This is a genomic window from Oleisolibacter albus (genome assembly GCF_003336875.1).
Lineage (GTDB): Bacteria > Pseudomonadota > Alphaproteobacteria > Azospirillales > Azospirillaceae > Niveispirillum > Niveispirillum album.
Genome location: NZ_QGNJ01000009.1, coordinates 112,238 through 197,192, shown reverse-complemented (window position 1 = coordinate 197,192; position 84,955 = coordinate 112,238). Strand labels below are relative to the sequence as shown.

General features: G+C 69.6%; 83 protein-coding genes and 1 other RNA gene (1 of these 84 only partly in view). 39 read left to right on the top strand and 45 right to left on the bottom strand.

Features of this window, described 5'->3' with window-relative positions:
• Window positions 1-136: 136 nt before the first annotated feature.
• From recN to DK368_RS14045, 22 genes are all read right to left on the bottom strand, one after another.
• Entirely contained in the window at window positions 137-1,816 is a 1,680-nt protein-coding gene (gene recN / locus DK368_RS14150; RefSeq protein ID WP_114394602.1) for a DNA repair protein RecN, read from the bottom strand.
• Window positions 1,817-1,874: 58 nt separating this feature from the next.
• Entirely contained in the window at window positions 1,875-2,696 is an 822-nt protein-coding gene (locus DK368_RS14145) for an outer membrane protein assembly factor BamD (protein WP_114394601.1), read from the bottom strand.
• 219 nt (window positions 2,697-2,915) lie between these two features.
• Window positions 2,916-3,821, bottom strand: coding sequence for a UDP-3-O-acyl-N-acetylglucosamine deacetylase (gene lpxC / locus DK368_RS14140; protein WP_240002496.1), 906 nt, complete (start codon window positions 3,819-3,821; stop codon window positions 2,916-2,918).
• A gap of 428 nt (window positions 3,822-4,249) precedes the next feature.
• Window positions 4,250-5,962 carry a cell division protein FtsZ gene (gene ftsZ / locus DK368_RS14135; RefSeq protein ID WP_114394599.1) on the bottom strand — a complete coding sequence of 571 codons (1,713 nt, stop codon included), beginning with the start codon at window positions 5,960-5,962 and terminating at the stop codon, window positions 4,250-4,252.
• A 104-nt stretch (window positions 5,963-6,066) separates the two neighbouring features.
• Complete coding sequence (gene ftsA / locus DK368_RS14130; protein WP_114394598.1) at window positions 6,067-7,347, bottom strand: cell division protein FtsA; 1,281 nt, start codon at window positions 7,345-7,347, stop codon at window positions 6,067-6,069.
• 11 nt (window positions 7,348-7,358) lie between these two features.
• Window positions 7,359-8,270, bottom strand: a complete 912-nt coding sequence (locus DK368_RS14125; RefSeq protein ID WP_114394597.1) for a cell division protein FtsQ/DivIB — start codon at window positions 8,268-8,270, stop codon at window positions 7,359-7,361.
• Window positions 8,258-9,190, bottom strand: a complete 933-nt coding sequence (locus tag DK368_RS14120; protein WP_114394596.1) for a D-alanine--D-alanine ligase — start codon at window positions 9,188-9,190, stop codon at window positions 8,258-8,260. Before DK368_RS14120 ends, DK368_RS14125 begins: the two co-directional genes overlap by 13 nt.
• A 258-nt stretch (window positions 9,191-9,448) precedes the next feature.
• A complete protein-coding gene (murB, locus tag DK368_RS14115; RefSeq protein ID WP_114394595.1) occupies window positions 9,449-10,396 on the bottom strand; it encodes a UDP-N-acetylmuramate dehydrogenase in 948 nt (315 codons plus the stop codon).
• Window positions 10,396-11,826, bottom strand: a complete 1,431-nt coding sequence (murC, locus tag DK368_RS14110; protein ID WP_114394594.1) for a UDP-N-acetylmuramate--L-alanine ligase — start codon at window positions 11,824-11,826, stop codon at window positions 10,396-10,398. Before murC ends, murB begins: the two co-directional genes overlap by 1 nt.
• 256 nt (window positions 11,827-12,082) lie before the next feature.
• Window positions 12,083-13,210, bottom strand: a complete 1,128-nt coding sequence (gene murG / locus DK368_RS14105) for an undecaprenyldiphospho-muramoylpentapeptide beta-N-acetylglucosaminyltransferase (RefSeq protein WP_114394593.1) — start codon at window positions 13,208-13,210, stop codon at window positions 12,083-12,085.
• Window positions 13,207-14,328 (bottom strand): FtsW/RodA/SpoVE family cell cycle protein, encoded by a 1,122-nt coding sequence (locus DK368_RS14100; protein ID WP_114394592.1) that lies wholly within the window; start codon window positions 14,326-14,328, stop codon window positions 13,207-13,209. The genes murG and DK368_RS14100 overlap by 4 nt, the downstream gene beginning before the upstream one ends.
• Complete coding sequence (gene murD / locus DK368_RS14095; protein WP_114394591.1) at window positions 14,325-15,731, bottom strand: UDP-N-acetylmuramoyl-L-alanine--D-glutamate ligase; 1,407 nt, start codon at window positions 15,729-15,731, stop codon at window positions 14,325-14,327. The genes DK368_RS14100 and murD overlap by 4 nt, the downstream gene beginning before the upstream one ends.
• Before the next feature lie 9 nt (window positions 15,732-15,740).
• Window positions 15,741-16,826, bottom strand: coding sequence for a phospho-N-acetylmuramoyl-pentapeptide-transferase (gene mraY, locus DK368_RS14090; RefSeq protein ID WP_114394590.1), 1,086 nt, complete (start codon window positions 16,824-16,826; stop codon window positions 15,741-15,743).
• Window positions 16,827-16,835: 9 nt separating this feature from the next.
• Entirely contained in the window at window positions 16,836-18,317 is a 1,482-nt protein-coding gene (locus tag DK368_RS14085; protein WP_114394589.1) for a UDP-N-acetylmuramoylalanyl-D-glutamyl-2,6-diaminopimelate--D-alanyl-D-alanine ligase, read from the bottom strand.
• 18 nt (window positions 18,318-18,335) lie between these two features.
• Window positions 18,336-19,805, bottom strand: a complete 1,470-nt coding sequence (locus tag DK368_RS14080; RefSeq protein ID WP_114394588.1) for a UDP-N-acetylmuramoyl-L-alanyl-D-glutamate--2,6-diaminopimelate ligase — start codon at window positions 19,803-19,805, stop codon at window positions 18,336-18,338.
• Entirely contained in the window at window positions 19,805-21,595 is a 1,791-nt protein-coding gene (locus tag DK368_RS14075; protein WP_114394587.1) for a peptidoglycan D,D-transpeptidase FtsI family protein, read from the bottom strand. Before DK368_RS14075 ends, DK368_RS14080 begins: the two co-directional genes overlap by 1 nt.
• The gene (ftsL, locus tag DK368_RS14070; protein WP_114394586.1) at window positions 21,592-22,053 is read right to left on the bottom strand and encodes a cell division protein FtsL; all 462 of its coding nucleotides are present in this window, start codon (window positions 22,051-22,053) and stop codon (window positions 21,592-21,594) included. The genes DK368_RS14075 and ftsL overlap by 4 nt, the downstream gene beginning before the upstream one ends.
• The gene (gene rsmH / locus DK368_RS14065) at window positions 22,050-23,012 is read right to left on the bottom strand and encodes a 16S rRNA (cytosine(1402)-N(4))-methyltransferase RsmH (protein ID WP_114394585.1); all 963 of its coding nucleotides are present in this window, start codon (window positions 23,010-23,012) and stop codon (window positions 22,050-22,052) included. Before rsmH ends, ftsL begins: the two co-directional genes overlap by 4 nt.
• Complete coding sequence (locus tag DK368_RS14060) at window positions 23,009-23,524, bottom strand: division/cell wall cluster transcriptional repressor MraZ (RefSeq protein ID WP_240002495.1); 516 nt, start codon at window positions 23,522-23,524, stop codon at window positions 23,009-23,011. The genes rsmH and DK368_RS14060 overlap by 4 nt, the downstream gene beginning before the upstream one ends.
• 645 nt (window positions 23,525-24,169) lie before the next feature.
• Window positions 24,170-24,606: RNase P RNA component class A (rnpB, locus tag DK368_RS14055), an RNA gene on the bottom strand.
• An 11-nt stretch (window positions 24,607-24,617) separates the two neighbouring features.
• Window positions 24,618-25,391, bottom strand: a complete 774-nt coding sequence (locus DK368_RS14050; protein WP_114394584.1) for an N-acetylmuramoyl-L-alanine amidase — start codon at window positions 25,389-25,391, stop codon at window positions 24,618-24,620.
• Window positions 25,392-25,404: 13 nt separating this feature from the next.
• Complete coding sequence (locus DK368_RS14045; protein WP_114394583.1) at window positions 25,405-26,277, bottom strand: DMT family transporter; 873 nt, start codon at window positions 26,275-26,277, stop codon at window positions 25,405-25,407.
• A gap of 276 nt (window positions 26,278-26,553) precedes the next feature.
• Between DK368_RS14045 and DK368_RS14040 the strand changes: the two genes are divergently transcribed.
• The gene (locus tag DK368_RS14040) at window positions 26,554-27,456 is read left to right on the top strand and encodes an endonuclease/exonuclease/phosphatase family protein (RefSeq protein WP_205028231.1); all 903 of its coding nucleotides are present in this window, start codon (window positions 26,554-26,556) and stop codon (window positions 27,454-27,456) included.
• Between the two features lie 46 nt (window positions 27,457-27,502).
• Here DK368_RS14040 and DK368_RS14035 read toward each other — a convergent pair whose 3' ends face one another.
• Both DK368_RS14035 and DK368_RS14030 read right to left on the bottom strand, forming a co-directional pair.
• Window positions 27,503-29,302 carry an ABC-F family ATP-binding cassette domain-containing protein gene (locus DK368_RS14035; RefSeq protein WP_114394581.1) on the bottom strand — a complete coding sequence of 600 codons (1,800 nt, stop codon included), beginning with the start codon at window positions 29,300-29,302 and terminating at the stop codon, window positions 27,503-27,505.
• A gap of 87 nt (window positions 29,303-29,389) precedes the next feature.
• On the bottom strand, window positions 29,390-30,169 hold the full coding sequence (locus DK368_RS14030; protein WP_114394580.1) for a TerB family tellurite resistance protein: 780 nt from the start codon (window positions 30,167-30,169) through the stop codon (window positions 29,390-29,392).
• A gap of 294 nt (window positions 30,170-30,463) precedes the next feature.
• Here DK368_RS14030 and DK368_RS21660 point away from each other — a divergent pair, with 294 nt between their 5' ends.
• Window positions 30,464-31,012 carry a GNAT family N-acetyltransferase gene (locus tag DK368_RS21660; RefSeq protein ID WP_162306035.1) on the top strand — a complete coding sequence of 183 codons (549 nt, stop codon included), beginning with the start codon at window positions 30,464-30,466 and terminating at the stop codon, window positions 31,010-31,012.
• Window positions 31,013-31,535: 523 nt separating this feature from the next.
• Window positions 31,536-32,195: an RNA polymerase sigma factor gene (locus DK368_RS14020; RefSeq protein WP_162306034.1), complete on the top strand. Its 660-nt coding sequence runs from the start codon at window positions 31,536-31,538 to the stop codon at window positions 32,193-32,195.
• 106 nt (window positions 32,196-32,301) lie between these two features.
• Here DK368_RS14020 and DK368_RS14015 read toward each other — a convergent pair whose 3' ends face one another.
• The 6 genes from DK368_RS14015 to DK368_RS13990 all read right to left on the bottom strand — a co-directional run bounded on the left by DK368_RS14015 (window position 32,302) and on the right by DK368_RS13990 (window position 34,910).
• A complete protein-coding gene (locus DK368_RS14015; protein ID WP_114394578.1) occupies window positions 32,302-32,643 on the bottom strand; it encodes a type 2 periplasmic-binding domain-containing protein in 342 nt (113 codons plus the stop codon).
• Between the two features lie 41 nt (window positions 32,644-32,684).
• Window positions 32,685-32,948, bottom strand: a complete 264-nt coding sequence (locus tag DK368_RS14010) for a RebB family R body protein (RefSeq protein ID WP_114394577.1) — start codon at window positions 32,946-32,948, stop codon at window positions 32,685-32,687.
• 90 nt (window positions 32,949-33,038) lie between these two features.
• Window positions 33,039-33,419: a RebB family R body protein gene (locus DK368_RS14005; RefSeq protein ID WP_162306033.1), complete on the bottom strand. Its 381-nt coding sequence runs from the start codon at window positions 33,417-33,419 to the stop codon at window positions 33,039-33,041.
• 98 nt (window positions 33,420-33,517) lie between these two features.
• Window positions 33,518-33,886: a RebB family R body protein gene (locus DK368_RS14000; protein ID WP_114394575.1), complete on the bottom strand. Its 369-nt coding sequence runs from the start codon at window positions 33,884-33,886 to the stop codon at window positions 33,518-33,520.
• 106 nt (window positions 33,887-33,992) lie between these two features.
• Window positions 33,993-34,412, bottom strand: coding sequence for a hypothetical protein (locus DK368_RS13995; protein ID WP_155524581.1), 420 nt, complete (start codon window positions 34,410-34,412; stop codon window positions 33,993-33,995).
• A 63-nt stretch (window positions 34,413-34,475) separates the two neighbouring features.
• On the bottom strand, window positions 34,476-34,910 hold the full coding sequence (locus DK368_RS13990) for a hypothetical protein (protein ID WP_114394573.1): 435 nt from the start codon (window positions 34,908-34,910) through the stop codon (window positions 34,476-34,478).
• 191 nt (window positions 34,911-35,101) lie between these two features.
• Here DK368_RS13990 and DK368_RS13985 point away from each other — a divergent pair, with 191 nt between their 5' ends.
• The 5 genes from DK368_RS13985 (at window position 35,102) to DK368_RS13965 (ending at window position 43,317) form a co-directional block, all read left to right on the top strand.
• On the top strand, window positions 35,102-38,839 hold the full coding sequence (locus DK368_RS13985; protein ID WP_114394572.1) for a hydantoinase B/oxoprolinase family protein: 3,738 nt from the start codon (window positions 35,102-35,104) through the stop codon (window positions 38,837-38,839).
• A 140-nt stretch (window positions 38,840-38,979) separates the two neighbouring features.
• Window positions 38,980-40,329 (top strand): hypothetical protein, encoded by a 1,350-nt coding sequence (locus DK368_RS13980; RefSeq protein ID WP_155524580.1) that lies wholly within the window; start codon window positions 38,980-38,982, stop codon window positions 40,327-40,329.
• Between the two features lie 78 nt (window positions 40,330-40,407).
• Window positions 40,408-41,454, top strand: a complete 1,047-nt coding sequence (locus DK368_RS13975; protein WP_155524579.1) for a YeeE/YedE thiosulfate transporter family protein — start codon at window positions 40,408-40,410, stop codon at window positions 41,452-41,454.
• 122 nt (window positions 41,455-41,576) lie between these two features.
• Window positions 41,577-42,197 (top strand): tellurite resistance TerB family protein, encoded by a 621-nt coding sequence (locus DK368_RS13970; RefSeq protein WP_114394569.1) that lies wholly within the window; start codon window positions 41,577-41,579, stop codon window positions 42,195-42,197.
• Between the two features lie 106 nt (window positions 42,198-42,303).
• The gene (locus DK368_RS13965; protein WP_114394568.1) at window positions 42,304-43,317 is read left to right on the top strand and encodes an AIM24 family protein; all 1,014 of its coding nucleotides are present in this window, start codon (window positions 42,304-42,306) and stop codon (window positions 43,315-43,317) included.
• A 35-nt stretch (window positions 43,318-43,352) separates the two neighbouring features.
• On the opposite strand, the gene DK368_RS13960 is transcribed toward DK368_RS13965, so the two are convergent.
• The 3 genes from DK368_RS13960 to DK368_RS13955 form a co-directional block, all read right to left on the bottom strand.
• On the bottom strand, window positions 43,353-43,871 hold the full coding sequence (locus DK368_RS13960) for a hypothetical protein (protein ID WP_114394567.1): 519 nt from the start codon (window positions 43,869-43,871) through the stop codon (window positions 43,353-43,355).
• Between the two features lie 56 nt (window positions 43,872-43,927).
• Window positions 43,928-44,083, bottom strand: a complete 156-nt coding sequence (locus DK368_RS21430; RefSeq protein ID WP_155524578.1) for a hypothetical protein — start codon at window positions 44,081-44,083, stop codon at window positions 43,928-43,930.
• A 373-nt stretch (window positions 44,084-44,456) separates the two neighbouring features.
• Window positions 44,457-44,984 (bottom strand): hypothetical protein, encoded by a 528-nt coding sequence (locus tag DK368_RS13955; RefSeq protein WP_114394566.1) that lies wholly within the window; start codon window positions 44,982-44,984, stop codon window positions 44,457-44,459.
• Between the two features lie 226 nt (window positions 44,985-45,210).
• Between DK368_RS13955 and fumC the strand changes: the two genes are divergently transcribed.
• Window positions 45,211-46,605 (top strand): class II fumarate hydratase, encoded by a 1,395-nt coding sequence (gene fumC, locus DK368_RS13950; RefSeq protein WP_114394565.1) that lies wholly within the window; start codon window positions 45,211-45,213, stop codon window positions 46,603-46,605.
• Window positions 46,606-46,922: 317 nt separating this feature from the next.
• On the opposite strand, the gene DK368_RS13945 is transcribed toward fumC, so the two are convergent.
• Complete coding sequence (locus DK368_RS13945; RefSeq protein ID WP_114394564.1) at window positions 46,923-47,792, bottom strand: SIR2 family protein; 870 nt, start codon at window positions 47,790-47,792, stop codon at window positions 46,923-46,925.
• Entirely contained in the window at window positions 47,789-48,763 is a 975-nt protein-coding gene (locus tag DK368_RS13940; protein ID WP_114394563.1) for a ParA family protein, read from the bottom strand. The genes DK368_RS13945 and DK368_RS13940 overlap by 4 nt, the downstream gene beginning before the upstream one ends.
• 615 nt (window positions 48,764-49,378) lie before the next feature.
• On the opposite strand from DK368_RS13940, the gene bioB reads away from it, so the two are divergent.
• Together bioB and DK368_RS13930 are read left to right on the top strand one after the other, a co-directional pair.
• Window positions 49,379-50,377, top strand: a complete 999-nt coding sequence (gene bioB, locus DK368_RS13935; protein WP_420818902.1) for a biotin synthase BioB — start codon at window positions 49,379-49,381, stop codon at window positions 50,375-50,377.
• Window positions 50,378-50,619: 242 nt separating this feature from the next.
• On the top strand, window positions 50,620-52,896 hold the full coding sequence (locus tag DK368_RS13930) for a TonB-dependent receptor (protein ID WP_114394561.1): 2,277 nt from the start codon (window positions 50,620-50,622) through the stop codon (window positions 52,894-52,896).
• A gap of 33 nt (window positions 52,897-52,929) precedes the next feature.
• On the opposite strand, the gene DK368_RS13925 is transcribed toward DK368_RS13930, so the two are convergent.
• Window positions 52,930-53,409: a hypothetical protein gene (locus DK368_RS13925; RefSeq protein ID WP_114394560.1), complete on the bottom strand. Its 480-nt coding sequence runs from the start codon at window positions 53,407-53,409 to the stop codon at window positions 52,930-52,932.
• Between the two features lie 248 nt (window positions 53,410-53,657).
• Between DK368_RS13925 and DK368_RS13920 the strand changes: the two genes are divergently transcribed.
• Window positions 53,658-53,882, top strand: coding sequence for a ribbon-helix-helix domain-containing protein (locus DK368_RS13920; protein ID WP_114394559.1), 225 nt, complete (start codon window positions 53,658-53,660; stop codon window positions 53,880-53,882).
• 33 nt (window positions 53,883-53,915) lie between these two features.
• On the opposite strand, the gene DK368_RS13915 is transcribed toward DK368_RS13920, so the two are convergent.
• The gene (locus tag DK368_RS13915) at window positions 53,916-54,104 is read right to left on the bottom strand and encodes a DUF1192 domain-containing protein (protein WP_114394558.1); all 189 of its coding nucleotides are present in this window, start codon (window positions 54,102-54,104) and stop codon (window positions 53,916-53,918) included.
• A gap of 101 nt (window positions 54,105-54,205) precedes the next feature.
• Between DK368_RS13915 and DK368_RS13910 the strand changes: the two genes are divergently transcribed.
• Together DK368_RS13910 and DK368_RS13905 are read left to right on the top strand one after the other, a co-directional pair.
• The gene (locus tag DK368_RS13910) at window positions 54,206-55,201 is read left to right on the top strand and encodes an NAD(P)H-quinone oxidoreductase (protein WP_114394557.1); all 996 of its coding nucleotides are present in this window, start codon (window positions 54,206-54,208) and stop codon (window positions 55,199-55,201) included.
• A 195-nt stretch (window positions 55,202-55,396) separates the two neighbouring features.
• Window positions 55,397-56,014 carry a DUF1013 domain-containing protein gene (locus DK368_RS13905; protein WP_114394556.1) on the top strand — a complete coding sequence of 206 codons (618 nt, stop codon included), beginning with the start codon at window positions 55,397-55,399 and terminating at the stop codon, window positions 56,012-56,014.
• Between the two features lie 331 nt (window positions 56,015-56,345).
• Here the strand turns inward: DK368_RS13905 and DK368_RS13900 are convergent, their stop codons facing one another.
• Window positions 56,346-56,510 (bottom strand): YdcH family protein, encoded by a 165-nt coding sequence (locus DK368_RS13900; protein ID WP_114394555.1) that lies wholly within the window; start codon window positions 56,508-56,510, stop codon window positions 56,346-56,348.
• A 458-nt stretch (window positions 56,511-56,968) separates the two neighbouring features.
• On the opposite strand from DK368_RS13900, the gene DK368_RS13895 reads away from it, so the two are divergent.
• Entirely contained in the window at window positions 56,969-57,583 is a 615-nt protein-coding gene (locus tag DK368_RS13895) for a UbiX family flavin prenyltransferase (protein WP_114394622.1), read from the top strand.
• Between the two features lie 204 nt (window positions 57,584-57,787).
• Window positions 57,788-58,126, top strand: a complete 339-nt coding sequence (locus DK368_RS13890) for a hypothetical protein (protein WP_205028229.1) — start codon at window positions 57,788-57,790, stop codon at window positions 58,124-58,126.
• A gap of 139 nt (window positions 58,127-58,265) precedes the next feature.
• On the opposite strand, the gene DK368_RS13885 is transcribed toward DK368_RS13890, so the two are convergent.
• The 4 genes from DK368_RS13885 to DK368_RS13870 form a co-directional block, all read right to left on the bottom strand.
• Entirely contained in the window at window positions 58,266-60,323 is a 2,058-nt protein-coding gene (locus DK368_RS13885) for a M13 family metallopeptidase (RefSeq protein WP_114394554.1), read from the bottom strand.
• An 85-nt stretch (window positions 60,324-60,408) separates the two neighbouring features.
• On the bottom strand, window positions 60,409-62,484 hold the full coding sequence (locus tag DK368_RS13880) for a M13 family metallopeptidase (RefSeq protein WP_114394553.1): 2,076 nt from the start codon (window positions 62,482-62,484) through the stop codon (window positions 60,409-60,411).
• 183 nt (window positions 62,485-62,667) lie between these two features.
• Window positions 62,668-63,159, bottom strand: a complete 492-nt coding sequence (locus DK368_RS13875; protein WP_240002494.1) for a TIGR02444 family protein — start codon at window positions 63,157-63,159, stop codon at window positions 62,668-62,670.
• A 22-nt stretch (window positions 63,160-63,181) separates the two neighbouring features.
• Window positions 63,182-64,270, bottom strand: a complete 1,089-nt coding sequence (locus DK368_RS13870; RefSeq protein ID WP_114394551.1) for an ATP-dependent 6-phosphofructokinase — start codon at window positions 64,268-64,270, stop codon at window positions 63,182-63,184.
• 215 nt (window positions 64,271-64,485) lie between these two features.
• On the opposite strand from DK368_RS13870, the gene DK368_RS13865 reads away from it, so the two are divergent.
• The 6 genes from DK368_RS13865 to DK368_RS13840 all read left to right on the top strand — a co-directional run bounded on the left by DK368_RS13865 (window position 64,486) and on the right by DK368_RS13840 (window position 67,821).
• Complete coding sequence (locus DK368_RS13865) at window positions 64,486-64,686, top strand: YdcH family protein (RefSeq protein ID WP_114394550.1); 201 nt, start codon at window positions 64,486-64,488, stop codon at window positions 64,684-64,686.
• Between the two features lie 302 nt (window positions 64,687-64,988).
• Window positions 64,989-65,456 (top strand): 5-(carboxyamino)imidazole ribonucleotide mutase, encoded by a 468-nt coding sequence (gene purE / locus DK368_RS13860; RefSeq protein WP_114394620.1) that lies wholly within the window; start codon window positions 64,989-64,991, stop codon window positions 65,454-65,456.
• 10 nt (window positions 65,457-65,466) lie between these two features.
• On the top strand, window positions 65,467-66,561 hold the full coding sequence (locus DK368_RS13855; RefSeq protein WP_114394549.1) for a 5-(carboxyamino)imidazole ribonucleotide synthase: 1,095 nt from the start codon (window positions 65,467-65,469) through the stop codon (window positions 66,559-66,561).
• A gap of 78 nt (window positions 66,562-66,639) precedes the next feature.
• Entirely contained in the window at window positions 66,640-66,969 is a 330-nt protein-coding gene (locus DK368_RS13850; protein WP_205028227.1) for an ArsR/SmtB family transcription factor, read from the top strand.
• A complete protein-coding gene (locus tag DK368_RS13845) occupies window positions 66,966-67,388 on the top strand; it encodes a YeeE/YedE family protein (protein ID WP_114394547.1) in 423 nt (140 codons plus the stop codon). Before DK368_RS13850 ends, DK368_RS13845 begins: the two co-directional genes overlap by 4 nt.
• 1 nt (window position 67,389) lies before the next feature.
• Window positions 67,390-67,821: a DUF6691 family protein gene (locus tag DK368_RS13840; protein WP_114394546.1), complete on the top strand. Its 432-nt coding sequence runs from the start codon at window positions 67,390-67,392 to the stop codon at window positions 67,819-67,821.
• Window positions 67,822-68,033: 212 nt separating this feature from the next.
• On the opposite strand, the gene DK368_RS13835 is transcribed toward DK368_RS13840, so the two are convergent.
• The 3 genes from DK368_RS13835 to DK368_RS13825 form a co-directional block, all read right to left on the bottom strand.
• Window positions 68,034-68,456, bottom strand: coding sequence for a type II toxin-antitoxin system MqsA family antitoxin (locus DK368_RS13835; RefSeq protein ID WP_114394545.1), 423 nt, complete (start codon window positions 68,454-68,456; stop codon window positions 68,034-68,036).
• Window position 68,457: 1 nt separating this feature from the next.
• Window positions 68,458-68,763 carry a type II toxin-antitoxin system MqsR family toxin gene (locus tag DK368_RS13830; RefSeq protein WP_114394544.1) on the bottom strand — a complete coding sequence of 102 codons (306 nt, stop codon included), beginning with the start codon at window positions 68,761-68,763 and terminating at the stop codon, window positions 68,458-68,460.
• A 166-nt stretch (window positions 68,764-68,929) separates the two neighbouring features.
• On the bottom strand, window positions 68,930-69,103 hold the full coding sequence (locus DK368_RS13825; protein ID WP_114394543.1) for a DUF4169 family protein: 174 nt from the start codon (window positions 69,101-69,103) through the stop codon (window positions 68,930-68,932).
• A gap of 223 nt (window positions 69,104-69,326) precedes the next feature.
• Between DK368_RS13825 and DK368_RS13820 the strand changes: the two genes are divergently transcribed.
• The 17 genes from DK368_RS13820 to tilS all read left to right on the top strand — a co-directional run.
• The gene (locus DK368_RS13820) at window positions 69,327-72,566 is read left to right on the top strand and encodes an AsmA family protein (RefSeq protein ID WP_114394542.1); all 3,240 of its coding nucleotides are present in this window, start codon (window positions 69,327-69,329) and stop codon (window positions 72,564-72,566) included.
• Window positions 72,567-72,682: 116 nt separating this feature from the next.
• Complete coding sequence (locus tag DK368_RS13815) at window positions 72,683-73,465, top strand: 3-hydroxybutyrate dehydrogenase (protein ID WP_114394541.1); 783 nt, start codon at window positions 72,683-72,685, stop codon at window positions 73,463-73,465.
• Between the two features lie 48 nt (window positions 73,466-73,513).
• Entirely contained in the window at window positions 73,514-74,596 is a 1,083-nt protein-coding gene (locus DK368_RS13810; protein ID WP_205028225.1) for a patatin-like phospholipase family protein, read from the top strand.
• 165 nt (window positions 74,597-74,761) lie between these two features.
• Window positions 74,762-75,517, top strand: a complete 756-nt coding sequence (locus DK368_RS13805; RefSeq protein WP_114394540.1) for a YebC/PmpR family DNA-binding transcriptional regulator — start codon at window positions 74,762-74,764, stop codon at window positions 75,515-75,517.
• Window positions 75,518-75,539: 22 nt separating this feature from the next.
• Window positions 75,540-76,067 carry a crossover junction endodeoxyribonuclease RuvC gene (ruvC, locus tag DK368_RS13800; RefSeq protein WP_114394539.1) on the top strand — a complete coding sequence of 176 codons (528 nt, stop codon included), beginning with the start codon at window positions 75,540-75,542 and terminating at the stop codon, window positions 76,065-76,067.
• A 73-nt stretch (window positions 76,068-76,140) separates the two neighbouring features.
• Complete coding sequence (locus DK368_RS13795) at window positions 76,141-76,401, top strand: type II toxin-antitoxin system VapB family antitoxin (RefSeq protein WP_114394538.1); 261 nt, start codon at window positions 76,141-76,143, stop codon at window positions 76,399-76,401.
• Window positions 76,401-76,826 (top strand): type II toxin-antitoxin system VapC family toxin, encoded by a 426-nt coding sequence (locus DK368_RS13790; protein ID WP_114394537.1) that lies wholly within the window; start codon window positions 76,401-76,403, stop codon window positions 76,824-76,826. Before DK368_RS13795 ends, DK368_RS13790 begins: the two co-directional genes overlap by 1 nt.
• Entirely contained in the window at window positions 76,823-77,443 is a 621-nt protein-coding gene (gene ruvA, locus DK368_RS13785; RefSeq protein ID WP_114394536.1) for a Holliday junction branch migration protein RuvA, read from the top strand. The genes DK368_RS13790 and ruvA overlap by 4 nt, the downstream gene beginning before the upstream one ends.
• Before the next feature lie 50 nt (window positions 77,444-77,493).
• Window positions 77,494-78,534, top strand: coding sequence for a Holliday junction branch migration DNA helicase RuvB (ruvB, locus tag DK368_RS13780; RefSeq protein WP_114394618.1), 1,041 nt, complete (start codon window positions 77,494-77,496; stop codon window positions 78,532-78,534).
• Window positions 78,524-79,084, top strand: coding sequence for a YbgC/FadM family acyl-CoA thioesterase (locus DK368_RS13775; protein WP_114394535.1), 561 nt, complete (start codon window positions 78,524-78,526; stop codon window positions 79,082-79,084). The genes ruvB and DK368_RS13775 overlap by 11 nt, the downstream gene beginning before the upstream one ends.
• 4 nt (window positions 79,085-79,088) lie before the next feature.
• Window positions 79,089-79,823: a protein TolQ gene (tolQ, locus tag DK368_RS13770; RefSeq protein WP_114394534.1), complete on the top strand. Its 735-nt coding sequence runs from the start codon at window positions 79,089-79,091 to the stop codon at window positions 79,821-79,823.
• Between the two features lie 4 nt (window positions 79,824-79,827).
• On the top strand, window positions 79,828-80,289 hold the full coding sequence (locus DK368_RS13765; protein ID WP_114394533.1) for an ExbD/TolR family protein: 462 nt from the start codon (window positions 79,828-79,830) through the stop codon (window positions 80,287-80,289).
• A 23-nt stretch (window positions 80,290-80,312) separates the two neighbouring features.
• Window positions 80,313-81,320 carry an energy transducer TonB gene (locus DK368_RS21755; protein WP_193552294.1) on the top strand — a complete coding sequence of 336 codons (1,008 nt, stop codon included), beginning with the start codon at window positions 80,313-80,315 and terminating at the stop codon, window positions 81,318-81,320.
• Window positions 81,320-82,681, top strand: a complete 1,362-nt coding sequence (gene tolB / locus DK368_RS13755; RefSeq protein WP_114394532.1) for a Tol-Pal system beta propeller repeat protein TolB — start codon at window positions 81,320-81,322, stop codon at window positions 82,679-82,681. The genes DK368_RS21755 and tolB overlap by 1 nt, the downstream gene beginning before the upstream one ends.
• Before the next feature lie 153 nt (window positions 82,682-82,834).
• Window positions 82,835-83,326, top strand: coding sequence for a peptidoglycan-associated lipoprotein Pal (pal, locus tag DK368_RS13750; RefSeq protein ID WP_114394531.1), 492 nt, complete (start codon window positions 82,835-82,837; stop codon window positions 83,324-83,326).
• 374 nt (window positions 83,327-83,700) lie between these two features.
• A complete protein-coding gene (gene ybgF / locus DK368_RS13745) occupies window positions 83,701-84,654 on the top strand; it encodes a tol-pal system protein YbgF (protein ID WP_162306032.1) in 954 nt (317 codons plus the stop codon).
• A protein-coding gene (tilS, locus tag DK368_RS13740) for a tRNA lysidine(34) synthetase TilS (protein ID WP_114394529.1) crosses the window boundary here: on the top strand, window positions 84,645-84,955 show its 5' end (the start). Its footprint extends 1,024 nt past the window's final position; the window shows 311 of its 1,335 coding nt (coding positions 1-311); its start codon is at window positions 84,645-84,647; the stop codon falls past the right edge of the window. Before ybgF ends, tilS begins: the two co-directional genes overlap by 10 nt.

The window sequence follows — 84,955 nt, the reverse complement described above, 5'->3', positions numbered from 1 at the left end:
CCCGGGCCGGATAGACCAGCCCGCGCGCCGCGTCCGGCGTCGGTGTGGCCTGCCCCGGCTTCTTCATCCAGCCGAAAGGTGAGGCGCGGGCGCGCGCGGCGGGGGGGAATCGGGCGGAGGGGGCGGCCCCCCCGGGTCAGAGCAGGCGGGTGCCCAGCAGGCTTTCGGCGGCGGCGCGGGCGGCGGGGGTGATTTCGGCGCCGGAGAGCATGCGGGCGATCTCCTCCAGCCGGTCGGCGGGACCCAGCTCCACCACCTCGGTCTGGGTGCGGCCGGCGCTGCTGCGCTTGCGCACATTCCAATGGTGCCCGCCGCGGGCGGCCACCTGCGGGCTGTGGGTCACCACCAGCACCTGGAGCCCCTTGCCGCCCAGCGTGGCCAGACGCTCGCCGATGGCATCGGCTACGGCGCCGCCGACACCGGTATCCACCTCGTCGAACACCAGGGTCGGCACGGTGCCGACCTGGGCCAGCACCACCTTCAGCGCCAGCATGAAGCGGGCCAGCTCGCCGCCCGAGGCGATCCGGGCCAGCGGACCCGGCGGGGCGCCGGGATTGGTGGCGACCAGGAAGGCCACATCGTCGATGCCCTGCGGCCCCCAGCCCTCCTCGCCGGTCTGGGCCACGCGGGTGGTGAAGCGGGCCTTCTCCATGCGCAGCGGCTTCAGCTCCGCCGCCACGGCCCTGTCCATGCGGGCGGCGGCGGCGGTCCGCGCCTGGGACAGCGCCCGCGCCGCGGCCAGATAGGCGGCCTTGGCCTGCTCCGCCTGGGTGGCCAGCCGTTGCAGGATGTCGCCGGTATCCTCGATCAGGGTCAGGCGGCGGGCCATGTCGGCGCGCAGCGCCACCAGACCATCGACGCTGGTGGCATGTTTGCGGGCCGCGGCGCGCAGCGCGAACAGCCGTTCCTCGATGCGGTCGAGGCTGCCGCCGTCAGTGTCCACATCGGCCACCAGGGCCTGAAGGCTGCGCGCGGCCTCGGCGATGTCGGCCGCGGCCTCGTCCAGGGCGGTGATGACGGGATCGAGCCGCCCGCCCGCCTTCTCGGCGATGCGGCCCAGGGTGCGCAGGGCGCTGGCCAGCGACCGTTCGGCCCCGCGCTCGCCCGACAGCTCGCCATAGGCCTGGGTGATGGCCTCGATCAGCTTCTCCGCATGCTGGAGCACGACCCGCCGCTCGGCCAGCCCCGTCTCCTCCCCCTCCACCGGGGCCAGCTGGTCCAGCTCCTCCACCGCGTGGCGCAGATACTCCTCCTCGGCGCGGGCCTTGCCGGCCTCCTGCGCCGCCTGCACCCGCTCCTGCTCCAGCCGGCGCCAGGCGCGCCAGGCCTCGGCCACGGCACCGCTGCCGGCGCGCAGGCCGGCATAATCGTCCAGCAGGTCGCGGTGGATGCGCTGGTCCATCAGGCCGTGCGTCTCGAACTGGCCATGCACCTCCACCAGCGTCTCGCCCAGGCGGCGCAGCAGGGTGACGCCCACCGGCTGGTCGTTGACGAAGCAGCGGGAGCGGCCGTCGGCGGTGAGGGTGCGGCGCAGGACCAGCGTGTCCTCCGCCTCCAGCTCCTGCTCGCGCAGGATGGCGAAGGCGGGATGGTCGGCGCGGCCGCCGAGATCGAATTCCGCGGTGACGCTGGCCTGGTCGCAGCCATGGCGCACCAGCCCGCTGTCGCCCCGCGCCCCCAGCGCCAGCCCCAGCGAATCCAGCAGGATGGACTTGCCGGCGCCGGTCTCGCCCGTCAGCACGCAGAGGCCGGGGCGGAAGGCGAGGCTCAGCCGCTCGATCAGCACCACGTCGCGGATCGTCAGCGTCACCAGCATGAAGGTCACCGGAAGGCAGAAAGGCCCCGCCGGACGGCCGGCGGGGCGGGGAAGGGGGTCAGAACATCCAGTTCCAGGCGCGGCTCAGCAGCGATTCCTGTTCGCTGTGGCGCTTGCCGTTCATCAGGGCGTAGGTGTCCTGGTACCAGGGGCTGCCGGGGTAGTTGTGGCCCAGCACGGCCGCCGTCACCTGGGCCTCGTCGCGGATGCCCAGGGCCAGATAGGCCTCGGTCAGGCGGTGCAGCGCCTCCGGCACATGGCTGGTGGTCTGGTACTCGTCCACCACGCGGCGGAAGCGGCGGATGGCCGCCATGTACTCGCCCACGCCGAGATAGTAGCGCCCGACCTCCATGTCCTTGCCGGCCAGATGGTCGCGGGTCAGGTCGACCTTGAGACGGGCATCGCGGGCGTAGGGGGTGTTGGGGAAGCGCCGCACCACCTCGTTCAGCGAGGTCAGCGCCGCCTCGGTCTCCGACTGGTCGCGGCGGACATCGACGATGCGCTCATAGTGGCACAGCGCCTTGAGATAATAGGCGTAGGCCACATTGCGGTTGCCGGGGTGCAGGCCGATGAAACGGTCGAGCGTCTCGATCGCGTCATCGTACTTGTAGGCCTGGTAATGGGCGAAGGCCGCCATCAGCTGCGCCCGCACGGCCCATTGCGAGTAGGGGTGCTGGCGCTCCACCTCGTCGAACAGGGCCGCGGCCTTGGCGTAGTTGGTGCGGTCCATGGCGTTGGCCGCCTCGGTGTAGATCTGCTCCACCGGGCGCTCCACATAGGGAACCTCTTCCTTCTTGCCGGCACAGGCCGACAGCAGCAGCAGAGCCACGGGTGCCAGGACCCGAAGGCGGCGGGAGCGGGGCAGGCCAGTCAGGAGCATTTCTGTCGACAACCAAGCAGCAAAGGTGCGGGGACTTATAGCACGCGGAATGCGGACATCGCCAAGCGGCAACTGCATCCCGGCCTGCGGGGAGGCTGCGGCGCGATCACGGCGGAAGCATGGCGCACCCCCGGCCCGGGCACGGCGCAGCCCGCCGCCGCGCCCGGCGGCCGGGGCGGGGGCAGGCGCGGCGCGGTCCGGCGCAACGGGACAAGGGCATCAGGCGATGGCGGCCACGGGCTCGTCGGCCCAGGCCGGCGCCGCATCCTCCCAGCGCCAGGCGGTGGAATCGGCGAACAGCGCCCGCAGCACGGCATTGTTCATGGCATGACCGCCGCGCAGGCCCTGGTAATGGCCGAGGATGGGCGCACCGGCCATATAGAGGTCGCCGACGGCATCCAGGATCTTGTGGCGGATGAACTCGTCGCCATAGCGCAGGCCGCCCTCGTTCATCACCCGGTCGCCATTGATGACGACGGCGTTGTCCAGCGAGCCGCCGCGGCCGAGTCCGGCCTTGCGCATGGCCTCCACCTCGTGCAGGAAGCCGAAGGTGCGGGCGCGGCTGACCTCACGCTTGAAGCTGCTGCCGCTGGTCAGCAGCAGCGAGCCGGTCTGGCGCCGGATCAGGGCCGTGTTGTCATAGACGATCTCGGCCCCGAAGCTGCTGACCGGGGAGGGGGACAGGCTGACCTGCTTGTCACCGTCGCTGACCCGCACATCCTTCAGCACGCGGATGACGCGGCGCGGCGCCTCCTGTACGGCGATGCCGGCGCACTCGATCAGGAAGACGAAGGGGGCGGCGCTGCCGTCCATGATCGGCACTTCGGCGCCGTCGATCTCCACCACCAGATTGTCGATGCCGCAGCCGCGCAGGGCCGCCATCAGATGCTCGACCGTGCCGACGCTGGCCTTGTGCGCGTTGGCGATGACCGTGCACATGCGGGTGTCAACCACATGATCCCACAGGGCCGGGATCACGCCCTCACCCTCGGGGCGGTCGGTGCGGACGAAGACGATGCCGCTGTCCACCGGGGCCGGGCGCAGAGTCATGCGCACCTGCTGGCCGGAATGGACGCCCACGCCGGTGCAGTTGATCGGTGCCTTCAGGGTCTGTTGCCAGGACATGATTGCCAGCTTTCTTGCTCGGTCGGTCTCGTCCGCGTCCGGCATCTGCGTGCCGGTGCATGGGGAGGCCGGTTGGTCTCTCGTATCGCCCCTGCTGGGGTATCGCCCCTGATGGGATCGGTCCGCTGTCTTCGTGGCGCTTGCCCTTTGCGCCGCAGCATCCCGGCACCCCGGTACCCTGTTGAGATAGACCGTGCGAGAGACACTCTCAAATCACTCTTTGTTACCGTTTATTACGGTGAAGATCGGCTGGTAAGTCCTTGGCCTGTCGTCATATTCCGGCCATTTTTCCGCCATTTCTGCGCGCGGGCGGAAATGCACAGGGCCGGCCCCTGCCGGGACCGGCCCTGTCATGCTGCGATGCGTTGCGGCGTTGGCGTTCCGCGGCCCCGCCGCCGGCAGATGACCGCCGGCGGCGTCGGCCCCGGTCAGTTGGCCTGCCGGCGCAGGAAGGCGGGGATGTCCAGCATCTCATCCTCACCATGGCCCGGCTTTGCCCGCGGCGCGGTCTCCGCCACCGGCGCCTGCGGGGCCGGCTGCGGCGGGCGCGGCGCCATCACCGGTGCCGCCGCCTGGGGGGCCGGCGCCTGGGTGTGGGGGGCGGCGTGGGGCGCGGCCTGGCGCGGGGCCGGCTCGCTGCCGGCGAAGCCGAACATGCGCTGGAACAGGCCCTGCTTCTTCGGCTGCGGCGGGGTGAAGCGCTCCGGCGGCTGGGTCTGGGCCAGACGCGGACCGGCATCGGCCGGACGCGGCGGGATGAAGCCGCCCTCGCGGCGGTCACCGCGCAGCGGTCCGCCCTGGGGAGCACCCTGCGGCGTGGCGGCCTGGGCCGCGTGCGTCTGGGGCGCAGGGGCGGACGCGGCGCGCGGCGGCACGGCCTCGAACATGCGCGGCTCGCCCGTCCAGGCCTCGGCCGGGCGCTGCTCCGGCTGGGCCGGCGGGGCCATCTCCGCGGCGGCCGCCTGCACCGGCGGCTCGGCCGCGGCCTGGCCGGGCAGGGGGGCCGGGGCGATGTTGTAGAAGCCCGGCGCCGGCTGCGGTGCCGCCGGGCGCATGGGCGCCGGGTTGGCCGGGGCCGCCGGACGGCGCGGAATGGCGTTGGCCGCCTGGGCCGGGGTGCCCACCACCTGCAGCGGCGGCTGCGCCGCCAGCCGGGTCTGCTGGGCCGCGGCATTGTCGATGCCGGTGGCCACCACCGACACCCGCATCTTGCCGTCCATGCTCTCGTCGAAGGTGGAGCCGAAGATGATGTTGGCTTCCGGATCGACCTCGTCGCGGATGCGGTTGGCCGCCTCATCCACCTCGAACAGGGTCATGTCGTAGCCGCCGGTGATGTTGATCAGCACGCCGCGGGCGCCCTTCATGCTGATGTCGTCCAGCAGCGGGTTGCTGATGGCGGCCTCGGCGGCGTCGATGGCGCGGCGCTCGCCCGTGGCCTCGCCGGTGCCCATCATGGCCTTGCCCATCTCCGTCATCACCGTGCGGATGTCGGCGAAGTCCAGGTTGATGAGGCCGGGCATGACCATCAGGTCGGTGACGCCGCGGACGCCGGCATGAAGCACGTCGTCCGCCATCTTGAAGGCGTCGGCGAAGGTGGTCTTCTCGTTGGCGATCCGGAACAGGTTCTGGTTCGGGATGATGATCAGCGTATCGACATACTGCGCCAGCTCGGTGATGCCGCTCTCCGCGGTGCGCATGCGGTGCGCGCCCTCGAAGTTGAAGGGCTTGGTCACCACGCCCACGGTCAGGATGCCCTGCTCGCGCGCCGCGCGGGCGATGACCGGCGCCGCACCGGTGCCGGTGCCGCCACCCATGCCGGCGGTGATGAAGCACATGTTGGTGCCGGACAGGTGCCCCAGGATCTCTTCGAGCTGCTCCTCGGCGGCGGCGCGGCCCACATCGGGACGCGAGCCGGCGCCCAGGCCCCGGGTGATGGTGCTGCCGAGCTGGATCCGCTTCTGCGCCAGATTGCCCTGCAGGGCCTGGGCATCGGTGTTGGCCACGACGAACTCGACCCCCTCCAGATTGGAGCGGATCATGTTGTTGACGGCGTTGCCGCCGGCCCCGCCGACACCGAACACGGTGATGCGGGGCTTGGTCTGCACCTCGACAGAGGTCGGGATCGTGACTTTGATGCTCATCTCGGGGCTCCTCTGGGGCAGGAGGGTCTCGCGGGGGCTGGGAGCGCTCGCCGGCGGTGCGAGCGGATCTCGGGGCGGCGGTAGGGGGGGCTGCGGGGGCGGGGTCATAAATTCTCCCTCAGCCAGAGCCGGGTTCTGCCCCACCAGCTGGTGGGCTGTTCCATCAGCGGGGCGAGAGCCGGAAGTTCCTGGTGCTGCTGCACGGCATAGGCCAGCAGGCCGGCGGCGGCGGCGAAGGCAGGGCCGCTGACCGTTTCGGCCAGCCCGCCGATGCGCAAGGGGCGGCCCATGCGCACCTGCTTGTCCAGCACGCTGGCGGCCAGTTCGCGCATGCCGGTGAGCTGCGAGGCGCCGCCGGTCAGCACGACCCGGCGGCCGGCGACCTTGGACAGGCCCGAGGCCTCCAGCCGGCCGCGCACCAGTTCGAAGATCTCCTCCAGCCGCGGCTGGATGATGCCGACCAGCAGCGATTTCGGCACATGGTTGGCGTGGCCGCGCTCCTCCTCGCCGATCTGGGGGACATCGATGATCTCCCGCTCGTCGGAGCTGGCGGCGACGGCGCTGCCATACAGGGTCTTCAGCCGCTCGGCATGGGCCACGGTGGTGGTCAGGCCACGGGCGATGTCGTTGGTGACATGGGCGCCGCCCAGGGGGACGCTGTCACACCACACCATCTTGCCGTCGAAGAACACCGACAGGCTGGTGGTGCCGCCGCCCATGTCGATGAGGGTGACGCCCAGATCCATCTCGTCCTCGACCAGGCAGGACAGGCCGGCGGCATAGGGGCTCATGACGAAGCCCTCCACACCCAGATGGCAGCGGGCCACGCAGGTCATCAGGTTGCGCACCGGATTGGCGGCGGCGGTGACCACGTTCAGGCGCACGCCCAGCTTCTCCCCGACCATGCCGCGGGGATCGCGGATGCCCTTGGAGCCGTCGACGCTGTAGCCCACGGGGATGGAATGGATCAGCTCGGCGTCGGCCGACACCTCCAGGTGGCGGGCCTGGGCCAGGGCGCGCTTGACGTCGGCGTCGGCGATCTCGGCCCCGGCCACCGGGGTTTCCACGGTCAGGGTCTGGCTTTCCGGCTGGCCGCCGGACAGGCTGACCAGCACGTCGCGGATCTGCTCGCCGGCCATAGTCTCGGCCGCATGCACGGCGGTGCCGATGGAGGTTTCCGCCGCCTCCATATCGACGATGCCGCCGGAGCGCACGCCGCGGCTGACCTGATGGCCGATGCCGACCACGCGGATGCCGCCGCGCTCATCGACCTTGGCGATGAAGCAGACGACCTTGGTCGAGCCGACATCCAGCGCCGCGATGGTGCCGCCGCGGGCCACGCGGCGCGGCTTGCTGCGGACGTTGAGGGCTCCCGGAAACGCCATGTGCCGCCCCCTCAGATCTTCTGCTTGGCGGGCGGCTTGCGCCGCAGGGCTGCGGACTCGGCCGAGGTCTGCACGCTCAGCCGGTCGGGCACGCGCAGGTCGATGGCGACGACGTCGCGCTCCAGCACCTGGTTGGTCTGCTGGATGGCGGCCAGCTGGCGCAGGGCCGGGGCCATGCCGGTCTCCGGCAGGCGCACATCGATGCCATTGTCCAGATGCAGGTCCCAGCGGCGGCCGCCCACCAGCACAGCGGCATTGACGCGCTGGCCGATGCTGGGCTCGGACGCCAGCAGCCGCAGCAGCTCGCCCCCATGCTTCGGCGCCTCGGCCCCCACCAGCATGGGCAGCCTGTTCCAGCGGTCGAGATTGTCGGTGGTCAGCACCACCCCGTCGCCATCGACCAGATGCAGGGCCTGCTCATGCTGCCAGATGGCCATGGGCGTGCGCTCGGTGATGCGCACATACACGGTGTCGGGCAGGCGCCGCTCCACCGTGGCGGCGGCGACCCAGGGGATCTGCTCCAGCGCCTGCCGGGCGGTATGGGGATCGAAGGCCAGGATCGGCATGCCGCGCTGCACGCCCAGCGCCGCCAGCACCGCCGCCTTGTCGGCTTCGCGGCGGCCGCTGACCAGCACCTCGCGCACGGCCAGGCCGGAGCGGGCCGAGGTGTCGAGGAAGCGGGCGGAGACGGTCTCCACCATCTCCGGCAGGCGGCCGCTGACCCAGCCCCAGCCCCCGAGACCCAGCACCGCCAGCAGCGGCAGCCCCCGCAGGCCCAGTGCCAGGGCCGGCCCGGCCCAGCGCGGCATGGCGCGCCGGCGGTTGGCCCGCTGGGCGGCATGCAGCGTGGCGCTGCGGGCCCGCTCGGCGATGCGGGCCCGGGGACTGTCGGTGCTGAGGGGGGCTGATGTCAGACGTGGCATCGGGCGTGCTCAACGATCCAGGCGCAGAGGTCGGCATAGGCGATGCCCCGCGCCGCCGCCTGTTCGGGCAGCAGCGACACCGGCGTGAAGCCGGGTTGGACATTGATCTCCAGGAAGTACAGGCCGCCGATGCCGTCCTTGCTGTCGTCCCAGCGGAAATCGCTGCGGCTGACGCCGCTGCAGCCCAGGGTCTGGTGGGCCAGAACGGCCAGACGCATGGCCTCCTCGGCCACGGCGGCCGGAATCCGGGCCGGGCAGACATGGACCGAGCCGCCATCGGCGTATTTGGCGGTGTAGTCGTAGAAGCCCTGGGCGGGCAGGATCTCGGTCACGGCCAGGGCCTTGTCGCCCATGACACCCACGGTCAGCTCGCGGCCGGGGATGAAGGACTCCACCAGCACGCGCTCGCCATAGATCCAGCCATCCTCGGCCAGGATGGTGTGGTTGTCGCCGGCGCGCACGATGCGCACGCCCACCGACGAGCCCTCATCCACCGGCTTGACCACATAGGGCGGGGCGATGACATGGCCGGCCAGCACCTCGTCGCGGCTGGCGACGACGCCGTCGGCCACCGGCATGCCCACGGTGGACAGCACGCGCTTGGTCAGGGCCTTGTCCATGGACAGGGCCGAGGCCAGCACGCCGGAATGGGTGTAGGGGATGCGCAGATAGTCCAGCACGCCCTGGGTCACCCCATCCTCGCCGCCGCGGCCATGCAGGGCGTTGAAGATGACGTCGGGCGCCGGGGTCAGGGCCGCCAGCAGGCCGGGCAGGTCACGCTGCACATCGATGGTGGTGACGCGGTAGCCCTTCGAGGCCAGCGCCTCGGCAATGCGGGCGCCGCTGACCAGCGACACGTCCCGCTCAGCCGACCAGCCGCCCATCAGGACGGCCACATGCTTGCGACGCTGCTCACTCATCCCACAATCCCCCAAGGGTCCCCACCGGCTGGCATCCGCTGTGCCTGGCCGACCCGCACCAGTGTCCCCAGCGGAAAGGTCCCGGCAATTTCTGCCGAACGCAAGATTTTGTATAAGCGCCGCGCCGGAGTACCACAAAATCCGGTGTAGGCGACGATTCGCGGCGGCGCAAGCCCCCGGCACCGGCGCTGCCGCGATTTTCCCGGGCGCCACCGGCCAGTGTTGCGCAAAAGACTCGGGGGCGGGGCCGATGGCTCATCATGCGGCCTCCGACCCGGCCGAAAGGGGTAAGCCGATGCGGCGGATCTCCCAGCGCAGGCTGATGCCGCTGGTCTCCAGCACCCGCCGCCGCACCTCCTCGCCCAGTGATTCGAGGTCGTGCGCCGTGGCGCCGCCCAGGTTCAGCATGAAGTTGCAGTGCTTCTCGCTCATCTGGGCGCCGCCGATGGTCAGCCCGCGGCAGCCGGCCTGGTCGATCAGCTGCCAGGCCTTGTGCCCCGGCGGATTGGCGAAGGTGCTGCCGCCGGTGCGGGCGCGCACGGGCTGGCTGTCGGCCCGGGCCTGCTGGATGGCCTCGATGCGGGCGGCGATGGCGGCGGCATCGTCGCGCCGGCCCTGGAAGCGGGCGGCGGTGAAGATGACATCATCGGGCACGCCGCAATGACGGTAGGTCAGATCCAGCGCCGCCCGGTCATAGCGGTGCCGGCGGCCGCGGCGGTCGACGCCCTCGGCCTCCAGGATCACGTCCACGATCTCCCCGCCATAGGCGCCGCCATTCATGCGCACGGCCCCGCCGATGCTGCCGGGAATGCCGGACAGGAACTCCAGCCCGGCCAGGGCGGCGTCGCGGGCGGTCAGCGCCACATTGAGGTCGAGCGCGCCGGCCCCGGCCGTCAGGCTGTCACCGTCCACACTGATGCCGGCGAAGCCGCCGCCCAGCCGGATGACCACGCCGGGCACGCCGCCGTCACGCACCAGCAGATTGCTGGCCACGCCGATCACGGTCACCGGCACATCGTCCGGGCAGCCGGCCAGGAAACCGGCCAGATCCTCGGCGTCGGCCGGGCGGAACAGCACCTCGGCCGGGCCGCCGACACGGAACCAGGTCATCGGCCCCAGGGGCACATCCGCCGCCAGCCGGCCGCGCACCGGCGGCAGACGCTCGATCAGCTGTGTGGTGACGCCCCCGCGTGCCGATGCCTCCATCAATGCCCCCCGCCTGCGCGGTTGGCGCCGAACAGCCGGTCCAGCTCGGCCGGCAGGGCATTGGCCCACTGGGTGATGGTGCCGGCGCCCAGGCAGACCACGAAGTCGCCGGGCCGGGCCATGTCGCGCACCAGGGACGGCAGCGCCTCGGGCGAGGGCAGGGCCACCACCTGGCGGTGGCCGCGCATGCGCAGACCCTCCACCAGCGCCTCTTTGCTGGCGCCCTCGATCGGCTGCTCGCCGGCGGCATAGACGTCGGCGACGATGACGGCGTCGGCGTCGTTGAAGCAGGTGCAGAAATCCTGGAACAGCGAGGACAGGCGGGAATAGCGGTGCGGCTGCACCACGGCGATGGTGCGGCCGGTGCCGGCGGTGCGGGCCGCCTTCAGCACGGCCTGGATCTCCACGGGGTGGTGGCCGTAATCGTCGATGACGACGATGCCGTTGCTCTCCCCGGTGCGGGTGAAGCGGCGCTTGACGCCGGAGAAGCGGGCGAAGGCGGCGCGGATGGCCTCGTCCTCGATGCCCATGTTGATGGCGACGGCAATGGCGGCCAGCGAGTTCTGCACATTGTGCAGCCCGTACATGGGCAGGACGACGCCGGTGATGGTGCGGGCCTCGCCCAGCACGCGCTCGGACACGGTGACGTCATAGCGGGCGCCGGCGGTGCCGGTCTCGACATTGACGGCGCGCACATCGGCCTGGGGGCTGAAGCCGTAGGTGACGATGCGGCGGTCGACGCGGCCGATCAGGGCCTGCACCTCGGGATGGTCGATGCAGAGCGCGGCGAAGCCGTAGAAGGGGATGTTCTCGACGAAGCGGTCGAAGGCCTTCTTCTCTTCCTCGAAGGTGCCGTAATGGTCGAGATGCTCCGGGTCCAGGTTGGTGACGATGCCGATGGTGGCCGGCAGCTTGGTGAAGGTGCCGTCGCTCTCGTCCGCCTCCACCACCATCCAGTCGCCGGCGCCCAGCTTGGCGTTGGTGCCCAGGCTGTTGATGATGCCGCCATTGATGACGGTGGGGTCGAAGCCCGCCCCTTCCAGCAGGGCCGCGACCATGCTGGTGGTGGTGGTCTTGCCGTGGGTGCCGGCGATGGCGATGGACCATTTCAGCCGCATCAGCTCGCCCAGCATCTCGGCCCGGCGCACCACGGGGATGAGATGGGCGCGGGCGGCGGCCACCTCGGGATTGTCGCTCTTCACGGCGCTGGAGATCACCACCACGGCGGCGTCGCCCAGATTGTCGGCCCGGTGGCCGACCTCGACGCGGATGCCCAGCTTGCGCAGGCGCTGGACATTGTAGTTGTCGCTCATGTCGCTGCCCTGGACCGCATAGCCCAGATTGTGCAGCACCTCGGCGATGCCCGACATGCCGATGCCGCCGATGCCGACGAAGTGGATGGTCCCGATATTGAGAGGCAGGGCCCTCATGCTGATACTCCAGGGCGGTGCGCGGTCGGCGTGGCGGCGGTCGGCGTGGGGAGGGGACGGACAGGCGCGCGGCGGCGGCCGGCACGGTCCGGGTGGCGGGGCACGGAGTGGATGGGACGGCACGGCCGGGGGCCGCGCAGGGCGCCGTTATGCGCAAGTCGGGCGCCGCTGTCACCCGCCATCACGGGGAGGCAGACCACCATTTTGCGGGAGGCGGTGCCGGGGGCCGCAGGCTGCTGCACGCGGGGCGCGATGGTCATGCCGCCAGCCCTCCCGCCGGGGTGGAAACGCCGTCGATGCGGGCCAGCACGGCATCGGCCAGACGCTGGGCGGCGTCGGGCATGCTCCAGGCGAAGGCGGCCTTGGCCATGGAAGACAGGGTGGCCGGGTCGGCCAGCAGGGCCGCCAGCAGGGCGGACAGGCTTTCCGGCGACATCTCCGACTGCGGCAGCAGCCGCGCCCCGCCGGCCCCGGCCAGGGCGCGGGCATTGGCCGTCTGGTGGTCGTCCATGGCGTGGGGATAGGGCACCAGGATCGACGGGCGCCCGGCCACGGCCAGCTCGGCCACGGTGCCGGCGCCGGAGCGGCCGATCATCAGATGGCAGCCGGCCAGCCGCGCCGGCATGTCGCGGAAGAAGGGGGCCAGCTCGGCCTGGACGCCCATCGTGATATAGGCGCTGCGAGCGGTCTCGATATTCTCGGTGCGCGCCTGCTGCACCAGCTTCAGGCGCAGGCGCAGATCCTCCGGCAGCAGGGCCACGGCCCGCGGCACCACCTCGCCGAACACGGCGGCGCCCTGGCTGCCGCCGGTGACCAGCAGGGTCACGGCGCCATGGGCGGTGGGGGCGGGATAGGGACAGTCGCGCAGGGCCAGGATGTCCGCGCGCACGGGGTTGCCGGTGCGGACGATGCGGCGGCCGTCGGCGGTCCCCAGCCCCTTGACCTCGGGGAAGGAGGTGCAGATCAGGCCGGCGCGGCGGACCATCAGCCGGTTGGCGCGGCCCAGCACGGCGTTCTGCTCGTGCAGGATGGTGGGGATGCCGCGCTGCTGGGCGGCGAACACGGTGGGCACCGAGGGATAGCCGCCGAACCCGACCACGGCGGCCGGGTCCAGGCTGCGCATCAGCCCGCGGGCCTGGGCCGTGCCGGCCACCAGCTCCACCACCATGCGCAGCTTGCCGGTCAGACCGGGGGCGGCGGTGGCGGCGCGGATGCGCTCCACCGGCACGTCGGGCAGGGCGTCGCCGAAGGCCTTGCCGCGGATGTCGGTCACCAGCACCACGCGCCGGCCGCGGGCCAGCAGCTCGCGGGCCAGGGCCTCGGCCGGGAACATGTGGCCGCCGGTGCCGCCGGCCGCCAGGACGATGGGACGGGTCTGGTTCATGCGCCCTCTCCCGGCCCGAAGCGCTTGCGCGTCAGGGCCAGCAGCATGCCCATGCCGATGCCCAGCGCGATCAGCGAGGAGCCGCCATAGCTGATGAAGGGCAGGGTCATGCCCTTGGTCGGGATCAGATGCAGGGTCGATCCCATATTGACGATGGATTGCAGCCCGAACTGCATGGTCAGGCCGCTGGCGGCCAGCACCACGAACAGGCTCTGGTCATTGAAGGCGCGCATGAAGCAGCGCAGGACCACGAAGGCGAACAGCAGCAGGATCAGGGTGCAGACCACCAGCCCCAGCTCCTCGCCGGCCACGGCGAAGATGAAGTCGGCGTGGCTGTCGGGAATGGTCATCTTCACCGTGCCCTGGCCGGGGCCGGTGCCCCACAGCCCGCCATGCTTGAACGCCTCCAGGGCGCGGGCGACCTGGTAATTGTCGCCGGCGGCCGGATCAAGGAAGCGGTCGATGCGGCTCTGCACATGGGAGAACATGAAATAGGCGCCGACAAGGCCGCCGATACCGGCCACCACCACACCCGCCACCAGCAGGATCGGCAGCCCGGCCAGGAAGAACTGGCCGGCGAAGACCGAGGTGATGACGAAGGTCTGGCCCAGGTCGGGCTGGCTCATCAGCAGCAGCACGATCAGGGCATAAAGACCGCAGACCACGGGAATGCCGGGGAAATTCTCCTGATTGCGGTGCAGGGAGAACAGCCAGGCCGCCACCACGGCGAAGGCTGGCTTCAGGAACTCCGACGGCTGGATCGAGGTGCCGATATGGATCCAGCGCGTGGCGCCCTTGATCTCGGTGCCGATGAACAGGGTCAGGAACACCCCCACCAGGGAGACCAGGAACAGGCCCAGCGCCAGCCGCCGCACCCCGCGCGGCGACAGCAGCGACACCACGACCATGATGGCGAGGCCTGGCAGCAGCACCACCAGATGCTTCTCGATGAAGTGGAAGGTGCTGAGGCCGATGCGGTCGGCCACCGCCGGGCTGGCGGCCTGGATCAGCACCACGCCGATGACGGAGATCGCCACGATGGCGGCCAGGGTCCAGCGGTCGACCGTCCACCACCAGCGGCCGAGGATGGAATGGTCGGTGCGGGCGAACGAGATCATGCGCCGGTCCCTTCGCGCGGGCTGGGGCCGGTCTTCAGCCGGTCGACGGCCTGGACGAAGGCCTCGCCCCGGACCTCGAAATTGGGGAACTGGTCGAAGCTGGCGCAGGCCGGCGACAGCAGCACCACGCCGCCGGCATCACCGGCGCGGGCGTCGGCGAAGGCGGCGGGCACGGCGGCGTCCAGCGTGCCGCAGCGCGCATAGGGCACGCCGTTGGCCTCGAGCCAGCGGGCGAACGCCTCCGTCGCCTCACCGATGAGATAGGCGCGGGCTACGTTGGGCATGAAGGGTTCCAGCCCGGCCAACCCCGTCTCCTTCGGCCGGCCGCCGAGAATCCAGTGGATGCCGCTGTAGCAGCCCAGGGCCTTGGCCGCGGCGTCGGCGTTGGTGGCCTTGCTGTCATTGATGAAGCGCACCCCGTCCAAGGTGGCGACGGCCTGCTGCCGGTGGGCCAGGCCGGGGAAGCTGCGCATGGCGGCGGCGATGACCGCCGGCGCCGTGCCCACCGCGCGGGCCAGCGCATAGGCGGCGCAGGCGTTCTGCCAATTGTGGCGGCCGGGCAGGGCGGGGCAGTCGCGCAGGTCCAGCACGGACAGGCGCCGGCCGTCGCTGTCATCGACCAACACCCCGTCGGCGGCGGAAATGCCGCCGGGCACGAAACGCTCGGACGAGATGCGGACGATGGTGCGCCCGCCCTCGGCCGCCAGCGCGTCGGCCATGGCTGCGGTGTTGGCCTCGTCCACGCCCAGGATGGCGACCGGGGCCGCCGCACCGGGGCGGAAGGCCAGACGCTTGGCGGCGATGTAGCCGTCCATGCCGCCATGGCGGTCGAGATGGTCGGGGGTGATGTTCAGCAGCACGGCGGCGTCGAAGCCCAGGCCGGGCGTCAGTTCCAGCTGGTAGCTGGACATCTCCAGCACATAGAGACCGCCGGGGCCCAGCGGACGGAAGCTCAACACCGGGATGCCGAGATTGCCGCCCACCTCCACCGCGCGGCCGGTGGCGGCCAGGATGTGGCCGGTCAGCGCCGTGGTGGTGGACTTGCCGTTGGTGCCGGTGATGCAGAGATAGGTGGCGTCCGGCTGCGCCCGCTTCAGCAGCTCCACATCGCCGATGATGGGGATGCCGGCGGCCTTGGCCCGCGCCGCCACCGGATGCGGCGCCGGGAAGGTGTGCGGGATGCCGGGGGAGAGCACCAGCGCCTCGACCCCGGCCAGATCGGCCCGGTGCAGATCGGTCAGGGCGATGCCGGCGCGGGCGGCGGCGTCCTGCCCGGCCTTGCCGTCATCCCAGGCCAGCACCTCCGCCCCCCCGTCCAGCAGGGCACGGGCCGCGGTCAGGCCCGAGCGGGCCAGACCCATGACGGCGAAACGGCGTCCCTTGAGGGCGGAGAGGTCGATCATTCCCGGAACTCAGCGCAGCTTGAGGGTGGACAGGCCGATCAGGGCCAGGATGACGGCGATGATCCAGAAGCGGATGACCACCGTCGGCTCCGACCAGCCTTTCTTTTCGAAGTGGTGATGGATCGGGGCCATGCGGAACACCCGCTTGCCCGTCAGCTTGAAGGAGGCGACCTGGATCATCACCGACAGCGCCTCCAGCACGAACAGGCCGCCGACGATGGCCAGAACCAGCTCGTGCTTGGTGATGACCGAGACCGCGCCCAGCGCGCCGCCCACCGACAGCGAACCGGTGTCGCCCATGAACACCATGGCCGGCGGGGCGTTGAACCAGAGGAAGCCCAGGCCGGCCCCGACCAGGGCGCCGCAGAACACCGCCAGCTCGCCGGTGCCGGGCACATGCTGGATGCCGAGATAGTTCGAGAAGATCAGGTTGCCCGACAGGTAGGCGATGAGGCCGAAGCAGGCGGCCGCGATCATGATCGGCACCGTGGCCAGACCGTCCAGCCCGTCGGTCAGGTTCACGGCATGGCTGGAGCCGATGATGACGATGACGGCGAAGGGGGCGTAGAGCAGCCCCATATTGATCAGCAGGTCCTTGAAGAAGGGCAGGGCCAGGCCGGTGGCCAGCGGCGCCGGCGTCACCGCCAGGTACCAGGCCACGGCGGTGACGGCCACGACAATGGTGCCGCCCATCTTGGCCCTGCTGGACAGGCCGGCCGTGTTCTTCTTGGTCAGCTTCAGGAAATCGTCGCCGAAGCCGACCAGGCCGAAGCCCACGGTCACCAGCAGCACGATCCAGGTATAGACGTTGGTCAGATCGACCCAGAGCAGGGTGCTGACGATCACGGCGATCATGATCATCAGCCCGCCCATGGTGGGCGTGCCCTTCTTCTTCAGGTGGGTTTCCAGATACTGCTCGCGGATGGGCTGACCCGCCCCCTGCACCGACTTCAGCCAGCGGATGACATGGGGGCCGATGACGAAGCTGATCAGCAGCGCCGTCATCACGGCTCCGCCCGTCCGGAAGGTGATGTACCGGAACAGGTTGAAGAGCTGGAACTGGTCGGCCAGCGGATAGAGCAGGTTGTACAGCATTCTCGTCTCTTAGCTTCCCGATAGCGCGGCCACGGCCGAACCGGCCCGGGACGACTGATCCAGGGCCAGCAGCGCCTCCACCACCAGGCTCATGCGGCTGCCGGCCGATCCCTTGACCATGACCACGTCGCCCGCGCGCACCGCCGCCGCCACCAGCGGGGCCAGCTCGGCGCTGCTTTCCGTCCAGCGGCCGCGCAGCGCGGCCGGCAGCCGGTCGAACAGGTGCTTCATGTTGGGGCCGCAGCAGTACACCAGGTCGGTGCCGGCGAGCCGCAGGGGTTCGGCAAGGCCGGCATGCAGGGAGGGCGACTGGACTCCCAGCTCCCGCATGTCGCCCAATACGGCGATGCGCCGACCACCGGCCCCCGGATCGGCCTTGCCCAGCACCGCCGCCGCCGCGGCCATGGCGACCGGGCTGGCATTGTAGCTTTCGTCGATCAGGGTCAGGCTGCCCTTGGTCAGCGGCACGCGCTTGCGCAGGCCGCGGCCCTTGATGGGCTGGATCTGGGAGAACTGGCGGGCGGCCACGGCCACGTCGCCGCCGGCGGCCTTGACGCAGAGCAGGACGCCCAGGCTGTTCATGACATGGTGCTGGCCCGGCAGGGACAGGGTGTAGGTCACGCGCTCGCCGCGGATGTCCGCCGTCACCAGCGAGGAGGTGGCGTGCAGCGAGCAGTCCAGCAGGCGGGCATCGGCCTGGTCGTGCCGGCCGAAGCTCCAGACCTGCCCCAGGCCCTGGGTGCGGGCGGCGGCCAGCAGCCGGCCGAAATGCGGATTGTCCCGGTTCAGCACGGCGGTGCCGGCCGTGGTCATGCCCTCGAAGATCTCGGCCTTGGCGTCGGCGATGCCCTCCACATTGGCGAAGAACTCCAGATGCACCGCCTCCACCGTGGTGATGATGGCCACGTCGGGCTTGACCATGCGGGTCAGGGCCGCGATCTCGCCGGCATGGTTCATGCCCAGCTCGAAGATGCCGAACGCGTGATCGGCCGGCAGCCGGGCCAGGCTGAGCGGCACGCCCCAATGGTTGTTGAAGCTGCCCGCGGTGGCATAGGTCGGTCCCAGCGCCTCCAGGCACTGCTTCAGCGCCTCCTTGGTGCCGGTCTTGCCGACGGAGCCGGTGACGGCGATGACCTTGCCGCGGAAATTGAGGCGGGCGACGCGGCCCAGATCCTCAAGCCCGGCCAGGGTGTCCTCGACCAGCAGCAGCGGCGCATCGGCCGGCAGGCCGGCCGGCACCGCCGAGACCAGGGCGGCCACCGCCCCCTTGGCCAGCGCATCGGCGACGAAGGCGTGCCCGTCGAAATTCGGACCCCGCAGCGCCACGAACAGGTCGCCCGGCTGCACCGTGCGGCTGTCGATGGAAACGCCGGTGGCCTGCCACTCGGCGCGGCTGGACTCCGCCGGGAGACGGGCCGGGAGACGGCCATTGGTGGCGGCGGCCGCGTCGGCCGCGGTCCACAGGATCGGGGTGCCGGTCTCCGTCTTCATGCCGTCGTCTCCTGTCCCTCACATGCCGGCGATGGCGGCCCGTGCCACGCTCGCGTCGTCGAAGGGGCGGACCTCGTTGCCGATGATCTGCCCCTGCTCATGTCCCTTGCCGGCGATGACCAGCACGTCGCCGGCCCCCAGCTCCTCCACGGCCAGGGCGATCGCCCTGGCCCGGTCATCGATCTCGGTCGCGTCCGGGCAGCCGGCCATGACCTCCGCCCGGATGGCGGCCGGCACCTCCGACCGCGGATTGTCGTCGGTGACGATGACCCGGTCGGCCAGCCGCGCGGCGATGCCGCCCATCATCGGCCGTTTGCCGCGGTCCCGGTCGCCGCCGCAGCCGAACACCACCGACAGGCGCGCCTGGGTATGGGGCCGCAAGGATTTCAGAACCGTTTCCAGACCGTCGGGGGTGTGGGCGTAATCCACATAGACGGCTGCGCCATTTTTAAGGCGGGCCACCAGCTCCAGCCGGCCGCGCACCACCTGCAGCCGTTCCAGCTGATCGGCGGCGGCCCCGGCCGCCTCGCCGGCGCCGATGACCAGGCCCAGGGCGCAGAGCGCGTTCCAGACCTGGAAACGGCCGACCAGCGGCAGTTCCACCGTGCGGCGCTGCCCCAGCACCTCCAGCTCCAGGCGCTGGCCATGGGGCAGGGGGGCGAGGTCGAGCACCTTCAGCTCGCGCCCGGACTGGCCGAAGCCCAGGACCGCCTGCTTGCGCGCCTTGCACAGGGCGGCCAGACGCTCGAATTCCGGGATGTCGGCATTGACGACCGCGGTGGCGCCGCGCGGCATCACCCGCTCGAACAGCATGGCCTTGGCCTTGAAATAGGCCTCCATGGTGCCGTGATAGTCCAGATGGTCGCGGGTCAGGTTGGTGAAGCCGCCCGTGGTCACCAGCACCCCGTCCAGGCGGTATTGGTCCAGCCCGTGGCTGGACGCCTCCATGGCCAGATGGTTGATGCCGGCTCCCGCCACCTCGGCCAGGGTGCGGTGCAGCGCGATGGGATCGGGCGTGGTCAGGCTGCCGCTCTGCGGGAAGCCCGGCGCCACCAGGCCCAGCGTGCCCATGGCCGCGGCCTTGTGGCCCAACCCCTCCCAGATCTGGCGGGTGAACTGGGCCGTGGAGGTCTTGCCGTTGGTGCCGGTGACGGCGGCGATGGTGCGGGGCTGGGCCGCAAAGAAGGCCGCGGCCAGCAGGGCCAGACGGCGGCGCGGATTCTCGTCCTCGATCAGGGCCACCGACCCGCAGTCCGGCGGCAGCACCGTGCCCTTGGGCGCCAGCACGGCCACGGCGCCCGCCGCCACCGCCTGGGGAATGAAGTCCCGCCCATCACGCACAGTGCCCGGCAACGCGGCGAACAGCGTTCCGGGCACCACCTTGCGGCTGTCCGCCGTGATCTCCGTGATCGGCGGGTCGCGTTCCAGCGCCAACGCCGAAATAGCGATTTCCGTGCGCGAGGCCATGAGTTCGGAGAGCCTTTTCATCAACGTGTTCCGCCGCCGGGATTGGCCGCCACCTGGGAGAGGGGCTTAGCCTGCTGCGGATTAATGGCAAGAGCTTGGACAATCTCCGGCGATTGCGCGTCCACAGGCCGCATGCCCAGCAGCGGCCCCATGCGGGCGATGATGCGCCCCACCGTCGGCGCGCCGACCCAGCCGCCGGTGGCGAAGCCGTAGCTTTTCTTGGTGCCCTTGGGTTCGTCCACCAGCACATAGACGACATAGCGCGGGTCGTTCATGGGGAAGGCGCCGAGGAAGGAGGAGATCAGCGCCTTGCGCGCATAGCCGCCATTCTTGACCTTCTCCGCCGTGCCGGTCTTGCCGCCGACGACATAGCCCGGCGTGTCGGCCTTGCTGGCGGTGCCGTTGGTCACCACCAGCCGCATCAGCTTGCGCATGGTGTCGGAGGTCGATTCGGAGATGATGCGGGTGCCCGGCACCTCCGCGCCCCGGTCCCGCTTCAGCAGCGTGGCCGGATGCATGATGCCGCCATTGACGATGCCGGCCGCCGCCGTGACCGTGTGCAGCGGACTGACCGACATGCCGTGGCCGAAGGCGATGGTCATCATGTTCACCTCGCGCCAGGGATTGGGCACGATGGGCCAGCCCGTTTCCGGGATCTCCAGCGGAACGGGTCTGGTCATGCCGACCTTGGTCATGAACTCCTTCTGCGCCGCCGGCCCCACCTGCTCGATCATGCGCACCGAGCCGATGTTGGAGGAGACCTCGAAGATCTCCGCCACATCCATCCATTTGTTCTCGGGATGGTAGTCGGTGATGGTGAAGCGGCCGATGCGGATGGGATGCGTGGTGTCGAAGCTGTCGCGCAGCCGCACCTTGCCGCTGTCCAGCGTCAGCGCCGTGTTCAGGATCTTGAAGGTGGACCCCATCTCGTACACGCCCAGCGTGTTGCGGTTGAACCGGGGGTCCAGGTCCTGTTCCGGCTGCGGCGGGGGCGGGCTGTGCGGATCGAAATCGGGCAGGCTGACCATGCCCAGGATCTCGCCGGTCTTCACATCCATGACCATGCCGGCGGCGCCGATGGCGTTGAACTCCTCCATGGTGGTGGCCAGTTCCTGGCGCAGCAGATGCTGGAGCCGCACATCGATGGACAGCTGCAGCGGCCCGTCCATCTCCTTCAGGCGGCTGTCATAGGACTGCTCGATGCCCATCAGGCCGGCATTGTCGATGCCGGTGAAGCCGACCACATGGGCCGCCAGATCGCCCTGCGGATAGATGCGGCGCTCCTCCTTCTGGAAGAAGACGCCGGGGATGCCCAGCCGGTTGATCTCGTACTGCTGCTTCGGCGTCAGGTTGCGCCGGATCCAGATAAAGCGCCGGTCCTGGCGCAGCTCCGCCTCCATGGCCTTGGGATCGAGGTCGGGCAGCACGCTGGCCAGCTTCACCGCCGCCTCGCGGGCGTCGAGGATCAGCTTGGGGTCGGCATAGGCCGACTGCGTGGTCAGCGAGGTGGCCAGCAGCACGCCGTTGCGGTCGACGATGTCGGCGCGGCCGGCATGGGGCGCGCGCAGCGCCGTGCGGGCGGTGACGGGTTCGTCCCCCCCGGTCAGCACCGTGGCCCCCACCAGCTTCAGCCCCACGGCGCCGAAGGCCAGGGCGAACAGCGCCGACAGCACCACCAGACGCGACCGTCCCTGTTCCAGCGCGCTGGAGGCGCGGCTCTGCAGCCGCACCCGCGGCTCGGGCCGGGCATTCTGCAGCCGCTCGATGCCGGCGATATCGAAGCCGGTCAGGGACAGGTGCGCGTCGGTCATCGGGCGGCTCCGTACTGAACCTTGACAACGGGCGCCGCGGTGCGGCCCGCCTCCTTGCCGGGCGCCGCGGTGGCGGTGGCGGCGGCGGATGTGGCCGGCGCGGACCTGGCATGGTTCTCGGCCACCTGGCTGGAGGCCGGCTTGCGGCCCGACGGCAGCGGCGCCTCGGCCACCAGGGCCGGCGTCTTCAGCGGGATCTGGTCCAGGGTGACGATCTGCTCGGCCTTGGTCGGCTGCAGCACCAGATGCTCCGCCACCAGCTTCTCCAGCCGGTCGGGATCGTTGAGATAGGCCCATTCGGCCTTGAGGACCTGGATCGCCTCCTGCTCCGCCACGATCTGCCGGTTCAGGCGGGACAGACGTTCCTCCTGCTCCTGCACGCGGTAGCTGGTCTGATAGAGGATGCCGCTGGCGGTGCAGGCCAGCGCGATCCAGACGATGGCGGACTTGCCGATCATGCGGCGTCTCCCCGGGACCAGGCCCTAGCTTCGGTACGTTCGGCACTGCGCAGCCGGGCGGACCGGGCGCGCGGATTGGCGGCCAGCTCGGCCTCGCCCGGCGTCACACCGGACTTGGCCCAGAGGCGGAAGGTGGGGGCGGGGCCGGCAGCGGCCGGACCCGGCAGATGGCGCGACGGCGACGGCACATTGCCGGAGCGCGTGCGCAGGAACTCCTTCAGCACCCGGTCCTCCAGCGAATGGAAGCTGACCACGGCCAGACGCCCGCCGGGCGCCAGCAGCCGCTCGGCCGCCTCCAGCCCGCGCTCCAGCTCGCCCAGCTCGTCATTCACGGCGATGCGCAGGGCCTGGAAGGTGCGGGTGGCCGGGTCGATGCCGTCCTTGGATTTCGGCACCACGCGGCGGACCAGCTCGGCCAGCTCCACCGTGCGGGTGAAGGGCTGGGTCTTGCGCTGTTCGACCACGGCGCGGGCCACGCGGCGGGAATGCCGCTCTTCGCCCAGGCGCCAGACGATGTCGGCCAGCTCCTCCTCGGGCAGGGTGTTGACCAGATCGGCGGCCGATTGCCCATCCCGTCCCATGCGCATGTCCAGCGGGCCGTCGAAGCGGAAGCTGAAGCCGCGGGCGGGATCGTCGATCTGCGGGCTGGAGACGCCCACATCCAGGGTGACGCCGTCCACCCGCGTCACGCCGCGGGCGGCCAGCAGCCGCTCCATGTCGCCGAAGCAGCCCGGCAGCAGGGTCAGCCGGCCGGGGAAGGCGGCGCCGAGCGCCGCGCCGCGGGCCACGGCCTCGGGATCGCGGTCGATGGCCCAGACGGTGCAGCCGGCCTCAAGCAGGGCGCGGCTGTAGCCGCCGGCGCCGAAGGTGCCGTCGACCATGACGGCGCCGGGGCGCGGCGCCAGGGCGGCCATCACCTCGTCGCGCAGGACGGGGATGTGGAGAAGGGCCGTGCTCATGCGCCCCCCTTGGCCAGGCCGCTGGTCTTGGCCAGGATGGTGCTGAGGGAGATGTTGTTGGCGCGGGCCTGCTCGCGGCTGCTGCGCTCATGCCCGGCGAAGGCCGCCGGCTCCCAGATCTGGAAGGTCTTGCGGCGGCCGACGAAGGACACGGACTCGGAGATGCCGGCGAAGGTCAGGAACTCGTTCGGGATGATGATGCGCCCCTCGGGATCGATGGTCAGGCGCACCGAGCCGCCGAACACCGTGGTTTCGATCAGGTCGCGGTAATCGTCGGGCGTGGCCGGGTCGTCCAGGGCGGCGGAGAGCTGGTCGAGATAGGCGATGGGGCAGGCGTCCAGCGCCTGGGCCTGGAGCGAGCGGAACACCACCAGCTCGGCCTGACCGCCCTCGCCGAGCAAGGCCGAGCGGAAGGGTGCCGGCACGGAGACCCGACCCTTCTTGTCAACCTTGTTGACGTATGTGGACAGGAACAGGCCCATCGTCCCCACCGGTTCGATGCCCGTCGGCATCGTTGCGCATTGCCCAGAGCCCGCTCGGTCCCGCGACCTCCGCCCGATGAACAGCGGGCGGTTTTCCGGCGCGGGATCCCTCTTTCTGGGTGAATATGGGATAGCATGGGATTGGATGGGCGGTCAATGCCGCCCGGCAGTAAATGCCTGGAGTTTTTAAGGATTGTCCACAGGCTGTGGGTAGCTGTGTGGACTTCCTGTGGGTAGTTTTCAGCAACCGGGGTGGAAGCGGAGAGAACACAGGACGATATGCCTGTGCAAAGCCTTTTGTTTCTGAAATGTTCTTTGGTGGGGGCAAAAACAGGCCTGTCAAGCTCTTGTGGCTCGACTGTCCAGATCTTGCGGTTCCAAAAGAAAAGGGGCGGCGTCGAAACGGGAGTGCCCCATCTGGCCCAGGGGCGGACGGGGCCGGGACACCGGCAGGTCCGCGGATCAGCACTAGCGCAGGCCGGCCGTGATGGCCACCAGATATTGTGGGGTTGCCCCGAAAGCGTCGCCGGTATGGTAGGGTGGGGGCGGGCGACCGCGTGGATGGCTGTCGTGTCGCCGGCGGCCGACGCCAAGCGCGCCGGGCTTCGCCGCCATCCCCCGCCCGGACGGGGCGGATAATATCCATGCGGCATGGGAGACTATCCGGAAGATAAAAGTGCCAGACGGCCTGTAAGCCGGGTTCTGTCCACCGGACCGTATCCAGCACGCTGGACGGTATCCGGGGGATGGTCATTCCTCTGGGACGTCCGTTGCCGGACGCCTCACGCAACCCACCCGGGTGACAGCGCGGAAGCGCGCCTGACGGACCCATCCGGAAGGACAGGCCGTCCCGCCACCCCTATTCGGTCTTGCTCCCGGTGGGGTTTACCATGCCGCCCCCGTCGCCGGGGGCGCGGTGCGCTCTTACCGCACCCTTTCACCCTTGCCCATGCCATCCCAGGCGGGACGATGTGGGCGGTCTGCTCTCTGTGGCACTGTCCCTGGGGTCGCCCCCGCCGGGCGTTACCCGGCACCGTGCTTCCGTGGAGCCCGGACTTTCCTCCCTCCCGCGGGTTTCCCCGTTGCGGAAGAGCGACCATCCGGCCGTCTGGCGCGCAGACAGTTAGACGCCCGGCCCCGCCGATGCAAGCGGTTCCGTGGCATGGCAGCGGACCAGGGCGCGCAGCCGCCGCACCGTCTCCGCATCCGGGCGGCCGGTCAGGGCGGCGGGATGCCAATGGCGCTGGAAGGCCAGCAGGGTCAGGCCGGCCAGCCCGTCCCATGCCGTCCCATGGCCGCCGGCCCATGGCGTCCCATCCGCGGCGTCCCATGCCGTCCCATAGCCGATGCGGGCCAGCAGACGGCGGACCTCCTCATCGCTCCAGGGGCCGTCATCGGCGGCCGACGGCGCCGGCCAGGCGCCGATGCCGGCCCGGGCCAGCCCCGCCCAGTCGAACAGCTCGCCCGGATCCTGCTTGCGCGCCGGCGCCACGTCGGAATGGCCCAGCACCCGCAGCGGCGGGATCGACCAGTCGCGCACCAGCGCCGCGGCCAGGGCCAGGAGGCTGTGCATCTGCGCCGCGGGGAAGGGACGGTAACCGAACTCGTGGCCGGGATTGACCAGCTCGATGCCGATGGAGCGGCCGTTGATGTCGCTGACGCCCTGCCAGCAGGACAGGCCGGCATGCCAGGCCCGCCGCCCCTCATGCACCAGCCGGTAGAGCGTGCCGTCCTCGTCGATCAGGTAATGGGCGCTGACCTGGGCCTCCGGATCGCACAGCCGCTCCAGCGCCGCCGCGGCCGTGGGCATGCCGGTATAGTGCAGCAGCAGCAGGTCGGGCCGCACACCGTCGGGGCGGGGGCCGTGGTTGGGGGAGGGCAGGTCGATCAGGCGCATGGGCGGTGGAGACTCAGGTGGTGCTGCGCCCCGGCGTGTAGCGGGGCCGCCGCAGGATGATGACGCCGACGCCGCCGACCGTCAGCAGGCCGCCGACGACCAGCTGCCAAGTGACCGGCTCGCCCAGCAGGGCGACCCCGCCGCCGACGCCGAACAGCGGCACCAGCATCAGGAAGGGGATGGTCTGGTTGACATCGTAGCGCTTCACCAGCGGATACCAGAAGGCATAGGCGACAATGGTCGCCATCAGGCTGAGATAAAGAAGGCACAGCATGGCCTGGCCGGACATGGCCCGGATCTGCTGCAGCTGGTCCTGCTCCAGCAGCAGCGACAGGCCCAGCAGCTGCGGCACCGCGAACAGCGCCATGTAGGCGTTCAGCGTCTTCCAGTCCACATTGCCCAGCCATTTCAGCTGGATGTTGGAAAAGGCGAAGGCCAGGGCCGCGGCCACGACCATGAACACATGCGGCAGGCTGAGATTGTCCTGCGGCACCCCGGCGATGACGGCCACACCGGAAAAGGACACGGCCATGCCCAGCGCCCGGCGCCAGCCCAGCCGGTCCTTGAAGAACAGCATGGCCAGCAGCGAGGCGAAGGGCACCTGCAACTGGATGACGATGCTGCCGGTGCTGGCGCCGATGCCCTTGACCCCGGAAAAGACCAGGGGGAAATGGAGGCCGCCCATGACCACGGCATAGGCCAGCAGCGGCCGGAACGACCCCCAGGGCACGCGGGCGAAGGGCAGAAGCACCAGCGCCACCAGCCCGAAGCGCAGCGCCATCAGCAGCAGCGGCGACAGCTCCGCCATCACCAGCTTGGCGATCACGAAATTGAAGCCCCAGATGGCCATGACGGCCAGGGCCTGCAGCGCGTGGAGCGGGGTCATGGGAAACCGGGAGCGGTCGGGGAACGGAGGGAGTCCGTCTATGGCGGAAGACCCGGTCCGGCGGCAAGCCCGTCCGGACCCGGACCGGCGCATGGCAGACAGCCGGGGGATGATGATGACCAAACGATCTTGCAGAAGTGGGCGTGAGCCCGACCGGTGCTCGGCCCGCGCCGGCCGGGAACATTAAGTTTCCGCGACAGCATGGACATGCGTCTGTATGGCGCTTAAGCCCCGGGGCCGGACCCCAGGGCCGGTTGTCGCTGATCGCGGGATGGGATGATGAAACGGTGTTTCCGCTCCGGGCTGCTGCTGGCGGCCCTGCTGGTGAGCGTGGCCGGCCTGGCCGTGGCGGCCGTGGCGGCCGAGGGGCCGGTGGCCGGTGCCTCTGGCGGTTCCTTGGCCGGGCCGGTGCGGGTGATGAGCTACAATATCCGCTACGACAATCCCGACGACCGGCCGGGCTGGGCGCAGCGGCAGGGGCCGATGCTGGACCAGATCCGCTTCACCGCCCCGGACATCCTGGGCGTGCAGGAGGCGCTGCCGCACATGCTGACGGCGCTGGCCGCCGGCCTGCCCGGCTATGACCATTACGGCCAGGGGCGCGATGGCCGGGGGGCGGATGGCGGGGAGCGGGGCGAGAGCACGGCCATCTTCTACAGCCGCGCCCGCTTCGCGCTGGTACAGGCCGAAACCCAATGGTGCTCGGCCACGCCCGACCGGCCCAGCAAGGCCGAGGGGGCCGGGTCGCCGCGCACCATCACCCGGCTGCTGCTGACGGACCGGTCGTCGGGGGCGCTCTATGACGTGCGCAACGTCCATTTCGACAATGTCAGCGACCGGGCCCGCAGCGACTGCGCCCGGCAGGTGCTGGCCATGCCGGCCGCGGCCGGCGCCCGCCTCATCGTGCTGGGCGATTTCAACAGCGATGCCGGGGGCGGGGCCTACCGGCTGCTGGCATCGGCCATGGCCGATGCCCGCCGCGTCAGCCCCGTGGTGTTCGGGCCGGACGGGACCTTCAACGATTTCGACATCCGCCAGACCGGACCGGCGCTGGACCATATCCTCATCGGCGCCGGGCTGGCGGCGGTGCGCTTCGCCACCCTGACCGACAGCATCCAGGGCCAGGTCATCTCCGACCATTTCCCGGTGGTGGCCGACCTGCAGCGCCAGGGGGAGTGAGGGGCCTTGACCACCCTCATGGGGGAGGGCGGCTTCCGGGGAAGGATCAGCCCTCCAGCTCGGCCTTCAGCGTTTCCAGCTCCAGCCAGCGTTCCTCGGCGGCGGCCAGCTCGGCCTGGGCCTTGTGCAGGTCCTCGCCGGCCTTGGTCACGGCCTTGGGGTCCTTGGCGTAGAGGCTGGGGTCGGCCAGCCGGGCCTCCTGGGTCTTGATGGTCTTTTCCAGCGCGGCCATGCGGGCCGGCAGCTCCTCCAGCTCGCGGTTCTCCTTGAAGCTCAGCTTCTTCTTGGCCTTGGGCGCCGCCGGTTCGGCGGTGCGGGCGGCGGGTCTGGCGGCGGCGGCAGCCGGTTCGGCCGCGGCCTTGCGCTGCACCAGATAGTCGCTGTAGCCGCCGGCATATTCCGTGGCCTCGCCATCGCCCTCCACGGCGATGGTGCTGGTCACCAGCCGGTCGAGGAAATCGCGGTCATGGCTGACCAGCAGCAGCGTGCCCTCGTAATCGCCCAGCACCTCCTCCAGCAGGTCCAGCGTGTCGATGTCCAGGTCGTTGGTCGGCTCGTCCAGCACCATGAGGTTGCTGGGCCGGGCGAACAGCTTGGCCAGCAGCAGCCGGTTGCGCTCGCCGCCCGACAGCGCCCGCACCGGCTGGTCCATCATCGCGGGGGCGAACAGGAAATCCTTGAGATAGCTGGCGATGTGCCGCGGCTTACCGCCGACCCAGATATTGTCGCCGCCTTCGGGCAGCAGCACCTGGCGCAGGGTGGAGTCGGGGTCGAGCTGGGCCCGGCGCTGGTCGAAGACGATGGTTTCCAGGTTGGTGCCGCGGCGCACGCTGCCGCCATCCGGCTCCAGCTCGCCGATCAGCATCTTCAGCAGCGTGCTCTTGCCGGCGCCGTTGGGGCCGATGACACCGACGCGGTCCCCGCGCAGGATGCGGGTGGAGAAATCGCGGATGATGGTGCGGCCGCCGAAGGCCTTGGCCAGATGTTCGGCCTCGATCACCAGCTTGCCCGAGACATCGGCCTCGGCGATGCCGAGATTGACCTGCCGGGCGCGGCTGCGCGTCAGCCGCTCGGCCCGCATGTCCTGCAAGCGGCGCACGCGGCCCATATTGCGGGTGCGGCGGGCGCTGATGCCGCCCTCCCACATCCATTTCAGCTCGGCCTTGATCTTCTGGTCCTGCTTGTGCCAGGCGGCCTCCTCCTCGGCGAAGACCTCGTCGCGCCAGGCCTCGAACTGGTCGAAGGGGCGCTCGGTCTCGCGCATTGTGCCGCGGTCCAGCCAGAACAGGCGCTTGGACAGGTTCTGCAGGAAGCGGCGGTCATGGCTGATGACCAGCAGCCCGCCGCGGAAGCCCTGAAGCTCGCGCTCCAGATATTCGATGGTGGCGATGTCCAGATGGTTGGTCGGCTCGTCCAGCAGCAGCACGTCCGGCTCGTCCACCAGGGCGCGGGCCAGGGCCGCGCGGCGGGATTCGCCGCCCGACAGGGTGGCACAGGCCCGGTCCGGGGCCAGATCCATGGCGGTCAGCACCGCCTCCACCCGGTAGGCCTGGGGCTCGGCCTGGCCGCCGGCCACGAAGTCGGCCACGGTGGCGTAGCGGCTGAAATCCGGCTCCTGGGCCAGATAGGCGATGCGGGCGCCGGGCTGGACGAAGCGCTCGCCCTCGTCCAGCTCGATCTCCCCGGCCAGGCATTTCAGCAGCGTGCTCTTGCCGCTGCCATTGCGGCCGACCAGACAGACCTTGTCACCGCGGCCGATGGACAGGGTCACGTCCTGGAACAGCACGGTGGCACCCAGATGAACCTGGGCGCCGTTCAGCGCGACGAGCGGGGGAGGAAGGGCCATGGCCGGCGAACTTTCACTGCGGACGGGTCGCCAGCATTTAGAGCAAGTGGGTGGCGAGCGTAAACAGGGCTCCGGCGCCGCCGGGTCTCAGCGCCCGTCGGCGGGGGCGCGGTGGGCCTTTTCGATGCGGTCCCAGGCGGCGTTGATGGCCGCCATCTTTTCCTGGGCCAGATCGATGAATTCCTGCGGCATGCCCTGGGCGACCAGCAGGTCGGGGTGGTTCTCCCGCGCCAGCCGGCGCCAGGCGGCCTTGGCCTGGTCCAGGCTGGCGCCGGGGGGCAGCCCCAGCACGGCATAGGGATCGTCCAGCGGATCGGCCAGCCCGGTGCGGTCGCCGCCATGGATGCGGCGCACCTGCTCGAACTCCTCGGGCGGGAAGCCGAAAATGTCGGAGACGGCGCGCAGGAAGCGCAACTCCGCCGGGTCGATGACGCCGTCGGCGGTGGCGATGTGGAACAGCCCGCCCAGCAGTTCCTCCAGCACGGCCCGGCGGTCCTTGAACATGCCGGCCAGCTGGCGGGCATAAGTATCGAATCCGGCGGTGTCGCGCTTGGCCAGATCGAACAGCCGGCCGACATTGCGCATCTCCTCCGCCGGCACACGGAAGACGCGCTTGAAGGCATCCACCTCCACCCGGTGGACGATACCGTCGGCCTTGGCCATCTTGGCGCCCAGCGCGATGACGCCGACGGTGAAGGCGATGCTCTGGGTCTGGTCGGGGCGGCCATGCTCATCCCGGGCCTGCGGGCTGGCACTGTCGCGCATCTCGTCCACCGCATGGCCGGCCAGGGCGCCGATCAGCGCCCCCAGCGGCCCGCCGATGGCGAAACCCGCGGCCCCGCCGACGATCTTGCCCCAGATGCTCATTGCGTTCCGTCGCTCCCGGCCGCGTGCGCCCGGCCCCGTTTGACCGACTCCCTCTGGCCGGCCGCGGCCACCATAGACCCGCCGGCCCCGTGCCGCCAGCAGCGGGTGCGGCCACCATCGGGCTGCATGCCAGAGTATGTTTGTGCAGGGCTGCCATGCCTTCCCCTTTCGCGCGGAATGAACCATGTTGCAGCGCAAACGTTATCCTGTTGCAGTGCGAAGTGTGGACTGTGCACCTGCAATAAATCGTTCCGTGTCAGGATCGTGGTCCGGGTCCCGGGAGCCGACAAAGCCATGACCGTCTATCGTTGCCTCACCCCCGCCGAACAATGGCGCTATGCCGCCCACCTGCTGCGCCTGTCCGCGGCCGACCGGCGCGCCCGCTTCATGGGCGCCCTGGCGGACGAGGCGGTGCTGGCGCATGTCAAGCGCATCGACTGGACCCGGTCGGAGATCCTGGCCGCCCTGGTCGATGGCGAGGTGCGGGCGGCGGTGGAACTGCGGCGGGAACAGGCCTATGGCGGCGCGGCCGAACTGGCCGTCAGCGTGGAGACGGCGTTCCAGGGCCAGGGGCTGGGCAAGACCCTGGTGGCGCGGCTGCTGATCCTGGCCCGCAACCGCGGCGTCCGCCGCCTGTCCATGCTGTGCCTGGGCGACAACCGGCGCATGCAGGCCATCGCCCGCCGGCTGCTGGGCCGGCTGGAGTATGAGATGGGCGAGGTGACCAGCACCATCGACCTGCCGCTGGCCACCCCCTTTACCCTGGTGGAGGAAGCCATGGACCGGGGCACCCTGCCCATGGCCGTGTTGCTGGACCGGCTGGGCCAGGGCCGCGCCGCCTGACGGCGGGCGCAGGGGGGCGGCGCCCGTCCGTCCCGTGTCGTGGACGCGCCGGCGATACGGCGCATGCATCCCGGAAACATATCGGACATGAACGCGTGATAGGTGTGGGCGTGCGCTGATCCTGCGCCCGCGATGGGCACAATGCTGCGTGCCTTTTTCATCACCGTGCAGGCTGAACGGTAAATCCTACAGTATGCATGATTGCGTGCAGGGCTGCCGGACCGTCTATTCCGGGATGGGTTCCCAGAAAAATTTCTCTTTTTTGGTTCACAGCGGCGGATTTTAACCGTCCTGGGGATGTACCGCGAAATATCCAAGTCATAGCACCAAGGGGCAGTTCTTCATTCCCCGCCGTTTACCACCGGCGGCGCAGAGAAAAGGACCACCTATGCACCCGCTGGTCATCGATGAGCGGCAAAACCCGTGTTTTGCCGAGCAGGAGGAGTCTGCCCCACGTGAAGGGGCGCTGCCCTTTCGGAACTGGTGGCAACGGACGTTCGGCAAGAAGTCCGGTCTGCCGGCAATGGCGTCCGACATTCCGGTGGACATCGCCGCGGTCAACCCTGCCGTGCAGCCGGCCGGCGGGGCGGGGGAGGCTGCGGCCGCTCCGTCCCGGTCCGCGGCGGCGGAACCGGCCAAGGCGCGTCCGGCCGCCGACGCGACGGTGACGCCGATCGGCGAGGCGCACCGCCACACCATCTATCTGCAATGCCTGCGGCTGATGCGCGGCCACACCGCCGATGCCGAGGATGCCACCAACACAGCCATCCTGAACTTCGTCCAGTTTACCCGTGGCGGCAGCCAGCCCGTGGTCAACAGCCTGGCCTATCTGCGCCGCGCCGCCCACAATGCCTGCATGGATCTGTACCGCGGGCGTCAGCGCAACGATCTCTGGATGACGGACGTGGATCTGGACAATCTTCCGGAGGAGGACGGTCTCCCCTGGATGCCGACCGTCCAATCGCCGGAGGACATCCTGCTGCGCCGGGAACTGGCCGCGACCCTGGCCCGGGCCATCGAGGCCCTGCCCATGCAGCTGCGCCAGCCCTTTCTGATGCGCATGGAACAGGGCCTGGATTATGAGAGAATCGCCCAGGCCCTGGGCATCAGCAACGCCAATGCCCGCAAACGCGTGCAGCTGGCGCGCACAGTGCTGCGCAGCGTGGTGGACCGGCGCTTCTGAGATCCGGCCGGTCCCGCGCGTTCCGGTCCGCCCGCGCCTGTCCGCGCGTCGAAAACCACAAGCCGCCGGCCACCGCCGGCGGCTTCTTTCGTGGCCGGATGCCGGTTCAGCTTGAGGGATAGGTCTTGGCGATGTCGGCCGCGGTGGTGCCGATGGCGCCCCACTGCGTCGTGGCCGTGGCCACCGGGGACATGACCTGGGGGATGACGGGGGCCCACAGCTCGGCCGTGGCCGGGTTCTGCACCATCTTGCTGAGCACGACGCCCAGCGCGGCGATGCACAGGGTTTCCACCTGCTGCAGATAGGTGTTGCCGTTCTGGACGGCCATGGCCGTGGACTGGGCCACATAGGCGTAGGACTGGGCCAGCGCGTTTTCACGCGAGTCCGCGATGGTCACCTGCTGCGAGGCGGTGATGCTGTCGAGGATTTCCCCGTCGATGCTGGACATGGCGGCTTCTCCGTCGTCCATCCGCGCTGTGCCGTGCAGTCCTAGGCCATGGCCGTGATCTTCTGCGTGATCACGCCGGTGGAGGCATTGGCGATGTTGATGATGTTCTGCTGGTTCACGGCGGCATTCTGCAGGCAGATGCTGATGGCGGTGGCCAGCGACTGGTAGACCACGCTGACGGCGACGATCGGGCTGTCGCCCATGACCTTCATGTTGGCATTGGCGATGGCCTCGACGATGGCCGGGTCGACCCGGACAGGGGGAGCCGTCACCACCGCCGTCGTTGTACTGCCGTCATCGGCCATAGGGGACCTCGTGCAAGGGGCTCACAAGGACGGACAGGGGCCGGCCTGTTCTCCGGGAATGTCCCTGGGACCAGTCCGGGCGGATCCCGTTCAGACGATGGTGATGACGATGTCCGATTTGTCCTTCTTCGGCTTCTTCTTCTGGACCAGCACCAGCAGCAGTTCCAGCAGCACGGTCACCACCGGTGCCGGTGTACGTTTGGTTTGCATGGTCTTGACCTCCGGGGCAAGGCGCGGGACCGGACGCGCCGCGAGAAGCATGGTCAATCCTTGTGTCGTCGCGGCCTGCGCCACCGCATCCATGCGCTGCTGGTGGCCGACAGACTGGCTGAAGGCGAGGCCGGTGCTGCCGGCACCGCTGAGGGCCAGTTCACCCTGGGCCATGGTGGGCGCCACGGCCAGGGTCTGCACGCCCACATCCGCGATCGCCGCGGTGATGGCCGGGTCCACGGTCTGTATTGCGTCACTCACGCTGACTGTATTCATCGCCCTGTTCCCTTAACCGGACCGACGGGAAGGACGGGCATGGCCTGACGCCATGCCCGTCGCCAGCTCCGCACCTGCGTGGATCAGCTGCCGGACTTCTGGAAGGCCTGCACCACCGCCAACAGCGACGACATGATCTCCGGCAGGTTGGCGTTGGCGACCTCGCTGTCGGCCACGCCGGTGGAGATGGTGTCGAAGCTGTAGAGCTGGTTGATGCCCTGCACCGTGGCCGCCTGGGCCGTGGCGTTCATCTGCTGCTGGGCGGCGACGGCGTTCTGGAAGGCCAGGCCGGTGGACTGGGCCATGGTCTGATAGACCAGGCCCATGGCCATGGCCGGGGCATCGCCCAGCACCTTGACGTTGGCCTGGGTCACGGCGTCGGTCACCTGCGGGGCGACGCGGCCGCCGCCAACGGCAACGGTGGAGTCGTCGATGGAAATGGTGGACGGCATGGGGTGTCTCCTGATCCTAGCTCATGGATTGTGCGGCCGATCCGCACAATTCAAGGACGATCCTTGCGGTGATTTGTGAAGCCGAGACGAGAAAAGAGAGCGATTTTTACGACTTGCGCGGCGCGGGGGCGGCCTGGGCCGGCAGCAGCGCCTGGATCTGGTTGCCCAGGGCCATCATCTTCATGCGGGTTGCGGCGGGATCGGCCGGGCGCTTCAGCCGGCGCGGCCCGATCCGGGGCGGCCTGCGGGCGGTGGCCCGTTCCAGCAGGACGGCCAGATTGAACAGCTCGACCATGGCCCGGGCCTGGGCCGACTGCGGACCCGCGGCCGGCGGCTGGACCGGGCCGCCGGGATGGAACAGGGCCATGCGCTCCAGCGCGGCGGTCCAGACCGGCGACAGGATCAGCAGCAGCTCGGCCAGAGCCACCAGCGGGTCCTTGGGTGGGGGCGGAGGTGGGAGCGAAGGCGGCGGTGCGGGCAATGCTGCCGCCTCCCCCGTGTCAACGGTGTCCGTGCCGTCTGACATGCGCGTGCGTCCTTCTTACGGCTGGCTGTGCCGCCGGCTCCGGGGCCGGCGGTGCGGCCCTGGTCAATGGTCGTCCATCTGGCGCAGGATGTGGTCGGTCAGCGCGTCGATGCGCGCTTTCACCGTCACCGGCAGCGGCGCCCGCTGCATGCGGCGGGTCTGCTCCAGGATGGCGCGCTTCTGCTGCAGCACATAGCTGGCCAGATCCAGCATGCCCTGCTCCTGCATCTGCCGGGTGTTCTGCAGCACGGCCAGGCCGCGGGCCTGGGCGGTGCTCAACATCTCGATGCTGGAGGCCACCTCCGGCGCCAGCCGCACCATCCAGTCGGACAGGCCGACGACGGGATCGTCGGGCGGGGCGATGGGGGTCCCGGGCCGCGCGGCTTCAGGCGGCAGCGCGGGGCCGGGGCCGGCCTCTTCCGGCGGCGGCTCGCTCGGCCGCGCCGGTCCCGGGCCGAGCGCGTCGTGGTTCTCGGGGTGGGTCTTGTCTTCCAGCATGGCGGCGCTCCTTCGGCGTGTCCCGGAAACGGGAACTGCTCCTGGGAAGACGGCCCAAGCGGGAAAACGTGAAGTCTCCGGCGTGCCGCCGGCATTTACCCGGCGGCTGCGGCCCGGCACACTCGGGCGGCAGTGTCGGACCCGGCCGGAGCGCAGGGCGGGGCGCAGGCACGCAGGATGGCGGGGGCGTGATGGCGGAGGGCGTGATGGCGGCGGGCGTGATCGCGGCGGGAATGGCGGCGGCGGACGGGAGCGGGCGCTGGCAGTTCTGGATCGACCGCGGCGGCACCTTCACCGACATCGTCGCCCGCCGGCCCGACGGGACGCTGCGGACGCACAAGCTGCTGTCGGAGAATCCCGGACGGTACCGCGACGCCGCGGTGCAGGGCATCCGCGACCTGCTGGGGCTGGCGCCGGACGCGCCGGTGCCGGCCGGGCGCATCGCCGCCGTGCGCATGGGCACCACCGTGGCCACCAACGCCCTGCTGGAACGCAAGGGCGCGCCGACGCTGCTGGTGACCACGGCCGGGTCCGGCGACCAGCTGCGCATCGGCTATCAGGCGCGGCCCGACATCTTCGCCCGCCGCATCGTCCTGCCGGACCAGCTCTATGCCCGCGTGCTGGAGGTGCCGGAGCGGGTGACGGCGCAGGGCGAGGTGCTGACGCCGGTCGATCTGGCGGCGGCGGAGCAGGGGCTGCGCGCGGCCCATGCGGCGGGCCTGCGCGCCTGCGCCATCATCTTCCTGCACGGCTACCGCTGGCCGGCCCATGAGCAGGCCGTGGCCGCGCTGGCCCGCGCCGTGGGCTTCACCCAGATCTCGGTCAGCCATGTGGTCAGCCCGCTGATGAAATATGTGGGCCGCGGCGACACCACGGTGGCCGACGCCTATCTGTCGCCGGTGCTGCGCCGCTATGTGGAGCAGGTGGCGGCAGACCTGCCGGGGGTGCCGCTCTATTTCATGCAGTCCAACGGCGGGCTGACCCGGGCCGACCATTTCCAGGGCCGCGATGCCATCCTGTCCGGCCCGGCCGGCGGCATCGTCGGCTGCGTGCGCACGGCCGAGGCCGAGGGCTTCGACCGCATCATCGGCTTCGACATGGGCGGCACCTCCACCGATGTCAGCCATTACGCCGGACAGTATGAGCGCAGCGTGGAGACGGTGGTGGCCGGGGTGCGGCTGCGCGTGCCCATGCTGCGCATCCATACGGTGGCGGCCGGCGGCGGCAGCATCTGCCGCTTCGACGGGGCCAAGCTGCGGGTGGGGCCGGAAAGCGCCGGGGCCGATCCCGGCCCGGCCTGCTACCGGCGCGGCGGCCCGCTGACGGTGACCGACTGCAATGTGCTGACCGGCAAGCTGCAGCCGGCCTTCTTCCCCGCCCTGTTCGGACCCGGCGGCGACCAGCCGCTGGACACCGACGTGGTGCGGGAGCGCTTCGCCGCCCTGGCGGCCGAGGTGGCGGCCGCCACCGGCCGCAGCCTGACGCCGGAGGCCCTGGCCGCCGGCTTCCTGACCATCGCCGTGGAATCCATGGCCCAGGCCATCAAGCGCATCTCCGTCCAGCGCGGCTATGATGTCACCCGCTACGCCCTGGCCTGCTTCGGCGGGGCCGGCGGCCAGCATGCCTGTCTGGTGGCCGATGCGCTGGGCATGACCCTGGTGCATCTGCATCCGCTGGCGGGCGTGCTGTCGGCCTATGGCATGGGGCTGGCCGATCTGGCGGCGCTGCGCGAGGGCGCGGTGGAGCGCACGCTGGACGCGGCGCTGCTGCCCGAGCTGGAGCGGCTGGCGGCCCGGCTGGGCGGCGAGGCCGCGGCCGAACTGGCGGAGCAGGGCGTGCCGGCGGCCCGCGCCGCCGTCCGCGTCCGGATCAAGGTGGCCAGCACCGATGCGGCGCTGGAGGTGCCGTTCGGCAGCGAGGCCGATCTGCGCCGGGACTTCGCCGCCGCCCACCGCCAGCGCTTCGGCTTCGATCTGCCGGAGCGGGCGCTGGTGGTGGAGGCGCTGACGGTGGAGGCGGTGGGACAGGCGGCGGATCAGGTCACGCACGGGCCGGCGGGTCCAGCCCTGGGCCAGATGGCCGCGCCGATGGCGGGGCCGGGCGGCGCCGGGGCGGCACCGGCGCCGCTGGCCCGCGTGCCGGTGTATATGGCCGGGGCCTGGCGGGAGACGCCGGTCCATGACCGCACCCTGCTGGCGCCGGGGGTGCGGGTGGACGGCCCCGCCATCCTGCGCGAGCCCACGGCCACCACGGTGGTGGAGCCGGGTTGGCAGGCCCGGGTGACGCCGGCCGGCGGGCTGGTGCTGGCGCGGGTCGAGCCGCTGCCCGGCCGGGCCGGGGCGGATCCGGCAGAAGCCAGTCCGGCGGTGGCCGATCCCATCCTGCTGGAGGTGTTCAACAACCTGTTCATGTCCATCGCCGAGCAGATGGGGCTGGCGCTGGAGAACACGGCCCATTCCGTCAACATCAAGGAGCGGCTGGACTTCTCCTGCGCCCTGTTCGACCGTGCGGGCGGGCTGATCGCCAACGCCCCGCACATCCCGGTGCATCTGGGCAGCATGGGCGACAGCGTGCGCGCGGTGATCGCCAGCCGGGCCGGGACCCTGCGCCCCGGCGACGCCGTCATGCTGAACAACCCCTATCGCGGCGGCACGCATCTGCCCGATGTCACCGTGGTGACGCCGGTGTTCGACCGGGCCGGGGCCGAACTCCTGTTCTGGGTGGCCAGCCGCGGCCACCATGCCGATATCGGCGGCATCACCCCCGGCTCCATGCCGCCGGACAGCACGGAGATCGGGCAGGAGGGCATTCTCATCGACGATGTGCTGCTGGTGGAGGGGGGGCGGCTGCGCGAGCAGGCGGTGGTGGACCTGCTGTCCGCCGGCCCCTATCCCGCCCGCACCATCGCGCAGAATCTGGGCGACCTGCGCGCCCAGGTGGCGGCCAACGCCCGCGGGGCGGCGGAGCTGCTGGCCATGGTGGACCAGTTCGGTCTGGCCACGGTGCAGGCCTATATGGGCCATGTGCAGGACAATGCCGAGGAGCAGGTGCGCCGCGTCATCGGGGTGCTGAAGGACGGCGCCTTCGACCTGGAGATGGACAGCGGCGCCCGGGTGCGGGTGCGCATCGGCATCGACCGCGCCAGACGCGCCGCCCGCATCGATTTCAGCGGCAGCAGCCCGCAGCAGCCCGGCAATTTCAACGCCCCGGCCAGCATCACCCGCGCCGCCGTGCTGTATGTCTTCCGCACGCTGGTCGACCAGGACATCCCGCTGAATGATGGCTGTCTGAAGCCGCTGGAGATCATCATCCCCGACGGCTCCATGCTCAATCCGCGGCCGCCGGCCGCCGTGGTCGCCGGCAATGTCGAGGTCAGCCAGGCCGTGACCAACGCCCTCTACGGGGCGCTGGGGGTGCTGGCGGCGGCCCAGGGCACCATGAACAACCTGACCTTCGGCAATGACCGCCACCAGTATTACGAGACCATCTGCGGCGGGGCCGGGGCCGGGCCGGATTTCGACGGCACCGACGCCGTCCACACCCACATGACCAATTCCCGCCTGACCGATCCGGAGGTGCTGGAATGGCGCTTCCCCGTGCTGCTGGAGTCGTTCCGCATCCGTAAAGGCTCTGGCGGCGCCGGGCGCCGGCGCGGCGGCGACGGGGTGGTGCGGCGCCTGCGCTTCCTGGAGCCGATGACCGCCGCCATCCTGGCCAACCACCGGCGGGTGCCGCCCTTCGGGCTGGAGGGCGGGGGGGCGGGGCAGGTGGGCGCGGCGCGGGTGGAGCGGGCCGACGGGCGGGTGGAGGTGCTGGGCAGCACCGCCCGGGTCGAGATGGGACCCGGCGACGTGTTCGTGGTGGAAACGCCGGGCGGCGGCGGGTTCGGCGCCGTGGGAGATCCGGGCCGGCCGCGCAATCATCAGTAGATCTATCGTCCGGATATGGTAGGCTGGTGCATGGCCGAAAACGGCCATGCCGGACTGTCCGTCGCGGTCGCCGTCCTGTTCGTCCAGGCGGCGGTTTCCCGTCGGGGGCGGGTGGGCCGGCGCCACAAACGGGGCATGCCATGACGATCCAAGCGCTTGCGGGCTACGGCCCGTCGGCTGCGCGCCTCTCGGCGTCCAGCTTTTCGGCCACCAGCCTTTCCCTCTCCAGCCTCTCTGTGGCCGGCCTGTCAGCCAGACGGGTCTCGGCCACCAGTCTTTCGGCCACCAGTCTTTCGGCCAGCAGCGTCTCGGCCACCGGTGTTTCCGGGGGCGGCCTTTCCGGAACCGGACTCTCCGGCGGCGGCATCTCGGCAGCCGGCCTGACCGCCTCCCGCCTTACAGCGACACAGTTTTCACTCTCCAGCACGTCCGGCCGCGCGGCCGGTGCGCAATGGGATGAGGTCCGCCTGACGGCGGAGGCCCTGCAGATGTCGGCCAGTGCGCTTGCCGGGGGTGCCCCGGCAGGCACCGCGGCGGCAGCCAGCCAGACCGGCAATCAAGCCAGCGACCAGGCCGGCAATCCGGCCGGTGGTCTGGCCGGTGGTCTGGCGGACGCGGCCAGGGATGCCGTGGCGGCGTTGCAGCGTATTCTCGACGATCCGATGCAGCAGGTGTTCAAGGCCATCGACGCCCTGTCGGCCCAGATGGGCGATGTCTTCCGCGCCCAGGGCTTCTCCGAGCGGGAGGCCACGGCGCTGGCCCGGCAGAGCGGGCCGCTGCTGAAGCTGAAGGCCCTGACCGGCGGCGGGCCGTCGCTGGATCTGCCCCCGGGGCTGGCCCTGGGATTGGAGATGCAGAGGACGACCCTTGTGACCCAGGTGGAGTTCCGCCAGCTGGACCTTCAGGTCAGCCGCAGTGCGGAAGGGGTGTCGCTGGCCGTCTCCGTGCAGTCCATCAGCGTGCGTGCGGAAACCAGCCTGTTCGCCATCGGCCTGAACCAGCAGAAGACCGACCCGCTGATCCTGGATCTCGACGGCGACGGCGTGGAGACGGTGGCCCCCGGCAAGATCTTCGACATCGACGGGGACGGGCGGCTGGACGCCACGGCCTGGACCGGCAGCAGCGACGCCCTGCTGGCGCTGGACCGCAATGGCAACGGCCGGATCGACAACGGCACCGAGCTGTTCGGCGACCAGAACGGGGCGGCCAACGGCTTCGAGGAACTGGCCCGCTATGACGACAATGGCGACCGCGCCATCGACGCCGGCGACAGCGTCTTCACCCGGCTGATCCTGCTGGACGGTGACGGCCGCAGCTGGAGTCTGGCCGAACAGGGCATCGTCCGTATCCGCCTGGACGCGGTGGTGGCCTTGCGCGAGCCCACCACCGGCGGCGAGACCATCGCCCGCGGTCAGTTCGAGCGTGCCGACGGCCGCCGGGGCCGCGTCGACGATGTGCGCTTCGACGCACGGCTGGACCTGACGGTGTGACGGTGGAGAGGCCGGCCGGGGACGGCGGCCGGCCGCCGCCTGTTCTTCCCTGCGCAACGGAGGAACGGGAGGGATGCGGTGTCCGCTGTGCTGCTGCTGGTGCTGTCGCTGCCGCTGGCCTTCGCTGCGGGCATGGCGGCGCAGAAGGGGTCGATCTGCGCCGTGGCCGCCGTCAACGACCTGATGACGGGGAAGGGCGCGCGGCATCTGCTGTCGATCCTGGCCTGTTCGCTGTGGGTGGCGGCGGTGACGGTGCCGCTGCACTGGCTGAACCCGGAGGGGGCCGATCTGGCCTACAGCCTGCCGGTCAGCGGGTCGCTGCTGCTGGGCGGATTGCTGTTCGGGGCCGGGGCGGCCATCAACCGCGGCTGCGCCTTCAGCACCTTGAGCCGCTGTTCCGCCGGTGACCTGTCGCATCTGGCCACGGCGCTGGGCCTGGGGCTGGGGCTGCTGGGCCTGGCCCAGTGGCGCGGGCTGGCGGCGGAGGTGCCGAAGCTGGACCGGCTGAGCCCGTTCGACCGGCCCCATGTCTGGTCGGCGCTGCTGGTGCTGGTGCTGGTCTGGTTCGGCGCCATGCTGATGGCCAAGCTGATCCGGCACCGGGCCTGGCGCGATGCCTGGACCCGCCCGGCCTGGAACCCGTTCGCCGCCACCGCCATCATCGGTGTGGCCGGCGGCACGCTCTATGCCCTGCACGGACCCTGGATGTACACCAGCCTGCTGCCGCGCCTGCTGGGCCAGCCGGTGTCGCCGGACGGGCTGCCGGGCTGGGCCGTGCTGGTGCTGATGCTGGCGGTGCTGGCCGGGGGCGGCACCGCGGCGCGGCTGGCCGGCCGCCGCGGCCTGCGCTTCGCCCCGGCCCGGGCGCTGCGCTGCCTGTGCGGCGGCACCGCCATGGGGGCCGGGGGCGCCCTGGCCTATGGCGGCAACGACGTGCTGGTGCTGCACAGCCTGCCGGCCCTGGCCGCCCATGCCGTGCCGGGCTATCTGGCCATCCTGGCCGGAGCGGCCCTGGTGCTGGGGGGCAAGCGGCTGCTGGGCATGGGTGTCAACCGGTCGCGGCATCCGGCCGGGACGGGGCAGGGGGCGGACGCCAAGCCGGGGCGGATCGCCCGGCCGGGCTGAGCCCCGGGCGGCGGCGACCGGTTCCCGCCCGCTGACCGGGCCGCCTCCTTGGGGGAGGAGGACAGGGGCGTGGTTCCGGCGTATAATGGGGCCTGTGCGGACAACCAGCCGGGGGGGCGGGAATGGATGTCGAGCGCCTGGTGGGCGTGCTGCTGCAATCGGGGCTGTCGCGCAAGGGCATGGGACAGGCTGCCCGCCGCGCCGCCTTCTCCAAGGACGGGCTGATGCTGCTGGCCGGCATCGGCATCGCCGCCTATGAGCATTTCCGCGGGCGGCCGCCCGGCGCCGCGGCGGCGGAGCCGGCCGCGCAGGCGGGGGGCGTGCCGCCGCCCTTCCCCGGTGCCGCCGCCGTGCCGCCGCCCTTTCCGGGCGTGCCGCCGGGCCGGGCGGTTCCGGCGGAGCTGCTGCTGCTGGCCATGGTGACGGCGGCCAAGGCCGACGGGACCCTGGACGCGGCGGAACGCGCGGCGCTGCTGGACCATCTCGACCGCGCCGGGGCCGGCCCCGCCGAACGCGCCGCGCTGGAGCGGATGCTGGCGGCCCCGGCCGATCCGGACGGGCTGGTGGCGCAGGTGCGCGACCGCGCCACCGCGGTGGAGGTCTATGCCGCCTCGCGTCTGGCCATCGATCCCGACACGCCGGCCGAGCAGGCCTATCTGGTCAGGCTGGCCGGGCGGCTGGGGCTGGATGCCGATGCCGTGGCCGAGATCGAGGCGCGGCTGGCCGAGGCCGGCGCCGTCTGATCCGCCCCCGCACGCGGGTCCGCGGCGGACACCGGGGGCAGGAAAGCCGGGACAGAAAGCCGGGACAGAAACCCAGAACAAACACCAGCCGACGGGGACGACACCCATGATCCAATGGTTCTTCCACACCTCCACCAAGCAGGTCGGGCCGCTGGAAGGTCAGGCCGCACTGGATTTTGCCCGCCAGAATCCCGACGCCTATTGCTGGCGCACCGGGCAGCCGGAATGGCTGCCGGTCAAGGCCGTGGCCGAGCTTTGTGCCGATGCCGGTCCCGGCGCCGGCATGCCCCTGCCGCCGCCGCCCACCGCCGGCATGCGCCGCGGCCGGGCCGATGAGATCGACTTCAAGATCTATGGCCAGGAGATGCAGTTCGTCGAGGTCGAACTCGACCATGGCGAGAGCGCCGTGGCCGAGGCGGGGGCCATGGTCTACAAGGACGCGGCCATCGAGATGACCACCATCTTCGGCGACGGCTCGACCGGCGGCGCCGGCGGCGGCTTCCTGGACAAGCTGATCGGAGCCGGCAAGCGCGTCATCACCGGCGAGAGCCTGTTCACCACGGTCTTCACCTATCATGGCGGCGGCAAGGGACGGGTGGCCTTCGCCGCCCCCTATCCCGGCACCATCCTGGCCCTGAGGCTGTCGGACCTGGGCGGCCGGCTGATCTGCCAGAAGGACAGTTTCCTGGCCGCGGCCAAGGGCGTGTCGGTGGGCATCCAGTTCCAGCGCCGCATCCTGACCGGCCTGTTCGGCGGCGAGGGCTTCATCATGCAGAAGCTGGAGGGCGACGGCTGGGTGTTCGTGCATGTGGGCGGCAGCGTGGTCGAGCGCACCCTGCGCCCCGGCGAGGTGCTGCATGTGGACACGGGCTGCCTGGCGGCGCTGACGCCGGAGGTGGAGTTCGATCTGGTGCAGGTGGGTGGCGTGAAGTCGGTGCTGTTCGGCGGCGAGGGCCTGTTCTTCGCCACGCTGCGCGGCCCCGGCCGGGTCTGGATCCAGAGCCTGCCCTTCTCGCGTCTGGCCGGCCGCATGCTGAGCGCCGCCGCCCCCGGCGGCAGCAAGGGCGAGGGCAGCGCGCTGGGGCCGCTGGGCAATCTGGTCATGGGCAACCGGGACTGAGGTGCCGGGGGCGCCGACGTCCGGGGTGGACGGCCTCAGCCCTGCATGGGCTGCAGCGCCGTCCCCGTCCAGACGAAGTAGCGGGGCTGGCCGTCGGCATCGGCGATGAACAGGCGGCTGTCGCGGTCGAAGCGGGCGCCGCCGCGCGTCTGCGGCCCCAGCAGCACGCGCCCGTCCCGGGCATCGACGAAGGCCCATTGCCGGCAGGTGGGGCCGCAGGGCCAGTGGGCCACGGCCAGATGGCCGGCGAAGGCCGGCCCGCGCTGCGCCGCCTCGGCCAGTCGGGTGCGGTAGCGCGCGGCCTGGGGATGGCTGGACAGATCGGGCGCCGGCCCCGGCCCCTTGACCAGGAGATAGGGCGGGTACTGGGCGAAGGCGGGCGTCACCCGCAGCACCGGCGGCGGCAGCAGCGCCGCCTGCCGGCTGCGGCCCCCGGAAGGGGCGGACGAGTCGGCGGCGGAGCCTGTGGCGGGGCCAGTGGCGGGACCGGCGGCGCAGCCGGCGAGCAGGGCCGTGAGCAGACAGAGACCGGAAAGCCGAAGGGCGGAAGGCATGGCCGTCCCCGTGCGCCGCGGTTGCCATCCGCGGAGGATGGCCGCCGCGCGGGCCGTCAGCGGTCGGGGGCGGCGGGGTCCGCCGGGATCTCGTTGATGCGGTAGCCGCCATATTCGACCGGCTGGTCGGCCACGGCGGCGGCCAGCACGGACAGAACCGACAGGGCGCAGAGGATCAGCAGCGGGAGCACGTAGAGGCGGGAGGTCGACATCGCAGGTCTGGGGGATGCTGTCTGTTGCGGGGCTGGGCGGCGGCCGGGTGGTGACCACCATCAAGCTAAAGCAGAATCGTAACGGCGGCGTAAAGACCACGCCGCCGCTTGGATGGAAAATACCACTCCAGGGCTGTGACGGAAATGTGGCGGGGGCCACGCATGGCGCCTCGGCGGGGCCGCGGGCGGAGTCGCCAGCCCGGACGCACGGGTCCGGCCGGCCGGGTCCGGGGCCGGGGTCCTGCCCTGGCCGCGGTGTCCGCCCCGACTCGCGCCTGTCCCTGCGCAGGACCCTGCGCAGGGCCGGGAGAGGTGCGCGGCATCAGGCCGGCGGCGGGGCGGGGCGGCAGGGCGGCCCATCAGAGACGGCCCATCAGAAGGGCAGGGCCAGGCCGACGCGCAGCGTGCGGTCGCCCACATCCAGCCGGCTGTCGAAACGCAGGGGCAGGCCGCCGGTCTGGGCCTTGAAGTTCAGGGAATCGCCGTGCACGCCCCAGCCCATATCCACCTGGGTCTCACCGATCAGGGTGTTGGCCGACCCGGACAGGGCGCCGTCGCTCTCATCCTCACGCGGGCGCGCCGGCTCGCCGCCGAGGCGGAGGTCGGGGGCCTCCGGCCCGCGGGTGCCGGGGATGGGCAGCAGGTCCAGCCGCACCGGCTGGCCGGGCTTCGCTCTGGCCGCCGCGGGCTTCGCGGGGGCGGGGGCCGTGGCGGGGTGGGCGGCGGGGGGCATGGCGGTGGGCGTGACGGGGTGGGCCGCCCGCTCCCGCGCCTGGGCCGGCGGCGGGGCGGCCAGGGACAGGCAGAGGAGGGACTGGCAGAGGGACAGGCAGAGGGCCGGCCCGGCGGGCCGCCGCCATGCGATCCGGTTCCGTGCCGCCCGGTCGTCCCGCTGGACCATCGACCATCCCCCCGGTTGGTGCGCCGTGCCGTCCGCAGGCCGGACCCCGCCGGCTCCGGTCCCCTGTGCAGGGCACCCGGTCCCTGGGCATGACACCCGGCCCCTGTGTATGACACCCGGAGGGGGCAAAGGTTCCCGCGGTTCTTGCGCGCGGCGCCGTATGGTCACACCATGCCCGCCGCACCGGCCGTCCGGCCGGGTCCCCCCTCTGTGCGGAGATGGTGCCATGGCCCAGACGACCCGTATCGAAACCGACAGCTTCGGCCCGATCGAGGTGCCGGCGGACCGGTACTGGGGGGCGCAGACGCAGCGGTCGCTGCAGAACTTCAGGATCGGCGGCGAGCGCATGCCGGCGCCGCTGGTGCGGGCGCTGGGCATCGTGAAGAAGGCGGCGGCCCAGGCCAACATGGCGCTGGGCGCCCTGGACCCGGCGCTGGGCGCCGCCATCGCCCAGGCGGCCGACGAGGTCATCGACGGCACGCTGATCGACCATTTCCCGCTGGTGGTGTGGCAGACCGGGTCCGGCACCCAGACCAACATGAACGCCAACGAGGTCATCGCCAACCGCGCCATCGAGCTGCTGGGCGGCGAGATGGGCTCGAAGACGCCGGTCCACCCCAACGACCATGTCAACCGCGGCCAGTCCTCCAACGACAGCTATCCCACGGCCATGCACATCGCCGCGGCCGAGCAGATCCACCATGCCCTGATCCCGGCGCTGGAACAGCTGCACGGGGCGCTGGACGCCAAGGCGCACGCCTTCGCCGACATCGTGAAGATCGGCCGCACCCATCTTCAGGATGCCACGCCGCTGACGCTGGGCCAGGAATTCTCCGGCTATGCCCAGCAGGTGGCCTATGGCATCGCGCGGGCCAAGGCGGTGCTGCCGGCGCTGCTGCGGCTGGCCCAGGGCGGCACGGCGGTGGGCACCGGCCTCAACGCCAGCCGCGGATTCGACGTGGCCTTCGCCGACCGGGTGGCCGACATCACCGGGCTGCCCTTCGTCACCGCGCCCAACAAGTTCGAGGCGCTGGCCGCCCATGACAGCATCGTCGAGGCCTCGGGCGTGATGAACACGCTGGCCACGTCGCTGATGAAGATTGCCAACGACATCCGCCTGCTGGGCAGCGGCCCGCGCTGCGGCATCGGCGAGATCAGCCTGCCGGAGAACGAGCCGGGCAGCTCGATCATGCCGGGCAAGGTCAACCCGACCCAGAGCGAGGCCATGACCATGGTCTGTGCCCAGGTCATGGGCAACCATGTCACCATCACCTATGCCGGCGCCACCGGGCATTTCGAACTGAACGTGTTCAAGCCGGTGCTGATCTACAACCTGTTGCAGTCGATCCGGCTGCTGGCCGACGCCAGCCGCAGCTTCACCGACAAGTGCGTGGTCGGCATCGAGGCCAACCGCGCCCGCATCGAGCGGCTGGTGCAGGACAGCCTGATGCTGGTCACCGCCCTCAACCCCCATATCGGCTATGACAACGCCGCGAAGATCGCCAAGAAGGCCCATAAGGACGGCACCACCCTGGTGCAGGCCGGCATCGAGCTGGGCCTGCTGACCGAGGACCAGTTCAAGGCCTGGGTCAACCCGGCCGACATGATCCGGCCGGGGTGAGGGGGGAAGACAAGGGTGGTTGGTTTGTGGGGGCGTGTCCGCTCTCCACCCCCGTCTTTCCACCACTCGGATGGACGACCCGTCGGCGGGCACTGCGACAAACGTCGTGTCCGGAAAACCGTCCGGCACACAGCCCGTCAGGATTTCCAGTGTGCATACACATTTCCCGACAGATGTGGAGTAGGCCAGCAAAGGATCGTTCGCGTGACAGCGACCAAGGGGGGGCTGTGCATGGGGGCGGTTTGGATCTCATAGGATAGAAAGACGGCTGTTCTATTGAATTTTCTTTGTAATATCCCTCGCGTAATTATTTCGCTTTACCAATTTGTGGTGTTGGCCAAATGATATCTCTCAGTCTCAACAATAGAATTTAAAAGCTTAAGCTCTTCCACCAGCCCGCTGTGATTGGCATCAATGGGGTCATATTCTAAAACCTTTAGGTTCCTATTTTCCCGTAAAGACCGCTTTCTTTCATTGCTTAATCCAGTAGAGGTTACAAAAAAATGGGGAGCGTGCTCTTGATACCGAAAATTTTGGTTCTCAAGCAAAAGATTAATATCCGGATCATGTATGCCGCAGCCCAGAAAAATAAAGGTATGAGACAGAAGCGCGGCATCAAAAGCTTGATAGAACGCTGCATTATAAATTCTTGCCTTTGAATAATCCTGCTGAGTAAAAATTAATTTTAACGTATTGTCAAGATTCCCGTGTACTTTTACTATATATCGGCCATTGCCTCGTAAAAATTCTTCCACATCTTCATCGTAGTAGTTTTTAACAATGTGCGAGCCTCTGTGAATATTATCGGCATGGCGTTCATATATGCCATCAAAGTTAAGAGTAAAAACAATTCTACCGTCCAGTTTCAAAATTTGATCATGTATTTCTGCGGCCGCATAGCCTGGGGTCGAAAACGTATCCCTGAGATATTTCACCCAGCGCGAATCCCATCTCTTCTTCAGCCACTCGCAAGCATGTAGGTAGTCGCCGGTGTCCAATGCTTCTTGAATGACATTGATATTGTCTTTAGTCGGGCAATCTTCGGCGGCTCGGACAAGAAATTCGCGCCATAAAGGAGGGCGCTTTCCGTCTTTTCCTACAGAATGACGGGAAATTCCACTGCCTATTACCAGCACGGCGCGCCGACGCGCCAAATCCGAGGCAACCTCTGACCAGTCTATACTCATTTGGTGCGCTCCAGAAAACCACTGGAGACGTTCTTGAAGATTTCAAGAGCATCCTTGACTTTTGCGAAATGCGCACCAACGACGCCGTCACTCGCATTCAGCCCAAAGATCGGGGTGTGATTTGATTGAGACATAGGTACTAAGCTAAATAAATTAGGTACCGTACCAATTTCCAAGTTTTTTCCGCCAAGCTGCGGAGCAATATTTGTGCTAATAATTATATTATCAATTTTTTGACGAATGTGTTCATATGCCTGAACGGCTCTGCGTTGACCTTCCTTGTCGCGCTTAGCAAGATAACTTTGTGTAACATAACCGATAAACTGTGGTTTTGAATACGGAAGTTGCGGTATGGATTGGGGGCGGCGAGAATTGCGAAGACCATTTTCCCACTCTGTCCACCACCCATCAATCCAATGGGCAATATTTTCAAATGCCTTAAGTGAGAAAATATCAAGAGATACTGGGCTCATGAAATAATCAGAGCTAAGCATAATCGATCTATTAATCGCACCAAGCGACGGGCTGACGTCAAATAACACATAGTCGTAGCTGCTAAGTTTTGCGAGCATTTCGGAAAAAGCAAGACTTGTTCTAATGCCTCGAACTTCGCCTGCGCGCGCGTCCCCCCAATCTCTGGCTAATAAATCTTCAGTGAGCGCGAGGCGGGGGTCGCCCGGTAGAACATCTACATTGAACCTCGGAGCCCTTTTTAATTCTATTTTTTCATTATATCCATCGCCCAATGAAAGTGGCTCCAGGATTTTGTATATTGTAAAAGAATCGTCGCTTGAATATAGTTCATTTACTGCGTTATCGTCAAAAAAATATTGAGTTGCATTGCATTGTGGGTCTGCGTCTACTACACAAACTGACTTTTTATAATATGTAGCAATACAGGCGGCTACATTGCACAGGAGTGTTGTCTTTCCAACGCCTCCCTTATTATTAAAAAACGCGACTGATCGCACACGAACCTCCCAACGTAGACGGTCGAACCCTGACTCAAGCCTGTCAAATTAATCATCATAGATGATGTCTGATTATTGGGGATTAGGCAATCGTGTAGAACGGTCGCGACAGAGCGCAAACCGGGAATCCCCTCCTTGCTGTTCTCTGTTGGTCAAACGGAGCTCTGATAAACACTAGAATATGGCTGTTTTTCTCTCGAACTGCCCGAAATCCGTCCGTCCGTTTTCGGCCGATAAACTGACGCCAGACCTCCCTTCAATGGCGGGTCCACCTGATCGTCATCGACATCGCCATCCCCCCCACCCACCTGGACAGCGGCACCGGGGAGGTGGTAGGCGGCGGGGGTTGGATTCGATGCGAGTGGGATGCCCATGACTGCGACTCTGGATGCTGTTTCTGCCGACTCCGTGCGCGCCTCCGGCGAGGCGGGGGGCTGTTGTGGCCGCTGCGGGGAGGGGCACGGTGCGGGCCATGATCACGGCGGTGGCCACGGCGGATGTCATGGCGAGGGTCACGGCGGCGGCGCCGGCAGTGCGGGGGCTGGCGGTGCGGGGTCTGGCCGTGCGGGGGATGATGCCCGCTGCAACGACGGCGCTGGCGCTCGTGACGCTGCCGTGCCGGGGGCTGCTGCGGGGGCCGTGGCGGGGGGCGTGCTAGGGGTGTCGCCGGGCGCCGTGGTGCGGCATGACTGGACGCGGGCGGAGATCGCGGACCTGTTCGCGCTGCCGTTCCCGGAGCTGATGTTCCGGGCGCAGAGCCTGCACCGGGCCTTCTTCGATCCGCGGGCGGTGCAGATCTCCACCCTGCTGTCGATCAAGACCGGCGGCTGCCCCGAGGATTGCGGCTATTGCCCGCAAAGCGCCGAGGCCGGGCTGAAGGCCTCGCGCCTGATGCAGGTGGAGGCGGTGCTGGCCGAGGCGCGGGCGGCCAAGGCGCGCGGCGCCGGCCGCTTCTGCATGGGCGCCGCCTGGCGCTCGCCCAAGGACCATGATCTGGAGACGGTCTGCGCCATGGTCGAGGGGGTGAAGGCCCTGGGCCTGGAAACCTGCGTCACCCTGGGCATGCTGCGCCCGGATCAGGCCGGGCGGCTGAAGCAGGCCGGGCTGGACTATTACAACCACAATCTCGACACCTCGCCCGAATTCTATGGCCAGATCATCACCACCCGCACCTATCAGGACCGGCTGGACACGCTGGCCGCGGTGCGCGATGCCGGCATCAATGTCTGCTGCGGCGGCATCGTCGGCATGGGCGAGGACCGCGACGACCGCGTCGGCCTGATCCACAGCCTGGCCACCCTGGCGCAGCACCCGGAGAGCGTGCCCGTCAACCTGCTGGTGCGCGTGGACGGCACCCGGCTGGCCGGGGCCAAGGACCTGGACCCGTTCGAGTTCGTGCGCACCGTGGCCGTGGCCCGCATCACCATGCCCGCCAGCATGGTGCGCCTGTCGGCCGGCCGCGAGGCCATGGGGCCGGAGATGCAGGCCCTGTGCTTCCTGGCCGGGGCCAACAGCATCTTCTATGGCGAAAAGCTGCTGACCACGCCGAACCCCGAGGCCGACAAGGACATCGCCCTGCTGCACGCGCTGGGCATGGTGCCGATGGGGGCCTGAGCGGGGCTTGCCGGGGTCGGGGGACACGGGACGGACGCCGGGCGCGGACGGACGGGAATGGTCCGGGTGCGTCCGGGGCGGGGTCTTCGTGCTCTCCGCGGTCGCTGGGGCCGCGCGGGCCGGAACTAATCGGCAAGAGTGCCGAAACTATAGGCTGTGGGACCGGGCAGGACTTTGCCTGGACAGGGGGCGGCTCCGGTGCTAACGGGCAGCCCTCATCCGTGTGGAATGCTTGCGGGACCATGATGAAGACCCTGTCCTTTACGCGCGCCGGTCTTGGCCTGTCGGGACTTCGGCTGTCCGGACTTCGGCTGGGGGCTGCCGCGCTGCCGCTGTGCCTGGCCCTGCCTGCCCTTGCCGCCGATCCGGCAGGACTGCCGGGGGGACAGCCGGGGGGACAGCCAGGGGGACAGATCGAGGAGGTGGTGGTCACGGCCCGGCAGCGGGCCGAGGACCCGCAGCGCGTGCCGGTGTCGCTGAGCGTCATCGGCGCGCAGCGGCTGGAGCGGGCGCAGATCGACGGCATCACCGGCCTGGCGGCCCATGCGCCCGGCCTGGCTGTCAGCGACCCGTTCGGCCGCTTCAACCCGGCCCCGGCCATGCGCGGCCTGACCCAGCCGGGCACGGGGGACGAGCCCTCCGTCGGGTTCTTCCTGGACGGCGTCTATGTCACCGGCCGCAGCTCCATCAACCTGTTCCTCAACGATCTGGAGCGGGTGGAGGTGCTGAAGGGGCCGCAGAACGCCCTGTTCGGCCGCAACAGCTTCGGCGGCGCCGTCAACCTCATCACCCGCAAGCCGGGCGAGGCGGTGGAGGGCTATCTGGAGGGCACGCTGGGCAGCAAGGATCTGCGCGAGGTGCAGGCCGGCGTCTCCGGCCCGCTGGTGCCGGGCAAGCTGGCGGCGCGGGTCAGCCTGTCGGTCAAGGATTACGGCGGCTTCTATGACAATGCCGCCGGCACCGATCCGGAGATCGGCTCGGAGAAGTCCAGCGCCGGGGCCGTGACCCTGCGCGCCACCCCCACCGACCGGCTGGAGGCGCTGCTGCGCGTCTCCTATGCCGAGGACCGCGACGGCCAGCCCAAGGGCTATTACCTCGCCACCAACTGCCAGCCGCGGCTGGCGGGCGGGCTGCCCACCGGCGCCTTCAGCCAGTATTGCGGCGAGATCCCGCAGTCCAGCGGCCCCTTCGCCGCCAATGCCCAGGCCACCGGCTTCACGCGCGACGCCTGGCGCACGGCGCTGACCGTCCATTATGAGCTGGACGCGGTGACGCTGACCGGCATCAGCGCCGCCAACTGGGAAACCAACGAATTCAACCGCGACGACGATTATTCCGCCGCCCTGATCGCCCGCGCCGGACAGCAGACCGTGCGCAAGGATTTCAGCCAGGAGATCCGCCTGACCTCCGCCGACCGGGGGCAGGCGCTGACCTGGCTGGCCGGCGCCAGCTGGTACCGCTTCGACAATGAGACCGAGCGGCGCAACCAGCTCTATTATCTGGGGCAGACCACGCCCGGCGGCGCCCGCACCGCCGCGGTGACGGAAAGCTGGGCCGCCTATGGCTCGGCCAGCCTGCGCCTGCCGCTGGACCTGACGGCCACGGCCGATCTGCGCTGGCAGCGTGACGACAAGAGCTTCGCCAGCAGCGCGCTCAACGCCCAGGGCCGGCCCATCGTGCTGGACGACGACTGGACCATGCTGACCCCGCGCCTGTCGCTGGCTTGGCAGGCGCTGGACAGCGTCATGGCCTATGCCAGCGTGGCCAAGGGCGCCAAGAGCGGCGGCTTCAACGAGATGGCCAGCATCTTCGACGATGAGCGCAGCTTCGACCCGGAACGCAACTGGACCTATGAGCTGGGCAGCAAGACCAGCTGGCTGGACGGGCGGCTGACGGCCAACGCCACCCTGTTCTGGGTGGAGTGGAAGAACCAGCAGGTGGTGGCGGCCAGCGCCGCCGGCAGCGTCAACAATTTCTACACCAACAATGCCGGCCGCAGCCGCTCCAAGGGGCTGGAACTGGACCTCCAGGCCCGGCCGCTGGACGGGCTGACGCTGGGGGCGGGCTATACCCTGACCGACGCCCGCTTCGTGGATTATGCCGACCCGGATTACCGCGACATCCCGGCCTTCGCCCCCGATGGCCGCATCGACGGCAAGGTGCTGCCGCGCCAGAGCCGGCACCAGCTGGCCGCCAGCGCCGAATACCAGGCGCCGCTGCCTGGCGGGGCCAGCGGTCTCGACGGGTTCGTCGGCGGCGAATGGCTGTGGCAGAGCCGGCAATATACCGAGAACAGCAACCTGTCCTGGATCGGCGACATCCACACGGTCAATCTGTGGACCGGCATCGACACGGGCCGCCTGCGCCTGACGCTGCGGGTGAAGAACCTGCTGGACGACCGCACCCCGCCGGTGGCGGTGCGCTTCTCCCAGCCGACCCCGGCCGGATACCAGCGCGCCTGGCTGGCCACGCCCGGCGACGGCCGCACCTGGAGCGTCAGCGCGCGGGCCAGCTTCTGACCCCGCGCCGCCGCTGAACGCCAGGGGCGGCGGTCAGGCCAGCAGATTGACGCCGGACACCCGCCCCTGGTCCCGCTGCATGGTGCCGAGGGCGGCGGTCAGCCGCTGCAACAGATCCTGGTCGTTGTTCTGCCGCGCCCCGGCGATGCCGTCCTGAAGGGCCTGCATGAAATTCATCGGCGCCGTGTCCGCGGTGCCGGCCGTGGGGCTGTCGACGGGCATGCCGTTGATGGTCATGCTGACGAAGGTCGTGCTGGCGTCGAAACTCATCTCGCCGCTGCGCAGCTTGCTGTTGACCCAGTCCATCAGCCCCTTGCGCGTCATCTGGGTGAAATCGGTGGTCTTCACCCCGCCATCCTGCGCCGTGGCACCGGCGTCAGCGGCCGCCGGTGCGGCCGTGCCCGTGCCTGTGGCGGTGGACGCCGTGCCCGAGGACGCCGTGGCGTCGGCCGCTGCGACATTGCTCATGCGGCTCCAATAGCTCGCATAGGAATTGACCCCGGAAATCGCCATGATATCCCACCATGCTGCGTTGCTCCCCGGTGCCGGTGAAGCAAGCATCGTGCCGGACGGCGACAGGATATTTCCGGCGTTTCGGCCGGGGCCTTGCATCTTCTTGTATTTTTGCCGGCGGGACCGGCGCTGCCCCGGGAATATTCTGCCGGGTCCCGGGCAAATCATGCCGGGCAGCGGCGTGCTGCGGCTTGCCAGCGGGCAGCGGCGGCGGCAAGGATGACCCATCGCCCAGGAGATCCCTGCCCATGCCCGTGAAACGGTCCGTCCTCATCGCCGGCCACCCCACCAGCGTGACCCTGGAGCCGGAATTCTGGGACGCGTTGAAGGCGCTGGCGCTGGCCGAGGGCACCACCATCAACGCCCTGGTCGAACGCATCGACGCGGCGCGCAGCGGCAACCTGTCCAGCGCCATCCGCGTCTGGGTGCTGGGCCGGGCGCGGGCCGGGGCGCTGGGCGCCCCTGGGGTATGACCGGCGCTGGGCGCCCCTGGTGTCCGGACGCTGTCAGCGCTTGAACCAGGCCTCGGCGCTGGCGCGGCTGGTCTGCTTGGCGGCGATGGTCTCCCGCACGCGCAGGATCTCCGCCTCCATGGCGGCGATATATTCCTCCAGCTCGCCGATGGAGAGCAGGGAGAGGTCGCGCGGCTTCGGCTTTTCCTTGCGCGGCAGCAGTTCGTCGAGATCGATGGCCATGGGAACCTTCCGGGCAGGCTTGGCGTCGGCCGCCATTGTGCGGTAGGACCGGACGGCGGGCAACCACGCCCGACAGGACCGCCCAGGGGGAGCCAAAGGCCATGACACTGCCGGAGACCATGCGCGCCGTCGAGATCCGCAGCCCCGGCGGGCCGGAGGTGCTGACCCCGGTCCGGCGGCCCCTGCCGCAGCCGGGCGCGGGCGAGCTGCTGATCCGGGTGGCGGCGGCCGGCGTCAACCGGCCCGACGTGTTCCAGCGTCAGGGCACCTATCCGCCGCCGCCCGGCGCCAGCGACCTGCCGGGGCTGGAGGTGGCGGGCACGGTGGCGGCGCTGGGCGCGGGCGTGCAGGGCTGGGCCGTGGGCGATCCCGTCTGCGCCCTGCTGGCCGGCGGCGGCTATGCCGAATACGCCGCGGCCCCGGCGCCGCAATGCCTGCCGGTGCCGGCGGGGCTGAGCCTGGAGGAGGCGGCGGCGCTGCCGGAAACCTGCTTCACCGTCTGGACCAATGTGGTCGAGCGCGGCGGCCTGCGTGCCGGCGACTCGTTCCTGGTGCATGGCGGCACCAGCGGCATCGGCAGCACGGCCATCCAGCTGGCCAAGGCCCGCGGCGCCACCGTCTTCGCCACGGCCGGCGGGCCGGAGAAGGTGGAGGCCTGCCGCCGCTTCGGCGCCGACCATGCCATCGACTACCGCGCCGAGGATTTCGTCGCCGTGGTCAAGCAGGCCACCGGCGGCCGCGGCGTCGATGTCATCCTGGACATGGTGGGCGGCGACTATGTCGCCCGCAACATCGAGGCCCTGGCCGTGGAGGGGCGGCATGTCTCCATCGCCTTCCTGCAGGGGGCCAAGGTGGCGCTGAACCTGATGCCGGTCATGCTGAAACGGCTGACGCTGACCGGCTCCACCCTGCGCGCCCGCAGCGTGGCGCAGAAGGGCGCGCTGGCCGAGGCGCTGCGGCGCGAGGTCTGGCCCCTGATCGAACAGGGCCGGCTGCGGCCGCATATCCATGCCCGTTTCCCGCTGGAGCAGGCGGCGGCGGCCCATGCGCTGATGGAGTCCAGCAGCCATGTGGGCAAGATCGTGCTGACGCTGTGAGCGGCGGCGCAAAGGCGGGCCGTGCTTGCGAAAAGCCGTGACTTGTATCGGCCGGGGACGGTATAGCTGAAGGCCTGTGTCACACCGACCGGTCGGCTGTGCGGGGCCCAACGACCCGCGCGCACGGCCGGTTATTGCGTTTTCGTGCTGTTGCTATGGATGCCGGCCCCGTGCCGGGTGCCTTGAGGAGGAAGCATGGCTCTGCCCCTGATGCCGAAGGCGACTGCCGTCTGGCTGGTCGAGAACACCGGTCTGAGCTTCGAGCAGATCGCCGACTTCTGCGGCATGCATGAGCTGGAAGTCCAGGCCATCGCCGATGGCGAGGTGGCCGTGGGCATGGTCGGCCGCGACCCGGTGGCCGGCGGCGAACTGACCCTTGCGGACATCGAGAAGGCCGCCAAGAATCCCAACGTCAAGCTGACGCTGCGCGAGCACGACCTGCCGCAGCCGGTGGCCCGCGCCAAGGGACCGCGCTACACCCCGGTGACCAAGCGCGGCGACAAGCCCGACGCCGTGGCCTGGCTGCTGAAGCAGTATCCCGAGCTGTCCGACGCCCAGCTGTGCAAGCTGATCGGCACCACCAAGCCGACCATCGCCGCCGTGCGCGACAAGACCCACTGGAACCTGGCCAACATCAAGCCGCGCAACCCGGTGCTGCTGGGGCTGTGCACCCAGCGCGAGCTGGAGGCGGCCCTGGAGAAGGCCCGCAAGAACCGTGGCGCCGACCCGGCGGTGGCCCAGCCGGTTTCCATGCTGATCGAGGCGGCGGACGTCAATCGTCCCCCGGTGCTGGAGGATGAGGACGAGGAGTAATCCCCGCCCTCCGTTTCCGGCCGGCCCGGACGAAAGGTCCGGGCGAAAGGCCAGGACGAAAACGGCGTGTCCCGCGGGGGACACGCCGTTGCTGTTCGGGTGGTTGCGTTCTTCTGTGAACGCGATTTTTGTGATCGCGCCCTTTTTTGATCGCGTCCTGTTGTGGTCGCGTCCTGTTGTGATCGTCCTGCGACGATCGGGGTTTGGCGGCCAGTCCGGCACCGGTCCGTTTTCTAGCGATCTGGTATCCGCCGGTCTGGTATCCGCTGATCTGGTGCTGCCGTGCGGGACCCCGTGGCCGGGGGCCCCGCTGCGGCAGCCGGCACCGGCGTCAGTGCATCAGCCGGTCCATTTCCTCCTTCACGCGCAGCTTTTCGAGTTTCAACCGTTTCAGGATCGTCGAGTCTGGACAGGGACGCCGGGCTTCCGCCTGCACAGCGGCGTCGAGCGATTGGTGCTTGCTGCGGAGCGCTTCCAGGCGTGCAGGAAACTGCATGACATTCCCTCCTTCAGTTGAGAAAAACGGCGGATGTCGGGATGCTGCAAGGTGGAATGGTATCGGCCCATGGCCGCTGCCGGTCGCATCTGCGGGGCACGCAGGGGCGGGGCCGCGCCGTCGGCAGGTCCATACCACCGGGCATCGCTGCCTGCCGGTCATGCCGGCCTGGAGGCCTGCACAGCGGCGGAACAGGGGTACCTTGACTGTATATGGTGTCCGACGGGGCTGATGACAGCTGCGGCATGGGCGCACGGCCCGCCCGCCTGTGCCAGGTCCCGCTTGGGTGCCGTTCCGCCTGTCCTGTGTCCCTGATCCCCGGAGCCTCCCTTTCATGGGAGATGGTCCGGGGGCGCGATCCTGATGACCGGTGCCGCGGGGAGCCTGGGGGCAGGAACCGCACGGCCGGCTTTCATCGGGGAGTGGACGGGCCAGCGTGGCAGCGCTACATCACCTCCATGGCTAGACCGATCCAGACCCCGGCAGAACCTGATCCGAAGAAACCGCGCCTGATCGTGGGGATCAGTGGTGCCTCCGGCATCATCTACGGCATCCGCCTTCTGGAAACTCTACGCCCGCTCGGCATCGAGTCCCACCTCGTAATGAGCAGATCTGCCGAGGTGACCCTTGCGCATGAGACACGGCTGAAGGTTGCCCAGGTCAACGAACTGGCAGATGTGGTCTACAGCCCACAAGATATTGGGGCTTCAATTTCCAGTGGTAGCTTCCACACGCTAGGGATGGTGGTGGTCCCCTGTTCCATGCGCAGCCTGTCGGAGATCGCCACCGGCGTCACCAGCAGCCTGTTGACCCGTGCCGCCGACGTGGTGCTGAAGGAGCGGCGGCGGCTGGTGCTGATGGTGCGGGAGACGCCGCTGCATCTGGGGCATCTGCGCTCCATGGTGGCGGTGACGGAGATGGGGGCGGTGGTCTATCCGCCGGTGCCCGCCTTCTATGCCCAGCCCCAGAACCTGGACGAGATGATCGACCATACGGTGGGCCGCATGCTGGACCTGTTCGGTATCGAGACCGGCCGCGTCCGCCGCTGGACCGGGACGCCGGACCCGGCCTGACACCGGCCTGACACCGGCCTGACAGCGCCCAGGCTGCGGCCCGCCGCTTGAGCGCGCACGGCAACCGGCGGCTGCGGCGTGCCTGAACATCGCCACAGTGTGGCGCGGAACAAGCGCCGGGACCGTTCCGTTGCTGGCTCATTGCCGGGGTCGGGGCCGCCGATGCGGCCGGCCCCCTGACGAGCCACCATCGACGGAGCTGACATGACCATCCAGACCACGATCCGACGCGCCGCCCTGGCGGCCCTGGTTGCGGCGGCCCCCCTGGCCCTGGCCGCCTGCGACAGCCAGGGGCCGGCCGAGCAGGCCGGCGAGAAGATCGACAATGCCACCGAGCGCACCGGCGAGGCGCTGGAGCGCGCCGGCGAGAAGCTGGAGGACAGCGCCGAGCGGACCGGCAACGCCGCGGAGAATGGCTGGGACCACAGCAAGGAGGGGGCGGCCGATGCGGCGGCGGACGCCCAGGAGGAGGCGGCCGAAGCCGCCGCCGATGCCGAGGCCGCGGCCGAGCGCGCCGAGGAAAGCCGCGAGCGGGGCCGCTGATCCGGCCGGCCGATCCGGGCCGCTGACATGACCGGACTGGAAAGGGCCGCTCCCCCGGGGGAGCGGCCCTGGCCGATTGCGGGAACTCCCGCCCGTCGGAACATGGCGGGTCAGCCTGCCAGGCGACCCGCCATCCGCATCACCACACCTTGCACTGCGTTTCCTTGACCATGGCCTGGCCGGGCTTGCAGTTGAAGGCCTTGGCGAACTCCGGCATGTTCGACAGCACGCCGTTGACGCGGTAGCGGCCCAGGCTGTGCGGGTCGGTCAGGGCGCGCAGACGCGCCGCTTCCGGCCGGATCGACGAGCACCAGACATTCGCATAGCCGTAGAAGAAGCGCTGGGTCGGGGTCAGCCCATCCTGCGCCTTGTCCATGGCCGTGTCGCCCAGACGCTTGCGCAGGGCGGCCAGTGCCAGACTGACGCCGCCATTGTCGGCGGTGTTCTCGCCCAGGGTCAGCTTGCCGTTGAGCTTGACCTCGCCATCGGCGACATAGTTGCCGTACTGGTCGACCAGGCACTGGGCCCGCTCCTCGAAGCGCTTGGCATCGGCCTCGGTCCACCAGTTCTTCAGATTGCCCTTGGCATCGAAGTTGCGGCCCTCATCGTCGAAGCCATGGGTCATCTCATGGCCGATGACCGCGCCGATGGCGCCGTAATTGGTGGCGTCGTCGGCTTTGAAGTCGAAGAAGGGCGGCTGCAGGATGCCGGCCGGGAAGTTGATGTTGTTCTGGCTGGGATCGTAATAGGCGTTGACCGTGGGCGGGGTCATGAACCACTCGTCCGGGTCCACCTTCTTGCCGATCTTGCCGACCTGGTAGCTGTACTCGAAGCCGGCCGAGCGCACGGCGTTGCCCAGCATGTCGCCGCGCTTCACCTCCAGCGCGCTGTAGTCGCGCCAGGTCTCGGGATAGCCGACCTTGCGCGCCATGGCCTTCAGCTTTTCCAGCGCCTTGGCCTTGGTTTCCGGGCTCATCCAGTCGAGCTTCTGGATGTCCTCGGCATAGGCCGCATCCAGATCGTCCAGCATGGCCATCATGCGCTGCTTGTGCTCGGGGCCGAAGGCCACCTCGGCATAGTGCTTGCCGAGATCCTCGCCCAGGGCGCTGTCGGTGGCATCGACGCAGCGCTTCCAGCGCGGACGCAGTTCCTTGGCGCCGGACAGGGTCTTGCCGTAGAAGCTGAAATTCTCCTGCACGAAGGCGTCGGGCAGCCAGGGGGCCGCGGCGCGCAGGGCCTGCCAGGTGAAGTAGGTCTTCAGCGTGGCGAGGTCGGTCTGCTGCAGCACCGCGTCCAGGCTGGTGAAGAAGCCGGGATCGTTGACGTTCAGCGTGCCCGTGGCCGGCGCGCCGACGGTCTTGACATAGCCGGCCAGATCCAGGACCGGATGGTCCTTGATGAAGCCATCGATGGTGCCGGGATTGTTCAGCTTCGACGGGTCGCGGCGCTCGACGCGGCCCAGCGCGCCTTTGGCCAGCGCCGTCTCGAAGGCCATGACGGCATCGGCCTTGGCCTTGGCGGCATCGGCCTTGTCGCCGGCCAGCGCGAACATGCGGGCCACATGCTTGACATAGGCGTCCCGCGTGGACTTCGAGCGCTCGTCGTCCTTCAGGTACATGTCGCGGTCGGGCAGGCCCATGCCGCCCTGGTCGAAGGCCGCGATGGTGTCCTCGGCGCTGCTGAAGCTCTGCTGCGGGCCGAAGCCGAACAGGACATTGACTCCGGCCAGATGCAGGTCGGCCACGGTCTTGCCCAGGTCCTTCTTGTCCTTCACCGCATTGATGCGGGACAGCACCGGCTTCAGCGGGGCCAGACCCGCGGCCTCGATCCCCTTCTCATCCATGCAGGCGGCGTAGAAGTCGCCGATCCGGCGCGTGGCCGGGGTCGGGCTGGCGGCAGCCTTGTCCAGGATCTCGTGCAGGATCTTCTTATTGTTCTCTTCCAGCTGGTCGAAGGTGCCGTTGCGCGAGCGGTCGGCGGGAATCGGGTTCTCCTTGATCCACGGGCCGCAGGCATGGAGGAAGAAATCCTCGCACGGGCTGACAGCGGGATCGACCGCCGGGGCGGCGGCCGGGGCCTTGACCTTCGGCGTGGCGGCCGTCTGGGCCACCTGGGTGGTGTCGGCCGCCAGCGCGCTGCCCGTCAGCAGCGCCAGCGTGAACGCCGCGACACCGGCGGCACGGAGACTCTGGATCATAAACAACCCTCACAGGACAAAGGGGGTGCGGGATAGGGGAATGAAAGGGCGGGAGGCCGCTTGGACCCCCCGCCAGTGTACCGTTTTACCAGACCTTGCACTGCTGCTGCCGGACCATGGCCTGGCCGGGCTTGCAATTGAAGGCCTTGGCGAACTCCGGCATGTTGCTGACCACGCCGTTGACGCGGTAGCGGCCCAGGCTGTGCGGATCGGTCAGGGCGCGCAGGCGTGCCGCTTCCGGCCGCAGGGCCGAGCACCAGATGTTGGCATAGCCGTAGAAGAAGCGCTGTTCGGCCGTGAGGCCGCCGATCTTCTCCGACATCTTCTTGGCGCCCAGATGCTTGCGCAGGGCGGCCAGGGCGATGCGGATGCCGCCATTGTCGGCGGTGTTCTCGCCCAGGGTCAGCTTGCCGTTGAGCTTGACGTCGCCGTCGGCGACATAGCCGCCATACTGGTCGACCAGGCACTGGGCCCGCTGCTCGAAGCCCTTGCCGTCGGCTTCGGTCCACCAGTCCTTGAGATTGCCCTGGCCATCGAACTTGCGGCCCTGATCGTCGAAGCCGTGGGTGATCTCATGGCCGATGACCGCGCCGATGCCGCCATAGTTGAAGGCGTCGTCGGCCTGGAAGTCGAAGAAGGGCGGCTGCAGGATGCCGGCCGGGAAGTTGATGCTGTTCAGGGCCGGCGAGTAATAGGCGTTCACCGTCGGCGGGGTCATGCCCCATTCCTTGCGGTCCACCTTCTTGCCGATCCGGCTGAGATCGTCGAGGTGGTCGAACTCGGCGGCGCGGGTGGCGTTGCCCAGCAGGTCGTCGCGCGTCACCGTCAGGGTGGAATAATCCTTCCACGCGTCGGGATAGCCGATCTTGTTGGAGATAGCCGTGAGCTTGGCCCGGGCCTTGGCCTGGGTCTCCTTGCTCATCCAGTCCAGCTTGCCGATCTGGTCGTTGAAGGCCGACAGGATGTCGCCGACCATGGTCAGCATGCGCTGCTTGTGCTCCGGCCCGAAGGCGGCCTCGACATAGTATTTGCCGAGATCCTCGCCCAGGGCGCGGTCCGTGGCCTCGACACAGCGCTTCCAGCGCGGGCGCAGCTCCTTGGCGCCGGACAGGGTCTTGCCGTAGAAGGCGAAATTCTCCTGCACGAAGGCGTCGGACAGCCAGGGGGCGGCGGAACGCAGGGCGTGCCAGGAGAGATAGACCTTGAGATCGTCCAGCGAGGCGCCGGCCAGGACCGTCTCCAGCCCCGTGAAGAAGGCGGGGTTGTTGACGTTCATGCGCTCGAAGGCGGGGGCGCCCACATCCTTGACATAGGCGGCCCAGTCCAGCCCCGGCGCCAGCTTGGCGAAGTCGGCGAAGCTGGAGGGGTTGTTGCGCTTCAGCGGGTCGCGCCGTTCGGTGCGGGTCATGGAGATGCCGGCCAGCTTCGTCTCCAGCGCCATCACCGTGTCGGCCTTGGCCTTGGCGGCATCGACCGTGTCGCCGGCCAGCGCGAACATGCGGGCGATATGGGCCACATACTTGGCTCGCTGGTCCTTCGACTTCTCGTCATCCTTGAAATAGAAGTCGCGGTCGGGCAGGCCCAGGCCGCCCTGGTCGGCCACGGCGATGGTATCGGTGGCGTCCTGGAAGCTCTGCATGCGGCCGAAGCCGAACAGGGCATTGACGCCCATGCGGTGCAGCCCGGCCACCAGCGGGGCCAGCGCCGTCTTGTCGTTCAGCGCGGCGATGCGGTCCAGCGTCGGCTTCAGCGGCGCGATGCCCTTGGCCTCCACCGCCTTCTCATCCATGCAGGCGGCATAGAAGTCGGCGATCTTCTGGGTCTCCGGCTTCGGGCTGGCCACCGCCTTGTCCAGAATGTCGTGCAGGATGTCCTTGTTGCGCTGCTCCAGCATCTGGAAGTTGCCCCAGCGGGACTCGTCGTCCGGGATGGGGTTCTGCTGCAGCCAGGGGCCGCAGGCATGCAGGAAGAAGTCGTCGCACGGGCTGACGTTCGGATCGACCGCCGGCGCGCCCACGGCCGGGGCGCCCTTGGCCGGGGCAGCGACTTTCGGCATGGCGGACGTCTGGGCGACCTGGGTCGGCGCGGCGGCAGCGGCGCCGGCCAGGGTCAGGGCCAGGCCGAGCACGCCAAGGCAGGTGGAGGCCTTGAGGCCTTTCATATTCGTGTCTCCCGCGTTTCTTGCGTAATCCCGAAACGGAAGGTCCGGACGCCGCCCACCCCAGGGACGGCCCCGGACCTCCCGCACAACCATGGACATCAGCAGGTTTGCCAAGGCCGGAACCTGTCCGGCCCGACCTGGACAAACCTGCCCGGGGTGATCCGCGGGAACCCTAGCACGGCCTTAATCACAGGCCCGAACTGCGGATTGTAAACCGCTTGTAACAGAGGGGGCGTCCGGCAGCAGCAGCCGCAGGTTGGCATCCATGGCCACATCGGGCGGGGTGGTGGGGCGACGTGCCGCGGGCAGGTCCGCCAGCAGCAGCACCAGCTGCACCCGTTCGGCCTCCAGTTCGGCGGCCTTGATGCGGTCGCGCAGGGCCTCGGTCGCGGGACTCGGCGCGGGGGAGGGGCCGGTCTTCAGCCGCCGGCGCAGGGTGCGCAGGGGCAGAACCACGCTGTCGCGCCATCCGGCAATGGCGGCGCGGGCCTGGTCCAGGTCGGTCCGGGTCAGGCGGTGACCATGGACCCGGCCCAGCCAGATGGCCCAGAGCAGGAGGGGGACATCCTGGCCGTGGGTGTCCTGGGCGGTCAGGCAGGCATCGGCCACACCGGGGCGGGCATAGACCGACAGGCAGAAGGACCAGAGGTCCGGGGAGGAGGCCCCCCCGGACACTGGCTGCACAGAAGGCGCCGGATCAGGCCGGATCGCCGACATAGATGCCCAGACCGCGGGCGGTCTGCACCAGCGTGCCGTTGACATCGACGGCGGCGTAGTTGGCGATGGCATCCTCGATGGGAATGTCGATGATCTGGCGGTTCGACCAGGCCAGCAGCCGGTCAGACTTGCCTTCGGCCAGCAAATCCACGGCCTTGACGCCGAAGGCCGAGGCCAGCAGCCGGTCACGGTAGCTGGGCGGGCAGCCGCGCTGCACATGGCCGAGCACGGTGACGCGGGTCTCGGCCCCGGTCGCGTCGGCGATCAGGTGGCCGATATAGTTGCCGATGCCGCCATGGCGCTTCTGGCCGTCCGAGAATTCCTTCTGCGGGATGGTGCCCTCGGCGGTCTTCACCGCTTCGGAGACCACGACCAGGGCGAAGTTGCGGCCGGTCTGCTGGACCTTGCGGATCTTCTCGGCGATGCCGTCCACCGACCAGGAGATCTCCGGCAGCAGGATGACGTCGGCGCCGCCGGCGATGCCGGCGGACAGGGCGATGTGGCCGGCGTCACGGCCCATCACCTCCAGCACCATGACGCGGTCATGGCTGGCGGCGGTCGGCTGCAGGCGGTCCAGCGCCTCCGTGGCCACGGCCACGGCGGTGTCGAAGCCGACCGAGGTCTCGGTCACGCCCAGGTCATTGTCGATGGTCTTGGGGATGCCCACCAGATTGATGCCGCCGATCTGCGCCAGCTTGCGCAGGATGGCCATGCTGCCGTCGCCGCCGATGCCGATGATGCTGTCGACGCCCAGCTCGCGCAGGCCGCCGATGATCTCAGCGCTACGATCTTTCTTCGTGCCATCGGCCATCGGGTAGGCGAAGGGATCGCCCTTGTTGGTGGTGCCCAGGACGGTGCCGCCCTGCCGCATCATCGTGCCGTCGACTTTGGTCACATCCAGGGTCTGGTATCGGACCGGGCGGTGCAGCAGCCCCGCCGTTCCATCCTCCAGCCCGACCACTTCCCAGCCATAGTGGCTGGCCCGGTGGACCGCCGCACGAATTACGGCGTTGAGACCGGCGCAGTCGCCGCCACTGGTCAGAATTCCGATACGCTTCTCGCCAGCCATGTCAGCCTATCCATTGGTCAAGGGGCGTTACCCGGTAACGGGCGCGCGCAGTCTGCAAGAAATAATGCTACCTTTCAACGTGCCCGCCCGCCGCAGGCAGGACAACCGAAAAATCGGCGCGCCGCCCGCCGCAGCCGCATGCCGTGGTTTTAAGGACGCTTGGATTTATGGTATGGAAGCGCCCCTGATGCCGGCGTTCAGAGCGTACAGGACCAATGACCGATCAACAGGTGCTCAAGGAAAAGCTCGCGGCGCTGCGTCTGGAGCACCGCGACCTGGACGATGTGATCTCCCGCCTGCAGGGGCAGTTCCCCGTGGATCAGTTGCAGATCCAGCGGCTGAAGAAGCGCAAGCTGCTGCTGAAGGACATGATCGCCCGCATCGAAAGCGAGATGGTGCCGGACATCATTGCGTAATTCCCTTCCCCGGCCGCCGGCCCTGACCAGCCGGCCCTGACCAGCCGGCCCTGACCAGCCGGCCCTGACCAGCCGGCCCTGACCAGCCGGCGGTCCCGGCCGCAGCGCCTGTGGCCCCGGAGCCGGGCGCCGTGCCGCAAACGCGGCGAGGGTGTGCAATCGCCGCGGTTGCGCCATCCCGGTCCCCGCCTATAATCCGGCGCTTTCCGCAGCCGGGCCGCCTGGCCCGCCAAGCCGCCCCGACGGGGCCAGGGGAGCATGCCGTGACCGCCGCAGACCAGGGTCCGCCCGTGGGCATCATCATGGGCAGCCAGTCCGACTGGGCCACCATGAAACACGCCGCCGACACGCTGGCGGCCCTGCAGGTGCCGTTCGAGGCCCGCATCGTCTCCGCCCACCGCACGCCCCAGCGCCTGTACGACTATGCCACCGGGGCCAAGGGCCGCGGGCTGAAGGTCATCATCGCCGGGGCCGGCGGTGCCGCGCATCTGCCGGGCATGGCCGCTGCCATGACCACGCTGCCGGTGTTCGGCGTGCCGGTGGAAAGCCACGCCCTGCGCGGCGTGGACAGCCTGCATTCCATCGTGCAGATGCCGGGGGGCGTGCCGGTGGGCACGCTGGCCATCGGCAAGGCCGGCGCCATCAACGCCGCCCTGCTGGCCGCCGCCGTGCTGGCGCTCAACGATCCGGCGCTGGATGCGCGGCTGGTGGCCTGGCGGACGGCGCAGACCGCCGCCGTGGCCGAGATCCCCGTGGACGAGTCGAAGTAGGAACGCCCCCATGACCGCCCTGCCTCCCGGGTCCACCATCGGCATGCTGGGTGCCGGACAGCTGGGCCGCATGACCGCCCTGGCCGCCGCCCGGCTGGGCTACCGGCTGCATGTGTTCTCGCCGGAGGGGCGGGACAGTTCCTGCGGCCAGGTCTGTGCCGCGGTCACCAGCGCCGACTGGCACGATCAGACGGCGCTGGCCCGCTTCGCCGCCGCCGTCGATGTGGTGACGCTGGAGTGGGAGAATGTGCCCACCGACACCGTGGCCTTCCTGGCGGAAAGGGTGCCGGTGCATCCCGGCGCCGGCGTGCTGGCCGTGGCCCAGGACCGGCTGCGGGAGAAGAGTTTCGCCAATGCCCAGGGCCTGCGCACGGCGCCCTTCCGCCCGGTGCGCAGCGCCGCGGATCTGCGGGCGGCCGTGGCCGACCTCGGCACCCCCGCCATCCTGAAATCCACCCGCCTGGGCTATGACGGCAAGGGGCAGGTGCGCATCCAGCCGGACACCGACCTGGAGCGGGCCTGGGCCGATCTGTGCGGGTCCAGCCCGGCCGGGGTCGAGGGCATCCTGGAAGGGTTCGTCACCTTCGCCTGCGAGGTGTCGGTCATCGTGGCCCGCCGGGCCGACGGTGCCATGGTCAGCTATCCGCCGGTGGAGAACCGGCACAAGGCCGGCATCCTGGACGTGACCCTGGCCCCGGCCACGCTCGACGCCGCCGTGGCCGCCGAGGCGCGGCGCGTGGCCGAGCGCCTGACCCAGGCGCTGGACGTGGTCGGGCTGCTGGCGGTGGAGATGTTCGTCACCCCCGACGGGGCCGTGCTGGTCAACGAGATGGCGCCGCGGCCTCACAATTCCGGCCATTGGTCCCTCGATTTCTGCGAGACCAGCCAGTTCGAACAGCTGGTGCGCGCCGTCTGCGGCCTGCCGCTGGGGCCGACCGGCATCACCGAACCCTGCGCCATGACCAACCTCATCGGCAGCGATGTGGAGGCCTGGCCGGCACTGATGGCCGAACCCGGCGCCCGGCTGCATCTCTATGGCAAGGGCGAGGGCCGCCCCGGCCGCAAGATGGGCCATGTCACCCGGCCGCTGACGATCCCGGGCTGAGCGGAAGGCGCGCGCTGACGCACAGGCCGGCGCGCACCGGCCTTGACGGGCGGCCATTACATGCGCATATTCGCATGTATGAAGACGGAAAGCTCCCCCACCATGCCGCCGGACATGCAGGACCGCGCCGAGGAGGCGTCGGCCTTCCTGCGCTCCATGGCCAGCCCGCACCGGCTGATGTTCCTCTGCCTGCTGCGCGAGGGCGAACTGCCCGTGGGCGAGCTGGCGGCCCGCACCGGCATCAGCCAGACCGTGGCCTCCCAGCATCTGGCCCGGCTGCGCTCCGAGGGGCTGGTGGCCACCCGGCGCGAGGGGACCAGCATCATCTACCGGCTGGCCTCCGACCGGGTCCACCGTTTCATCGGCATGATGTACGAGCTGTTCTGCGCGCCGGAGGAGACGCCATGACCGGTTTCACCCCCCTGTCCGCCCTGGGCGGCGGCGCCCTGATCGGTCTGGCCGCCGTGGTGCTGATGGCGGCCCATGGCCGCATCGCCGGCATCAGCGGCATCGCCTCGGGGGCGCTGGACCCGCGCACGGCCCGCGGCGAGCGGGGCTGGCGCCTGGCCTTCCTGCTGGGTCTGCTGGCGGCGCCGCTGGCGCTGGTGGCATCCGGGCGGGTGGCGGTGCCGCCGCCGGCGGTGGGGACCACCGGCCTGATCGTCGCCGGGCTGCTGGTGGGCTTCGGCACGCTGATGGGCAATGGCTGCACCAGCGGCCATGGCGTCTGCGGCCTGGCGCGGCTGTCGCCGCGGTCGCTGGCGGCCACGCTGACCTTCATGGCGGCGGCGGGGCTGACCCTGTTCCTTGTCCGTCACGGGGTGTGAGATGGCGCGCCTGATCTCGTCCTTGCTGGCCGGGCTGCTGTTCGGGGCGGGGCTGGCCCTGTCCGGCATGATCGACCCGGCCAAGGTGCTGGGGTTCCTGGATGTCGCCGGGGACTGGGACCCCAGCCTGGCCTTCGTCATGGGCGGCGCCCTGGCGGTGACGCTGCTGGGCTACCGGCTGGTGCTGCGCCGGCCGCACCCGCTGTTCGATGCCGCCTTCCATCTGCCGTCCCGCCGCGATATCGACGCGCGGCTGCTGGGCGGGGCCGCCCTGTTCGGCATCGGCTGGGGGCTGGCCGGCTATTGCCCCGGCCCGGCTCTGGCCAGCCTGGGCTTCGGCGGCCGGGGAGTGCTGACCTTCGTGCTGGCCATGCTGGCCGGCATGGCCCTGTTCCGCGTGCTGGAGTATCTGCGCCGGCCGCCCGCGGCCTGACGCGGCGCCTCAGGCCGTCGGGTCACGCCCGGAGTCGGGGGACTGGCCGTCATGCGGCTTGTCCGGCGGAGGGGCGGCGCCCGTGGCGCCGGCACGGGAGGGGCCCGGCACAGGCCCCTCCCGCCGCGACCTGTCCGCGTGGATCTCGCCCAGGGTGGTGCTGGCGGCTGCCAAAGCGCCCTCCGGCGCCACCAGCACCAGCAGGGCTGTTTCTATGCCGCCAACTGGCGGAGTTCGTCCACCAAGTCGGGGCGTTTGTCTAACAGTCTGAGCAGAGTCAAGGTCGGCCCGCTAGGCTCACTCTGGCCATGCTCATACTTGTAGAAAGTGTTTTCCCCCACCCCCAGCAGCCGGCCCGCTTCGCGCTGCCCGAGCCCGGCCCGCTCGCGAATGCGCTTGATCCGCTCCGGCGCCAGCAAATCGCCCGCCTGCTCTTTGAGCTGCCGCAACGCATCATCCAGTGGCGCCATATCGTCGCCGATATGAACACCTTCCGAGTCATCATCAGGATAATAACCGGGCAGGTTTACGGTCATGCTCATGCCGCGATAATGCACAACCTGTGGACGGACACCGCGCCGAAGCACGCGACCATCTGCTTCCGTCATTGTCTCAGGTAGGTTTTTCGTTCCCATTTCATTTCTCCTTGAAGGACATGACGCGAAATTCTGCCACTTGATCTGCTTGAAACTTTACGTACAGGACTATGTGCCCCACATCGACATGATACACGTCCTGCCAAATCTTGTGGTTCGCGTAGGTGGTCATGCTCTTGTAGAACTGGTGCCGCTCCATGCCCTGGATAACCTGCACCACCTGGGCGGCGTCGAACCCGATAGCACGGGCATCGATTGCGGCTGTGGTGGTCATTACCAAGGCTTCCGGCGTACAGAGCACGGCCTGGATCTGGGCTAGGTCGTATGTGGGGCGGCGCTTTTCCATGGGTTTATAATGTAACCTTCAAGGAGACACTTCAACTTAAATTGCACCCTTGTAGGAGACGCTTATCCGTGCCCCTCTGCTCGGCCGTTTCCGAAATCATATCTATGTCAGCCTGCTGAGCTGAGGAGCGGCGGGGTGGCACCGGCACGGCCGGTTCCGGCCGCAGCTAGTCCAGCTGATGCCCGTCCAGCCGCTGGCGGGCCTGCTGCTCCTGCGCCTCCTGCTGCTGCCGTTCGGCCTTGGTGCGGCCGAACTTCACCCGGTTCTCGGCCGCCTGCTTCTCCCGCGCCTGACGCTGCTGCGCCTTGCGGGCGCGGTTGAGGTTCACGATCTCGCCCATTTCATCCCCGATGCTGGGTCCATCCACAGTCCGGTGCCGCACCGCCGACCCCGGGCCGGCCAATCCGGGCCGCCAATCGCCGGCCTGCGGTCAGGGCGGGTTTGCGCCCGCGGCCCGGGACCACTAGCTTAACCGCTCCGGCTGCGCCCGGCCGGCCCCATCACTGTGGCACAGGCCGGGCCGCGGGCGCAGGGCCATCATCGTCGGCACGGGGTAAGAGCGCGTGAAAAAGCTGCTGATCGGGATCGCCGGGCTGCTGGCGCTGGCGGGCGGGGCGGTCCTGGTGCTGCCCGGCCTGATCGACTGGAGCGCCTATCGCGGCGAGATCGCGGCCCTGCTGGAACGCGCCACCGGCCGGCGGGTGGAGATCGGCGGCGACATCCGGCTGGCGCTGCTGCCGACGCCGACACTGTCGGCCGGCACGCTGGCCCTGTTCGAGCGTGACAGCAACCGGCCGGCCCTGGCCGAGATCGACCGGGCCGATCTGCGGGTGCGGCTGCGGCCGCTGCTGACGGGAACGGTGCAGGTGGAGCGGCTGGCCCTGGCCGGGGCGCATATGCACGCCCTGCGGCTGGCCGACGGCACCTGGGTGCTGCCGGTGGACCCCGAGGCCCAGGATGCGGCCGGCATCGCGGTCGAGCGGCTGGATCTGCGCGACTCGACCGTGGAGATCGAGGACCGGGTGGCCGGGCGCGACCTGCTGCTGGAGCAGGTGGAGGCCGGGCTGGAGGGCGGCGCCGGGGATCTGGCCCTGGAGGTGAGCGCCCGGGCCGGGGGTCAGGCCCTGCGGCTGGAGGCGGCGCTGGGACCGGCCAGCCCCGGACGCAGCCTGCGCCCGCTGCGGCTGGCCCTGACGGCCACGGGGGGCGGCTCGCCCGGTCCCGACGGCACGGCGGCCACGGAGGCGACGGCCACGCTGCGCTTCGCCGGTCTGGGCAGTGTGGCGGCCCCGCTGCGGCTGGACGGCACGCTGGAGGCCGAGGGGACCGGCGCCCTGCCGCTGCTGCGGGCCGGGCGCACGCTGCTGGGCCTGGGCGAGGAGGGGGCGGCGGCGCTGCCCGCCGGGCTGGACCAGCCGCTGGGCTGGCGCAGCGGCCTCACGGCCGACCGGCGTCTGCTGAGCCTGGACGGGATCGAGCTGACCCTGGGCGGCAGCCGCGCCACCGGCAGCGCCGACATTCCGCTGCGGGCCGGAGTGGAGGGCGGCAGTCTGGTCCTGTCCTTCGCCAGCCTGGATCTCGATGCGCTGGCCGGACTGGCCCCGGCCTCCGGTCCGTGGGTCCCGGCGCCGCTGGCGCTGGATCTGCTGGCCGACACCGCCGGCTGGCGCGGCGGACAGGTGCGCGACCTGCGGCTGCTGGGCGGTCTGGTCGAGGACCGGCTGACCCTGGATACTCTGGCCGCCACCCTGCCCGGCGGCACGGCGCTGACCATGTCGGGCGTGGTGACGCTGCCGGTAGAGGGGCGATCCGCGCCGGCCTTCTCCGATGCCGCCCTGACGCTGGAGACGGCCGATCTGCGCCAGACCCTGGGCTGGCTCGGCCTTGATGTCGGCGACGTGCCGGCCGAGCGGCTGCGCAACGCCAGGCTGACGGCCCGTCTGGCCGGCACGCCGCGCGCCCTCAGCCTGCTGGACGCCAGCGGCAGCCTGGACACCACCGGCTGGTCCGGCACCCTGTCGCTGGAGCGGCCGGAGGGCGGGCGCCCGTCGGCGCGGGCCACGCTGCTGGCCGACCGGCTGCTGCTGGACGCCTACCGGGCGCCGGGGGCGGCGCCCTGGCCCTGGCGCGACTGGTGGCGGCAGCTGGATCTGACCCTGGAGGCCCGCATCGGCCAGCTGACCCTGGGCGGGGTGCAGATGGACGGGCTGATCCTCGACGGGACGCTGGAGCAGGGGGCGCTGACCCTGCGCAAGGCGGCGGTGGACAATGCCGCCGGCGTCACGGCGCGCCTGTCCGGGCGCATCGGCGGGCTGGACCCGCTGGGGCCGACCGAGCTTGGCCTGGAGGCCGAGGCGCCGACGCTGGCGACCCTGGCCCGCGCCCTGGATCTGACGCTGCCGGTGGCGCCGGACCGGCTGGGGGCCGTGCGCCTGACCGGCCGTCTCGGCGGCGATGCCGGGCGGCTGGATCTGGCGGCGGAGGCGGGGCTGCTGGGCGGCACGGCGCAGCTGGGCGGCGGCATCGGCGATCCCTGGGGCGAGGCCCCGACCCTGGACCTCAAGCTGCGCACGACCCTGCCGGACACGGCCGACCTGCTGCGGCTGTGGCTGCCGGGCTGGAGCCCGGCGGCGGGGCCGGGGGGCGCCCTCGATCTCTATGCCGTGCTGAGCGGCCCGCTGGCGCAGCCGGCCCTGTCCGAGATCCAGGGCCGCGCCTTCGATACGCCGGTCAGCGGCCATCTGGCGCTGGACCGCCGGCCGGACGCGCCGGTGCTGACCGGCACGCTCCAGGCCGGGGCACTGGACCTGGACCGGCTGATGCCGGCCCTGACCCGCACCGGCGCGCCGTGGGATCTGGGCTGGACCCGGCGGCTGCACGCCGATCTGGCGCTGGCAGCGGACGGGCTGGTGCTGGCCGGGCAGCGGCTGGAGACGGCGCGGCTGCGGCTGACGGCGGCCGATGGCACCATCGGCATCACCGATCTGGCCGGCCGCTGGAACGAGGGCGGGGTGAGCGGCGAGGCCCGCCTGTCGCAGCCGGCCGTGGCGGACGGCGCGCCGCCGCCGCTGGCCGGGGAGGGGACACTGGCCGTGCAGGACGCCGTGCTGCCGCCGCTGGCCGGTGCCGGCCTGCTGCCCGTCAATGGCCGCATCGACCTGACGCTGGAAGGACGGGGCGAGGGGGGCAGCCCTGCGGCCCTGGTCCGGGCGCTGACGGGCAGCGGCACGCTGGCCTGGCGTGAGGGGGTGCTGTCCGGCCTGGACCTGCCGGCCCTGGCCTTCCAGCTGCCGGCCCTGACCGGCGCCGACGCGCTGGGGCCGCTGCTGGGCCGGGCCGTGCGCCAGGGGGCGACCCCGATCGCCCAGGGACAGGCGCGCTTCAGCCTGGACCAGGGCGTGGCCAGCAGCCGGGATCTGCGGCTGGCGGGGCCGGCCGGGACCATCCGGGCCGAGGGCAGCCTGCGCCTGGACGGCCGTGTGCTGCAGGCCCATGCCGATGTGCAGCTGGCCGAGCCGGCGGGGGTGCCGGCCTTCGGCCTGACCCTGTCCGGCCCGCTGGCGGAGCCGGCGCGGGAGATGCAGCGGCAGGTGCAGTCGGCCGACCTGTCCGCCTGGGTCGGCCGGCACGCGGCGGCCACGCCGGTATCGGCCCAGCCGCCGCGCCAGCCGGCCGGCGCGGACACGCCGCCCCCCGCCAAGCCCACGGCATCCAGACCGGCGGCCCCCAGGCCGCCCGCCAGACAGGACGTCCCGAAGAAGCAGCCGTCGGTGCAGGACATCCTGGATCGGCTGAAGGATTAGCCCGCCGGTTGAATCCGGTTCCTGTGCCGCTATCGCGGTCCGTGGCGGTGCCGGTCTTGTTTGCTATGGTGTTTAACCGGGCAAACCATTCACGACCATGCAGGAGGGGCCGCGTCATGCTGAAGGGGAAGGCTGCCATCGTCACGGGGTCCACCAGCGGGATCGGGCTGGGCGTAGCCCGCGCCCTGGCCGCGGCCGGCGCCGACATCATGCTGAACGGTTTCGGCGACCGTGCCGAGATCGAGCGCACCCGCCAGGATCTGGCCCAGGGCTTCGGCGTGCGGGTGCTGTATTCCGATGCCGACATGAGCGACGGTGCCCAGGTGGCCGGCATGGTCCAGACCTGTGCCGAGGGGCTGGGCGGGGTGCATGTGCTGGTCAACAATGCCGGCATCCAGCATACCGCGGCGGTGGACGACTTCCCCGACGAGCGCTGGGACAGCGTCATCGCCATCAACCTGTCGGCGGTGTTCCACGGCATCAAGGCGGCGCTGCCGCACATGAAGGCGGCCGGCTGGGGCCGCATCGTCAACATCGCCTCCGCCCACGGGCTGGTGGCCAGCGTCAACAAATCCGCCTATGTGGCGGCCAAGCACGGGGTCATCGGCCTGACCAAGGTGGTGGCGCTGGAAACGGCGGAAACGGGCGTCACCTGCAACGCCATCTGTCCGGGCTGGGTGCTGACGCCGCTGGTGCAGAAGCAGATCGACGCCCTGGCCGCGCGCGAGGGCATCGCCCCCGACGAGGCCAAGGTGCGGCTGCTGTCGGAAAAGCAGCCGTCGAAGCAGTTCACCACGCCGGAGCAGCTGGGCGAGCTGGCCGTGTTCCTGTGCGGGCCGGCGGCCACGAATATCCGCGGTGCGTCCATCACGGTCGACGGCGGCTGGACCGCACAGTAGTGTGCAGCTCCGCGCGATCCGGCATCCTGACCGAGGTTTTCCCCACCCGTGAGCAATCGACGTCGTTCCGCCACTCCGTCCCCCGTCCCCGGCCCGGACATCCCTGCCCTGTCCACCACCAAGACCGTCAATCTGGCCCTGCAGGGCGGCGGTGCCCATGGCGCCTTCACCTGGGGCGTGCTGGACCGGCTGCTGGAGGATGGGCGGCTGGAGGTCGAGGGCATCAGTGGCACCAGCGCCGGTGCCGTCAATGGTGCCATGCTGGCCTATGGTCTGCTGACCGGCGGCCGGCCGGCGGCCCGCGACCTGCTGGACCGGCTGTGGCGGCGGCTGGCCAAGGCCAATGCCTTCGGCCCGCTGAGCCCGTCCTGGCTGACCCAGGTCACCGGCAGCCCCAACCTGGACTGCCATCCCGTCTATGCCGGCTTCGACCTGATGATCCGGCTGATGTCGCCCTACCAGTTCAATCCCATGGGATTCAATCCCATGCGCGACATCCTGCACGGGCTGATCGATTTCGACCTGCTGCGCCGGTCGCAGCAGATCCGCCTGTTCGTCAGCGCCACCAATGTCAACCGTGGCCGGCTGAAGGTGTTCACCGGCGACGAGCTGTCGGTGGATTGTCTGGTGGCGTCGAGCTGCCTGCCCTTCCTGTTCCAGGCCGTGGAGATCGACGGCGAGCCGTACTGGGACGGCGGCTATATGGGCAATCCCACCCTGCATCCGCTGATCCATGATTGCCGCAGCCGCGACGTGGTGGTGGTGCAGGTGACGCCGTTGCAGCGCCCGGCGCTGCCGACCACCCCCACCGCCATCGTCGACCGCATCAACGAGATCAGCTTCAATTCCACCTATCTGCGCGAGCTGCGCGCGATGGAGCTGATCAACCGCCTGATCGCCGAGGGCCGGCTGAGCGAGGAGGAGGCGGGGCTGAACCGCTTCTTCCTGCACCGGATCGAGGCGGAGGCGGCCATGAACGATCTCGGCGTCTCCTCCAAGCTCAATGCCGACTGGGGTTTCCTCACCCATCTGCGCGATCTGGGGCGCGAGGCCGCCGGGCACTGGCTGGACAGCAGCTTCGACCGGCTGGGCCGCGCCAGCAGCTTCGAGATCGGGTCGCTGTCGCAATAGGGCGGAACGGGCGCCGGCGGTTGCCGGCAGGGGCGGGGCCGGGCATGCCGGCCGTCCTGTCGCAGCCCCCGCCGGGGGAGGTGCGCCCCGTCTCCAGATATGGTACAAGGCCCGCTTATCCGCTTCTATATCTAATCGATACAACAGCAGTCCACCCGGGGTCCCATGGCCGGTCATAGCCAATTCAAGAACATCATGCACCGCAAGGGCGCGCAGGACGCCAAGCGGCAGAAGATCTTCAACAAGCTGGCGCGCGAAATCACCGTGGCCGCCAAGTCGGGCCTGCCGGACCCGGCCATGAATCCGCGTCTGCGCGCCGCCATCCAGGCCGCCCGCGCCGGGAACATGCCGAAGGACCGCATCGAGCGGGCCATCAAGCAGGGCACGGCCGGCGGCGGCGACGACACCAATTACGATGAGGTCCGCTACGAGGGCTACGGCCCCGGCGGCGTGGCCCTGATCATCGAGGCGCTGACCGACAACCGCAACCGCACGGCCGGCGAAGTGCGCACCGCCTTCACCAAGTTCGGCGGCACGCTGGGGGAGACCAATTCGGTGTCCTTCATGTTCAACCGCGTGGGCCAGGTGACCTATCCGGCCAGCGCGGCCAGCGCCGACGCCATGCTGGAGGCCGCGATCGAGGCCGGGGCCGACGATGTGCAGTCCGATGAGGACGCCCACGTGGTCACCACCGCCACCGACACGCTGGGCGCCGTGCGCGATGCGCTGGAAGCCAAGTTCGGCGCGCCGGAAAGCGCCAAGCTGACCTGGACGCCGATGAACACGGTGCCGGTGGCGGCCGAGGACACGGCCACCAGCCTGATGAAGCTGCTGGACCAGCTGGAAGACAATGACGATGTCCAGAGCGTGATCGGCAATTTCGACATTCCGGCCGATCTCATGGAAAAGCTGGGCGGCTGATCCGCCCGGCCGGGAGAAGGGGATGGCACCCGTCCGCACCGTCCGGGTCCTGGGGTTGGACCCGGGCCTGCGCCACACCGGCTGGGGCGTCATCGACGTCACCGGCAACCGGCTGACCCATGTGGCGGACGGGACCATCCACACCGACGACAAGCAGGACCTGGCCGTGCGGCTGACGGTCCTGCATGACGGCATCATGGAGGTCATCCAAAGCTGGCAGCCCGAGGAGGCGGCGGTGGAGGAGACCCTGGCCAACAAGAACCCGTCCTCCACCCTGAAGCTGGGCATGGCCCGCGGCATCGCCCTGCTGTCGGCCTCCAAGGCCGGGCTGCCGGTGGAGCAGTATCTGCCCATGCTGGTGAAGAAGTCGGTGGTCGGCACCGGCCATGCCGACAAGGAGCAGGTGCAGCATATGGTGAAGATGTTGCTGCCGGGTTTCCAGCGCTCCACCGCCGACGCCGCCGACGCCCTGGCCGTCGCCATCTGCCATGCCCATTTCGCCCAGACCCGGCGCAAGGTCGATGCCGCCATGCTGGGCATCCGCGGCTGAACCCGGCGGTTCACGTTGCTCTTTTGTTCGGGTGGTGTAGATTTCTTCCTGTCATGGAAGAAAGGAAGACGCCATGGCCTTGAACATCAAAAGTCCCGAGGTCGACGCCCTGGCGCGGGAAGTGGCCGACCGCATGGGGATCGGGATCACCGATGCCGTGCATGCGGCGCTGCGTCAGGCCAAGGCGCGGCTGGACCATCAGGACCAGGCCGCGCGGCTTGCGCGGGAAGCCCGGATCCAGGCCCTGTTGCGGGAAGCGCAGGCGCTGCCGGACCTCGATCCGCGCACGCCGGACGGCCTCATCGGATACAATGATCGCGGTCCTGTCGACTGATGCGGATTGTCCTCGACACCTCGGCCCTGGTCAGCGCCATGACCGGTGACGCCGATGCGGACCTGTTCGGGCAGGCGCTGCTGCGGGCGGACAGGCCGGCGATCTCGGCCCTGACCCTGTCCGAAGCCAGAACGGTTCTGCTGGGGCGCCGCGGGCCGTCCATGGTCGACCGGCTCCATCTGCTGCTGCGGGAACTGGGGGCGGAGGTCCATCCCTTCGACGCCGACCAGGCGGAGTTGGCCTTTCTGGCCTATCAGCGCTTCGGGACGGGGCATGCCGCCCGCTTGAATCTGGTCGACTGCGCCGCCTATGCCCTGGCCAAGAGCCTGGACTGCCCCCTGCTGTTCAAGGGCAACGATTTCAGCCGGACGGATGTGGTGGCGGCCCTGCCGCTGCTGCTGCCGCGCACGGGAGCACAGCCATGATCGCCAAACTGTCGGGCCTGCTCGACTCCACCGGCCTGGACTGGGCCATCATCGATGTGGCCGGGGTCGGTTATCTGGTCAGCGCCTCGGCCCGCACCCTGCGCCGGCTGGGCAGCCCCGGCGCCGCCGTCTCCGTGCTGACGGAGATGTGGGTGTCGGAGGACAAGATGGCGCTCTACGGCTTCGCCGACGCCGAGGAGCGCGACTGGTTCCGCCTGCTGACCACGGTGCAGGGGGTGGGGGCCAAGGTGGCGCTGAACCTGCTGTCGGTGCTGTCGCCGGACGAGCTGACCACCAGCATCGCCGCCCAGGACAAGACGTCGCTGTGCCGCGCCGACGGGGTGGGGCCGAAACTGGCTGCCCGAATTTTGAACGAATTGAAGGATAAGGTCGCGGCCTTCGCCCTGCCGGCGGCGGCGTCCGCCCCGCCGGTCAAGGGGGGGGCCGCCCCGGCGGGGCCGGTCAGTGCCGTGGGCGACGCCGTGTCGGCCCTGGTCAATCTCGGCTACAGGCGCATCGACGCGTTCACGGCCGTGAACAAGGCCGTGCAGCAGCTGGGGGCTGAGGCCGACATGTCCGCCCTGATCCGGGCCGGGTTGAAGGAGTTGAGCCAGTGAGCCGCGCGCCGAAGCCGGAAGCGCCCCGTCCCGCCGACCGTCCGGAACGGATGGTCGAACAGGACCGCATCGGCCTGGATACGGGCGAGGCTTCGATCCGGCCGCTGTCGCTGTCCGACTTCATCGGCCAGCGCCAGGTGCGCGAGAACCTGTCGCTGTTCATCCAGGCCGCCCGCTCCCGCGGGGAGGCGCTGGACCATGTGCTGCTGTTCGGCCCGCCCGGCCTGGGCAAGACAACCCTGGCCCAGATCGTGGCCAAGGAACTGAATGTGGGCTTCCGCGCCACCTCCGGCCCGGTCATCGCCAAGGCCGGCGATCTGGCGGCGCTGCTGACCAATCTGCAGCCGCACGACGTGCTGTTCATCGACGAGATCCACCGCCTGTCGCCGGCGGTGGAGGAGATCCTCTATCCCGCCATGGAGGATTTCCAGCTGGATCTCATCATCGGCGAGGGGCCGGCGGCGCGCAGCGTGCGCATCGATCTGGCCCCGTTCACCCTGGTGGGGGCGACCACCCGCTCGGGCCTCATCACCCGGCCGCTGCGCGAGCGCTTCGGCATTCCGCTGCGCATGCAGTTCTACGAGCCGGAGGAGTTGCAGCTGATCGTCTCGCGCGGGGCGCGGCTGCTGGGCATGGAGATGACCGCCGACGGGGCGCTGGAGGTGGCGCGCCGGTCGCGCGGGACGCCGCGCATCGCCGGCCGGCTGCTGCGCCGCGTCCGCGACATTTGCGCCGTGCAGGGCACGGCCATCGTCGATGCCGGTGCCGCCGACCGGGCGCTGCTGCGGCTGGAGGTGGACCGCATGGGCTTCGACGCCATGGACCGGCGCTATCTCGCCTGCATCGCCGACAATTACAGCGGCGGCCCGGTGGGGGTGGACACGCTGGGTGCGGCCCTGGGCGAACAGCGCGACGTGCTGGAGGAGACCATCGAGCCCTATCTCATCCAGCAGGGATTGTTGCAGCGCACACCGCGCGGGCGCATGTTGACCGACACCGGCTACCGCTATCTCGGGCTGACGCCGCCAGCCAGCCCGGCGCGGCAGCTGGATCTGCTCGGCAACCTGCCGGAGGCTGGTGATGAGTCCTGATCCGCTGTCCTGTCCCCCCCTTGCGTCATCCGCGCCACCGCTGGGTCGCCTGGTGGGCGGGGGCGCCCATCTCTATCCTCTGCGTGTCTATTACGAGGACACGGATGCCGGCGGCATCGTCTATCACGCCAATTATCTTCGCTTCTGCGAACGGGCGCGCACCGAGATGATGCGGCTGGTGGGCTATCCCCACTCCACCATGATCGATGAGGCCGGTGTTGCCTTTGCGGTACGGCGCTGCGAAATCGACTTTCTGCAACCCGCCCGTCTGGATGATGCGCTTGAAGTGGTGACGGTGATCTCCGATATCGGCGGCGCCACGCTTGATGTCTTGCAGACCGTGCGCCGACCGGCCCCCGGACGGCCCGACGCGGACCGGGGGATCGCCCCCGGACAGGAAATCCCGCCTGTTCCGGGGGAGGATGTGACCGATCTGGCCCGCCTGACCCTTCGACTGGCCTGCATTAACCATATGGGAAGGCCTGCGCGTCTACCCAAGCCTTTGCGCGCCGTACTGCAAGCGTTCGTCGCGCGGTATTCTCAGGACTGAATGAATGGAACCGACCGCCATGGATGCCGTCGCTGCGGCGGGGGTAGTGGCCCCCATGCAAGATATCACGATCTGGGGCCTGTTCATGCAGGCCCAGCTGGTCGTCAAGCTGGTGATGCTGGGCCTGATCGGCTCATCGATCTGGACCTGGGCCATCATCTTCGACAAGTCGATCAAGCTGCGCCGGCTGAAGGCCGCCGCCGCCGATTTCGAGGAACAGTTCTGGTCCGGCGGCTCGCTCGACGAGCTGTATGACCGCGTGGCCCGCAATCCCGGCGACCCGCTGTCGGCCACCTTCGCCGCCGGCATGCGCGAATGGCGTCACGCCACCGAGCGCGGTCTGGCCGGTGCCGGCGCCATGCGCGCCAACCTGGCCCAGCGCATCGAGCGGGTGATGTCGGTGACCGTGGGCCGCGAGATGGCCGCCCTGGAGCGCTACATGACCGTGCTGGCCTCGGTCGGCTCGGCCGGCCCCTTCGTCGGCCTGTTCGGCACGGTCTGGGGCATCATGCATGCCTTCACCAACATCGCCCAGCAGCAGAACACCTCGCTGGCCGTGGTGGCGCCGGGCATCGCCGAGGCGCTGTTCGCCACCGCCATCGGTCTGGTGGCCGCCATCCCGGCGGTGCTGGCCTACAACGTGTTCAACAGTGATCTCGGCCGCTTCGGTGAGCGGCTCGACTCATTTGTGACAGAATTCTCTGCGATTTTGCAGCGTCACCTTGAGGAGCGGGGCTGAGATCATGGGCGTTAGCCTGGGGGGCAAGTCCAGCGGCCGCGGCCGGCGCCGCGGCGGCAAGGCCATGTCCGACATCAATGTGACGCCGATGGTGGACGTCATGCTGGTGCTGCTCATCATTTTCATGGTGGCGGCCCCGCTGATGACCGCCGGCATCCCCGTGAACCTGCCGCGGGGCGCCGCCCAGGCGCTCCAGACCCAGGATGATCCCCTGTGGATCACGGTCACGGCCAAGGGGAACGTCTCCTTCAAGGACAAGAAGGTGTTCGATAATGACGAATATCCGATGGGCGACCTGGCGCCGCGCCTGCGCGCGGTGGCCGAGCAGACGCCCGATCGGAAGGTGATGGTGCGCGGGGACCGCGAGGCCCAGTACGCCGCCATCATCGATGTGTTGAGCGAGGCCCGCCGGGCCGGTCTGACCGAGGCCAAGCTGGTCATCGAATCCGACCCGCGCAGCCGCTGAGCAGGAACGCCGGACACCCACCCATGCGTACGGCCCTGATCCTCTCCGCGGTGCTGCATGTTGCGCTGTTCCTGATCGCGCTGTTCGGACTGCCGCACCTGATGGAGAAGCAGGAAGTTCTGCTCCTCCAGGAAATTCCCGTGGATGTGGTGGAGGTCGGGCCGATGACCATCGCCCGCCTCGACCAGCCGCGCGAGCATGCGCAGGCGCCCAAGCCCGCTCCGCCCAAACCGGAACCACCGAAGCCGGAACCGCCCAAGCCGCAGCCGGCCCCCCCGCCGCCGGCCAAGGAGGAGCCGCCGCCTCCGCCGCCGGTGAAGGCGCCCGAGCCCCCCAAACCGGAACCTCCCAATCCCGAGCCGCCGAAGCCGGAACCGCCGAAGCCCGAGCCCAAGCCCGAGCCCAAGCCGGAACCGAAGCCGGAGCCGCCGAAGAAGGAGGAGCCGAAGCCGGAGCCGAAGAAGGAAGAGAAGAAGCCTGATCCTCCGAAGCCCGAGCCGAAGCCCGAGCCGAAGCCCGAGCCGAAGAAGGAGGAGAAGAAGCCGGAGCCGAAGAAGGAAGAGCCGCCGAAGACGTCCTTCGACAGCGTGCTGAAGAACGTCCTCAAGGATGCGCCCAAATCGCAGCCGCAGAAGGACGCGCCGAAGCAGACCGAGACGGCCAAGACGCAGGATTCCTCGGACTCCCAGCCGTCCCCTGTCAATGCCAAAGCCGGCGAGCGGCTGGCCCTCAGCGAGGAGGACGCGCTGCGGTCGCAGATGCGCAGCTGCTGGAACGTCGATCCGGGCGCCAAGGGCGTGAACGAGATGCGGGTGGAAGTCCGCGTCTTCTTCGACACCTCCATGCGGGTGCTGAAGACCGAGTATGCCAAGCTCTACGGGTCCCTGTCGGACCCGCGCTACCGTTCCTTCGCCGAATCCGCACTGCGCGCGCCGCTTCTGCCGGCCTGCAGCACGCTGCGGTTGCCGGTGGACAAATATGCCGACAAGGGCACCATCGTCATGAACTTCACGCCTAAGGACATGTTCTGATGCGGAAACCATCCTTCCTGACCCGGCTGCGCCGGGCTGTCGTCGCAGCCTTGGCGGCCTGTGCCTTGGGGACCGGCTTCCTGGCCCTGCCCGCCCAGGCCGAGCTGTCCATCGACATCACCAGCGGCAAGGTCGATCCCAAGCCGATCGCGGTGACGACCTTCTATGGCGACTCGCCCCAGGCCCAGACCATCGGCCAGAACATCTCCAAGGTGATCTCGGCCAATCTGGAGCGGTCGGGTCTGTTCCGGCCCATCGACCCGTCGCGCTTCATCCAGACGCCGGAACAGCTGCGCAACGGCACGCCGCGCTATGCCGACTGGCGTGTCATCGATGCCCAGGGTCTGGTGGTCGGCGGGGTGCAGCAGCTGCCGGATGGCCGCATCCGCATCGAGTTCCGCCTGTTCGACGTGCTGGCCGGCCAGCAGATGACCGGGCTGGCCTACAATGTGCAGCCCGATGGCTGGCGCCGCGTGGCCCACATCATCTCCGATGCCATCTACAAGCGCATCACCGGTGAGGACGGCTATTTCGACACCCGCGTCGTCTATATCGCCGAGTCCGGCCCGGCCAACCAGCGGGTGAAGCGGCTGGCCATCATGGACCAGGATGGCGAGAACCACCGTTTCCTGACCGACGGCCGCGTCCTGGTGCTGACCCCGCGTTTCTCGCCCACGGCCCAGGAAATCACATATCTGAGTTACTTCAACAACAGGCCTCGGGTATATCTGTTCAATATCGACACCGGCCGCCAGGAAGTGCTGGGCGACTTCCCCGGCATGACCTTTGCACCCCGGTTCTCGCCGGATGGCAATAAAGTAATCATGTCGCTGGCGCAAAATGGCAACACCGACATCTATACCCTGGACCTGCGCACCCGGCGCCAGACGCAGTTGACCAACAGCCCGGCCATCGATACGGCCCCGTCTTACTCGCCGGACGGAAGTAAAATCGTGTTCGAATCCGACCGTGGCGGAACACAGCAGCTCTACACGATGAATGCTGACGGGGCGGACGTGAAGCGGATTACTTTCGGGCATGGGCGTTATGGTACGCCGGTCTGGTCGCCGCGTGGTGACCTGATTGCCTTCACCCGCATCGCCGACGGCCGCTTCTACATTGGTGTCGTCCGGCCCGACGGCACCGGCGAGCGCATGCTGACCGAGGCCTTCCACGTGGAGGGGCCGACCTGGGCGCCGAACGGGCGTGTGCTGATGTTCTTCAAGGAGCGTCCGACGGGGGACGGCAACCGTCAGCGGCAAGCCAAGCTATTCTCTATTGACCTGACAGGGTTTAACGAAAGGCAGGTCGTCACGCCGACCGACGCCTCGGACCCCGCTTGGTCTCCCTTGATTCCCTAAGGGGGTCACATTATTTTCGCATCGCAAGGTCGACGCCAAGACTTAAACAGTCAGAAGATCGGTAATCGCCGGCGACTGTTTTACGGTCCGCGTCGCTCGTGGGGCATAAATCGATCATAATCATAGACAGTTTCGAAGTAGGGGGTCTCTAAAATGCGCTTCAAGTTCCTCAGCCTCGCCGCGGCTGTTCTGCTGGTTTCCGCCTGCAGCTCCACGCCCGAGACGGCCACCACCGCCAGCACCGGTGGCACCACCGCTGCTGTGCCCACCAACACGACCGGCCCGGTCCCCGGTTCGGCCGAAGACTTCGTCGTCAATGTCGGCGACCGCGTCTTCTTCGGCTTCGACCGTTACGACCTGACCCCGGAAGCCACCGCGACCCTGGACCGTCAGGCCGCTTGGCTGAAGCAGTACCAGAACGTGACCATCACCGTTGAGGGTCATGCCGACGAGCGCGGCACCCGCGAGTACAACCTCGCCCTGGGTGAGCGCCGCGCCACCGCCGTGAAGAACTACCTGGTCGCCCTGGGCGTCGACACCGCCCGCGTCCAGACCATCAGCTACGGCAAGGAGCGTCCGGCCGTCCTCGGTTCGAACGAGGCCGCCTGGGCCCAGAACCGCCGTGGCGTGACCGTGATCAACTAAGGTCGCGGGTCCGCTTCGCGGATACGGCCTTCGGGCCGGCAAGGATCGGCGCCGCCTGGGAAACCGGGCGGCGCCTTTTCTTTGTGCGTTCCCTTCCCGTTGCGCGCCCCTTCCCGTTGCACGCCCCTTCCGTTGCACGCAGGGGGGGGCACACGGGATCGCCGCTTCCGGCGCGGCCGGGCCGCGTCTGCGGGCCGCCCGGTCCGTCAGGCAGCCGGGTCCTTCGGCAAAGGTGAATGCGCCAGGTCACATTTGTGTCGCGATGCCGTTGCACGCTTCCTGTCGGCGGCCGGACACGCTACCTTGCCGCCCGCGGCCGGCGGAGCCATCCGTCATCGGCCGTTTCCAACCTCCAGGACCCGCTCCGGCCCGCCATGCGCCTCGTCGTTTCCTCCCGCCGTTTCCGCCATCTCCTGGCCGCCTCGGCCGCCATCGCCCTGCTGGCCCTGGTGCCGCCGGGGTCCGCCTCGGCCCAGAGCGGCGACATGCGCGAGCTGATGAACCGGCTGGACCGGCTGGAAAGCGATGTCCAGAGCCTGAGCCGCACTGTCTATCGCGGCGGCGCCGGCGGCTCGCCGTCGGGCGGCGCCACCCCCGGTGCCGCCATCCCGCCCAGCGTGGCCGGCAGCTTCGAGGCCCGGCTGCAGCGGCTGGAAAGCGACATGGCGACCCTGAACGGCCGCTATGAGGAGGCGACCTATCAGATCGGCCAGCTGCGCGAGCAGATGCAGAAGATGCAGCAGGATCTGGAGTTCCGGCTGCAGCGGCTGGAGCAGGGCGGCGGCATGCCGGCTGCGGCCGACAGCGGCGCATCCACGCCGGCAGCGGCAGAGTCGCAATCCGGGTCACCGTCCGCAGCATCGGCGGGATCATCGGCCGGCCCCTCCGCCGGCCCCTCCGCCGGAACGCCGGCCAAGGGGGATGGCGGCAACCTCCCCGGAGGGTCGGCCCAGGACCAGTATGACAATGCCTTCAACCTGCTGCGCCAGACCGACTATGCCGGGGCGGAAAAGGCCTTCACCCAGTTCCTGAAGGCCAATCCCAACCATGCCCTGGCCGCCAATGCCGAATACTGGCTGGGCGAGTCGCTCTATGCCCGCAACAAGTTCAAGGAGGCGGCTATCGCCTTCGCCGAGGGCTATACCAAATATCCCAAGAGCAACAAGGCGCCGGACAGCCTGCTGAAGCTGGGGCTGTCGCTGTCGGCCCTGAAGCGCAACGAGGAGGCCTGCGCCGCCCTGGGCGAGCTGCAGAACAAGTTCAAGGATGCTCCGGCCACCATCAAGCGCCGGGCCGACCAGGAGCGTAACCGTCTGAAGTGCTCGTAACCGATCCCGCCGCGGCCGCGCTCGACGACGCGGCCTTCGCCCGCCGCATGGCGCCGCTGGGACCGTTCGAGGCGGCGCCACGCATCGCCGTCGGTGTGTCCGGCGGGGCGGACAGCCTGGCCCTGGCCCTGCTGCTGGACCGCTGGTGCCGTGCCCGCGGTGGCGCGGTGCTGGCCCTGACCGTGGACCACCGGCTGCGGTCCGAGTCGACGGCGGAATCAGAGCAGGTGGGGCGGTGGCTGCGCGACCGCGCCATCGCCTGGGAGAGTCTGCCCTGGGAGGGGGAGAAACCGGCCACCGG

What these genes read in the sequence shown, in the direction of transcription:
- DK368_RS13960 (WP_114394567.1), bottom strand. Translation starts at nt 43,871, where the DNA reads ATGCCTTCCGCCCTTCGGCTTTCCGGTCTCTGTCTGCTCACGGCCCTG.
- pal (WP_114394531.1), top strand. Translation starts at nt 82,835, where the DNA reads ATGCGCTTCAAGTTCCTCAGCCTCGCCGCGGCTGTTCTGCTGGTTTCC.
- recN (WP_114394602.1), bottom strand. Translation starts at nt 1,816, where the DNA reads ATGCTGGTGACGCTGACGATCCGCGACGTGGTGCTGATCGAGCGGCTG.
- DK368_RS14080 (WP_114394588.1), bottom strand. Translation starts at nt 19,805, where the DNA reads ATGAAAAGGCTCTCCGAACTCATGGCCTCGCGCACGGAAATCGCTATT.
- DK368_RS13890 (WP_205028229.1), top strand. Translation starts at nt 57,788, where the DNA reads ATGACCATCCAGACCACGATCCGACGCGCCGCCCTGGCGGCCCTGGTT.
- DK368_RS13805 (WP_114394540.1), top strand. Translation starts at nt 74,762, where the DNA reads ATGGCCGGTCATAGCCAATTCAAGAACATCATGCACCGCAAGGGCGCG.
- DK368_RS14040 (WP_205028231.1), top strand. Translation starts at nt 26,554, where the DNA reads ATGATGAAACGGTGTTTCCGCTCCGGGCTGCTGCTGGCGGCCCTGCTG.
- DK368_RS13955 (WP_114394566.1), bottom strand. Translation starts at nt 44,984, where the DNA reads ATGGTCCAGCGGGACGACCGGGCGGCACGGAACCGGATCGCATGGCGG.
- murD (WP_114394591.1), bottom strand. Translation starts at nt 15,731, where the DNA reads ATGATCGACCTCTCCGCCCTCAAGGGACGCCGTTTCGCCGTCATGGGT.
- DK368_RS13775 (WP_114394535.1), top strand. Translation starts at nt 78,524, where the DNA reads ATGAGTCCTGATCCGCTGTCCTGTCCCCCCCTTGCGTCATCCGCGCCA.
- murC (WP_114394594.1), bottom strand. Translation starts at nt 11,826, where the DNA reads ATGAGGGCCCTGCCTCTCAATATCGGGACCATCCACTTCGTCGGCATC.
- DK368_RS14075 (WP_114394587.1), bottom strand. Translation starts at nt 21,595, where the DNA reads ATGACCGACGCGCACCTGTCCCTGACCGGCTTCGATATCGCCGGCATC.
- DK368_RS13990 (WP_114394573.1), bottom strand. Translation starts at nt 34,910, where the DNA reads ATGCTGGAAGACAAGACCCACCCCGAGAACCACGACGCGCTCGGCCCG.
- DK368_RS13970 (WP_114394569.1), top strand. Translation starts at nt 41,577, where the DNA reads ATGGATGTCGAGCGCCTGGTGGGCGTGCTGCTGCAATCGGGGCTGTCG.
- murG (WP_114394593.1), bottom strand. Translation starts at nt 13,210, where the DNA reads ATGAACCAGACCCGTCCCATCGTCCTGGCGGCCGGCGGCACCGGCGGC.
- DK368_RS14100 (WP_114394592.1), bottom strand. Translation starts at nt 14,328, where the DNA reads ATGATCTCGTTCGCCCGCACCGACCATTCCATCCTCGGCCGCTGGTGG.
- DK368_RS13765 (WP_114394533.1), top strand. Translation starts at nt 79,828, where the DNA reads ATGGGCGTTAGCCTGGGGGGCAAGTCCAGCGGCCGCGGCCGGCGCCGC.
- mraY (WP_114394590.1), bottom strand. Translation starts at nt 16,826, where the DNA reads ATGCTGTACAACCTGCTCTATCCGCTGGCCGACCAGTTCCAGCTCTTC.
- DK368_RS14145 (WP_114394601.1), bottom strand. Translation starts at nt 2,696, where the DNA reads ATGCTCCTGACTGGCCTGCCCCGCTCCCGCCGCCTTCGGGTCCTGGCA.
- DK368_RS13870 (WP_114394551.1), bottom strand. Translation starts at nt 64,270, where the DNA reads ATGGCTGGCGAGAAGCGTATCGGAATTCTGACCAGTGGCGGCGACTGC.
- DK368_RS14010 (WP_114394577.1), bottom strand. Translation starts at nt 32,948, where the DNA reads ATGGCCGATGACGGCAGTACAACGACGGCGGTGGTGACGGCTCCCCCT.
- DK368_RS13905 (WP_114394556.1), top strand. Translation starts at nt 55,397, where the DNA reads ATGGCTCTGCCCCTGATGCCGAAGGCGACTGCCGTCTGGCTGGTCGAG.
- DK368_RS21660 (WP_162306035.1), top strand. Translation starts at nt 30,464, where the DNA reads ATGACCGTCTATCGTTGCCTCACCCCCGCCGAACAATGGCGCTATGCC.
- DK368_RS13835 (WP_114394545.1), bottom strand. Translation starts at nt 68,456, where the DNA reads ATGGGAACGAAAAACCTACCTGAGACAATGACGGAAGCAGATGGTCGC.
- DK368_RS14050 (WP_114394584.1), bottom strand. Translation starts at nt 25,391, where the DNA reads ATGCGCCTGATCGACCTGCCCTCCCCCAACCACGGCCCCCGCCCCGAC.
- DK368_RS21430 (WP_155524578.1), bottom strand. Translation starts at nt 44,083, where the DNA reads ATGTCGACCTCCCGCCTCTACGTGCTCCCGCTGCTGATCCTCTGCGCC.
- DK368_RS13910 (WP_114394557.1), top strand. Translation starts at nt 54,206, where the DNA reads ATGACACTGCCGGAGACCATGCGCGCCGTCGAGATCCGCAGCCCCGGC.
- DK368_RS21755 (WP_193552294.1), top strand. Translation starts at nt 80,313, where the DNA reads ATGCGTACGGCCCTGATCCTCTCCGCGGTGCTGCATGTTGCGCTGTTC.
- lpxC (WP_240002496.1), bottom strand. Translation starts at nt 3,821, where the DNA reads ATGTCCTGGCAACAGACCCTGAAGGCACCGATCAACTGCACCGGCGTG.
- DK368_RS14045 (WP_114394583.1), bottom strand. Translation starts at nt 26,277, where the DNA reads ATGACCCCGCTCCACGCGCTGCAGGCCCTGGCCGTCATGGCCATCTGG.
- purE (WP_114394620.1), top strand. Translation starts at nt 64,989, where the DNA reads ATGGGCAGCCAGTCCGACTGGGCCACCATGAAACACGCCGCCGACACG.
- ruvB (WP_114394618.1), top strand. Translation starts at nt 77,494, where the DNA reads ATGGTCGAACAGGACCGCATCGGCCTGGATACGGGCGAGGCTTCGATC.
- murB (WP_114394595.1), bottom strand. Translation starts at nt 10,396, where the DNA reads ATGGAGGCATCGGCACGCGGGGGCGTCACCACACAGCTGATCGAGCGT.
- DK368_RS13865 (WP_114394550.1), top strand. Translation starts at nt 64,486, where the DNA reads ATGACCGATCAACAGGTGCTCAAGGAAAAGCTCGCGGCGCTGCGTCTG.
- DK368_RS13840 (WP_114394546.1), top strand. Translation starts at nt 67,390, where the DNA reads ATGGCGCGCCTGATCTCGTCCTTGCTGGCCGGGCTGCTGTTCGGGGCG.
- ftsL (WP_114394586.1), bottom strand. Translation starts at nt 22,053, where the DNA reads ATGATCGGCAAGTCCGCCATCGTCTGGATCGCGCTGGCCTGCACCGCC.
- tolB (WP_114394532.1), top strand. Translation starts at nt 81,320, where the DNA reads ATGCGGAAACCATCCTTCCTGACCCGGCTGCGCCGGGCTGTCGTCGCA.
- DK368_RS13880 (WP_114394553.1), bottom strand. Translation starts at nt 62,484, where the DNA reads ATGAAAGGCCTCAAGGCCTCCACCTGCCTTGGCGTGCTCGGCCTGGCC.
- DK368_RS14060 (WP_240002495.1), bottom strand. Translation starts at nt 23,524, where the DNA reads ATGCCGACGGGCATCGAACCGGTGGGGACGATGGGCCTGTTCCTGTCC.
- tolQ (WP_114394534.1), top strand. Translation starts at nt 79,089, where the DNA reads ATGGAACCGACCGCCATGGATGCCGTCGCTGCGGCGGGGGTAGTGGCC.
- DK368_RS14035 (WP_114394581.1), bottom strand. Translation starts at nt 29,302, where the DNA reads ATGGCCCTTCCTCCCCCGCTCGTCGCGCTGAACGGCGCCCAGGTTCAT.
- DK368_RS13850 (WP_205028227.1), top strand. Translation starts at nt 66,640, where the DNA reads ATGAAGACGGAAAGCTCCCCCACCATGCCGCCGGACATGCAGGACCGC.
- DK368_RS13930 (WP_114394561.1), top strand. Translation starts at nt 50,620, where the DNA reads ATGATGAAGACCCTGTCCTTTACGCGCGCCGGTCTTGGCCTGTCGGGA.
- DK368_RS13965 (WP_114394568.1), top strand. Translation starts at nt 42,304, where the DNA reads ATGATCCAATGGTTCTTCCACACCTCCACCAAGCAGGTCGGGCCGCTG.
- DK368_RS13920 (WP_114394559.1), top strand. Translation starts at nt 53,658, where the DNA reads ATGCCCGTGAAACGGTCCGTCCTCATCGCCGGCCACCCCACCAGCGTG.
- DK368_RS14000 (WP_114394575.1), bottom strand. Translation starts at nt 33,886, where the DNA reads ATGCCGTCCACCATTTCCATCGACGACTCCACCGTTGCCGTTGGCGGC.
- DK368_RS14085 (WP_114394589.1), bottom strand. Translation starts at nt 18,317, where the DNA reads ATGAAGACGGAGACCGGCACCCCGATCCTGTGGACCGCGGCCGACGCG.
- DK368_RS13995 (WP_155524581.1), bottom strand. Translation starts at nt 34,412, where the DNA reads ATGTCAGACGGCACGGACACCGTTGACACGGGGGAGGCGGCAGCATTG.
- DK368_RS14030 (WP_114394580.1), bottom strand. Translation starts at nt 30,169, where the DNA reads ATGAGCATCTGGGGCAAGATCGTCGGCGGGGCCGCGGGTTTCGCCATC.
- DK368_RS13945 (WP_114394564.1), bottom strand. Translation starts at nt 47,792, where the DNA reads ATGAGTATAGACTGGTCAGAGGTTGCCTCGGATTTGGCGCGTCGGCGC.
- ybgF (WP_162306032.1), top strand. Translation starts at nt 83,701, where the DNA reads ATGCGCCTCGTCGTTTCCTCCCGCCGTTTCCGCCATCTCCTGGCCGCC.
- DK368_RS13885 (WP_114394554.1), bottom strand. Translation starts at nt 60,323, where the DNA reads ATGATCCAGAGTCTCCGTGCCGCCGGTGTCGCGGCGTTCACGCTGGCG.
- ruvC (WP_114394539.1), top strand. Translation starts at nt 75,540, where the DNA reads ATGGCACCCGTCCGCACCGTCCGGGTCCTGGGGTTGGACCCGGGCCTG.
- ruvA (WP_114394536.1), top strand. Translation starts at nt 76,823, where the DNA reads ATGATCGCCAAACTGTCGGGCCTGCTCGACTCCACCGGCCTGGACTGG.
- DK368_RS13900 (WP_114394555.1), bottom strand. Translation starts at nt 56,510, where the DNA reads ATGCAGTTTCCTGCACGCCTGGAAGCGCTCCGCAGCAAGCACCAATCG.
- fumC (WP_114394565.1), top strand. Translation starts at nt 45,211, where the DNA reads ATGGCCCAGACGACCCGTATCGAAACCGACAGCTTCGGCCCGATCGAG.
- DK368_RS13895 (WP_114394622.1), top strand. Translation starts at nt 56,969, where the DNA reads ATGGCTAGACCGATCCAGACCCCGGCAGAACCTGATCCGAAGAAACCG.
- DK368_RS14020 (WP_162306034.1), top strand. Translation starts at nt 31,536, where the DNA reads ATGGCGTCCGACATTCCGGTGGACATCGCCGCGGTCAACCCTGCCGTG.
- DK368_RS13855 (WP_114394549.1), top strand. Translation starts at nt 65,467, where the DNA reads ATGACCGCCCTGCCTCCCGGGTCCACCATCGGCATGCTGGGTGCCGGA.
- DK368_RS13790 (WP_114394537.1), top strand. Translation starts at nt 76,401, where the DNA reads ATGCGGATTGTCCTCGACACCTCGGCCCTGGTCAGCGCCATGACCGGT.
- DK368_RS13830 (WP_114394544.1), bottom strand. Translation starts at nt 68,763, where the DNA reads ATGGAAAAGCGCCGCCCCACATACGACCTAGCCCAGATCCAGGCCGTG.
- DK368_RS13925 (WP_114394560.1), bottom strand. Translation starts at nt 53,409, where the DNA reads ATGGCGATTTCCGGGGTCAATTCCTATGCGAGCTATTGGAGCCGCATG.
- DK368_RS13825 (WP_114394543.1), bottom strand. Translation starts at nt 69,103, where the DNA reads ATGGGCGAGATCGTGAACCTCAACCGCGCCCGCAAGGCGCAGCAGCGT.
- DK368_RS13845 (WP_114394547.1), top strand. Translation starts at nt 66,966, where the DNA reads ATGACCGGTTTCACCCCCCTGTCCGCCCTGGGCGGCGGCGCCCTGATC.
- rsmH (WP_114394585.1), bottom strand. Translation starts at nt 23,012, where the DNA reads ATGAGCACGGCCCTTCTCCACATCCCCGTCCTGCGCGACGAGGTGATG.
- DK368_RS13795 (WP_114394538.1), top strand. Translation starts at nt 76,141, where the DNA reads ATGGCCTTGAACATCAAAAGTCCCGAGGTCGACGCCCTGGCGCGGGAA.
- DK368_RS13980 (WP_155524580.1), top strand. Translation starts at nt 38,980, where the DNA reads ATGACGATCCAAGCGCTTGCGGGCTACGGCCCGTCGGCTGCGCGCCTC.
- DK368_RS13985 (WP_114394572.1), top strand. Translation starts at nt 35,102, where the DNA reads ATGGCGGAGGGCGTGATGGCGGCGGGCGTGATCGCGGCGGGAATGGCG.
- DK368_RS14015 (WP_114394578.1), bottom strand. Translation starts at nt 32,643, where the DNA reads ATGTCCAGCATCGACGGGGAAATCCTCGACAGCATCACCGCCTCGCAG.
- DK368_RS13815 (WP_114394541.1), top strand. Translation starts at nt 72,683, where the DNA reads ATGCTGAAGGGGAAGGCTGCCATCGTCACGGGGTCCACCAGCGGGATC.
- ftsA (WP_114394598.1), bottom strand. Translation starts at nt 7,347, where the DNA reads ATGGCGTTTCCGGGAGCCCTCAACGTCCGCAGCAAGCCGCGCCGCGTG.
- DK368_RS14125 (WP_114394597.1), bottom strand. Translation starts at nt 8,270, where the DNA reads ATGCCACGTCTGACATCAGCCCCCCTCAGCACCGACAGTCCCCGGGCC.
- DK368_RS14120 (WP_114394596.1), bottom strand. Translation starts at nt 9,190, where the DNA reads ATGAGTGAGCAGCGTCGCAAGCATGTGGCCGTCCTGATGGGCGGCTGG.
- DK368_RS13915 (WP_114394558.1), bottom strand. Translation starts at nt 54,104, where the DNA reads ATGGCCATCGATCTCGACGAACTGCTGCCGCGCAAGGAAAAGCCGAAG.
- ftsZ (WP_114394599.1), bottom strand. Translation starts at nt 5,962, where the DNA reads ATGAGCATCAAAGTCACGATCCCGACCTCTGTCGAGGTGCAGACCAAG.